At 58.0% G+C, this 115,343-nt stretch carries 95 protein-coding genes and 1 pseudogene (2 of these 96 running past the window's edge); 42 read left to right on the top strand and 54 right to left on the bottom strand.

Annotation, left to right across the window (positions count from 1 at the left end):
* A protein-coding gene (locus GWQ31_RS11675; RefSeq protein ID WP_275909416.1) for a DNA cytosine methyltransferase crosses the window boundary here: on the top strand, positions 1-1,517 show its 3' portion. Its footprint begins 64 nt before the window's first position; the window shows 1,517 of its 1,581 coding nt (coding positions 65-1,581); its start codon lies beyond the left edge, outside the window; its stop codon occupies positions 1,515-1,517.
* 93 nt (positions 1,518-1,610) lie between these two features.
* Here GWQ31_RS11675 and GWQ31_RS11670 read toward each other — a convergent pair whose 3' ends face one another.
* Positions 1,611-2,699, bottom strand: coding sequence for a hypothetical protein (locus GWQ31_RS11670; protein WP_275909415.1), 1,089 nt, complete (start codon positions 2,697-2,699; stop codon positions 1,611-1,613).
* Positions 2,692-4,851, bottom strand: coding sequence for a sensor histidine kinase (locus tag GWQ31_RS11665; RefSeq protein ID WP_275909414.1), 2,160 nt, complete (start codon positions 4,849-4,851; stop codon positions 2,692-2,694). The genes GWQ31_RS11670 and GWQ31_RS11665 overlap by 8 nt, the downstream gene beginning before the upstream one ends.
* 185 nt (positions 4,852-5,036) lie before the next feature.
* Between GWQ31_RS11665 and GWQ31_RS21725 the strand changes: the two are divergent.
* Positions 5,037-5,333: pseudogene (locus GWQ31_RS21725) on the top strand (hypothetical protein); the annotation flags it as partial.
* 165 nt (positions 5,334-5,498) lie between these two features.
* Positions 5,499-5,867 (top strand): VOC family protein, encoded by a 369-nt coding sequence (locus GWQ31_RS11655; RefSeq protein ID WP_275909412.1) that lies wholly within the window; start codon positions 5,499-5,501, stop codon positions 5,865-5,867.
* Positions 5,868-5,984: 117 nt separating this feature from the next.
* Here the strand turns inward: GWQ31_RS11655 and GWQ31_RS11650 are convergent, their stop codons facing one another.
* From GWQ31_RS11650 to gdhA, 3 genes are all read right to left on the bottom strand, one after another.
* Complete coding sequence (locus tag GWQ31_RS11650; protein ID WP_275909411.1) at positions 5,985-8,387, bottom strand: family 20 glycosylhydrolase; 2,403 nt, start codon at positions 8,385-8,387, stop codon at positions 5,985-5,987.
* Positions 8,388-8,802: 415 nt separating this feature from the next.
* Entirely contained in the window at positions 8,803-10,383 is a 1,581-nt protein-coding gene (locus tag GWQ31_RS11645) for an alpha/beta hydrolase (RefSeq protein WP_275909410.1), read from the bottom strand.
* A 229-nt stretch (positions 10,384-10,612) separates the two neighbouring features.
* Positions 10,613-11,959: an NADP-specific glutamate dehydrogenase gene (gene gdhA / locus GWQ31_RS11640; RefSeq protein WP_275909409.1), complete on the bottom strand. Its 1,347-nt coding sequence runs from the start codon at positions 11,957-11,959 to the stop codon at positions 10,613-10,615.
* A 557-nt stretch (positions 11,960-12,516) separates the two neighbouring features.
* Between gdhA and GWQ31_RS11635 the strand changes: the two genes are divergently transcribed.
* The gene (locus tag GWQ31_RS11635) at positions 12,517-12,639 is read left to right on the top strand and encodes a hypothetical protein (RefSeq protein WP_257978562.1); all 123 of its coding nucleotides are present in this window, start codon (positions 12,517-12,519) and stop codon (positions 12,637-12,639) included.
* Positions 12,629-13,663 carry a 23S rRNA pseudouridine(2604) synthase RluF gene (gene rluF, locus GWQ31_RS11630; protein ID WP_275909408.1) on the top strand — a complete coding sequence of 345 codons (1,035 nt, stop codon included), beginning with the start codon at positions 12,629-12,631 and terminating at the stop codon, positions 13,661-13,663. The genes GWQ31_RS11635 and rluF overlap by 11 nt, the downstream gene beginning before the upstream one ends.
* Positions 13,664-13,752: 89 nt before the next feature.
* On the opposite strand, the gene GWQ31_RS11625 is transcribed toward rluF, so the two are convergent.
* The 3 genes from GWQ31_RS11625 to GWQ31_RS11615 form a co-directional block, all read right to left on the bottom strand.
* Positions 13,753-15,633, bottom strand: coding sequence for an exotoxin A binding domain-containing protein (locus tag GWQ31_RS11625; RefSeq protein ID WP_345893587.1), 1,881 nt, complete (start codon positions 15,631-15,633; stop codon positions 13,753-13,755).
* Between the two features lie 349 nt (positions 15,634-15,982).
* Positions 15,983-17,218, bottom strand: a complete 1,236-nt coding sequence (locus GWQ31_RS11620; RefSeq protein WP_275909406.1) for a cyanate transporter — start codon at positions 17,216-17,218, stop codon at positions 15,983-15,985.
* The gene (locus tag GWQ31_RS11615; protein ID WP_275909405.1) at positions 17,211-17,735 is read right to left on the bottom strand and encodes a nucleoside deaminase; all 525 of its coding nucleotides are present in this window, start codon (positions 17,733-17,735) and stop codon (positions 17,211-17,213) included. The genes GWQ31_RS11620 and GWQ31_RS11615 overlap by 8 nt, the downstream gene beginning before the upstream one ends.
* A gap of 109 nt (positions 17,736-17,844) precedes the next feature.
* On the opposite strand from GWQ31_RS11615, the gene GWQ31_RS11610 reads away from it, so the two are divergent.
* Positions 17,845-18,687, top strand: a complete 843-nt coding sequence (locus GWQ31_RS11610) for a LysR family transcriptional regulator (RefSeq protein WP_005310011.1) — start codon at positions 17,845-17,847, stop codon at positions 18,685-18,687.
* A gap of 31 nt (positions 18,688-18,718) precedes the next feature.
* On the opposite strand, the gene GWQ31_RS11605 is transcribed toward GWQ31_RS11610, so the two are convergent.
* From GWQ31_RS11605 to GWQ31_RS11595, 3 genes are all read right to left on the bottom strand, one after another.
* Entirely contained in the window at positions 18,719-19,186 is a 468-nt protein-coding gene (locus tag GWQ31_RS11605; protein ID WP_275909404.1) for a GyrI-like domain-containing protein, read from the bottom strand.
* Between the two features lie 40 nt (positions 19,187-19,226).
* Positions 19,227-19,382, bottom strand: a complete 156-nt coding sequence (gene rsmS / locus GWQ31_RS11600) for a pleiotropic regulatory protein RsmS (RefSeq protein WP_005310018.1) — start codon at positions 19,380-19,382, stop codon at positions 19,227-19,229.
* A gap of 84 nt (positions 19,383-19,466) precedes the next feature.
* Entirely contained in the window at positions 19,467-19,937 is a 471-nt protein-coding gene (locus tag GWQ31_RS11595) for an acyl-CoA thioesterase (RefSeq protein ID WP_021141144.1), read from the bottom strand.
* 201 nt (positions 19,938-20,138) lie between these two features.
* Between GWQ31_RS11595 and GWQ31_RS11590 the strand changes: the two genes are divergently transcribed.
* Both GWQ31_RS11590 and GWQ31_RS11585 read left to right on the top strand, forming a co-directional pair.
* The gene (locus tag GWQ31_RS11590; protein ID WP_159166027.1) at positions 20,139-20,789 is read left to right on the top strand and encodes a tellurite resistance TerB family protein; all 651 of its coding nucleotides are present in this window, start codon (positions 20,139-20,141) and stop codon (positions 20,787-20,789) included.
* Positions 20,790-20,984: 195 nt separating this feature from the next.
* Positions 20,985-21,443 (top strand): GNAT family N-acetyltransferase, encoded by a 459-nt coding sequence (locus tag GWQ31_RS11585; RefSeq protein WP_111588628.1) that lies wholly within the window; start codon positions 20,985-20,987, stop codon positions 21,441-21,443.
* Between the two features lie 62 nt (positions 21,444-21,505).
* On the opposite strand, the gene GWQ31_RS11580 is transcribed toward GWQ31_RS11585, so the two are convergent.
* Positions 21,506-22,948, bottom strand: coding sequence for a PLP-dependent aminotransferase family protein (locus GWQ31_RS11580; protein ID WP_275909403.1), 1,443 nt, complete (start codon positions 22,946-22,948; stop codon positions 21,506-21,508).
* A gap of 120 nt (positions 22,949-23,068) precedes the next feature.
* On the opposite strand from GWQ31_RS11580, the gene GWQ31_RS11575 reads away from it, so the two are divergent.
* From GWQ31_RS11575 to cydX, 3 genes are read left to right on the top strand one after another with little or no spacing between them, the layout of a single operon-like run.
* A complete protein-coding gene (locus GWQ31_RS11575; RefSeq protein ID WP_275909402.1) occupies positions 23,069-24,640 on the top strand; it encodes a cytochrome ubiquinol oxidase subunit I in 1,572 nt (523 codons plus the stop codon).
* A complete protein-coding gene (gene cydB / locus GWQ31_RS11570) occupies positions 24,640-25,767 on the top strand; it encodes a cytochrome d ubiquinol oxidase subunit II (protein WP_111588631.1) in 1,128 nt (375 codons plus the stop codon). The genes GWQ31_RS11575 and cydB overlap by 1 nt, the downstream gene beginning before the upstream one ends.
* Positions 25,768-25,791: 24 nt before the next feature.
* Positions 25,792-25,905 carry a cytochrome bd-I oxidase subunit CydX gene (gene cydX, locus GWQ31_RS11565; RefSeq protein WP_005310033.1) on the top strand — a complete coding sequence of 38 codons (114 nt, stop codon included), beginning with the start codon at positions 25,792-25,794 and terminating at the stop codon, positions 25,903-25,905.
* Between the two features lie 69 nt (positions 25,906-25,974).
* On the opposite strand, the gene GWQ31_RS11560 is transcribed toward cydX, so the two are convergent.
* The 5 genes from GWQ31_RS11560 to GWQ31_RS11540 all read right to left on the bottom strand — a co-directional run bounded on the left by GWQ31_RS11560 (position 25,975) and on the right by GWQ31_RS11540 (position 29,758).
* A complete protein-coding gene (locus tag GWQ31_RS11560; RefSeq protein ID WP_275909401.1) occupies positions 25,975-27,147 on the bottom strand; it encodes an MFS transporter in 1,173 nt (390 codons plus the stop codon).
* 429 nt (positions 27,148-27,576) lie between these two features.
* Positions 27,577-28,380 (bottom strand): 2,5-didehydrogluconate reductase DkgB, encoded by an 804-nt coding sequence (gene dkgB, locus GWQ31_RS11555; protein WP_275909400.1) that lies wholly within the window; start codon positions 28,378-28,380, stop codon positions 27,577-27,579.
* 115 nt (positions 28,381-28,495) lie between these two features.
* Positions 28,496-28,792, bottom strand: a complete 297-nt coding sequence (locus tag GWQ31_RS11550; protein ID WP_275909399.1) for a putative quinol monooxygenase — start codon at positions 28,790-28,792, stop codon at positions 28,496-28,498.
* A 188-nt stretch (positions 28,793-28,980) separates the two neighbouring features.
* Positions 28,981-29,346 (bottom strand): VOC family protein, encoded by a 366-nt coding sequence (locus GWQ31_RS11545; RefSeq protein WP_265421591.1) that lies wholly within the window; start codon positions 29,344-29,346, stop codon positions 28,981-28,983.
* A 25-nt stretch (positions 29,347-29,371) separates the two neighbouring features.
* On the bottom strand, positions 29,372-29,758 hold the full coding sequence (locus tag GWQ31_RS11540; RefSeq protein ID WP_265421590.1) for a DUF6404 family protein: 387 nt from the start codon (positions 29,756-29,758) through the stop codon (positions 29,372-29,374).
* 193 nt (positions 29,759-29,951) lie between these two features.
* On the opposite strand from GWQ31_RS11540, the gene GWQ31_RS11535 reads away from it, so the two are divergent.
* Positions 29,952-30,854, top strand: coding sequence for a LysR substrate-binding domain-containing protein (locus GWQ31_RS11535; protein ID WP_005310056.1), 903 nt, complete (start codon positions 29,952-29,954; stop codon positions 30,852-30,854).
* Positions 30,855-31,063: 209 nt separating this feature from the next.
* Here the strand turns inward: GWQ31_RS11535 and glpK are convergent, their stop codons facing one another.
* Both glpK and GWQ31_RS11525 read right to left on the bottom strand, forming a co-directional pair.
* A complete protein-coding gene (gene glpK / locus GWQ31_RS11530) occupies positions 31,064-32,566 on the bottom strand; it encodes a glycerol kinase GlpK (protein ID WP_005310059.1) in 1,503 nt (500 codons plus the stop codon).
* A gap of 54 nt (positions 32,567-32,620) precedes the next feature.
* Complete coding sequence (locus tag GWQ31_RS11525; protein ID WP_275909398.1) at positions 32,621-33,469, bottom strand: MIP/aquaporin family protein; 849 nt, start codon at positions 33,467-33,469, stop codon at positions 32,621-32,623.
* Between the two features lie 488 nt (positions 33,470-33,957).
* Here GWQ31_RS11525 and glpT point away from each other — a divergent pair, with 488 nt between their 5' ends.
* The 6 genes from glpT to tyrA all read left to right on the top strand — a co-directional run bounded on the left by glpT (position 33,958) and on the right by tyrA (position 41,832).
* Positions 33,958-35,316: a glycerol-3-phosphate transporter gene (gene glpT / locus GWQ31_RS11520; protein WP_017411957.1), complete on the top strand. Its 1,359-nt coding sequence runs from the start codon at positions 33,958-33,960 to the stop codon at positions 35,314-35,316.
* Between the two features lie 101 nt (positions 35,317-35,417).
* Entirely contained in the window at positions 35,418-36,176 is a 759-nt protein-coding gene (locus GWQ31_RS11515; protein WP_005310067.1) for a DeoR/GlpR family transcriptional regulator, read from the top strand.
* Positions 36,177-36,488: 312 nt separating this feature from the next.
* Positions 36,489-37,976 (top strand): glycerol-3-phosphate dehydrogenase, encoded by a 1,488-nt coding sequence (gene glpD, locus GWQ31_RS11510; protein WP_219615456.1) that lies wholly within the window; start codon positions 36,489-36,491, stop codon positions 37,974-37,976.
* 102 nt (positions 37,977-38,078) lie between these two features.
* A complete protein-coding gene (gene glpQ / locus GWQ31_RS11505; RefSeq protein ID WP_275909397.1) occupies positions 38,079-39,161 on the top strand; it encodes a glycerophosphodiester phosphodiesterase in 1,083 nt (360 codons plus the stop codon).
* A gap of 351 nt (positions 39,162-39,512) precedes the next feature.
* A complete protein-coding gene (locus GWQ31_RS11500; protein WP_021138526.1) occupies positions 39,513-40,586 on the top strand; it encodes a 3-deoxy-7-phosphoheptulonate synthase in 1,074 nt (357 codons plus the stop codon).
* 118 nt (positions 40,587-40,704) lie between these two features.
* Complete coding sequence (gene tyrA, locus GWQ31_RS11495) at positions 40,705-41,832, top strand: bifunctional chorismate mutase/prephenate dehydrogenase (RefSeq protein ID WP_265421587.1); 1,128 nt, start codon at positions 40,705-40,707, stop codon at positions 41,830-41,832.
* Between the two features lie 71 nt (positions 41,833-41,903).
* Here tyrA and hdfR read toward each other — a convergent pair whose 3' ends face one another.
* The 10 genes from hdfR to GWQ31_RS11445 all read right to left on the bottom strand — a co-directional run bounded on the left by hdfR (position 41,904) and on the right by GWQ31_RS11445 (position 55,253).
* A complete protein-coding gene (hdfR, locus tag GWQ31_RS11490) occupies positions 41,904-42,779 on the bottom strand; it encodes an HTH-type transcriptional regulator HdfR (protein ID WP_131731074.1) in 876 nt (291 codons plus the stop codon).
* A complete protein-coding gene (locus GWQ31_RS11485; protein ID WP_181455282.1) occupies positions 42,779-43,141 on the bottom strand; it encodes a DUF413 domain-containing protein in 363 nt (120 codons plus the stop codon). Before GWQ31_RS11485 ends, hdfR begins: the two co-directional genes overlap by 1 nt.
* Positions 43,142-43,443: 302 nt before the next feature.
* Entirely contained in the window at positions 43,444-43,926 is a 483-nt protein-coding gene (gene eco / locus GWQ31_RS11480) for a serine protease inhibitor ecotin (protein WP_005310087.1), read from the bottom strand.
* A 221-nt stretch (positions 43,927-44,147) separates the two neighbouring features.
* Complete coding sequence (locus tag GWQ31_RS11475; RefSeq protein WP_111588640.1) at positions 44,148-44,705, bottom strand: DUF1566 domain-containing protein; 558 nt, start codon at positions 44,703-44,705, stop codon at positions 44,148-44,150.
* The gene (locus GWQ31_RS11470; protein WP_275909396.1) at positions 44,702-46,072 is read right to left on the bottom strand and encodes a DUF1566 domain-containing protein; all 1,371 of its coding nucleotides are present in this window, start codon (positions 46,070-46,072) and stop codon (positions 44,702-44,704) included. Before GWQ31_RS11470 ends, GWQ31_RS11475 begins: the two co-directional genes overlap by 4 nt.
* Before the next feature lie 52 nt (positions 46,073-46,124).
* Positions 46,125-48,539 (bottom strand): proprotein convertase P-domain-containing protein, encoded by a 2,415-nt coding sequence (locus tag GWQ31_RS11465; protein ID WP_275909395.1) that lies wholly within the window; start codon positions 48,537-48,539, stop codon positions 46,125-46,127.
* Positions 48,540-48,576: 37 nt separating this feature from the next.
* A complete protein-coding gene (locus tag GWQ31_RS11460; RefSeq protein WP_275909394.1) occupies positions 48,577-50,637 on the bottom strand; it encodes a prolyl oligopeptidase family serine peptidase in 2,061 nt (686 codons plus the stop codon).
* Complete coding sequence (locus GWQ31_RS11455) at positions 50,637-52,802, bottom strand: TonB-dependent hemoglobin/transferrin/lactoferrin family receptor (protein ID WP_265461296.1); 2,166 nt, start codon at positions 52,800-52,802, stop codon at positions 50,637-50,639. Before GWQ31_RS11455 ends, GWQ31_RS11460 begins: the two co-directional genes overlap by 1 nt.
* A gap of 329 nt (positions 52,803-53,131) precedes the next feature.
* Positions 53,132-54,982, bottom strand: coding sequence for a DUF3413 domain-containing protein (locus tag GWQ31_RS11450; RefSeq protein ID WP_096118462.1), 1,851 nt, complete (start codon positions 54,980-54,982; stop codon positions 53,132-53,134).
* Between the two features lie 43 nt (positions 54,983-55,025).
* Positions 55,026-55,253 carry a YejL family protein gene (locus GWQ31_RS11445; protein ID WP_275909393.1) on the bottom strand — a complete coding sequence of 76 codons (228 nt, stop codon included), beginning with the start codon at positions 55,251-55,253 and terminating at the stop codon, positions 55,026-55,028.
* A 73-nt stretch (positions 55,254-55,326) separates the two neighbouring features.
* On the opposite strand from GWQ31_RS11445, the gene yejK reads away from it, so the two are divergent.
* The 5 genes from yejK (at position 55,327) to ugpC (ending at position 61,924) form a co-directional block, all read left to right on the top strand.
* Positions 55,327-56,388, top strand: coding sequence for a nucleoid-associated protein YejK (yejK, locus tag GWQ31_RS11440; protein WP_219598719.1), 1,062 nt, complete (start codon positions 55,327-55,329; stop codon positions 56,386-56,388).
* Positions 56,389-56,783: 395 nt separating this feature from the next.
* Positions 56,784-57,965: a maltose/maltodextrin ABC transporter substrate-binding protein MalE gene (gene malE, locus GWQ31_RS11435; RefSeq protein WP_005310106.1), complete on the top strand. Its 1,182-nt coding sequence runs from the start codon at positions 56,784-56,786 to the stop codon at positions 57,963-57,965.
* Positions 57,966-58,040: 75 nt separating this feature from the next.
* Positions 58,041-59,693, top strand: a complete 1,653-nt coding sequence (gene malF, locus GWQ31_RS11430) for a maltose ABC transporter permease MalF (RefSeq protein WP_096118464.1) — start codon at positions 58,041-58,043, stop codon at positions 59,691-59,693.
* A gap of 12 nt (positions 59,694-59,705) precedes the next feature.
* Positions 59,706-60,596 (top strand): maltose ABC transporter permease MalG, encoded by an 891-nt coding sequence (gene malG / locus GWQ31_RS11425; RefSeq protein ID WP_017412117.1) that lies wholly within the window; start codon positions 59,706-59,708, stop codon positions 60,594-60,596.
* Between the two features lie 191 nt (positions 60,597-60,787).
* On the top strand, positions 60,788-61,924 hold the full coding sequence (ugpC, locus tag GWQ31_RS11420; RefSeq protein ID WP_005310112.1) for a sn-glycerol-3-phosphate ABC transporter ATP-binding protein UgpC: 1,137 nt from the start codon (positions 60,788-60,790) through the stop codon (positions 61,922-61,924).
* Between the two features lie 106 nt (positions 61,925-62,030).
* Here ugpC and ppk2 read toward each other — a convergent pair whose 3' ends face one another.
* Positions 62,031-62,846 carry a polyphosphate kinase 2 gene (gene ppk2, locus GWQ31_RS11415; protein ID WP_125607856.1) on the bottom strand — a complete coding sequence of 272 codons (816 nt, stop codon included), beginning with the start codon at positions 62,844-62,846 and terminating at the stop codon, positions 62,031-62,033.
* A 225-nt stretch (positions 62,847-63,071) separates the two neighbouring features.
* Here ppk2 and GWQ31_RS11410 point away from each other — a divergent pair, with 225 nt between their 5' ends.
* On the top strand, positions 63,072-63,872 hold the full coding sequence (locus GWQ31_RS11410) for an alpha/beta fold hydrolase (RefSeq protein ID WP_058395748.1): 801 nt from the start codon (positions 63,072-63,074) through the stop codon (positions 63,870-63,872).
* Positions 63,873-63,975: 103 nt separating this feature from the next.
* On the opposite strand, the gene GWQ31_RS11405 is transcribed toward GWQ31_RS11410, so the two are convergent.
* Together GWQ31_RS11405 and GWQ31_RS11400 are read right to left on the bottom strand one after the other, a co-directional pair.
* The gene (locus GWQ31_RS11405) at positions 63,976-65,046 is read right to left on the bottom strand and encodes an AI-2E family transporter (RefSeq protein ID WP_275909392.1); all 1,071 of its coding nucleotides are present in this window, start codon (positions 65,044-65,046) and stop codon (positions 63,976-63,978) included.
* 25 nt (positions 65,047-65,071) lie between these two features.
* Positions 65,072-65,305, bottom strand: coding sequence for a sulfurtransferase TusA family protein (locus GWQ31_RS11400; protein WP_005310119.1), 234 nt, complete (start codon positions 65,303-65,305; stop codon positions 65,072-65,074).
* 149 nt (positions 65,306-65,454) lie between these two features.
* Between GWQ31_RS11400 and GWQ31_RS11395 the strand changes: the two genes are divergently transcribed.
* Complete coding sequence (locus tag GWQ31_RS11395; RefSeq protein WP_275909418.1) at positions 65,455-66,888, top strand: M48 family metalloprotease; 1,434 nt, start codon at positions 65,455-65,457, stop codon at positions 66,886-66,888.
* 195 nt (positions 66,889-67,083) lie between these two features.
* On the opposite strand, the gene GWQ31_RS11390 is transcribed toward GWQ31_RS11395, so the two are convergent.
* Positions 67,084-67,563 (bottom strand): TlpA disulfide reductase family protein, encoded by a 480-nt coding sequence (locus tag GWQ31_RS11390; protein WP_275909391.1) that lies wholly within the window; start codon positions 67,561-67,563, stop codon positions 67,084-67,086.
* Positions 67,564-67,621: 58 nt separating this feature from the next.
* Between GWQ31_RS11390 and arsC the strand changes: the two genes are divergently transcribed.
* Positions 67,622-67,972: an arsenate reductase (glutaredoxin) gene (gene arsC / locus GWQ31_RS11385; protein ID WP_058395753.1), complete on the top strand. Its 351-nt coding sequence runs from the start codon at positions 67,622-67,624 to the stop codon at positions 67,970-67,972.
* A complete protein-coding gene (locus tag GWQ31_RS11380; protein WP_005310127.1) occupies positions 67,969-68,364 on the top strand; it encodes a DUF2069 domain-containing protein in 396 nt (131 codons plus the stop codon). The genes arsC and GWQ31_RS11380 overlap by 4 nt, the downstream gene beginning before the upstream one ends.
* A 52-nt stretch (positions 68,365-68,416) precedes the next feature.
* Here GWQ31_RS11380 and GWQ31_RS11375 read toward each other — a convergent pair whose 3' ends face one another.
* The gene (locus GWQ31_RS11375) at positions 68,417-69,037 is read right to left on the bottom strand and encodes an ACP phosphodiesterase (RefSeq protein ID WP_275909390.1); all 621 of its coding nucleotides are present in this window, start codon (positions 69,035-69,037) and stop codon (positions 68,417-68,419) included.
* A gap of 142 nt (positions 69,038-69,179) precedes the next feature.
* Entirely contained in the window at positions 69,180-70,082 is a 903-nt protein-coding gene (locus tag GWQ31_RS11370; protein ID WP_034523538.1) for a lysine exporter LysO family protein, read from the bottom strand.
* Between the two features lie 531 nt (positions 70,083-70,613).
* On the opposite strand from GWQ31_RS11370, the gene GWQ31_RS11365 reads away from it, so the two are divergent.
* From GWQ31_RS11365 to GWQ31_RS11350, 4 genes are all read left to right on the top strand, one after another.
* The gene (locus GWQ31_RS11365; RefSeq protein ID WP_005310133.1) at positions 70,614-71,384 is read left to right on the top strand and encodes an ABC transporter ATP-binding protein; all 771 of its coding nucleotides are present in this window, start codon (positions 70,614-70,616) and stop codon (positions 71,382-71,384) included.
* Between the two features lie 49 nt (positions 71,385-71,433).
* The gene (locus GWQ31_RS11360; protein WP_005310135.1) at positions 71,434-72,207 is read left to right on the top strand and encodes an ABC transporter substrate-binding protein; all 774 of its coding nucleotides are present in this window, start codon (positions 71,434-71,436) and stop codon (positions 72,205-72,207) included.
* Positions 72,208-72,512: 305 nt separating this feature from the next.
* Positions 72,513-73,253 carry an ABC transporter permease gene (locus GWQ31_RS11355; protein WP_159166054.1) on the top strand — a complete coding sequence of 247 codons (741 nt, stop codon included), beginning with the start codon at positions 72,513-72,515 and terminating at the stop codon, positions 73,251-73,253.
* Positions 73,254-73,256: 3 nt separating this feature from the next.
* Positions 73,257-73,949, top strand: a complete 693-nt coding sequence (locus tag GWQ31_RS11350; protein ID WP_005310139.1) for an ABC transporter permease — start codon at positions 73,257-73,259, stop codon at positions 73,947-73,949.
* Between the two features lie 57 nt (positions 73,950-74,006).
* Here the strand turns inward: GWQ31_RS11350 and GWQ31_RS11345 are convergent, their stop codons facing one another.
* The 13 genes from GWQ31_RS11345 to GWQ31_RS11285 all read right to left on the bottom strand — a co-directional run bounded on the left by GWQ31_RS11345 (position 74,007) and on the right by GWQ31_RS11285 (position 90,990).
* Complete coding sequence (locus tag GWQ31_RS11345; RefSeq protein WP_275909389.1) at positions 74,007-75,323, bottom strand: capsule biosynthesis protein; 1,317 nt, start codon at positions 75,321-75,323, stop codon at positions 74,007-74,009.
* A 7-nt stretch (positions 75,324-75,330) separates the two neighbouring features.
* The gene (locus GWQ31_RS11340) at positions 75,331-77,418 is read right to left on the bottom strand and encodes a capsular polysaccharide biosynthesis protein (RefSeq protein WP_275909388.1); all 2,088 of its coding nucleotides are present in this window, start codon (positions 77,416-77,418) and stop codon (positions 75,331-75,333) included.
* Between the two features lie 27 nt (positions 77,419-77,445).
* Positions 77,446-78,408: a galactosyltransferase-related protein gene (locus tag GWQ31_RS11335; protein ID WP_275909387.1), complete on the bottom strand. Its 963-nt coding sequence runs from the start codon at positions 78,406-78,408 to the stop codon at positions 77,446-77,448.
* Positions 78,409-78,529: 121 nt separating this feature from the next.
* Positions 78,530-79,396, bottom strand: coding sequence for a UTP--glucose-1-phosphate uridylyltransferase GalU (gene galU / locus GWQ31_RS11330; RefSeq protein WP_275909386.1), 867 nt, complete (start codon positions 79,394-79,396; stop codon positions 78,530-78,532).
* Between the two features lie 13 nt (positions 79,397-79,409).
* A complete protein-coding gene (locus tag GWQ31_RS11325; RefSeq protein ID WP_275909385.1) occupies positions 79,410-80,216 on the bottom strand; it encodes a YqiA/YcfP family alpha/beta fold hydrolase in 807 nt (268 codons plus the stop codon).
* Positions 80,217-82,979 (bottom strand): glycosyltransferase, encoded by a 2,763-nt coding sequence (locus GWQ31_RS11320; RefSeq protein WP_275909384.1) that lies wholly within the window; start codon positions 82,977-82,979, stop codon positions 80,217-80,219.
* 60 nt (positions 82,980-83,039) lie between these two features.
* On the bottom strand, positions 83,040-84,296 hold the full coding sequence (gene wecC, locus GWQ31_RS11315; protein WP_275909383.1) for a UDP-N-acetyl-D-mannosamine dehydrogenase: 1,257 nt from the start codon (positions 84,294-84,296) through the stop codon (positions 83,040-83,042).
* A gap of 71 nt (positions 84,297-84,367) precedes the next feature.
* The gene (wecB, locus tag GWQ31_RS11310) at positions 84,368-85,543 is read right to left on the bottom strand and encodes a UDP-N-acetylglucosamine 2-epimerase (non-hydrolyzing) (RefSeq protein ID WP_275909382.1); all 1,176 of its coding nucleotides are present in this window, start codon (positions 85,541-85,543) and stop codon (positions 84,368-84,370) included.
* 51 nt (positions 85,544-85,594) lie between these two features.
* Positions 85,595-86,554 carry a glycosyltransferase gene (locus GWQ31_RS11305; protein WP_275909381.1) on the bottom strand — a complete coding sequence of 320 codons (960 nt, stop codon included), beginning with the start codon at positions 86,552-86,554 and terminating at the stop codon, positions 85,595-85,597.
* 89 nt (positions 86,555-86,643) lie between these two features.
* Entirely contained in the window at positions 86,644-88,302 is a 1,659-nt protein-coding gene (locus GWQ31_RS11300) for a polysaccharide biosynthesis/export family protein (protein WP_087755953.1), read from the bottom strand.
* A gap of 7 nt (positions 88,303-88,309) precedes the next feature.
* Positions 88,310-89,503, bottom strand: coding sequence for a sugar transporter (locus GWQ31_RS11295; protein WP_275909380.1), 1,194 nt, complete (start codon positions 89,501-89,503; stop codon positions 88,310-88,312).
* 31 nt (positions 89,504-89,534) lie between these two features.
* Entirely contained in the window at positions 89,535-90,185 is a 651-nt protein-coding gene (locus tag GWQ31_RS11290) for an ABC transporter ATP-binding protein (RefSeq protein WP_159166062.1), read from the bottom strand.
* A 4-nt stretch (positions 90,186-90,189) separates the two neighbouring features.
* Positions 90,190-90,990, bottom strand: a complete 801-nt coding sequence (locus GWQ31_RS11285) for an ABC transporter permease (protein WP_275909379.1) — start codon at positions 90,988-90,990, stop codon at positions 90,190-90,192.
* 829 nt (positions 90,991-91,819) lie between these two features.
* Here GWQ31_RS11285 and GWQ31_RS11280 point away from each other — a divergent pair.
* Entirely contained in the window at positions 91,820-92,344 is a 525-nt protein-coding gene (locus GWQ31_RS11280; protein WP_169046361.1) for an acyloxyacyl hydrolase, read from the top strand.
* 97 nt (positions 92,345-92,441) lie between these two features.
* Here the strand turns inward: GWQ31_RS11280 and GWQ31_RS11275 are convergent, their stop codons facing one another.
* The 3 genes from GWQ31_RS11275 to GWQ31_RS11265 form a co-directional block, all read right to left on the bottom strand.
* Positions 92,442-93,083: an energy-coupling factor ABC transporter permease gene (locus GWQ31_RS11275; protein ID WP_275909378.1), complete on the bottom strand. Its 642-nt coding sequence runs from the start codon at positions 93,081-93,083 to the stop codon at positions 92,442-92,444.
* Between the two features lie 98 nt (positions 93,084-93,181).
* Positions 93,182-93,967: a pyruvate formate lyase 1-activating protein gene (gene pflA / locus GWQ31_RS11270; protein WP_059168524.1), complete on the bottom strand. Its 786-nt coding sequence runs from the start codon at positions 93,965-93,967 to the stop codon at positions 93,182-93,184.
* 65 nt (positions 93,968-94,032) lie between these two features.
* Positions 94,033-96,972, bottom strand: a complete 2,940-nt coding sequence (locus GWQ31_RS11265; RefSeq protein ID WP_170946523.1) for an EAL domain-containing protein — start codon at positions 96,970-96,972, stop codon at positions 94,033-94,035.
* A 134-nt stretch (positions 96,973-97,106) separates the two neighbouring features.
* Here GWQ31_RS11265 and GWQ31_RS11260 point away from each other — a divergent pair, with 134 nt between their 5' ends.
* The 3 genes from GWQ31_RS11260 to pbpC all read left to right on the top strand — a co-directional run bounded on the left by GWQ31_RS11260 (position 97,107) and on the right by pbpC (position 106,217).
* Positions 97,107-98,795 carry an FAD-dependent oxidoreductase gene (locus tag GWQ31_RS11260; protein WP_275909377.1) on the top strand — a complete coding sequence of 563 codons (1,689 nt, stop codon included), beginning with the start codon at positions 97,107-97,109 and terminating at the stop codon, positions 98,793-98,795.
* A 170-nt stretch (positions 98,796-98,965) separates the two neighbouring features.
* Positions 98,966-103,855: an alpha-2-macroglobulin gene (locus GWQ31_RS11255; protein WP_275909376.1), complete on the top strand. Its 4,890-nt coding sequence runs from the start codon at positions 98,966-98,968 to the stop codon at positions 103,853-103,855.
* A 58-nt stretch (positions 103,856-103,913) separates the two neighbouring features.
* The gene (gene pbpC, locus GWQ31_RS11250) at positions 103,914-106,217 is read left to right on the top strand and encodes a penicillin-binding protein 1C (protein WP_345893586.1); all 2,304 of its coding nucleotides are present in this window, start codon (positions 103,914-103,916) and stop codon (positions 106,215-106,217) included.
* A gap of 72 nt (positions 106,218-106,289) precedes the next feature.
* Here pbpC and GWQ31_RS11245 read toward each other — a convergent pair whose 3' ends face one another.
* Complete coding sequence (locus tag GWQ31_RS11245; protein ID WP_096118486.1) at positions 106,290-107,249, bottom strand: hypothetical protein; 960 nt, start codon at positions 107,247-107,249, stop codon at positions 106,290-106,292.
* Between the two features lie 177 nt (positions 107,250-107,426).
* Between GWQ31_RS11245 and thiI the strand changes: the two genes are divergently transcribed.
* Positions 107,427-108,875: a tRNA uracil 4-sulfurtransferase ThiI gene (thiI, locus tag GWQ31_RS11240; protein WP_275909374.1), complete on the top strand. Its 1,449-nt coding sequence runs from the start codon at positions 107,427-107,429 to the stop codon at positions 108,873-108,875.
* A 99-nt stretch (positions 108,876-108,974) separates the two neighbouring features.
* Here thiI and GWQ31_RS11235 read toward each other — a convergent pair whose 3' ends face one another.
* The gene (locus GWQ31_RS11235) at positions 108,975-109,367 is read right to left on the bottom strand and encodes a hypothetical protein (RefSeq protein WP_275909373.1); all 393 of its coding nucleotides are present in this window, start codon (positions 109,365-109,367) and stop codon (positions 108,975-108,977) included.
* 103 nt (positions 109,368-109,470) lie between these two features.
* Positions 109,471-110,103 carry a trimeric intracellular cation channel family protein gene (locus GWQ31_RS11230; RefSeq protein ID WP_005310300.1) on the bottom strand — a complete coding sequence of 211 codons (633 nt, stop codon included), beginning with the start codon at positions 110,101-110,103 and terminating at the stop codon, positions 109,471-109,473.
* 401 nt (positions 110,104-110,504) lie between these two features.
* Between GWQ31_RS11230 and flaA the strand changes: the two genes are divergently transcribed.
* The 6 genes from flaA to GWQ31_RS11200 form a co-directional block, all read left to right on the top strand.
* Entirely contained in the window at positions 110,505-111,416 is a 912-nt protein-coding gene (flaA, locus tag GWQ31_RS11225; RefSeq protein WP_275909372.1) for a flagellin A, read from the top strand.
* Positions 111,417-111,998: 582 nt separating this feature from the next.
* Positions 111,999-112,904 carry a flagellin B gene (flaB, locus tag GWQ31_RS11220; RefSeq protein ID WP_111589720.1) on the top strand — a complete coding sequence of 302 codons (906 nt, stop codon included), beginning with the start codon at positions 111,999-112,001 and terminating at the stop codon, positions 112,902-112,904.
* Between the two features lie 34 nt (positions 112,905-112,938).
* A complete protein-coding gene (locus tag GWQ31_RS11215; RefSeq protein WP_034523542.1) occupies positions 112,939-113,379 on the top strand; it encodes a flagellar protein FlaG in 441 nt (146 codons plus the stop codon).
* 27 nt (positions 113,380-113,406) lie between these two features.
* The gene (fliD, locus tag GWQ31_RS11210) at positions 113,407-114,798 is read left to right on the top strand and encodes a flagellar filament capping protein FliD (protein ID WP_275909371.1); all 1,392 of its coding nucleotides are present in this window, start codon (positions 113,407-113,409) and stop codon (positions 114,796-114,798) included.
* Between the two features lie 17 nt (positions 114,799-114,815).
* Positions 114,816-115,238, top strand: a complete 423-nt coding sequence (gene fliS / locus GWQ31_RS11205) for a flagellar export chaperone FliS (protein ID WP_125607838.1) — start codon at positions 114,816-114,818, stop codon at positions 115,236-115,238.
* Positions 115,235-115,343, top strand: partial view of a hypothetical protein gene (locus tag GWQ31_RS11200; RefSeq protein ID WP_275909370.1) — the start only. 191 nt of this gene lie beyond the right edge of the window; only the first 109 of its 300 coding nucleotides appear in the window; the start codon lies at positions 115,235-115,237; its stop codon lies beyond the right edge, outside the window. Before fliS ends, GWQ31_RS11200 begins: the two co-directional genes overlap by 4 nt.

Below are 115,343 nucleotides of genomic sequence, written 5' to 3'. Positions count from 1 at the left end.
AGGGCTTCTCCTCTCTCAATGATGGCAAGGCATTCGAGATCCAGGTCTCTGCAGAGAGGGACCCCGTCGCCCACCAGACATTGAAACTTCGCGCATTCTACCGACTGCTCAAGAGTCACAGGCCCGAGTTCATTCAGGACTATTACCAGTTCTGCAACGGTGATGCCGATAGTCCGTTCACGGAAAACAGCATCGATCTCTGGGAAAAAGCTGAAAAAGAGGCGCTATGTCTGGAGATTGGCAGCGAATCAGGCAACCACAAGCTTGATCAAGCGATAGCCAAGGCTTTTGAAAAAAAGAGTGAGTCCCAGCCCTGGGTGCTGATTGGCGGTCCTCCCTGTCAGGCCTATTCCATTGCAGGACGCTCAAGGAACAAAGGTAAATCAGATTACAAGCCGGAAGAGGATCATCGTCATTTCCTCTATAAAGAATATCTGCGGATTATCCAGAAAAATCGCCCAGATATTTTTGTCATGGAAAATGTAAAGGGAATTTTGTCTTCAAAGATAAATGGAGATTTTATTTTTCATCAGATTTTGCGTGACTTGGCCAGTCCCAATGTGGCCTTGGATATGCCTGATGACGGCCTTCGATATGAAATTGTCTCCTTGGTAAATGACGAAATATTCCAGGATGGTGATGACCCCAAGTCGCTCGATGCCAAGAAGTTCATCATTCAGGCAGAAGAGTATGGAATACCGCAGGCCCGCCATCGTGTGATTTTGTTAGGCATTCGTAGTGATCGTGTTTGTACCGAAATCCAGAAACTGCCTAAGCTGTCCAAGTCAGATACCGTGACTGTCAAGCAAGTCATCGGGAATATGCCTGCATTGCGAAGCAAGCTCAGCAAGCAGAGTGATTCATACGAGAATTGGGAGTCTTCGGTCAGAGAAAAGCTGATGTCCCTTAGCGTGTCTGCACAAATAGGACCGAAGCAAATCATGCCTCTTTCAGCAAGATTGACTGCAGCAGCAGAGCATTTGAATGCACAAGAAACAGGTGGGCTGCGCTGGACTAAATCTGATGAGCTAGAGGGTAGCACTGGAATTAGTGAGTTAGATAATTGGTATTCTGATCCCAATCTTGATATCTGGTTGAATCATGAAACAAGAGGTCATCGAATCGATGATCTGGCTCGCTATGGTTTTGCGGCATGTTTTGCGGAAGAATATAGGCGTTCACCAAAGGGTCAAACTGATTTCTGTTTGCCAGGACTTGCTCCGCACCACAAAAACTGGGAATCAGGCCAATTTTCTGACAGATTCAGAGTTCAGTTGGCTGATGCACCATCAACGACAATTACCAGTCATATTTCGAAGGATGGACATTATTTCATCCATTACGATCCAAAACAGTGCCGTAGTTTGACAGTAAGAGAGGCTGCTCGTTTGCAGACATTTCCAGATAGTTATTTCTTTCAAGGCGGTAGGACGCAGCAATACCATCAAGTAGGAAATGCAGTTCCACCTTTACTAGCCAAAAAAATAGCGGAGCTTGTATTTAAAACTCTCTCATAGAAATGAGATAAAAAATGGGAGGCTGGTTTATTGAATTTTATAAATACTTGCACCGTTTTTAATTGGTGCAAGTATTTTATGCTATGAAATACTTTATGCTTCAGCTCTCTGAGTATTAGTAGTTAAATTTACTTTATCATGATCTATATCAGGCTGACCCTGCCTTGCATAATAAGAAGAGAATCGTGAAACAATGTCTTTTACAAATGCTGGCGATATTTGTATTAATGGTTTTAAATATTGGTCATTTAATTCCATTTCTGTATGGGTCTTGATCATTCTAAAATTGATCACACCACCATTAAAAAAGGCTACTTTAGGTAACCAGTGGTAGTACCCTGATTTATTATTTTTATATATCTTCTCAAGTGCATTTTTGTTGTTATTCGATAGGTTAGCAAAATCAAATTTGGGGAATAGATCCGTCAGTTTTTGTATTTCGACAAGAAGAGCTCTATCTGTATTGCAGCCACCACCATCTCGTTCAGCAAGATCACAAGCCGGATTCATGACAATAAAATGTTTATCAGAATCTTCTTCTCTCACAATGCAACCAGTGTTTATTCTATCAGATGTTGGTGGATAGATATACATTTCTTCTGGATAACATTTATCCACATCATTATCTAAAAGCAACATTAGATGATTCAGCGCATGTCTTAGAAGAGCTTTTTCTGTTCTTTCTTTGTTATCACTTCCGTATCTAGACCAGCTTCCACTTTGAGGAAGAAGATTTTCAATAAATATGTGACTGAGGAATTTTTCAATTTCGCCCTTTCCTCCCATTATCTTTGTTAATCCGGTCAAATGGATTTCATAAAGCTCTTTTATTATATCATAATATAATGTCTCACCTTTTTTATATATGTTTACAAGTGGGAAGTCATCTGTTTCAGCTACATCAGGGGTACCTGTCATAATCACAACAGGGATTCTTTTAAGGCCATCCCTAATCTGCTTAATAACTTGGTTTCCTTCATTTCCTACTGTAGCTAATTTCATATCAATAATAGCGCCATCATAGAATGAACTACTAAGGGCTGTCATCGCTTCATCAATATCTTTACACGTCACAACATTTATCTTGCAATTGAGGTCATCACCGAAATCACTTGCAGCATTTAGGCAGGAATCTCGATCTTGATCATCATCTTCTACAAGTAACAGGTAAATTTCAGTCATTATTTTCACTCTCCTTAAGTTGTAGTCTGAAATAAGCACCATTTAATGATTCCAAAGCGTTCAGCTTTAAATTATTTCGTTCTGCTGCCTCACCAGAAATTGCTAATCCGATACCACTTCCAGATGGCTTCGTTGTGAATTGAGGTTCAAAAATTCTACCATCTAATATATGAGACTGTTCTATGCCAGGTCCTGTATCTCTGAAATCAATATATGCAAGATGTCCATTGTTTGTTGAAACATCGACAGTTATCTTCCTAATCGAAGGCACCTTTTTCAACCAAAATATGCTGTTGTCAATTAGATTGGCGAAAACAGCGTGGATGTCTTGGCTCCATGCTTGGAATTCAATATCATCATCGCAATTTACTTCAAATAAAATGTTGTGGTCTTCCATTTCTTGGCGAAATATAGAAAAAGAACTAAGTAATTCTTTTTTTATGTTTAGTAATTTACGAGAGGCCCGATTCCCTGATGCAAGAGGATCCAATCTTTTAAACAAGTCTGATAATGCCATGGAGTTAGACTCAATCCCTTGAGTAATCAACATTATTTCATCTATATTTCTGATGGCGCCGGTATCGGAGAATTTTTTTCTTAATCGGGATATTCTGGGTACTTCATTACGAAAATAATTTAAAGGGCGACGTCCCTCATGAAGCACCACGTTAATTATCTTGCCAAGAGTGGCTTGTCCTTGATAAGTCGCAACTGCTTTGCGAATATCTTCCGCTGCATGAGCCTTATCTTCTGCCTCTTTGTTAATTAGAGCTATAACCTCACTTGTGGCATGTTCAGTTATGCCATTACCGATAAGTGACTTCCGAATTTCATCTTTCAAGCTGTTAAAGGAAAATATCTTCTCCAGCGCACTTTCCACTCTTAATGCTGGTTTGCTTAGTCCCGCTTTACGGCGATAGCTGAAACGCCGTTCTTCTAGCTTACTTAGAACTGCTTTAGTTATTAATTTCAATTGCTCATATGCTGGATTTTCTCGCAGACCATCACGAGCACTTTTTTCTATTAATCCTGATTGCTCTTCAGATTGAATAAGTACGTAGCCAATTGCTTGATTGCTGCCAATACGTAGAGATGGATTTTGTACACGTTGTTCATTTAACTTTAACCAATCAAAATCAGAGTCACCAAGTGGACGAATTCTGAACCCGTTTCGATAAACACCAATACCGTTTGACTCATTTAAAAGCTGTCGGGCTTGAAGCTTCCCTACGTAGTTTCCATATTCATCTTTCAGTCCTCGACTGATTAATGATTCTATAGCTTCAATCTCTCTATCATAAACTCTAATATCAAATGTTAATTCTCCGCATCCAGTTCCATTTTCCAAGGTTATATGTACTTCTTCATCGACAGTATTTCTTGCTTTTTGAAGTGAGTATGTTAACAAGCCTTTCCCATCAGAAGTAACAGTCCCTGATATTCTATAATCAAAAAGATCAAATATTGGATAAGGTTCAACTACTTCATCAATGTCAGGTGAGTTATCAAAACCCACAATCTTAAGGTTTATTTTGAATTCGTTGTTATCTTTACTGGACGTTGGGCCTGTAGGTGAAATGAGCTTTTTAAGCTCAAATCTGAGTTTATCAAATTGACTTTTATTCCATTCTAAAAGATATAATTCATTACCTGTTATTGTTAATTTTGTTCCTGTATTTTCATCAGAAACATCACTTTCAATCAAGATTTCTACATCATCTAAATAATCAGCTTTTTCAAAATTATCCCACTCTATAAATACCGTGGTTTTCTCTCTGTCAGTCGAGACAGTTTCTAGAAGAAGATCCGAGCCAAGAACTGAAGCAGCATAGCGCCCCACCCCTTTTCTACCTTGCATTATTCGTCCTTTAGGACTGATTTTTCGTTCTAATTTATCTCTTGTTGAAGGGACCATCCATTTACTAATAACAGTATCTCTGGACATGCCATGGCCATAGTCTGCAATAGTAACAGTATATCCAGCTTGGTTTTCTTTTGCTTTGAAACAAATGTCAACGACTGAAGAATCTGCATCATAGGCATTCTTTACTAGTTCAACGACAGCAGCATAGCTATTTTGGATCAGCTCTCTACCGATTGTTAGTAAATGGCGGCCTGCTGGCCTTATTTTGTGTGAATCAAACTCACTCATTTTTATCCCTCTAACTGAATTGTGGGTAACTAATATAAATCTCTAACGACCGAGATGTTTCTGCATTATATAATGCGTTTTTTGTAATCAAGAGTCATTAACTAAAAGGACTAATTTGGTACCTATCATACCATTACTTTTATAGTCTCATAGGTGGTGAATTCACAAAATTAGCGTTTAGTAATGAGCAGTAGATACGGCGCTTTAGCCAGTGTACGGTCAAGGCGGCTGCTCTGTTTCAGACGCTCTGCGATGATCTGACTCGACAGGATGATAGCAGCTGGCAACTGCCCAAATTTCGCACCATGTACTGCTCGGCGGCTATCAGCTATCGGCCAATGATTGCGGAGATTGGGGATGCCCAGCAGAGTCCGGCCAAGCTGGCGGAGCGCGCCTGCAATCAGGCGATTCTGGCTGTGATGGACAGTGACGATGAGACCTTACTGGCCCAGCGCGACAAAGCGTGCGCCGCGGTGCAGTGAGGCGGATTTATTTGACAACATACTCACTTGGCTTGTCTGTGCGCGCCACGACACACATCCGCTTCTCCTTGCCGGGTATGATGGGGTTGCTCACGGTTGTGGAAAGCGTCGGGCATTCATGGGCATATGCAGGTCACATCAGCCAGATCACCACCAGGAGTAGCAATGATCAGCCACATCGACCATCTGGTATTGACGGTCAGTGATATTGAACGTGCAGTGACGTTTTACAGCTCTGTGCTCAAGATGGAGGCCATCACCTTTGGTGCAGGGCGCCGGGCGCTGCGTTTTGGCAACCAGAAGATCAATCTGCAATTGCCGGGGCAGGAGCCGCGCAACCGGGCGCAGGTGGGGGCGGGGGATCTTTGCCTCATCACCCGTTGGCCGCTGGCACAGGTCATCGCCCAGCTTGCCAGCCACGGGGTGGCGATAGTCGAAGGGCCCGTCACCAAGAGCGGCGCCTGCGGGCCGATAGAGTCAGTCTATTTCCTCGACCCGGATCAGAACCTGATTGAAGTCAGCATCTATCCCTGAGCCATCACCCACGTCGGCATCATCAACAAAAGGGGCCGTCAATTGACGGCCCCTTTTGGTTGCGGCTCCCTATTTTTCTGTACTACGTGGTGAGGCGGGATGGCCTTCTTTGGCTCGCTAACTGGCCTCCAGCAGCTTTTCGATGGGATAGGCGCTGGAGACGACCAGCTCATCCCGGATCTGTTTGGCCTCCCGGATCAATGTGCGGGCGGCGTTCTGTTCGGCGGCAGAGAGCGGCTGTTGCTCTTGCCTGGCGTCAAGCAATCGCACCCCGAGCCGGGAGAGGGCATCCACTTGTTCCACCATGGGGGCGAGCGCGGCAAGATCCCGGTTGTTGGCGCTGAGCTGACGCATCGCGGGGGTATTGGCCTGCCAGCCGAGCAGCAGGGTGCGGATCTCCAACTGGCGCGCCTGGTGCACCGGATCGGCGAGTAGTTCATCTACCCAGCCGTCGAGTTGGCGAATGGTCGCGCTTTCGGGGGGAAGTGCATCGGCCAGCCGGTTTAGGGGATCGTAGCGGTCATAATTTTCATTGGCCGACTTTTCGTGGTGGCGATGATAGTACTGGGCCTGTTCGACTGCCTCGGCAAAGCGTTGTAGGGGGGAGATATCTGACTGATTGGCCAGCCGCATCATGTTCCGGATGCCGTCCCACTGGTGCTGCAGTCCGACGGAGAGGGTGCCCCAGCGGTCCATGTAGGCCAGTCGCTGATACATGCTCTTTTCATCGTTAATATCCTGCGCCGACCAGAGGCGCTCGGCGATGGCATAGGTGCGCGGCCAGAGCCGCAGATCCAGCGTTTGCTCATTGACCAGCTCGCTCCAGAGGGTGACCTCGCCGCCGAGCACACGGCGGGTCTCATCCCCTTGCAGAAATACCGGGTAGCTGTTTTCAGGCAGTTTGGTCCCTGCCATCTGGCTGCCACCTATCTGTTTGCCCGTGATGGGGTAGGTGGCGTTGGCCACCTGCAGCACCCCGGAGAGGGTACCAGAGGCGAGGGTTACGCGCGGCTGGGTCTTGCCCATCCAGCTGTCCATCCAGAAGGTGGTGATGCCGTTGTGCTCGCGTACATCCTGTACCGGACGTCGGGATTTTCCCTTGAAGTCGATGAAGCCGCGCAGCTTGCCTTGCTGATCCCTTATCAGGGCGAAACTGCCGCTGACCGGGCTGCCCCGCTTGCGAGGCGCTTCAAAGGCCCAGCTTTGCCACTGCTCGCCAGGCTGCGGGGTATCGGCAAGAGGTTGTGGGACGGGCAGGGGATCATTGCGGTAGTGATAGGCGGTTGGCTGGGGTTGATCGATGTAGTAGCCAGTGGAGAGCAGCGCTTGATGGCCCTGTCTGGCCGCTTCTCCCAGCGCATCTTGCCCCTGCCAGGACTGGATGACGACGCTTTTGGGCAGATCCGCGTGCAGTGTCTCATCCCAGCCGATCATCTTGCGGCCATGGCGGGCCAAGATCTGCTCCAGCTTACTGTTGAAGTGGGCATGCAGTTCTTGGGTTGTGGCCAGCTTGTTGGTCTGCATATAGGCCTGTACGGACTTACTTTGCTGCCACTGTTCGGGGTCTACTTCGTCCCCACCAATGTGCAGGTAGGGATCGGGGAAGAGGGTGACCACTTCGGCGACCAGCTGGTCGATAAAGTCGTAGACTGCCGGTTTGCTAAGATCGAGCAGCGGCTTGTGGACGCCCCAACGGCGCTCGGGGGCGTAGTCGGTGACCTCCGTCATGAGCTCGGGATAGGCCGCCGCAATGGCTGACGCGTGGCCGGGGAAGTCGAGCTCAGGCACGACTCGAATGCCGAGCTGGGTGGCATAGTCAACCAGCTCGCGGATTTGGGTCTGGGTGTAGAACTGGCCGTCTGATCCTGCCTCCTGAAGGCGCGGGAAGCGTTTGGATTCAAAACGCCACCCCTGATCATCGGTCAGATGCCAGTGAAAGACGTTGAGTTTGGCTGACGCCATGCCGTCGAGTTGACGCTTGAGATCCTCAAGGGGCAGGAAGTGGCGAGCCGAATCAAGCAGCAGGCCACGCCAGGGAAAGCGCGGTTGATCCGCGATGGTGACAGCAGGGATTGAGTAGCCGCCTGGTCCGCTTTGCAGCAGCTGCAGGAAGGTCTCCATGCCGCGCAGAGCGCCATAGAAGGTGTTAGCTTCAAGGCGGGCACCCTGCTTGGTGATCTGCAGCTGATAACTCTCATCTTCACTCTCCTGCTGCGGGAAAGAGGGGATCCCCTGCTTGACCGCTATCTCTAGACCTGGGCCATCGGCGCCCGGTACCAGAAACAGGCCTGTCTGGCGTTCGATGCGTTGTTGCAGCCGACGTTGTGCCTGCAGCAAGGAGGGGGAGCGGGCCTCGCTCAGGGTGATGGTGAAGTGGCGATCGACGGGCAGCACCCCCTTGCCCAGCTTCACCTCCTGGGGATAGGGCATCAGGGGAAGATCCGTATTGGGCGCAGCCGCCCAGGCGAGGGAGGAGCAGGCCAGGGCGTTTATCGCCAGCGCCAACATCGTTTTTTTCATCGAAGACCTCGAGCACAGAGTGGAAACTAGCCTGCCAGTATGGGGGGCCACAGTGTGTTGAAGGGGGGGCGTTTTTTCCGGCTGAAAATGGAAAAAAGGCGGCTGCACAGGGAAAGTTGTGAAGGAGCTAACAGTTCAGGGGGGGGACAGAAGCAAAGCTGTGATTCTGCAGGTGTTTTTCGACACCATCGCTTTGATAGAAGTTGTGTGCCCAATCACATTTCACAACATCTTGAGTACACCATAGCGACGTTTGGACAAGGAAAAGAAAAAAGAAAGAGAGACGCCACCTGTTGCGCTGCTTGATGTTGAAGAGCGCAGTCAGACCACTCATGTGCAAAGGGGCCGTCAATTGACTGCCCCTTGTGTTATCGCTATCGCGCCAGCGTTGCTGCGCCGATTTGCCAGCGATCCGCTAGAAAGGCGATCCGCTATCTTCTGCATCCTGTAAAAACTGCTCGACCTCGGCCTGATAGGCCTCGTCATTGTGACTGCTGCTGGCGGGTTTTACGGCTGCAGGCTGGGTGACTGGGGTTGCAGTGAGTGTCTCCATGACCCTCTCTTGCAGATAGGGATAGAAGGGGTTGGAGGAGGTGCGGGTGAGGGCACCTGGATTGACGATCAACATGCCGCGCTCCCCGCGCAGGGCCAGCCCGCCCAGGTTGATACCGTACTGGTTCATCTGCTCCGGGCGCGGCGCCATGCCGTAGAGGGGATCGTCCATGGGGAAGGGCAGCGCCACGTGGGAGAGGGAGTAGATCTCCTTGGGGTAGTCGATGCCAAGGGGGCGAACTTGCTCGAGCGTGCTGCCTGCGACCATCGTTTTTGCCTGGGTCTGGGGGCTGGACGCCGCCTCGTTGCCTACCACCGTCAGCGCATAGGGCTGGGGCTGGCTCGGCAGCAGATGGCTCAGGGCTAGCTCGGAGGCTGTGTTGAGCAAGGGGCCGAAAACAGAGCCGCGATTGATGTCAAACAGCACCAGCTCGCTGCCGTTGTTCGGCAGGAAGTGGTAGAGATCGGCGATGATGGAGCGGGTGCTGACTGTGTAATCCATCACAGACTGGAAGGTGAGTGCCGGCGGGAAGGCCGCCAGTTCACCGCTGGTCGCCAGTTGGCGCACCTGCTGCTGAATGGCGTGGGTCAGCCGGTAGGATTGACGTGCCCCGTTGACTGGGAAGGAGTTGTATTTGAACGGGTTGAATTCGGGCATGATGCCAAGCCAGGCCGCGTTGGCAAAGGCGGGCAGCAGGGCGGGCACTGCCTTCAATCCGGCGAAACGGGCAAAGCGGGTCACCCCTATCATGGGGGAGATGAGCACCAGCCGATCCGGCCTTGCCAATGTCCCCGTTTTGTCTTCCAGCGCATCCAGCGCGTATTTCACCGCCAGCGCGCCGCCGTTGGAAAACCCCACCAGATGCAGTGGCAGCGGGCCCGGGGCTTGTGCTCTGGCCTCGCGCACCGCCAGTCGTGTGGCCGCCAGCCAGGTCTCCCACTCCATATTGACCAGCCCGGCCGGCACTGTGCCGTGGCCGGGTATGCGCAAACCAAGGGCGATAAAGCCCCGCTCGCGATAGCGCTGGGCCAGGTGGCGCAGGCTGTAAGGAGAATCGGTCAGGCCGTGCAGGAACACGGCTACTCCCTTCACCTCGCCCTCGGGGCGCAGCAGGTAGGAGCGATTCCAGTCGTCTTGAAAGTGGGCTGGATTGATGGGCGAGCCCTGATAGTAGCGATTGCCCGCCAGCTGTTGCTCTGGCGGCGTCTTGGCGACCACCTCCTGCTCCACCAGATCGAACAACTGTTGCTCGCGGGCCTGATAGGCTGGCCAGTCGCTGCTATCCAGTTCGTCGGCGCTGAGCTCGGGGGGAATAAAGGTATGCCACAGCTGCAGCGGCGCAGCCTGCCAGGCGAAGTAGGCGATCACCCCCCAAGCGACCAGCAGCGCAAGCAAGAGGGTCAGAAGAGAGCGGCGAAGGAGGCGACGGGTACGAGCCAGCATGGTGTGATCCCTGGGCGATGGCGGTCGGGGCGAACCGCAGTCAAGCTGGCTCGCCGTGTCTGTCTGAACAGTTCAAACCTTGAAGCAAGGCTTAAAGCCTAATGTAAACAAGGTGATAAGTACAGGTGGCGGGCGATCGTCAAGACCATGAAAAGACGGCAGCCCATGGGCTGCCGTCTGGTGTTGCACGTCGTGCTCAATGCTTGCTGATGGCTCATCCTTGCCGGGACTAGCAGACTCCCTGCGCCAGCATGGCATCGGCCACCTTGACGAAACCGGCGATATTGGCGCCGCTCTCATAGTTCACGTGGCCCTGCTCCTCTTCACCGTAACGCACACAGGTGGCGTGTATGCTGGTCATGATCCCCTTGAGGCGGGCATCCACCTCCTCCCGTGTCCAGGAGAGGCGCTGGGCATTCTGGCTCATCTCAAGCCCGGAGGTGGCGACGCCCCCTGCATTGGCCGCCTTGCCCGGGGCAAACAGCACCTTTGCCTCATGAAAGACTTTGATGGCGGCGGCGCAGCTCGGCATGTTGGCGCCCTCGGCCACCAGCTGTACGCCATTGGCGACAAGTGCGGTGGCGTCTTCTTCCCCCAGCTCGTTCTGGGTGGCGCAGGGCAGGGCTATCTGGGTCGGCAGGTGCCAGGGTGTGCGGCCACTGAAATACTCCAGCCCCTGATCATGGGCATAATCGGCGATACGCTGGCGTTGCTCGTTCTTGAGCTCCATCAATCTGGCGGGTTTGTCGGGGGTGAAACCGTCAGGATCATAGACTGTGCCACCCGAGTCGGAGGCGGTGATCACCTTGGCACCCAGCGCCATCGCCTTCTCGATGGCATATTGCGCCACGTTGCCGGAGCCCGACACAGAGACAGTCATGCCCGCCAGCGACTGGTCACGGTTGGCCAGCATGGCCTCGACAAAATAGAGCAGGCCGTAGCCGGTGGCCTCAGGGCGAATGAGGCTGCCCCCAAACGAGAGCCCCTTGCCGGTGAAGATACATTCGGCGCTGTTGGTGAGCTTCTTCATCATGCCTGCCATGTAGCTCACCTCGCGCCCGCCCACCCCGATATCGCCGGCAGGCACATCGGTATTGGCCCCCAGATGACGGTAGAGCTCCAGCATCAGCGCCTGACAGAAGCGCATCACTTCCCCCTCGCTCTTGCCCTTGGGGTCAAAATCGCTGCCGCCCTTGCCGCCACCCATGGGCAGGGTAGTGAGAGCATTCTTGAAGGTCTGCTCGAAGGCGAGGAACTTGAGCACAGAGAGATCCACAGAGGGATGAAAACGCATGCCCCCCTTGAAGGGGCCGATAGCCGAGCTGTGCTGGATGCGATAGCCGCGATTGACTTGCACCTTACCCTTGTCATCGACCCAGCTTATTCGAAACTGGATAAGTCGCTCCGGCTCCACCAGCCGCTCCAGCAGGCCCTGTTGCAGGTAGCGGGGGTGACGTTCCACGTAAGGCCAGATGGAGGCGATCACCTCGCTCACTGCCTGAATAAATTCCGGTTGATGGGGATTGCGGCTGGCCACCTGGGCCAGAAAATCCGCCTGGGATAGGGAATGACTCATCTGTAACTCCTGTAGTGAATGATGAAATTGGCCTCTTGCCAGAGAAAAGCGCATGCCGTGCATCCAAATTTATGATTTGTGTTGGGGATGAATGCGGACAAAAATTCTATCTTGTACCGAGTTTGCCAACGATTGTTGGATTAGCCGCCGAAAACGACAGAATGCAGACAGGGTCATGGCAAGATAATTCGCGCAGATTTGAATCTTTTTATGCGTTTTTATTTAATAAATAACAAGGTGCTTCTTTATAGGATGTGGCGTGATGGCAAGCGGGCTGCATATTGTGTGAATGTTACATGCCCGCGCCGAGCGCCGTTTTTCTGTCCGGCCTGCGACCGTATTTTGTGTTTTTTTCTCAGCCCTCTGGATCCTGACCCCGTCGTCTGGTCCGCGTTATCAGGAAATAGGCTTGCGGTATGCGGTGATGAGAGTGGGATCCAGGCACACAGGACCGGAGTGGGTGACAAGTATCCGGCGTGCTGGACGGGGCAATATGCTACTGTATCGGCGTTTTTTGATGGTTAAGCTGGCCTTGGCCTTTTTGAAGATGGAATGGTATGCAGAACTTTGACGTAGTGAACCGGCTGATGCAGCAAACAGCCTCCCCGACGATGCCGGCACCGGCAACCGTGCAACTGGATGGGGCTATCAGCCTGTGGCAGGTGACCCATGCTGGCTAATGAATCCATGCGCCTGAACAAGTACATCAGCGAGAGCGGCATCTGCTCGCGCCGCGAGGCCGACCGCTTTATCGAGCAGGGTCAGGTCTTTATTAACGGCAAGCGGGCCGGGATCGGCGATCAGGTGTTTGCCGGGGATCTGGTCAAGGTCAATGGTCAGGTGATCGAGGCGCGGGAAGCCGACAGCCTGGTCTTTATCGTGCTCAACAAGCCGGTGGGCATAGTCTCCACCACGGAGGCGGGCGAGAAGGACAATATCGTCGATTTCGTCAACCACAGCACCCGTGTCTTCCCCATAGGGCGGCTCGACAAGGACTCCCAGGGGCTCATCTTCCTGACCAACCACGGCGATCTGGTCAACAAGATACTGCGGGCGGGCAACGATCACGAGAAAGAGTACCTGGTGACCGTCGACAAGCCGGTGACCGATGACTTTATCAAAGGGATGGGGGCCGGTGTGCCTATCCTCGGGGCCGTCACCAAGAAGTGCAAGGTGAAGAAAGAGGCGCCCTTCGTGTTTCGCATCACCCTGGTGCAGGGGCTGAATCGCCAGATCCGCCGCATGTGCGAGCACTTCGGCTTCGAGGTGACCAAGCTGGAGCGCATTCGCATCATGAACGTCAGCCTCAAGGGGTTGCCGGTGGGCGAGTGGCGCGATCTGACCGACGATGAGCTGATCGAGCTGTTCAAGCTGATTGAGGACTCCTCCTCCGAAGTGAAACCGGCCAAAGGCGACAAGCCCAAGGTAGCCAAAGCCGCTGTTGCTCAAACCGGCAAAGCGGCGCAAGGCAAAAAGCCGCGCCGGGATGATGACCACGAGATTGGCGGCCGCCCCAATGTGCCGGGCCCGGAAGCCTTCGAGAAGAAGATCCCCGTGGGCAAGGGGGCTGTTGGCAAAGGCGGCACCGGTAAAGCCGCCGCGGGCAAAGGCAGTGCAGGTAAAGGGGCGCCCAACAAGGGCAACAAACCGGCCGCAGCCAAACCGCGTGCCGGCCAGTCCGGCCGCCAGAAGAAGGGGCGCTGAGGCGTAACCCTGAGCTGCGTCAGCCTCCCCATTTGTTATCCCCAAAAACACCGGCCTCAGGCCGGTGTTTTGGTATCTGCATACAGGGATTACAGCTCGTCGCGGGGTGTGGTGACGTAGTCTGGTAGTGTGCTGATAGCGCGCTCTTCCTGTAACACAGTGGCAGGATCAAGGTTTCCACCCACGTTGCGCGGATCCGTCGGTATGGTGGAGGGGATCACCACCGCCTGCTCCGCCAGGCGCCATCCCAATATGGTTTCGAGGCGTCCACCTTCTTCTTCCGGCCCTGTGATGGCGTCCAGTTGCAGCGGCAAGGGATGCCCAATCAGGCGACTGACCTCATCAACAGCATCAGAGGACGCCAGTGTCAACGAAGTGGCATAGAGACGGGGCAGGGCGGTACGGGGAACATAGACCCGTAACAGGACGCCATTGCGGATCCGTCCCCGCTCATCTGCGTCCTGATCCTGGGCGTAGCCATAGGCGAGGGCAGGATCTCCTGCGACATAGAAGCCTTGCCAGGGGGCTATCGAGGATTGATCGCGCTCGTGAACACCTTCAAACACTATGCTGTGGGCCGCTTCGATAAAAGTGCCGTGGTAGCCGACAAAGGCATAGCCACTGTCAATCAACTGTTGATGGGCCTGGCTAAGACGGGCCATCGACCAATTCTGGGTGCCAGCCGTTGTAAAACGGACGCTCTCCCCCTCACCCAGGAAGCTGGCACCATTCGGATAATCTCGCTCTTGCAGGGCATTGGCACTGTCGGCCGGGGCAAGGCAATTGAGATCTGCCGCCGGACAGGTGAGATTGACCACATCGGCGCTGGCGGCTTGCTCTTGAGTATTGTCTGCACTCTGTCGGGTAAAGGCGTCACTCTGGGCGGCTGCCATGGTCAGGGCCAGTCGCGCCTGGGCCGGGTTTTCCCGGATGGCTTGTGCCAGCTGCCCTCGGGGTGTTGAACCATCCTCGGGAGTGGTGTGGCTCAGCGCCTGGGCAATCACGGAATCAAGCTGGGACCATGGCAAGTGTGTCAGGACATAAAGGGTGATCAGATTGTGGACCGGGTAGCCGCATTGGCTCAGTTCTTCCCAGCCTCTGGGTTGACGACTGCGCGCCAACGCTTCGAGCGGAATGGCACACACCTGATGGGTGGTCAGGGCTGCCAGGCTGTCGGCCTTGGCAAAATGGAGGCGATGGCTGATGGCGGTAGGGACAATATGGGTGTCGTGAGAAGCCGGAGTCCCAGCCAGTATCCGATAAACCTTGCCTTCCCAGGTATCACCCAGATTACAGCTGCGTTGAGATAGATAGTTGTAAACCGCATCCAGCGGGTCCAACAGGCAAAGCACCTTGCCGGTATGCCACTCGCTCCAGCGCTTTTGGCGACTGTGATGGGTCGGCGCGGCCACGAAGCCGACTCCCGCAGCGCTGAGGGTGAGTGTGCGGTTGACTTCGTTGTTTTCAACATGTCTGACATAGAGTGTCGCGTTTTTTGCCATGTTGCGCAGCAGAGCGTCACTGACTTCGATGCTGTAGATGGGGGAGATGTGGCTGATGTCGGAACCTGCATCCAGCTCATGGAAGAAGACCTTGATGCTGGCGGGCGCTTCATTCCCGACGGGCACCAGCCAGTGCAGGGACCAACTGCCCTTCCCCTGTCTGTGGTAGCTGTAACTGCGAGGCTCCTTGCCTGCGGTGGCGCTGGTTAGCGTGATGCTCGAGCCATCGCTGCGCAGGGTCAGGACATTGTCGATGGCGAGTTTGAGGCTGTTGCTTCCTTCACCCAGCACCATGGAGTAGTGCAATACGCCTTGTTCTGCTTGTTCATCAAGCAAAGTGGAGAGATCGAGTTGGCTGGATCTGACACCTTGGCCAAGGTCCAGGTTGCAGCGGGTTGCGCACTCCTGCCACAGATTGAATGACTCTTCAGCCATGGCCGGTGAGATGACACCGCCTAACATGGCCAAGCCACTGAGTAGAGAAGCCCATTTTGCATTTTTCCGCATGTTTTTACCTTCTGGTGATATCAGGGCCACTGGTGTGTGGCGTTATCTTCCTTGGTGAATACGACATCATCCCTGCCAGACGAAATGAGAATTATGCTCGTCTGAGTTCCTCACCATAACGGTCCATAATACTGGGGCAACCCTCCATATGGGGTCGGTTAATATGTTTAAAATCAATGTGATATGAAATCATCTGTTGATGATTTACACAGCTGGCAGTGGTGAAGGGCAACCGCTTTGTCAGCGAGGAAGCTGGCAGGCAGGAGACATCCTCACCCGGTCGGGGTGAGGATGTACTGACGCAGAAGGGTCAATTGACGGCGACGGGGTTGGGGGCCGGCTTGGCCAGCCCCATTACGCTGGGGTAGTGGCGGGGATCCAGGCGCAGCACCAGCAGGCTCATCAGCGCCAATCCCCCCAGTTGCCACTGCCAGGCGGCCGCGAAGTCGCCACTCAGATGATGGAGGCGGGCCGCAACCCAGGGGCCGGTTGCCGCCAGCATAAAGCCGAACCCCTGCATCAGGGCGCTGAGGGTGCCGGCGCGGCGCGGGTCGGGCAGGTGATCCAGCGCTATCACCATGATGAGGGAGAAGCTGCCGCCAAGCCCGGCGCCGCACAGCATGCACCAGAGGATGGGGGCGGCTTGTGGCGCGAGCCAGAGGCCGCCAAATCCTGCTACCTGCATGATGATGGCAAGGCCCATCCAGGGGCGGCGATCTGTGTTGCGTGCCGCCAGCAGTGGCAGGCCGAGACCGCTGGCGGTCTGGGCCAGCGCCAGCCAGGCCACCAGCTCGCCTCCCTGCTGGGCGCTCCATCCTTGCGCCATATAGGCGGGCGCCAGCCAGGCGACCACGATGCCGTAACCGCTGTTGATGATGCCAAAGCAGCCGATCAGCAACCAGCTGCGGGGCAGGGTGATCAGCCGTTGCTCGCCGTGGGGAATAGCCACCACGGCGGCGCTTGGCAGGCGGACTTTCCACCCTAGCCAGACCATGGCCAACAGCACCGGCAGGCTCCACAGGGCAAGCGCCCGCGACCAGTCGAGGCTTGCCGCCAGTTGCGGGGTGAGGCTGGCTCCCAGCGCCCCGCCTCCCATCATGCAGGCAGAGAAGATCCCCATTACCAGTGGCACCTTGTGGGCGAAGCTCTGCTTGATAAGGCCGGGCAGCACCCCTTGCACCAGCGCCGAGCCGAGGCCACAAAGCGCCGCGCTGGCGATCAGCAGGGCGCCGCTTTGGGCATCAAAGCGCATGGCGTTTCCCATCCCCAGCAGCAAGAGAGCCGCCCCCAGCAGTTGGCTTGGGCCCGTGAGGCGGCGCAGGCCAGGTGTGATCAGCACGCCGACGCCGATCAGCCAGAGGGGCAGCAGGGTGAGCCAGGCCAGGGTATCCATGTCCAGCGCCAGCACGTCGGCAATGTCGCGGCTCAAGGGGCCTATGGCGGTGAGAAAGGGGCGCAGGTTGAGGCCAATCAGGATCACCAGCACCAGCAGGGCCAGATCCTGCTTGCTGTGGTGCAGGGCCCTGGCGGGCAGGTCCTTACTCATGGGCTGGTTCCGCCTCTGAGTTGTCTCCATAGAGCGCGGCGGCGCCGAGGGAGACTGGTAGTTTGATGAGGGGCAGAGGTGGCGGGCTGAGGGGCAGCCGCAGCTTGTCATAGCTCGATGTGCTGTCAAAGCCGAAGGGGGCCGCATCATGGTTATCAAAGGCGTAATAGACGGCGCGGATGCCATTCATCACCAGCGCACTCAGGCACATGGGACAGGGGTGACCGCTGGCGTAGACGATGGCCCCCGCCAGCGGCCCGGATTGGCTGGCCTGGCGCAGGGCTTCCAGCTCCGCATGGCGGGTGGGGTCACCCTCCAGATGCATGGCATTGACGGCGCTTGCCACCAGTCGGTCATTTTGCACCAGCAGGGCTGCGAAGGGGCGACCTCCTCGCTGCCGATTCTGCAGGGCCAGTTGCAGCGCCTGCTCCAGCCACTCTGGATGGGAAGGGGCCGTGAGGGAGGTCAGCGACCAGACAAGGTGGGAGCCTGAGGGCTCGGCAGGAGAGTGGGGCATGAGAGAAACCTTGAACCTATGGGGGAGCAGACCAGCCTAGTGGCGCCATCAATCATTTGGAAATTAAATGATAGAATGACATCCAGTAATTTTGTAAATGGAGAATGCCATGCTGGATCCCCTGTTGCTGCGCAGCTTCGTTGCCATCATAGACACGGGCAGCTTCACCCGTGCCGGTGAGCGGGTACACCTGACCCAGTCCACCATCAGCCAGCAGATACGGCGCCTCGAGCAGCAGCTCGGCTGCCCGCTGCTGGACAGAAGTGGTCGTCAGGTGGTGACCACGGCGGAAGGTGAAAAGCTGTTGGGGCTGGCCCGCCGCATTCTGGCGCTGCTGGCAGAAGCCGAGGCACAGGTGACAGAAGCGAGCCTGCAATTGAGCCTGGGGGTGCCGGAGGATTTCGCCGCCGGCGCCATTGCCCCCGTGCTGGCCGCATTTGCCCGCCAATATCCACAGGTGCGGCTGGAGGTACAAAGTGGCCTCAGCCACGGGATTTGGCAGCGCTTCGAGGCCGGTGAGCTGGATCTGGCGCTGGTCAAGCAGGGCCGGGGGCGAGGAGCACCACTCGCCAGCTGGCGTGAACCCCTGGCCTGGGTCGACAGCCGCGACTGGCCTGCCTGTGATCGCGATCCCCTGCCGCTGGTGGTGTTCCCAAGTGAAGGGCTCTATCGACGCCAGATCACGGATGCGCTCGATGGGCAGGGGCGGCGCTGGCGAATCGCCTATGTCAGCGCCAGCCTCGCCAGCTTGCAGGGTGCGGTGAGCGCCGGGATCGGGGTCAGTCTGCTGCCAACACGCCTGCTGCAACCGGATCAGGTAGCCCTTTCGCACTGGCCCAGGATCAATCCGGTCGAGTTGGCCCTGCACCTGGGGGCGGAGCGGGGCGAACCCCTGGCCCGCCTCAGCGAGGCCCTGATCGCCCTGTGCGACCAGGTGATGGGGCCAGCCTGAATGGGTCGGGCGCGCTGTTGAGGGGCCAGCTTCAGGCCATGGCCTGGCGCGGCACAACGGCGAGCCAGAGTTCCACTTCGCCGCTGCCGGAGTGGGGGTCATATTCGGCGCCATAGCGCTCGAAGTCGGGCTGGTGGGCAGACTGGTAATCCGATTGCGCCAGCCAGTCCAGTGCCTGCTGCCAGGTGTTTGGCATGGTCGAGACATGACCCTGATGCAAAAAGACGGCATAGGTCTGGGGCTGGATGCGCATCCGCCCCAGCGTCTTGGGCAGTACCTCCAGCGCGGCGACTTCCACCGCACACATATATTCGCATTCCGTGGCAGTTACGCCGCAGATGACGCCATAGGCATGCTCCCCCAGCTGGCCCGGCAGCGGGCCCAGGGCGCTGAAATCGCGCCACTGACCGCCGAAGTCGGCGTGCGCGAATGCATGCTGGCGACGCAGGCCGCCAAACAGCATGGGGCGGCCACTTTCGAAACGGATGGGATCTGTCATCTTGCCTCCTGTGCGGGGTGAGGCGGCAGCGCTGCCGCGTTTAGTGATCCTTGCCTTCCTTGAGCTTGCGTTGATAGTCCTCGGATACGATGGCCAGCGCTGCCAGCGCCAGCGCGGGATCGATCCGGTTGGTTTCCAGCAGCTCGATAAGATCCACCGCCAGCTTGACCTCGGGCGGGGCATTTTCCAATGACATGACAGACTCCGTAATGGGAAAAGCGCCATTATACAGAGCCGCACCCGGATAGGGACCGGCCCTGTATCACGGGCGATGAAGGGCTCAGAGGTGCTGACGCATCTCCTTGTCTATCTCCTCGCGCAGGGCCATCAGTTTTTTGGCGTATTGCTGCAAGCTCAGATCGGCGGCCGAGACAGGTTGCCACTGGGGTACCCTGGTCGGTGTGCCCGTCTCGTCCATGGCGACGAAGATGATGATGCAGTGGGTGGTCTTGTGGCGCTGCCGGTCCGCTGGATGGCGACTGTAGACATCCACCGCCAGGTGCATGCTGGTGGTGCCTGTGTGGATCACCTGGGCGTGTACTTCCACAAGCTGGCCTATCTGGATGGGCCGCAGGAAGCGGATCCCCCCCACGTAGACGGTGACCGCATAGCCGCTGCACCAGCCGGCGGCGCAGGCGTAACCGGCCTGATCGATCCACTTCATCACCATGCCGCCGTGCACCTTGCCGCCGAAGTTCACGTCGGCGGGTTCTGCCAGAAACTGCAGGGTCAGCTCGCGGGGTGGGGTCATGCTCTCTCCTTGTCTTGACATAGTCGCGGTGCCGGTTGGTTCATTGGCGCCATGGCGGGCCTGAGAAGCTGACCAGCATTTATGTCAGGTATACCGCGAATGGCGACAAGATGCACAGCGCCCGGCGTGATATTGGGCGCGTATTCACTCTTGGTTCATAAACTCGGCGCAAGCATGGGGGGTCAATTGCGAGGAGTCATGATGAAACAAATGCTGGATCAGTTGTTGGGCGCTGGCAAAGGTTGGCTCAACGAAGGCGGCGACAGCCGCAAGGCGCAGATGAAGGGCATGGCGCAGGGCGGCTTGGCTGCCGGTGCCATGGCCTTGCTGCTCGGCAACAAGAAGATCCGCAAATATGGCGGCAAGGTGGCGGCGGTGGGCGGTGCAGCGGCCCTCGGCGGGCTGGCCTACAAGCTTTATCAGGATTGGCAGGCCCAGCAGTCGAGCCCGGCGCAACCGACCCAGCCCCTCGATACTCTGCAGGGTAATGCGCTGGATGCCCGTGCAGCCTTGCTGGTTCGCGCCATGGTGGCGGCCGCCCGGGCCGACGGTCATATCGACAGTGCCGAGCGCGAGAAGATCCAGCAGTACCTGACCGAGCAGGGTCAAAGTGATACGGCGCGCTGGATTGACACCGAGCTTGCCCGCCCCCTCGACCCCCATGCACTGGCGCGTGAGGTGACCGACATGGAGCTGGCCACCGAGGTGTACCTTGCCTCCCTGCTCGCCATCGAGACGGATCACTTTATGGAGCGCGGTTATCTCGACGAGCTGGCCCGTGCGCTCAAGCTCGATGACAACCTCAAGAGCAGCATAGAGCGGCAGGTAGCCCAGCTGAGCGCTCCCGCCTGACAGGGATCAATACCATCGATAGCCGATAACGCCCCTGTCATGGGGCGTTGTTGTGTGTGCATCTTGCTGCCATCAAACTGCAATCGGATACGATTGACCCTTTTTGTTGTCGGTGACTCCCCCTATGATAAGCCGTTCCCCGCAGGCTAAAGTGGGGATCACTTTGTCAACAGCAAGCCATGCAAGGAGCATCCATTGGAAATACGCAGGGCAGCAGAGAGCGATATTGACGCCATTGTCGAACTGAATCGGCAAATAGGCTTGATGCACTTTGAGCATGTGCCGGAGGTGTTTTGTGCACCCTCTGTCGAGGAGCGAGATTTTCTGCTCAATGCCATCAGAAACGAAGGCCGCCTGTTTTGTGTTGCGGTGGATAATGAGCAGGTGTTGGGGTTTCTGAGCGCAAGAATCGACATCAATGAAGCCATCCCCTTTCTCACCAAGTTGCCCATCTGTCACATCAGCTCTGTGGTGGTGGATGAAAAACACAGAGGCCGAGGCATTGGCAAGGAGCTTATCGCCCATTGTGACAGTTGGGCCAAGGCCCGCGATGCTTGTCAGATCAGGTTGGAAGTCATGTCATTCAATGAGAGAGCCAAGTCGCTTTACGAGTCCCTTGGCTTTAAACGACAGTCTGAAATTTATGCCAGATAGTGTCATCTGGCAGGCAATGTGCGAGGCATCTTCGCAGCACAAGATTGTCAATAACGCCCCTGTCATGGGGCCTTGTTGTTTCCGGCATCCAGATGGGGAGCGAGCTGCTGGTGAATAAGTTCAGCCAGCTGGGCGAGGGCGGTTTCCAGCTGAGGGCTCCAGGGATGGGAGCTGTTGAGGCGCAGGCAGTGGTTGTACTGCCCCTGACTGGAGAAGAGCGCGCCGGGCGCCAGTGAAAAGCCGCAGGTGAGCGCCCGGGCGTGCAGTGCCCGACTGTCGAGACGGGTGTCAAATTCCAACCAGAGGAAATAGCCGCCATCGGGGGCGCTGATGCGCACTTCATCCGGAAAGAGGCGCAGCAGGGCGGCCCGCATCTGTTGCTGGCGCTGGGCCAGGGTGTGGCGCAGACGGCGAAAGTGGGCATCTACCCCGCCCTGGCGCAACATCTCGGCCAGTGCCAGCTGGCTTGGCACATTGGTCGACAGGGTCGACATCAGTTGCAGCCGCTGAATGCGCTCGGCATGGGGCCCCGCCACCACCCAGCCGACCCGAAAACCTGGCGCCAGGCACTTTGAAAACGAGCTGCACAGCAGGCTGTCGCCCCGCACATCCCAGCACTTGAGCGGTTTGGGCCGTTCACGGCCAAAGTAGAGATCGGCGTAGACGTCGTCCTCCACCAGTGGCACCTCATGCTGGCTCAGCAACTGCATCAGCGCCTGCTTGTGGCCGTCTGGCATTGTGTGGCCCAAGGGGTGCTGCACATTGCCCATCAGCCAGCACGCCTTGATGGGGCGCTGGGCCAGCGCTTCTGACAGCAGGGCGAGATCTATGCCCACCCCCGGGATCACCGGGATCTCCACCGCATTGAGTTTCAGCCGCTCTATGGCCTGCAGGGCGCCATAGAAAGTGGGGGATTCCACCACCACCCAGTCCCCCGGCTCTGTCAGTACCTGCAAGCTGAGGGATAGCGCCTCCATGGCCCCGGTTGTGATGATGATCTCCTGCGGGCTCACCGCCAGGCCATCACTGGCGTAGCGCTGGGCGATGGCGCGGCGCAGCGCCTCGTTGCCGGGAGGCAAATCGGCTACCGTGCTGAAGGGATCGAGTTTGCGCATGCAGCTCGCCAGTGCGCGCCCGAGCTGGGGATGGGGGAACAGGGTCGGATCGGCCACCGACATGCCAAGGGGTACCAGTTCCCGCGACTTGCTCGCCTGCAGCACCTCGAATACCAGATCGTTGATGTCCACCGAGCCTGTGTAGTGCGCTTGCTGCTGTGCGCTGGCTCGCAGCGGGGAGGGGGCGGCTTTGACGTAATAGCCGGACTGGGGCCGCGCCAGTATGAGACCGCGGCTTTCCAGCAGCTGATAGGCCTGCAGCACCGTCATGGGGCTCAGATGGTGGATCTTGCAGCTCTGGCGGATGGAAGGAATGCGCTCCCCCGCTTGCCAGACGCCGCTCGCTATCTGTTGTTGCAACTGATCTGCCAGCTGGCCGTAGAGGGACATGGGGTACCCAAACTGTTATAGGTGTAATTCACTATAACTGCATCTGTTATAGGTGTCATGACCCATGGTGTACTTAACGGACGAGAACCTGTCTGTTAAATGCAACATAGAGAGTCATGCATGATAAGCCTGGATGATGTGGTCAGCCTGTCCCGAATACAGTTCGGTGCGACGGCGATGTTCCATTTTCTGTTTGTGCCCCTCACTCTGGGGCTGTCCTGGATCCTGGTGATCGCCGAGTCGGCCTACGTGATGACCGGCAAGGTGATCTACAAGGACATCACCCGCTTCTGGGGCAAGCTGTTTGGTATCAACTTCGTGATGGGAGTGACTACGGGGATCACCCTGGAGTTCCAGTTCGGCACCAACTGGGCTTACTACTCCCAGTATGTGGGGGACATCTTCGGTACCCCGCTGGCGGTGGAGGGGCTGATGGCCTTCTTCCTGGAATCCACTTTGGTCGGCCTCTTCTTTTTCGGCTGGGACAAGCTCTCCCGCGGTCAACACCTGATGGTGACCATGCTGGTGGCGCTCGGCTCCAACCTCTCCGCGCTCTGGATCCTCATTGCCAACGGCTGGATGCAGAACCCGGTGGGCGCCGAGTTCAACCCCGTCACAATGCGCATGGAGCTGGTGGATATCGCCGCCGTGCTGTTCAACCCTGTGGCTCAGGTCAAGTTCGTGCATACGGTGGCGGCGGGTTATGTGGCGGCGTCCCTGTTCGTGATGGGGATCAGCAGCTGGTATCTGTTGCGCCGGATGGAAGTACGCTTCGCCCTGCGATCCTTCGCCATCGCTTCGGGCTTTGGTCTGGCCGCCATCCTCTCGGTCATCATACTGGGTGACGAGTCGGGCTATACCTCGGGGGAGGCGCAGAAGGTCAAGCTCGCCGCCATCGAGGCGGAGTGGGAGACAGAGCCAGCCCCGGCCGCCTTCACCCTGTTCGGCTGGCCCGATCAGGATGCCGAGACCACCCATGCCGCCGTCAAAATCCCCTACCTGATGGGCATCATAGCCACCCGCTCCCTCGATGAGGTGGTGACCGGCATCAAGGATCTCAAGGTGCAGCACGAGGCGCGGATCCGCAGCGGCATGCTGGCTCATGATGCGCTGGAAGCGCTGAGGGCAGATGGCAGCAACGCAGCCGCGCAGGCCACCTTCGAGCGTTACCGTCATGATCTCGGTTACGGCCTGCTGCTCACCCCCTATGCCAGGGAGATCGGCAAGGCAGATGAAGGGGCCATTGCCAGGGCCGTGGCGGACTCAATCCCGCAAGTGGCGCCACTGTTCTGGAGCTTCAGGCTGATGGTGGGGATAGGCATAGTGCTGCTGGTGCTGTTTGCCGCCTCTTTCCTGCAACTGTGTCGTGGCAGACTGGTGCAGTCGCCGCGCCTGCTCAAAGTACTGTTCTGGAGCATACCCCTGCCCTGGATTGCCATAGAGGCGGGCTGGTTCGTGGCCGAGTTCGGCCGCCAGCCCTGGACCATCAGCGACGTGCTGCCGGTGTCTGCCTCCGTCTCCTTGCTGCAGCCGGGCCAGCTCTGGTTCAGTCTCATCGCCATCTGTCTCATCTACACCAGCCTGCTGTTGGTGGAGCTGTTCTTGTTGCGTCATGTGATCTGCAAAGGGCCTGCCAGCCTGCAGACGGGTCGTTATCAAGGTGAAGTGTTGCAAAGCGGGAGTCCTGCCTGATGGATTACGAAACCCTGAAATTGGTCTGGTGGGGGCTGGTGCTCTTCATGCTCATTGGCTTCGTGGTGATGGATGGCTTTGACCTGGGGGTTGGCCTGCTGTTGCCCCTGGTCGGCAAAACAGACGATGAGCGGCGGGTACTGCTCAACAGTGTGGGCCCTGTGTGGGAGGGCAATCAGGTGTGGCTGATTGCCGGTGCAGGCGCCCTGTTTGCCGCCTGGCCCCTGGTCTATGCCGCCGCCTTCTCGGCGCTCTACGTGCCCTTCATGTTCCTGCTGTTTGGGCTTTTTCTGCGCCCGGTCGGCTTTGACTATCGCAGCAAGCTGGCTTCACCCCGCTGGCGACGCTGGTGGGACAGAGCCCTGGTGACGGGGGCCCTGCTGCCGACCCTGGTGTTTGGTGCGACGCTCGGTTTTCTGCTGCAAGGCTTGCCGTTTCGCTTCGACGCCGCCCTGCGCATCCACTACGGTGCCTTTGAGTTTCACTGGCCCTTGCTGTTGACCTGCATGGGCACGGCACTGGCCCTGCTGATGCTGCACGGTGCCAGCTTCTTGCAGTGCAAGACGCAAGGGGTTATCGCCGAGCGCTGCGCCCGTCAGAGCCTCTGGCTCGGCCCCCTTGCCAGTGGCCTGTTTGCCCTCGGCGGCGTCTGGCTCAGCCAGATGGCGGGTTACCAGATAAATGAGATAGGTGATCTTAATGGTGCCCTCACGCCGCTGATGAAGCAGGTGGGGCTGGCGCCGGCGGGTTGGTTCACCAACTTCCTGTCGTACCCCTGGCTCTGGAGTGTGCCGGTCCTCGGCCTCTTGCTGCCAATGGTGAGCACGCTGGCAAGCAGTTTTGGCCGGGCGCGGCTGGCCATCCTTGCCAGCGGCGGTGCCTGCGCCACCATGATGCTGACCATCGCCATCGCCTTGTTCCCCTTCGTACTGCCCTCGTCGCTGGATCCGTCGAGCAGTCTGACCCTGTGGGATGGCACCTCCAGCGAGCGCACCCTTTTCATCATGCTGGGGATAGTCGCCGTGCTGATGCCCATCAATATCGGCTACACCCTCTGGGTCTACCGGGTGGTGCGGGGCAAGGTGAGCACCCAGCAGGTGCGCCAGCACGGCCATAGCCTCTACTAACTCAACTAAAGGGACATCTCGACTATGTGGTATTTCACCTGGATATTGGGGCTGGGGTTTGCCCTGCTGTGCGGCTTGGTCAACCTGCTCTGGCTGGAGGCCCGCTGGGCCGCTGACGAGGATCTCAAGGAGTCTTGAGTCCGCAATAGCTTTTTTGGATATGGAAAAGGCCGACACCCAGTGTCGGCCTTTTGTCTGCACAAGGGTTTAGAGTGCCAGCGCCAGTCTGGCTTCGCGGCGCTCGCTGACATGGGTCAGCCCATAGGCCAGCAGCACGATAAGGGCGCCAATCCAGGGGGTGTGCATCAGGCCCAGGTGTTCCACCACCAGGCCGCCCACCACGGATCCCAGCGCTATGCCGACGTTGAAGGCGGCGATGTTGAGGCCCGATGCCACATCCACCGCATTGGGGGTATGGCGCTCGGCCTGTTGCACCACCAGTACCTGCAGGCCTGGCACGTTGCCAAAGGCAAAGGCGCCCCACACCAGCACGGTCAGCACCGCCAGCACAGGGTGTGGCGCAGTGAAGGTGAGAGTGAGCAACACCAGCGCCAGACCGCCGAACAGCAGTTTCAGGGCGGGCAGGGGGCCCAGTCGGTCTGCCAGCTTGCCACCCCAGATATTGCCAAAGGCCACAGAGACACCGTACACCAGCAGGATAAGGCTCACGGCACCGGCACCAAAGCCGCTCACCTGCTGCAAGATGGGGGCGAGGAAAGTAAAGGCGGTGAAGGCGCCGCCGTAACCCAGGGCTGTCTTGGCATACACCAGCAGCAGCTGTTTCTTGGTCAGTACGGCGAGCTGTTCGCGGATGGTCGAGGCTGCCCCCTTGGGCAGGTTGTTCGGGATCAGCAGCAGGCTGCCCACCATGGCGATGACCCCGAGCAGGCTCACTACCAGAAAGGTTTCACGCCAGCCAAACACCTGACCAATCCAGGTGCCGAGCGGCACGCCGGTCACCAGCGCCACTGTCAGGCCGCTGAACATGATGGCGATGGCGCTGGCCGCCTTCTCTTTGGCCACAAGGCCGGTGGCTATGGTGCTCCCCACCGAGAAGAAGACCCCGTGGGCCAGACCGGTCAGGATGCGGGCAACGATCAGGCTCTCGTAACCCGGTGCCTGCCAGGCCAGCAGGTTGCCTGCGGTAAAGAGCGCCATCAAGCCAACCAATAGCCACTTGCGCGGCAACTTGCCGGTGAGCGCCGTCAGCAGCGGGGCGCCTATGGCCACCCCCATGGCATAGAGGCTGACCAGCAGCCCTGCCGAGGGGAGCGAGACATTGAGTTGTTCTGCAATGGTGGGAATGAGCCCCACGATCACGAATTCGGTGGTGCCGATCGCAAAGGCACTCAGGGTGAGGGCAAATAATGCCAGTGGCATACAAACTCCTTGGATAGGGACTCCCGACGGGAGAAGGGGGCCAGTATGCGGTAGCGATTTGTTGGCAAAAATGACGGTGACATCAAATTACTTTTGCCAAATCAGCATCAATAGGCGGCTCTGCTGTGCCCCGTTCGATCAGAGATGACGGCAGGCTGGGAGCGCGAAGGCGAGATAAAGAGGGTTTGAGAAAAGAAGTCTTGAGGAAAGAGGGGAAAGGCGGAGAGGAAAGCTGGGGGGGGGGGGCATGGCTGGCGGCTAGCCAGGGTAAGGGTTGCAACAAGAAGGGTAACAAAAAAACGGGAGGCATTTTGCCTCCCGTTTTGGTGCTTTCTGGCGCTGTCGTCATGGGTGAGTCCCTATGACCCTCGCGCCTAACAAGGGGGCCTTTACTCTCCCTTGAGCAGGGAGAGATCGTGAGGGCCGAGTTTAATCCCAGGCCGGTGCAAAGTCCGGGTCGGCGCAGCGTTCACCTCGCTCCAGGGTGGCGATCTGGGCCATCTCTTCACTGCTCAGGGAAACCTCGAGGGCGGCCAGATTGGCGGCCTGATGCTCCCGCTTGGTGGAGCTCGGGATCACCGTCATGCCCTGGGCCAGCAGCCAGGCCAGCGACACCTGGGCTGCCGACACCTTGTGGTACTTGCCTATCTCCATCAAGATCGGCTCACTCAGCACCTTGCCGTAAGCCAGCGGCATATAGGCGGTGATGGCGATGCCCTGCTCCTGGCAGAATTCCACCACCTTGCGGTTTTGCAGCAAGGGGTGGATCTCTACCTGCTGGTGAGCGATGGCGCCGGGACCCAGAATGTCGATGGCTTCTTTAAGCTGGGTAACCGTGAAGTTGGAGACCCCAATTTCCCGGGTCAGGCCCAGGGATTTGGCTTCGACCAGCTGCTCCAGATAGACCGCCATCGGCACCTCGTCGTTGGGGGAGGGCCAGTGAATGAGCGCCAGATCCAGATAGTCGGTGCGCAGTTTCTCAAGGCTGGTTTTCAGGCTAGGGATCAGCTTGCCTTCGGCAAACTCGCTGGTCCACACCTTGGTGGTGAGGTAGATATCCGAGCGGGGCACCGAGGTCGTCGCCAGCACCTCGCCCACTTCGCTTTCGTTGTCGTAAATCTGGGCGGTATCGATATGGCGATAACCGAGCGTCAGACCGGTGTTCAGGGTCGCAAGCAGTGGCTCACCTTTCAGGCGAAAGGTGCCCAGACCCATGGCAGGCATTTTCATCATCAATTTCCTCAAATGGGGTGTTTGGCCCTTGCCCAGAGCAAAGGCGTTGGCTTGGTGCAAAGGCCGTGGCGGCGGTGCAAGTTAGCAGCGCCATCGTCAACGAGTCTCGGAATACTCAGGCCGGCAGTCGGCGGTAATTGCGAATATTGCTGTTGGCAAACCAGGGCTCGGCCCTGGCGATAAAGTCGAGGAAGTGAGCTTGCTGCTGGTGGGCCTTGAGCGCGGCTTCGCTCTCCCACTCTTCGTGCAGCATCCAGCTATGGGGATTGTCCCTATCCTGATGCAGCTGGTAGCGCTGGCAGCCAGATTCCCGCAGGGTGGCCGCCATCAGCGGCTCAAGGGCGGCCCGGAACTGGGCGGAAAATTCGGGTTTGGCTTCAAGTTGGGCAATCACAATCACGGGTGATGACATCTGAACCTCCTTGCTAAAACGAAGGTCAGTATGCCTGCCGCAAGGGGAGGGGAATAGGGCAACAGTCGCAAAACACTATTGAGAAAAGAGCAGCAATGAAAGAGCAGACGCTGCGCCAGAGGCCGATATGGGTGAAGGGTTAATAAGGGGGAAATAGAGAAGGGGACGGCTGGCACGCCCCCTTGCCATCAGGCATTGGCTGGCTCGGACCAGACCGCAAATTCATTGCCGCTGGGTTCGACAAAGTGAAAACGGCGGCCACCGGGGAAATCAAACAGGGGGCGATTGATGGTACCGCCATGCTGGCTTACCTTGGCCTGGGTTGCTTCTATATCGGCGCTGTAGAACACCAGCAGGGCACCCCCCTGAGCCGTGTGGCTGCACAGATCCGCTTTATAGAAACCACCATCCAGCCCCTCATCGGCAAAGGCGCAGTAGTCGGGACCGTAATCGACAAACTGCCAGCCAAATACGGCTTGAAAGAAGGCTTTGGTGGCCGCGAGATCACTGGCCGCAAACTCCACATAGTTCAGTTTTTCATGGGTTTTGGTCATGAGGGGTCCTTGTTGATTGTGGTGGTTATTTCGGTTGCCAGCGTTGCTGGGTGCGGCGCGTGGACTGCGGCAAGGCATCCCAGGGGGTCAGCTTGAGCTGCTTGCGGCGCACCAGCAAGAAGATCGCCATCAGCAGACCGACCCCTATGCCGAACAGCAGGCTTTGGCGCAGGGCGAATGCCGGGGTCACCTCATCTTGCCAGCCGAAGCACCACATCAACAACCCCCAGAAGGCGCCGATGGGGAATCCCATCGCGAGCACGTTGACCAGAAAGCGCTCATGGTGGGGCGGTCTGAGTCGCAGCCCCAGTCTGCGCAACACTCTGAACAGTGGCGGGTTGTAGTTGAGCATCTGCACGCCCTTGTCGGCCAGTTCCCTATGGGCGGCGGCCAGCCTGTTTTCGAATGTCATTAGGTCGTCCTTGTCATGGGTGGCGCCATACGATGCCGATTTGGCAGCATTGTACCGGCAAAGGGAGAGTCTGGTTTGAGCTGAGCATCACGTTATTTATCTGTGGAAATAAAGAATTTGGGATCATGACGACCTTGCCAACCCTGAGCGATTACACCTATAAAGGCCCAATACTCTTGCCTGGATAACAGCAATGAAGACCCATTCTGATGAACTGACCCTGTTCGTGGCCGTGGTGGAGGCGGGCAGTTTTCGCCAGGCGGCGGAGAACCTCGGCATGGACAACTCTGTGGTGAGTCGCGGCATCAAGCGGCTCGAGGAGAAGCTCGCCACTCTGCTGCTCAATCGCACCACCCGTCGGGTCAGTTTGACGGAGGAGGGGAGCTGGTTCTATCAGCGGGCGGTAAATATCCTGACCGAGATGAGCGAGGCGGAGGGGCATCTGTTGATGCGCAAGGAGCAGCCGGAGGGAATATTGCGGGTCGATGCGGCCACCCCCTTTATCCTGCACCGGCTGGTGCCCATCATAGGCGAGTTTCGCCGCCGCTATCCCGCCATCGAGCTGCAACTGCACAGCTCGGAAGGTTTCATCAATCTGATGGAGCGGCGGGTAGACATGGCCATTCGTATCGGCGAGCTGACGGATTCTTCCCTGCGCGCCTTGCCGCTGGGGCGTTCGCGGCTGCGGCTGCTGGCATCCCCTGCGTATTTGAACGAACGTGGCACACCGCGCCAACCGGCGGATCTGCTGGCGGGCCACGAACTGCTGGGTTTTTTGCATCCCGATCACCTCAACCACTGGCCGCTGCTCAGTGCCGAGCAGGGGGATCGCTTCGCCATCACCCCGACCCTGCGGGCCAGCAGCGGCGAGACCCTGCGTCAGCTGGCGCTGGCGGGGCAGGGGATCGTCTGTCTGTCGGACTTCATGACAGGGCCGGATCGCGCAAGCGGCGCCCTGGTGGAGGTGCTGGCTCGCAGCAACAGCGGTGCCTCGCGTCCCGTCAATGCGGTCTTCTACTCCGATGCCCAGCGGGATATCCGGTTGCGGGTCTGGCTCGACTTTATCAAGGAGCAGATCGGCAGCCATACCCTGTGAGGGGGGAGTGGAAAGGGCCGCCCCCTCCCGGCTTCCCCTTTGCAGGGGGGAAGACGTCGCTGGCACCCAGCCGTGACAAGGGGAAGGGATTTTACTGGCCGGTAGATATACGTTGCCAATGGCCGGTGTGGATAAAGAGCTCAAAGAAGAGGCCGACATCGCTGTCGGCCTCTTTGTTTGTTCATCTCGGAAAGATGTCGGTTGCCCGATTAATCCTCTTCGGCCCAGCGGCGTGAACGCTCAACCGCTTTCTGCCAGCCGTGATAGAGCTTGTTGCGCTCTTCGTGGCTCATCTGCGGGATGAATTCACGATCCACGCTGAACTTGTCTTCCAGCTCGTCAGAGCTCTTCCAGAAGCCGACGGCCAGACCGGCCAGGAAGGCGGCACCCATGGCGGTGGTCTCGATACGGGTCGGACGCACCACAGGGGTGTGCATCATGTCGGACTGGAACTGCATCAGGAAGTCGTTGGCAACCGCGCCACCGTCTACCTTGAGGGCGGCCAGCTTGATGCCGGAGTCCTGCTGCATGGCATCCAGCACATCACGGCTCTGGTAGGCGATGGATTCCAGCGCGGCACGGATAATGTGGTTGCGGTTGGCGCCACGGGTCAGGCCGACCATGGTGCCGCGAGCATAGGGATCCCAGTAGGGGGCGCCCAGGCCGACGAAGGCCGGCACCAGATAGACGCCATTGGTGTCACCTACCTTGGAGGCGAAGTAGTCGGTATCGCGGGCATCGTGGATGAGTTTCAGCTCGTCACGCAGCCACTGCACGGTAGCGCCGCCCATAAAGACAGCCCCTTCCAGCGCGTAGTTCACTTCCCCTTTCGGGCCGATGGCGACGGTAGTCAGCAGGCCGTTGCTGGAGCGAACCGGCTCTGTGCCCGTGTTCATCAGCAAGAAGCAGCCAGTACCGTAGGTGTTCTTGGCCATCCCTTTTTCGAAGCAGAGCTGACCGAACAGGGCAGACTGCTGGTCACCGGCAATACCGGCGATGGGGATGCGGGAGCCGCCGCCACGGGTGGTGTAGCCATACACTTCGGAGGAGGGCTTGACCTCTGGCAGCATGGACAAGGGAATGCCCAGCTCGTCCAGCATCTTCTCGTCCCACTTCAGGTCGCGAATGTTGTAAAGCATGGTGCGGGAGGCGTTGGTCGGGTCGGTGACATGCACTTCGCCGTTGGTCATCTTCCACACCAGCCAGGTGTCTATGGTGCCGAACAGCAGCTCGCCGTTCATCGCCTTCTCGCGGGCCCCTTCGACGTTGTCGAGGATCCACTTCACCTTGGTGCCGGAGAAGTAGGCATCCAGCACCAGGCCGGTGTTCTCGCGCACATACTCTTCCAGGCCACGGGCCTTGAGCTCTTCGCAGATGGCCGCGGTACGGCGGCACTGCCAGACGATGGCGTTGTAGATGGGTTTGCCGGTGGCCTTTTCCCACACCACTGTGGTTTCACGCTGGTTGGTGATGCCGATGGCGGCAATCTCTTCGCTGCGCAGGCCAGTCTTGGCCAGTACTTCGGTGAAGACGGAGGACTGGGTCGCCCAGATCTCCATGGGGTCGTGCTCTACCCAGCCCGCTTTCGGGTAGTGCTGGGTGAATTCGCGCTGGGAGGTGCCGACGATATTGGCATCCTGGTCAAACACGATGGCGCGGGAAGAGGTAGTACCCTGATCCAGAGCGACGACATATTTTTTTTCAGCAGACATGATGTTCTCCACGTTTTTATTTTCCACGTTGTTACACGTTGGGGAGGGCCGCTCTTATGCGGCGGCCTCTTCTTTGGCGGTTTGGGCAGCTTGCTCAGTGGCGGCAACACGGTTGCCAGGCACACAGGGAGCCAACACTTTCACATACAGGGCGGTACCAAGCTGGGCACCGACGATGGGGCCAAGGATGGGCACCCAGAAGTAGGGGTTGTCACGACCACCTGTCATGGCCACGTCACCCCAGCCTGCCAGGAAGGCAAACAGCTTGGGGCCGAAATCACGGGCAGGGTTCATGGCAAAGCCGGTTAACGGGCCGAGGGAGGCACCGATCACGGCGATCAGGATACCGATCAGCAGGGCGGCGGCGAAGCCTTTGGGGGCGCCGTTGTTGTTGTCACCCAGCGCCATGATGCCCAGCATCAGAACGGCGGTGATCACCAGCTCGACAGCGAAGGCTTGCATGTTGGAGAGCAGGGCGTTCGGGTAGGTGGAGAAGATGCCGGCGGAGCCGAGGCTCTCGACGCTGCCGCGTACCACGTTGTGGGTCACTTCCCACTGGGTGAACAGGCCGCCGTAGAGGAAGTAGACAAGGGCGGCGAAGCTGAAGGCACCGGCGACCTGAGCGATGATGTAGGGCACCACTTTACGCTTTTCGAACCCGCAGAAGGTCATCAGCGCCAGGGTCACGGCCGGGTTCAGGTGGGCACCTGAAATACCGCCGGTCACATAGATGGCGATGGCGACACCCAGACCCCAGGTAATGGAGATTTCCCATTGTCCGAAGTTGGCACCGGCCAGCACCAGGGCGGCCACACAACCGACGCCGAAAAATATCAGCAGGCCGGTTCCGATAAACTCGGCGATGCACTCGCCAAGCAGGGTATTGGGTCTTTGTATGCTCATACTTTTATTCCTTATATCCACCCAGAGTAGGTTTGATGTTCCGTTTTGTTGTTTTTTCAGTCCCATTACTGCATCCGAAAACGTTTTTTCTTGTTTTTTGAGCTGACGCAAACGTTATGCTCGTTTGCGCTCGTTATCGGACGAGAGAGAAAATAAACCTAAATCGGACATTCACCACTCCCTCCCCGCAGGAACTGTGGACAAGATCCCATTCATTGCTAAAAAAATGTGACGGAAAGCAAGTTGCAATAAGGTCTATACCACTTAGTGGGTACCGCTATCCCTTGCCCTGCAAGGGATAGCCGCTGATGAGTGTTTACTCATTCGGCGCTTTATTTTGTAATAAAACTGCAATATTTGAGCCTCCATCACAGATTAAATGTTCACATGTGAGCACAATAGGCTCGCTTTCGAATCAGGACTCCTCTGGTTGGTCAGCATGGACAGGGCACCCTCAACCGCCCACAACAACAATAAGGAAGCAGAACATGCTTAGTCTCTTCAGGCCTGCACCACACATAGACAGGCTTCCGGCCGACAAGGTCGACCCCTTCTACAAACGCATGCGTTGGCAGGTGTTTTTCGGGATCTTCTTTGGTTATGCCGGTTACTACCTGGTACGGAAAAACTTCAGTCTGGCGATGCCTTACCTGATCGAACAGGGATTCTCCCGCGGTGATCTGGGCCTGGCCCTGTCCGGGGTTTCCATTGCCTATGGTCTGTCCAAGTTCCTGATGGGGAACGTGTCTGACCGATCCAACGCCCGCTACTTCCTCTCTGCCGGTCTGCTGTTGTCGGCCGGTATCATGTTCATGATGGGGACTGTGCACTGGGCTACTTCCAGCATCGCCATCATGTTCGTGCTCTTGTTCCTGAACGGTTGGGTACAAGGCATGGGCTGGCCACCCTGCGGTCGCACCATGGTGCACTGGTGGTCACAGAAAGAGCGTGGCGAAGTGGTCGCGGTCTGGAACGTGGCGCACAACGTCGGCGGCGGCATGATAGGTCCGCTGTTCATCCTGGGGATGGGCTGGTTCAATGACTGGCGCAGTGCCTTCTATGTACCGGCTGCTGCTGCTGCCGCCATTGCGGTGATCGCCTTCTTCGTGATGCGTGATACCCCGCAATCGGTCGGTCTGCCGCCCATCGAGGAGTACAAGGACGACTATCCGAAGGACTATGACGCCAGCCACGAGAAGGAGTTTTCCGCCAAGGAGATCTTCGTCAAGTACGTGCTGCACAACAAGCTGCTGTGGTACATCGCCATTGCCAACGCCTTCGTTTACCTCATTCGTTACGGTGTGCTGGACTGGGCTCCGACCTACCTGAAAGAGGCCAAGGATTTCACTGTCGACAACTCCTCCTGGGCCTATTTCCTGTACGAGTGGGCCGGTATTCCGGGCACCCTGCTGTGCGGCTGGATCTCTGACAAGATGTTCCAGGGCCGCCGCGCCCCGGCTGGCATCCTCTTCATGGTACTGGTGACAGTGGCTGTGCTGGTCTACTGGCTCAACCCGGCGGGCAACCCCACCGTCGACATGCTGGCTCTGGTCGCCATCGGCTTCCTGATCTATGGTCCCGTCATGCTGATCGGTCTGTATGCACTGGAGCTGGCACCCAAGAAGGCAGCCGGTACCGCGGCAGGCTTCACCGGGCTGTTCGGTTATCTGGGGGGGGCCGTGGCGGCCAACGCCATGCTGGGCTATACCGTTGACCACTTCGGCTGGGATGGCGGTTTCATGGTGCTGACCGCGTCTTGCGTGATCTCCATCATACTGCTGGCCATGACCCTCAAGCATGAGAACATCGCCGTCGCTGCCAAGAAGGCGGCTGCCGATAAGGCATAAAACGTGATCCTGCCCTTATCGATCCGAAAAGGGATCAGGTAAACTGCCAAAGGCCCCGCATCTGCCGGGGCCTTTTTTCGTCTCATCATCGGAGTTCAAGCGTGAAGCAAACCCAACGACATCTGGAGATACTGGACGTCCTGACGCGGCAGGGCTTTGTCTCGACGGAGGATCTGGTGACCCACTTTGACGTCAGCCCCCAGACCATTCGCCGTGATCTGAACGATCTCGCCGAACAGAACAAGATCCGGCGCCATCATGGCGGTGCCTCCCTGCATTCGAGTACCGTCAATACCGCCTACAGTGCCCGCAAAGTGATGCAGCTCAAGGAGAAAGAGCGTATCGCCCGCGAAGTGGCCGCCAATATTCCCGATGGCTCTTCCCTCTTCATCGACATAGGGACCACCACGGAGGCCATCGCCCGCGCCCTGCTCGATCACCGCGAGCTGCGCGTGGTGACCAACAACCTCAACGTCGCCAGCATTCTCACCGCCAAGGATGACTTCACCGTCATCATCGCCGGTGGCGAGATCCGCAACCGGGATGGCGGCATAGTGGGGGAGGCGACCCGCGATTTCATCGGTCAGTTCCGCATGGATTACGGTGTCATCGGTATCTCGGGCATCGACAATGACGGCTCTCTGCTCGATTTCGACTACCACGAGGTGAAGATTGCCCAAGCCATCATAGCCCACTCTCGCCAGGTGTTTCTGGCCGCCGACCACACCAAGTTCGGTCGCAACGCCATGGTCAATCTGGGCAATCTCAACCAGATCCACGCCCTGTTCACCGATCAGGAGCCACCGGAGAAGCTGATGCGGCTCATGTCCCAGCACCAGATCGAATGCCATATCTGCTGAGTCACCGTTAACCCCTCTCTGGCACCAGGCCGCCATGACGGCGGCCGCTTTTTCCCCTGTTTTCCTCTTCCTCCTGCTGTTTTCCGGCTTACTACCACCCTGGGTATGAGCGCGATCTCGCGCACGCTATTTTGCCAGCCAGCCCCTTGCTGACGTCCTGATCACCGACTGGCAGCATTTTTAGCATTGCCAAAACAATCGCGATCACATTTTCTCCATAAAATGTTCGTTTATCATTTTTTCATGCTCTAATATGAGCGAAATCAAACATTGCTGTCATAGCAAACCCAAAATAAGAAAGAGTAGGTGAACATGAGCGAACATTATGATCTGGTCGTCGTTGGCGGCGGCATCAATGGGGTGGGCATTGCGGCTGATGCAGCGGGTCGGGGTCTGAAGGTTGCCCTGTTCGAGGCACAGGATCTCGCCTCTGCCACCTCCTCCAACTCCAGCAAGCTGATCCACGGCGGCTTGCGTTACCTCGAACATTACGAATTCCGGCTGGTGAAAGAGGCCCTGGCTGAGCGGGAAGTGCTGCTTGGCATGGCGCCGCATATCGCCCGCCCCATGCGTTTTCGTCTGCCGCACCGCCCGCACCTGCGTCCGGCCTGGATGATCCGCGCCGGTCTCTTCCTGTATGACAATCTGGCCAAGCGCGACAAGCTCAAGGGCAGTTGCGGCGTGCGCTTCCTGCCCCAGGACGGCTTGACCGCCGGTATCAACAAAGGCTTCGAGTACTCGGATGCCTGGGTCGATGACGCCCGCCTGGTGGTACTCAACGCCATGATGGCGCGTGATAAAGGGGCCGAGGTACAGACCCGCACCCGCTGCATCAAGGCGGTGCGCGGCTCCAAGCACTGGACATTGACTCTGGAGCGGGAAGGGGGCGAGCAGTTTACCGTCACCTGCCGTGGTCTGGTCAATGCGGCCGGTCCCTGGGTCAAGACCTTCTATGACGAGAGTCTGCACGAGAAATCCCCGCGCGGCATTCGCCTAATCAAGGGCAGTCACATCATAGTGCCGCGTATCCATGAGCGCGAAGAGGCCTATATCCTGCAAAACGAAGACAACCGCATCGTCTTTGTCATCCCTTATCAGCAGGATTACTCCCTCATCGGCACCACGGACGTGGAGCACAAGGGCAGCCCGCGCGAAGCCAAGATCAGCGACGCCGAGATCAGCTACCTGTGCAAGGTGGTCAACGCTCACTTTACCCGCCAGATAGCGCCCAAAGATGTCATCTGGACCTATGCCGGGGTGCGACCGCTCTGCGATGACGAGTCCGATTCCCCCCAGGCCGTGACCCGTGACTATACCCTCGAGCTCTCCGGTGAATCCGACGGCGCGCCACTCTTGTCCGTGTTTGGCGGCAAGCTCACCACCTATCGTAAACTGGCCCAAGCCGCCTGCAACAAGCTCAAGCCCTGGTTCAGCCAGATGGGTGAGGATTGGACCGCCACCAGCCGTCTGCCCGGTGGTGAGTTTGATTGCTCCACTACCGAGCTGGCGCGCGCCTATATGCTCGAATTCGACTGGCTGGATGAGCGCAACGCCCGTCGCATCGCCGAGGCCTATGGCAGCCACGCCCGCCTCTGGTTGCACGAGGAGCGCGGCCAGCACTTTGGGGCCGGTCTGTACGAGTCGGAAGTGCGTTATCTGATGAGCCGCGAGTGGGCCCATTCGATGGAAGACATACTGTGGCGCCGCAGCAAGCTAGGGCTGCGCCTGTCTCAGCCTGAGCAGCAGCAACTGCACGCCTGGCTGGAACAACATCAGCACGCCTTGCCCAAGGCAAGCTGATGAAGAAGTGGGCGGCCCCTTGGCCGCCCGTCGTTAAAATGCAACAAACCTCTGCTATAACAAACACCTACACCCAATAAACAATAACAAAGAGCACCTCGCATGAAAAAAATCTCTCTCTCCCTGATTGCCCTTGGCCTGGGGGCCGCCCTTGCATTGCCCGCTCTTGCTGCCGACGAAGGCAAGATAGTGATCGCCCACCGTGGCGCCTCGGGCTATCTGCCCGAGCACACCCTGGAATCCAAGGCGCTGGCCTATGGCATGGGAGCCGATTATCTGGAGCAGGATCTGGTGATGACCAAGGATGACCAGCTGGTGGTGATGCACGATCACTTCCTTGATGGCATCACGGACGTGGCCGAGCGCTTCCCCGGTCGGGCCCGCCCGGACGGTCGTTACTATGTGGTGGACTTCACCCTGGCCGAGGTGCGCTCCCTGCGGATGACGGAGCCGTTCCAGCTGGTGGATGGCAAGCAGGTACCCGTTTATCCGGCCCGCTTCCCGCTGTGGAAGTCCAGCTTCAAGATCCACACCTTCCAGGAGGAGATAGAGATGATCCAGGGGCTCAACAAGAGCACCGGCAAGAACATCGGCATCTACCCGGAGATCAAGGCTCCCTGGCTGTTTCGCCATGAAGGCAAGGACATCTCCAAGGCCGTCTTGAAAGTGCTCAAGGAGTACGGTTACACAGGGAAGGATGACAAGGTCTATCTGCAGTGCTTCGATGCCAACGAGCTCAAGCGCATCAACAGCGAGCTGATGCCCGCCTTAGGCATGGACTTGAAACTGGTGCAGCTGATGGCCGAGACCGACTGGAACGAGACCATGGTCTATGACGCCAAGGGCCAGGCAACCCCTTACGACTATGACTGGATGTTCAAGCCGGGCGCCATGAAGACCATAGCTGGCTACGCGGAAGGCATAGGCCCCTGGAAGCCGATGATAGTCACGGAGCCGGGCACCCCGGGCAAACCTGTGTTTACCGGCATGGTGAAAGAGGCCCACGCCGCTGGCCTTAAAGTACACCCTTATACCTTCCGTCAGGATGAGGGGCAGATCCCGGCCTACGCCAAGGATTTCAGCGATTTGCTCAACATCTTCCTCTATCAGGCCGATGTGGACGGGGTGTTCAGCGACTTCCCGGACAAGGCGGTCGACGCCATCAAGGCACACGGCAAATCATAAAAGAAGAGCAAGACGGGAACGCAAGCGGGGCCAGGTGCCCCGCTTTTTTCATAAAATGGAGGCAAGGGCAGGGGTCGGATAGTGGTCGAGCAGTACTGACGGCAGCATCAGGGTGTAACTATATGTTTACGATTTTGTCGGGTCAGGGGCTTTTTACTCGCTACTTTCTGGTTGTTTAGGTCGCTTCACTGGTCGTTTATCCACCTGTTAGACAGTTAATCCGCTAGTTTCACTTGATTGTTTGTTTTTCCTTGGTAAGGTGAGGGCGGTTGCGTAACAAAGCACTGACTTGTGTAAATAAATTGATACATTCAGTGCAATTGGCTTAAATACTGTAGAGAGAATGAGATCATGCAAAGAGACCCCCTGAACAACATCCATATCCAATCCGAACAAGTGATGATCACGCCTGCCCAGCTCAAGGAGAAGCTACCCATCTCCGACCAGGCGCTGGCTTTCGTGCAAGGGGCCCGCACTACCATCGCCGACATCATCCACCGTCGTGATCACCGCCTGCTGGTGATCTGTGGACCCTGTTCCATCCACGACATGGACGCCGCCAAAGAGTACGCAACCAGACTCAAAGCGCTGCATGATGCCTATCAGGATTCTCTCTACATTGTCATGCGGGTCTACTTTGAGAAGCCGCGCACCACGGTCGGCTGGAAGGGCTTTATCAATGACCCGAATCTCGATGGCACCTTCGATGTGGAGCTGGGGCTGCATCGCGCCCGTGAGCTGCTCTGCTGGCTGGCGGAGCTGGAATTGCCGCTGGCGACCGAGGCGCTCGATCCCATCAGCCCGCAATACCTGGCCGAGCTCTTTTCCTGGTCGGCCATAGGTGCGCGCACCACAGAATCCCAAACCCACAGGGAGATGGCGTCCGGCCTCTCCATGCCGGTGGGCTTCAAGAACGGCACAGACGGTAACCTGGGTACCGCCATCAATGCGCTGCAGGCGGCCTCCAGCCCCCATGCCTTCATGGGGATCAACCAGCAGGGCCAGGTTGCCTTGCTGCAGACCCAGGGCAACCCGGATGGCCACGTCATCCTGCGCGGCGGCAAGCACCCGAACTACGATTCGGTCAATGTGTCGCTGGCGGAGGAGGCGCTGGAGAAGGCTGGCCTGCTGCCCGGTCTGGTGGTGGATTGCAGTCACGGCAACTCCAGTAAGGATCATCGTTTGCAGCCCAAGGTAGCCGACAACGTCATCCACCAGATCCAGGAGGGCAACCGCTCCATCATAGGGGTGATGCTCGAATCCAACCTGTTCGAAGGCAACCAGTCCAGCGAGCAGCCCAAGGAGCAGATGCGCTACGGCGTCTCCATCACCGATGCCTGCATCGACTGGGATAGCACAGCCGCTCTGCTGGAGCGATGCCATCGCGAGCTGGCGGCGCCGCTCAAGGGCAGAACTGCACGGTAAGCCGTGGTATCTTGTCGTAACTGATTGAACCATAGAGGTATCACTGCCCACGCAGTGATACCTTGTTGCCTCTTGAATCACAGGGCGCCGCCGCCAGCGGCGCCAGCAGGGACTGGATATGGCTGAAGAGTTGAATGCCCTCAGGGACAAGATTGATGCGGTGGACAGACAGCTGATCGATCTGCTGGCCGCACGACTGGCTCTGGTGGGGGAAGTGGGTGAGGTGAAGAGCCGCCACGGCCTGCCCATCTATGCACCGGACAGGGAGGCGAGCATGCTGGCCCGCCGTCGCACCGAGGCCGAACTGTTGGGGGTGCCGGGCGATCTTATCGAGGATGTGCTGCGCCGTGTCATGCGTGAATCTTATGCCAGCGAAAAAGACACCGGCTTCAAGTGCATGAAGCCGGATCTTGGCAAAGTGGTCATCATAGGCGGACAGGGTCAACTTGGCCGCTTGTTCGGCCATATGTTCAGCCTCTCCGGCTACCGGGTCGAGACCCTCGAACAAGCAGACTGGCCAAGGGCTGACGAGATCCTTGCCGACGCGGGTCTGGTCATGGTGGCCGTGCCCATCGACATCACCTGCCAGATCATCGACCGGCTCGGCAACTTGCCCGCCGATTGTCTGCTGGTGGATGTCACCAGCGTCAAGAGCGAGCCGCTTGCCCATATGTTGGCGGTGCACAAAGGTCCTGTTCTGGGGCTGCACCCCATGTTTGGACCGGATGTGGCGAGCCTTGCCAAGCAGGTGATCGTCTGCTGTCAGGGCCGTGATGCGGCCGCCAGTCAGTGGTTGCTGGATCAGATGACCATTTGGGGCGCGCGCTTGCAGCAAGTTGAGGCCCAAGCCCACGACGAGGCCATGACCCTCATTCAGGCGCTGCGCCACTTCGCCACTTTTGCCTATGGCTGGCACCTCTCCCGTGAGCAGGCCAACATCGACCGCCTGCTTAACTTAAGCTCCCCCATCTACCGGTTGGAGCTGGCCATGGTGGGACGGTTGTTTGCCCAGGATCCTGAGCTCTATGCCGACATCATATTGTCGTCACCGCAGAATCTGGCGATGATCCGCCGCTACTACCAGAACTTCGGAGAGGTGTTGGGGCTCTTGGAGCAGGGGGACAGAGCCGGCTTTATCGATGCCTTCTCGCAGGTATCCGACTTCTTTGGCGAGCATGCTGACGAGTTTCTGCACGAGAGCCGCATGTTGCTGGCCCAGGCCAACGATCGCCGCCAGCACGGCTGATGCGATTGCACACAAGCACCATAAAAAAGGGGCCTTTTCGGCCCCTTTTCTGTCTGTGCTATCGCCCGAAGTTATTCAGTCTGCGGCAGGCGCAGATCGGCACCATCCCAGCCAAGGGGCAGGGTCAGTAGCCGATCGATCAGCTCCCGACGATCGGACTTCTCCAGATAGGCGAGGTAAAGCGGGCGGCTCAGTGGCTGGCCTCCCTCCACCAGATGCAGCTGCCCCTTTTCCAGGAAGGGACTCACCATCCGCCGTGGCAGATAGGCGGCGCCCCCATTGGCCAGCACGAACTGCAGCGCCATGTTGGCGGAGCTCGAGTGCAGCACGGGTGTTTTTTGCAGGCTCTGCAAGCGGCTGGGTTGCGGCTCCAGGCTGGTGCCCCAGTCGAGGTGAATATGGGGCATTTGCATCAGGCTGTCGGCGTTGGCTGTGCTATCCCGGCTCACCAGTTCAAACACCAGTTCGCCGATGGGATGCAGGGCAATCTCGTCGATCTTGGTTGGCTCGGAGAGCAGGGCCAAGTCGAGGGAGCGCTCCAGCAGCTGGCGGCACAGGTGCTCGCGGGATGCGGTTTCGAGCCGCACGGCGAGGCCGGGAGCCAGCGCATAGACATGATTGAGCCAGTCGTTGAAATCAAGCTCCCAGAACACGGCGGGCGCGCCTATGGCGAGCTGCTGGCTGAAACCGGGGGAGAGTGCAACGTCCTGTTTGGCCCGACCCAGGGTATGCAAGATGGCGTCTGCATAGGGCAGCAGACGCTCGCCGGACGCGGTCAGGCGGATGTTATTGCGATGACGGGCAAACAGACTGACCCCGAGTTGCTGCTCGAGCTGGCGGATCCGAAAGCTCACCGCCGACTGGGTCAGGTAGAGATTCTCAGCAGCCCGGCCAAAGTGCCGGGTCTTGCTGACCTCGATAAAGGTCCGAAGCAGTTCGGTATCCATTAATCGATGGACTCGTCGCTGCCGCCGCCGTTGCCGCCGTCAAAACCACCGCCGCCGGTTTCCTCGTTGGCGCCGCCTGCGACTGTGCACAGACGATGCACGCGCTTGGGACCTATCACCTTCAGATACTTGAACCACACCTTGGCGTGGGGATTGCTGCCGGCAGCGCCGGATTTGACCTGTTCGATAAAGGTGCTTTCTACGTCATCGCGCGGCGCCAGGTTGCCCTGATAGAGCGCCAGCATGGCGGTGCCGTATTTTTCCAGACTGTCCGCTTCGGCAACAGTGAATTCACCACTGCGACGCAGGCCACGGGGAAAATGTTTGAAGTCGTTGAAACGCTTGTCGGATTCGAAGCTCATAGTGCTCTTTTTCTGGTTAGTTTGACCTTTGCGGGCAAGTATCATCAGGCCGTCGCAGAGTGCAAAATCAATTTTTTCACTATATGGATAAATCATTTTCATCGAAAGTGATTTAGCCATGATCCAGTGGACATTCGGGGAGGGCAGGAGCAAAAAAGCGAGAAAAAAAGCGGAGTTATGTCAGGTTATGTCAAGGTTAGGCCGTCTGGGGCGACGAAATTTGGTTAAAAATAAAGCGCCATTTGGCGCTCTATTTTGTGTCATTCATGAACCAAAGCGGGAGGTTTGGTCTCGATGGAGACTTACTCTATCATGGCTGGCTGGGCCAGGTTGTCCGCACGCCACAGACGGTAGCGCACTTCATACTCCTGCGGGACGTAGAGCACGAACGGCAGCTTGGAGTTGTAGTTAACGAAGAAGCCCTGACCGTAGATCTGGACGAAGGTCTCTTTCTTCTGGACATCCGGGCAGGCCATCAGGGTGCTGATGGGGTCGGATACCTTGCCGAGCATCAGGTAGTTGTAGCCCCAGCCCTTGACGCTGTGCTGCTCAAGGTTGCCGGCGAAACGCGGCACATTGCAGTCGACCATCATTTTCTTGCCGACCTGCAGCTCGACCATCATGTCGGCTTCGTTCTCGACTTCCGGCAGGCGGATCACGACACGTTCCTGGTTTACTTCGGCGGCCGGAAACATGCTGATATCAAATTTTTTCGGTTCGGCGGCGAAGGCATGGCCGCCCAGCAACAAGGCGCCCAGCAGGCTAAAACGCAATACGGTTTTCATCTGTACCTCATGGGGATTGGTTCAACGCCGCTAGACTAACCGCTCTGCCCGTTTCATGCCAGCGATCCGGGGTGCAAATCCTGCCAGATCCGGCACAGGATGACGTCTTCTGGCTATTTTCTGACAAGGCGCACATTCGGTGTACAGCGCTTTTGCACAGCTCGGAGGTGGCCGGACAAGGATCCGCTTTTCAGCGGGATCCTGTGGCCACCCCCGCGCAATCAACGCACCAGAAGCAGCTGTTTGGCCCAGGCGCCGGGCGCCCGCATGCCAACGGCGCCACTGGTGATATCCAGATAGGCGACGCTCTTGCTGGCCGGCACCGGGGTCGAAGACCAGAGATAGACGTAACCGTCGTTCACCTCTTTTCCTTCACCGGCCATGGCGCGGGGGAAGATGGTTTCGTTGAGCGCCGGCTTGTAGCAGGCGGACTCCAGCACGCTGGTCAGCTCCTTGATGGTGGGCAGGCGCCAATCCCGGTAGCCGCCAAAGCCGTACAGGGTATGGCTCGGTTCGGTTCGGATCCGCTCTGCCGTCAGCAGGGCCTGCTGCCAGTAAAGCCGGGTTGGCTCGCCGCTGCAGCTCTGGTTGCGCCAGGTCTGGCCAAGCTGGCAGCGCATCCAGGTCAGGCCCGTGCTTCTGTCGGTGACTGTGCCGTTGCCGCGATCGATGAAGCGGGCGGTGGGGCTGGTTCTGGGCATGGTGTCGTCGCAGATGGCGGTGGCCAGGGCGAGAGGGCTGCTGAGGGTCAGCAGCAGGGTCAACATCAATCGGTTCATCGGGTTACCTCCGCCACCAGTCGCAGTTGCAGACCGTTGGCATCATCGCTGTTTTGAACTGTGGTGGCGTAGTCGGTACCGGCGTCATCGCCGAGGAAGATATGGGCGATGGCGCTCAGGGGGGCGCTCTCCAGCCGACGGGACGGGGTCAGGGTCTGGCTCCAGTAGTAGCCGCTGAAATCCTTGGTGGTGGTGCCGACATCGGGGAAGTAGCGCACATCCATGGTGACCAGCTGGCCATATTGGCGGGCGAGTGAGCCGTAGTGTTGCAGGCTCATCAGCTCGCGCGAGTGGGGCATGCGCCAGCTGGTGATGCCGCACAGCTGCTGGGCGTTGAGCCACTGGCGATATTGCTCTGTAGTGCAGATGGCCTCGCCTTGCGGGCAGGCGTAGTCAAGCTCCTGCTGGGTGGGGTGATAGTCGCCAAGCTCCCAGGCGAAGGTGCGATGCAGATCGCGTGGGCTCTTTGCATCATTCAGCTTCCTCTCCCAGACGAGGCCAGTGTTGAGGTCTTCCACACATTCCCACTGAGGGGCGTCATCCGGCAGGGGCTGGCCCTTGCCATCCAGCTTGCGATAGCGCAAGGGGGCCTTGTTCAGGCTGGCTTCCTGGCCCGGGTGGTCGGCGGGCTCTTCGATGAGCAAGTAGTCGACACCATCCGTGTAGGTGGCGACGCCGCTGCCGGTGACCAGGGGATGGGAGTATTGCTGTTGCAGCAGGTGGGTGACGCTCTCTTGCAGGCTGGTCAGCTCGCCGTGCTGGGCAAAGTGGCTGGCCAGCTCGGGCAGCAGGCTGCCGAGGGCCGGCCAGACCACGGCTTGCACGAGGACGGGCGAAAGGTCCGGTATCTCCGGCTCGGCATCGATCACCGCCAGCAGCAGTTGCCCCAGCGCCAGGTTGAAGTCGGCCAGTTGCGACAGGGCGGTCAGCCCTTGGCCTGGTTGCAGCGGCGCCAGCGCGGCCAGCATCTCGTCGAGTGCCTGTTTGGGCGGATGTCCCTCGGCGATGCGGCTTTGCAGCAGAGTGCTGAGCAAGCTGGGGGTCAGGGTCTGGCCATCCAGTCGGGCGGCCGGATGCAGCAGCGTCAGCGCCGCCGGGTTGGTTGGCAGGAACAGCAGCGGACTGGTCAGCAGGGCGGGGGAGGTGCCGCTCAGCTGACGGGCACCGGCCACGCCGCTGACGCTGGGATCTCCCTCGTCACAGCGGGTGTTCTGGTTGAGATTGACGCACAGGGTGCCACTCTCGGGCAGATTGACGTTCAGGGTATAGGCAGGTGCCGCCAGCGGCGCTTCATCCGAGCCGCCGCCACCGCAGGCGGTGAGCAGGGGGGCCAGCAGGCAGGCCAGGCGGGAATAGGTTGGATTCATCTCTTGTCCTTGGGAAGGGGCCAGGGCCCCTTCTTATATATGGGTGGGTTACTCAGCCGCGCTGGCGAAGGCGGCGCCAGATCGCCAGCGGCAGCAGCCAGAGCAGGTTGGCCGCACCGCCGCCACTGCTGTCGTCCACCGGGAAGTGGATGATGCCGTCATCCGGCGGGGCTATGGGTTCACCACACTGGGCGCCGATGCGCTGGCTGATGCTCCAGCCATTGATGCGGCCCTGATGCCCGGGTTTGCTGTCCACCACTTCCAGCGTCCATCTGCCGGCCAGCGGCTCTCCCAGCAAGGGGGTGAAGGCTTGCAGGGGCAGCAGCTCGGTAGGGAAGACACCTTTCAGCCGTGGCAGTGGGCTGTAGCCCTTGTCCCAGATCTGGATGCGGGTGCCGGAGGGGGAGTTGAGCCAGATCTCCAGCTCATCCAGGGCGTCGTGTTGCAGATCCAGGGTCAGTTGCAACTGCTCGCTCACTTTGGCGTTGGTCTTCTCCAGCTGCAGGCTGGCTTGGCTCAAACCGCGTACTTCCTCGCTCTGGGCATCGCTGAGGAGCAGCGGCTGGCCAGTGGCACGGCTGATGATGGGCGTGCCTATGGGCAGGCTCAGTGGCTGCTGCCACTGGCGCTCGGTCGGACTGGTCCCCGTCATGACGAGGCTTACCGGCAGGCTCACCTCATCGCCGCAGGCCAGCGGGCTCTGGGCCAGCAGTCGCAGCGTGGTGGTGGTGCTGGCACCTGCCGCCAGTGTGGTGGCTTGCCATTGGTAGGGATCGGCCTGCAGCCCGGCGGGCAGGGTCAGGGTCAGCTCATTGAGGGTCACCGGCGCCGAGCCCTGATTGGTGAGTGTCACCTGTACGGATTGACGCTGTCCCAGCTCGATGGCGCTGCCCTCGGCCAGCGCGATATTGACCGGCGCCAGCAAGAGGCCGTGCTGACGGAAGGCTTGCTCCAGATGGCTGGCGTAGTGACGGGCAGGGTAGAGCCGCACCGCCGTGTCCACAGTGATGCGGGCCAGCTGTGGCATGCGAATGGCCGGGCCCAGCCCGAAGTGGGATTCGATGATGACGCGGTCAAACTCGTCCCGGGCCCCTTCGCCATGCTCGGTCACCGAGGCCAGCAGGGCCTGGAACAGCGGTGTGCCCCACAACTGATCGCCGTTGCTGCCGTTGATGGTGCGGTGGGCCGGATAGCTGTAGTCCGGGTGGTAGCGGGCCCGCAGATCATCCAGCTGGCGCGGGGTACGATCGGTGAAGCGTGCATCCCAGTTGAACACCATGGCCGGTTCGAATTGGCGACCCGCTTCGCTGCGCTGGCGGTGGCTGGCGGCCAGGTAGTCGCTGAAGCCCTCGCCGATGGCGCCCCAGTCTGCCTCCTCCCCGAGATCCGGCACTATGTGGTGCTGCACCGCATGGCCGAACTCGTGCCAGATCACCATGGGATCCTCGGCATCGGGCACGCCGCTGCGGCCCAGCTCCAACCTGCGCTCGAACGGGTCATAGAGGGAGTTGTCCTGATAGCCGGCCTCTGTATCTATGTCGAGGGCCCCGGGGATGAGCCCGGTAAAGCCCAGCTTCTTGATGTGGCGCTGGGCCAAGTCAAGGTGGTAATAGGCGTTGATGTCGGCAAAGCCCCGATCGTCCCGGGTCAACCGGAATGCCTGCGGATCATCACTGCTGAAAGGCGCGGTATCGGGCTCCATGGCATCCACTACCCGGGCGTGAGGGCCGCTCAGCAGATAGCGTCCCCCCGCCAGTGTGACCGGCAGGGGAACTCTGTCCTGATAGGCGGCGTCCGCCAGCACCAGTTCGTCGTGCCAGACCAGGCTGGCGTCTTGCAGCTGGGTGCGGGGATCCGGGTCGAATACTCGTGCTTCCACTTGGGTGTCGCCGACGTCGGCTGTGCGGCTGGCCCGGGTGCTGGCCGCATCCATCCAGCGGCCCAGCTCCCGGCTGCCGTCGCAACTGGCGAACAGCTGTACATAGGTAGCCTTGGCGTTGCCTGCCTGGTGCTCGCGCACCCGCTGGCGCAGGGCGGGCACCAGGGTGTCGCCGTCGCGCCAGTACCAGGCTTCGACCGCGCCCAGCGTGTCGATCTCGCTGCCCGCTGCCCGCAACTCTTCGATCAGAGGATCCAGGTTGCCGCTGGCATCACAGCCTGGCTCGCTGCTCTGCAGCGGCCGACTGTTGTGATAGATGCGCCAGGGTTTGCCGGTCTTGTCGACGCTGACGGCAGCCTGGATGGTGGCCACCGGCAGGCCGTTGACCAGTTGGCGGAAGCTGTAGTGATGGCCGAGCAGGCTGGCCCTGTCGTAGTCGGGGGCGAGCGTGACGCCAAGGCGCTGCTCGAGCCACTGCTGCGGCGTGGTGGTAATGGTTTTTTCATCGACGAACTGCAACTCGGCCGCCAGCAGAGGCTGTGAGAGCAAGGTTGCCGCCAGCCAGAGGGCCAGGGAAGAGGGTTTCATGGTTTACTCCAACACAAAATGAGAAAAGGATGCGCCATCAGCGGGTAACGCCGGCCAGGGTGAGCAGGAAGGCATACTCGCGCGCTGCCTGCTGGTGGGCCTTGCCGGTACTGGCCTGGTGGCCGCTGTCGAGAGCCGTGCTTAGCAGATAGGGGCCTGTGCCCGTGCTGTGCTCCCGCAGCCGGGCGACCCATTTGAGCGGCTCCCAGTAAGGCACCTGGCTGTCGTGCAGCCCGGCCGTCACGTAAACCGGGGGATAGGGCTGCCGTTGCAGGTTGTCATAGGGGCTCAGACGACGCATGGCTGCATAGTCGGCGGGAATGGCCGGATTGCCCCACTCGGCGTACTCCTGGCGGGTGAGCGGCAGTTCGGGATCGCTCATGGTGCCGAGCAGATCGACGAAGGGCACCTGCAACACGGCGCCGGCAAAGCGGGTTGGCGCCTGATTGAGCGCCGCCGCCACCAGCAGACCGCCGGCACTGCCGCCCATGGCGAACAGCCGGGCGGGATCGATGGCCGGATCGCGGGCCAGCGCCTCGGCCACGGTCAGGAAGTCGTCCACGCTGTGCTGTTTTTGCTGGCCACGTCCCGCCAGATACCAGTCGTCTCCCAGCATGCCGCCGCCGCGCACGTGAGCGATGGCGTAGACAAAACCGCGATCCAGCAGACTCAGCATCTGGGGCTGATAGTAAGGGCGCATGGGGGTGCCATAGGCGCCGTAGCCGTAGAGCAGCAGCGCCTTGGGCTTGGTGATGTCGGTGCGCCACACCAGAGAGACGGGTACCTTGACGCCGTCCTTGCCCACCACCCAGCGTCGCTCGCTTCGGTAGGGAGAGGGGGGCTGCGCCTGCGCGTCGGCTTGCCACTGACCGCTGGCCAGATTGAGCCAGCGCTGGTGCGGCGGCTCGGCCATCCCTTGCCTGCGGATCAGGATCTGCTGGCTGGCCGGGTCATGAGCGCCCTGGATCCAGGCCGTGCCAGCTCCCTCGGTGAGATGCACACGCTGGCTGAGCTGGCCGCTTGAATCCAGCACATCGAGCCAGTCGTCCCCTGCCTTGCGGTATTGCAGGACCGTATGGTCGGCAAACAGGCGCCACTTCTCCAGGCTCTTGTCCTCGCCGGACCAGAGGGGTTGCCAGTGCCCCTCGGCCACCTGTGTCAGACTGGTCACCTGATAAAGGTCGAGGGCACCATTTTTGTTGCTCTTGATGAGCACTCGCTCCCCTTGGGTATCCAGGTAGTACTCGACACCGGCCTGACGGGCCTTGAGCAGAGAGGGGGTTCCCTCGTCCAGCAGGTACTGCTCCGAGCTGTCGTGGTTGTTGCTCTGCAGCAGCAGGTGGCGTTTGTCCGTGGTGCCATAGAGGCTGAGCAGCCAGGCGGGATCGGCCTCCTTGTGTACTAGCCGCTCCTTGCCATCCTGCCAGGCCCACAGCTGCCAGGGGCGCAGGGTGCGGCGCTCGTTGGCAAGGGTGTAGAGGGTCTTGCCGTCCAGGCTCCAGAGCAGATCGGCTGCCCTGTGCGCCAGGGTGGTTTGTGTCTTGCCGCTATCCAGATCCAGCAGGGTGATACGGTAGTCCAGATCGCCACGCAGATCTTCGGCCAGGGCCAGCCAGCGCCCGTTCGGGTGCAGTGCCCAGCCGGCGAGCTCGTAATAGCCGCTCGCCGGTTGACGCGGCGCCAGTCGCTGACGGGGCTGCGCCTTGTCATCAGCCCGTTGCCACAGGCTGCCATCGGCCTCCATTCGCCACTGGCTGCCCGCTTCGCTGTGCCACTCGGCGGGCATGGGCTCGCCGCGCGATTGCGCCTGCCACTCGGCTTGTAGCGCCTGCTCCAGCGGCCGCTGGCTGGCGAGCTGCTGCTCGGTCCAGTGGTTCTGCTCGGCCAGCATGGCCAGCAGGGCGGGATCCTGGCGGCTGTCGTCACGCCAGCCGCCATAGGGATCCCACCGCGCTATCTTGCCCTTCATCAGCAGGGGACGCTTGGCAATGGCTGATGTGCTCTGTGGCGCCGTGGTGGTTGCCGTCATGCCCGCGGCCTCGGTGGGTGAGGCCACCGGATTGGCCAGCAGAGCCGTCATTATCAATAGCGCGTGCATCAGATCCCCACGAAGGTGTAGCGCAGGCTGGCGCTCAGGTAGCGGCCCGTCTGGGTGTAGAGTCCCGCATCGCTGCCCGCTTCCTGCCCGGCTACATCCTGATAGCGGGTGTAACGGGTATCGAGCAGGTTATCGAGCTTGAGGTTGGCCTTGAGGGCGTCTGTGATCTGCCAGTCGGCGGTCAGGGCGAAGCTGAGCCAGCCTGCACTCTTCATGCACTCGCTCTGCTGCTGGGTCAGGCTGTTGCCGCAAGTGGGTACCCGGCTCATGGCGGCGGCATAATCGGCTTGCAGCCCCAGGCTCCAGTCGTTGGCCTGATAGCTGAGGCGGGTATTGCCCTCCAGCGGGGTCAGGTTGCGCGGTGACTCGCCCTGGCTGTCCTTGCCATCCACCCAGCCGAGTTTGGTGGCCACTTCCCACTGCTGGGTCAGCCAGTAGCTGGCGGCGATTTCGGCGCCCCAGGTCTCGGACTTGGCCACGTTGCGGTATTGGCGCAGCATGACGCCGTCCCGCAGACGGAAGCCCACCTGGCGCCAGTCGACGAAGTTGTAGTAGCGGTTGTAGAAGAGCGCCGGCTTGATGCTCCACTCATCCCCTTCACCGCTCACACCCCACTCGAAGCTGTGGCTGGTCTCCTCCTTGAGGTCCGGGTTGGCGATGATCTCGAACGGTGGCAGGGCAAAGTAGTGGGGAATATTGCCGTACACCTTGTCGTAGGAGGGGGCACTAAAACCGTTGGCATAGCTGAGCCAGCTGCGCCACTGATCGTTGAAGCGGTAGCTGGTAGCCAGACTGGGGGAGAGGTGCCAGCTATGATTGCTGGCGCCCTTGCCATCTTGCGGGCTCAGCCACTGGTGATCCATGCGCAGTGTGGGGGTGAATTGCCATTGTCCGAGGCTCGCCACATCCCCCAGCCAGATGCCGGCGCGGTCCGTGCGGGCGCTGCTGAAGGGGGCGGATTGGCCGGGCTGGGGAATGCCCGCCTCCAAGGTCAGCTTGTCGACCGGTCGCTCGTGGCTTGCGCGCTCCAGTTCGACGCCATAGCTCAGCTTGTGTTCGATGGCGCCGGTCGTCAGATCTCGGCGAATGTCCAGCTCGCCGCCGAGCAGATCCTCGGTGAAGGTGGCCAGTTCCCGTTCGCTACGATAGCGGGGATAGCCGCTCAGCAGGTCATTTTGCAGCAGGCTGCGTTTGTTGGCGCTGTTCTTGGCATGATTGCCGTGCAGGCTCAAGGTGAACTGATCCGCCAGCAGATGGTCGAGACTGCGCGCCTCCCAGCTCAGCTTGGCGCCCTGGGAGCGCTGGGTACTGTCCTCGCGATACTGGCGGACCTGCCATTTGCCATCGGGCTGGGGGACTTCGCGCGGCCCCTGATCCCGCTTGGCGTTGTCCTCGAAGTAGTCGAGTTCGAGGCGCAGCAGGTGGTGCTCGTTCAGGATGAAACGAGAGCTGGTGGAGGCACTCAGGCCATCCAGATCCGCCGGGATGCGGCTCTCGTCATAGTTGGCGGTCTCGTGCCCCTGCCAGCCGGAGACGCGCAGCAGGTGTTCTGTTTCAGCCCAGCGGGCGGCACCGGTGGCGCTCAACTTCTGCTTGTCGCTGCTGCCATCGTGTAGGATCTTGCTGCTGAGGTAGGCATCCTGCCCCTGCAGATAATCCTCCGGCTGCTTGGTGGAGATGACGATGGTGCCGCCGATGGCGTCTGATCCGTGCAGGGCGGAGCCTGCCCCCTTGGCCACCTCAATCTGCTTGACGTCATCCAGATCGAAGCTGAAACGGCCCACCTTGTCGTTGAGATCGTCGGCGCCGAAGCCGTCGCTGACCCTGACCCCGTCCTTGATGATCAGCACCCGGTTGCCGCCAATGCCACGGATGCTGATGTTTTGCGGACGCCCTGCCGAGCCGGTCACAGAAACGCCGGGTTCGTTCTTGAACACGTCGGTGAGTTCGGTGGCAACCTGGCGATCCAGGTCCTCTTCGGTGATGACTGTGATGGCGCCAGAGATATCGGACAGCTTCTGTTCGACCCGCTGGCCCTTGACCACTATGGTCTCGCGCGCCTTGAGGTGAGCAGGGGTGCCAGTCCCATCGAGTTGGGTCTGATCGCTGGCGGCCAGCGCTGTGCCGGACAGCAGCATGGGCCAGTAGTGCAGCAGTATTTTCATTTTGAGAATGATTGTTATTTAAGCCTGAAGGGCGCGGATTATTGCAGAGTGGTCCATCCAGATCAACGATTGATAATCATTATCATTTTGTTTTTATGATCTTGATCAGGTTGATGTTTTTGATGGAAGAGTCAGTAATGAAAAGAAGAACGTTTGCGCCGGCAAGTGAGAACATGAAGAGGAGAAGAGGGCTATCTGGCTGGGCATAAAACCCGTCCCCTATGGGCTCCCTTGGGCATAGATGCCCAGCTGTTGTTTTCCGGCACGTGCTGCACGCAATAAAAAGCCCGCTACGGGAGCGGGCTTGGTGAGTTGTGGTTTTCTGGCCGTCAGGGGGCGCGATAGAAGCGGTTGAGCTCGTTCATCACCTGGATCATGACACCCATGTCGGGGGTGCCGTGCTTGATGGGACGGTAGCTGTTGCGCTCCAGCAGTTCAAAATCACCCTGCTTGTTGAAGTGGGTGATGGTGTTGCCCTGATAGATGGCAAAATCACGCTGATCCCCGGCCAGCAGCCAGTTGCGCGGGCTGTTGTCGAACAGACTGCGGCCTGTGCTGTAGTCCCGTGCCGGGTTGCGTACCCCCAGCATGCCCTGCATCAGGGTGGGCACCAGATCCAGATGGCTGCTCAACTGGCTCTGCGCCAGGGTGTCGTTGCCCGGCCAGGCCAGCACGAAAGGCACCTGCACCTGATAAGGCGAGTAGTTGGTGCCATAGCCCCAGCTGTTGCTGCGAGTATCGTTGAACTCCTGACCGTGGTTGGAGGTCACCACGACTATGGTCTGCTCGTTCAGGCCCTGCTGTTGCAGCTGGCTCAGCATCTGCTCCAGCAACTGATCGGTGTAGAAGACGGTGTTCTTGTAACGGTTCTCCAGCTTCTGCAGGTTTTTGGCCTGATAAGCGGTGGCCGGATTGAACTTGGTCAGCTCGGGCTGGAAGGGGCCCTTCATGTCGGCCGGCAGCTGGTAATCACCGGGGCTCGACAGATAGACCAGCGAGAACCAGGGTCTGTCCGGCGAGCGCTTGGCGAGCCACTGCTGCCAGTCACCGATCAGCAGCTGATCATTGGTCTGCTCGGAGACAAACACCTGCTTGCGCAGACCGGAGAGGATGCTCTGGCGATACTGCTGCGCATCTTCCAGCGCGCCAAACAGGCCGAACTGGTAATCCTGGCGCAGCATCTCGTCGAACAGTACCGGCGGTGTCTTGTCGTTGCGGATGTCGTCGTAATAGTGGCCGGGCAGGCCATAGAAGAGGCTGAACATCCCCATCACATCGTCATTGCCGCCACTCATGTGGTTGCGGAAATTGAGATGGCTGTCTGCATAACGCTGCAGATTGGGCATGTTGATGCTGTTGAGCATGTCGGCTCGCAACGAATCCACCACCACCACCAGCAGGTTCTTGTGGGTAATGGGGGCGTTGACGCTGAGCGGGCGCAGGGGGTAGCGCAAGCGGCTCTCGCTTTCGCCATCCTGGGATTCTGCCTTCTTCTCGTACTGATCCAGGTCCAGCCAGCCGTGCTTGGCCAGGAAGCTCTTGGCGGTCATGGGGTAGGAGAGCGGGAAGTTGGCGCGCTGCATGGTAATGGGCTGATACAGGGTGGCATCGGCCCAGCTGTTGACCACGTGGGTCAGAATGAAGCAGACCAGCAGGGCCAGCCCCACCTGATTGCCATACTGACGGCGCTTGCGCTTGTTGATCTTGCGCCACACATAGGCTGACAGCAGCAGTTGCAGCAGGAAGATGGTTGGCACCGCCACGAAGATGATGCTCCAGATCGAGCCTTCCTCGGTCTGGGCCTGATCCAGCAGCAACTGCCACACCTGAGCGTTCAAGTGGAACTTGAACAGCTGGAACACCTGGGTGTCGATGAGCAGGAGCACCAGCGCTAGGGTGGCGATGATGGCCGAAATGAAGCGCAGCAGCTTCTCTTTGGGCAGCACGAAACTCAGCGGGAATATGGTCAACAGGTAGGTGACAAAGCTCAGAAACGAGAAGTGACCTATCCAGCTGATGATGAGATAGGTCACGCCGAGCGTGGTCGATGGCCAGCTGATGGCACCCAGATAGCGGGTGGCAATCAGCATGGCCAGAATGATGTTGAAGAAGGAGAACCAATGCCCCCAGGTGATCAGGCGAGAGACATTATCACGATAGGGGTTGCCGGTTTCGACCATAGTGATCCATCTGCTTTGAGAAACGTCAAAAAAAGGCGGCGACTCAGTGAGTGTCGTGGCGAGTGTTGACCGAGGAAGTCAGTGCCTGGACATATTTTTCAGTGATCGCCTGGCGTTGTGCCGGGGCCATGCCGTTGATGATATTGGTCGTCACGTTACCCAGCACCATGAGGCTGAGGTCGACTGGCGCCTTGTGCTTTTCCAGTACAGTGATCAGGTCATTCATCAGGTCATCAAACTGCTGGTTTGTGTACTTTGATACGATGGGCATAATCTTCAGTTCATCTCGGTTCAAAGCGCCTTATAATACTTCACCCTTTCGGCTAACACTATGGCTTTGTGACATGAGTCTCGATATCGACAAGATCATTCTTCACTCCCTGCGCCAGGGCGGCGATGGTCAACCTCACGCCGACACCCGCAGCCAGACCCTGCCTGCTGATGAGGCGGTTCAGGGGCTGATGGCGGAGCTGCATCGCATTTACAACGGCAAGGGTGGCAAGGGCTTTGGCTTTTTCGCTGACCCCGAAGCCGCCGTCGCCGAGCTGGCCGACGGTGAGGAAGCCCCCAAGCAGCCTTCTCCCGCCTTTCGCATTGCCCTTGAGCAGCTGCTCGGCGATCAGCTCGAATTCGTCCCCTTCTCGGTCAATATGACCCAGCTGCTGGTCAAGAACCTGGTGGATCACGCCCTCGACGAGCAGGGTGTATTGCTGTTTGCCAAATACAACTATGTGGGGGTCGATTACCTGATGGTCGCCCTGCTGGAAGGCAAGGAGAGCGTCACCGTCAGCGAGGCGCTGGACTTGCGCCATATCCATTATCTGGATATCGGCAAGCTCAATCTGGTGGCACGCATCGATTTGACTGAATGGAAAACCCAGCCAGACTCTCGCCGCTATATCACCTTCAGCAAGGGGCGGGTCGGTCGCAAACTGGGGGACTTTTTCATGGACTTGCTGGGTGCCCGCGAGGGCATGGATGCCAAGATCCAAAATAAAGGGCTGCTGCAGGCGGTGGATGATTATTGCGACAGTCGTCAGCTCGAAGCGGCCGATCGCAACGACTACAAGAAGCAGGTCTTCAAATATTGCACCGAGCAGGCCAGCGCCGGTGAAGAGATCGAAATCAAGGAGCTTTCCGCCGAACTCTCTGCAAGAGAAGCGGGCGACGGCGATCTCGATTTTTACAGCTTCATCGGTCAGGAGTATGAGCTGGAAGAGCGCTTCCCCGCCGATCGCTCCACCCTGCGCGGCCTGACCAAGTTCGTCGGCTCCGGTGGCGGTCTGACCCTGAGTTTCGAGCAGAAATTGCTGAACAGCCGGGTGTTTTACGATCCCCAGACCGATACCCTGACCATTCGCGGCGTGCCACCCAATCTCAAGGATCAACTGCTGCGCCAGTCGTAATGTGATCTGCTTTCCATTTTTGGCAAAAAGACACCGCACTTCGCTGCGGTGTCTTTTTATTTAAGGGGGTAAGTCGCCTCGAAACCAACTCGGTGCTTTGTTAACAATTTAAACAGAATAACCACCGTGAAAGGGTTTTCAATGCAGTGAAAACCCTTTCATTTGTGTTTTTTTATTTCCATTTGGTAATTTAATTTCTGTTTTTGGCGAGAAATATGCCAATAAATGGCGATAACTCCCTGAAATAAGAAAATGTTTTCATAACTTTCTGGAAGAAAATACGTAATTGCATTTCAAAAATGCGAGTTGCGTCATGTGAGGCAGTAGCGGCTTGGGATAATATTCATCTCGCACACAATGCTCTTACAGCGCGGAACTAATACAAGGAAAGGCTCATGAAAAAGAAATTGCTGTCATCCCTGATCGGTCTGGCTACTCTGGGCGTGGCTTGCTCTGCCACCGCCGCCATTGACGAAGGTCAACTGACCATCTGGATTAACGGTGACAAGGGATACAATGGTCTGGCTGAAGTAGGTAAGAAGTTTGAAGCCGAAACCGGGATCAAGGTGACGGTTGCTCACCCTGATCAGGTGGAAGTGAAATTCCAGCAAGCCGCTGCCACCGGCAACGGTCCGGACATCTTCTTCTGGGCTCACGACCGTTACGGTGAGTGGGTCAAGGCCGGTCTGCTGGTCCCTGTTACCCCGAACGCAGCCACCAAAGCCAAGTTTGAACAGTTCGCCTGGGATGCCATGGCAGTGGATGGCAAGACCTACGGTTATCCGGTTGCGGTAGAAGCCGTGAGCCTTATCTATAACAAGGATCTGCTGCCCGAGCCGCCGAAAACCTTCGAAGAGATCGCCAAGATCGACGAAGCGCTGAAGAAAAATGGCAAGCGCGCCATCATGTGGGCCTATGACACCCCCTATTTCAGCTACCCGCTGGTGGCTGCCAACGGTGGCTATGCCTTCAAGAAAACCGCTACCGGTTATGACGTGAAAGATACCGGCGTGAACAACGCAGGTGCCAAGGCCGGTGTTGGCTATATCTCCGAGATGATCAAATCCGGTCACCTGGAAAAAGGCATCGACTACGGTGTGATGGACGCCAAGTTCAACAAGGGCGAAGTGGCCATGATGATCAACGGTCCCTGGGCCTGGAGCAACCTGGACAAGAGCGGCATCAAGTACGGTGTAGCGTCCCTGCCGACCCTGAAGGGCAACCCGGCCAAAGCCTTCGTTGGCGTACTGGGTGCGACCATCAACGCCGCCAGCCCGAACAAGGATCTGGCTATCGAGTTCCTGGAAAACTACCTGCTGACCGATGCCGGTCTGGCGCCGGTCAACGCCGACAAGCCGTTGGGTGCCGTAGCACTGAAGTCCTTCCAGAAGACCCTGGAATCCGATCCGCACATCAAGGCAACCATGGTGAACGCCCAGAATGGCGAGCCGATGCCGTCCGTGCCTGAGATGAGCCGTTTCTGGTCTTCCTTCGAAACTGCCCTCAAGAACGTGACTTCCGGCCGTCAGAGCGTTGACGAAGCCCTGGATACCGCTGCCAAGCGTATCGTTCAGTAAGCATGCACTACCCGGGAGGCCGCAACGGCCTCCCACTCTCTCAAATCTCTCTTGGCGTTATAAAGGTTAATTGGCATGGAAGTAGTACCTTCTATTGAATCCTATGCCGGTCCGAAGGATAAGCACACCTGGCTTAAGTGGACCATCGCTGCTCTGGTAGCCATCCTCAACGGTTATGCGGCCGTGATGATGTACGCCAGCGGTGAGTGGGTATTCGCTCTGCTCGATCTGGTGGTGGTGTCCGTCGGTCTGTATGTCTTCATGAACAAGAAGACTTATGCCCACCGCTATATCTTCCCCGGTGTGGCTGGCATGGTTGTGTTTATCATCTTCCCTCTTGCCTACACGATCGGCATCGCCTTCACCAACTACTCGGGAGCCAACTTGCTCTCCCTTGAGCAGGCACGGGATTACCATCTGAAAAAAAGCTACAAGGTGGCTGGCGGTGAATTCGATTTCACCCTGCTGGGTGGTGAGAACAATCAGTTTCAGCTGTTGCTGAAACAGGACGACCAAGCCTTTATCAGTCAACCCCTTACTCTGATGAACAACAAGGCCCGTGAACTGGCTGTCCGCGAGGGCAGAGTGCAGGACGCAGTCCAGGTTGTTCAGTTGCAGCCTCTGGCAGAAGAGGCCGTGGACAAGGTGGCCCCCATTCGTGCCATCGTCGATCATCGCACTCACCTGAGCGCGCTGGATCTGGTATTGCCGGAAGGTGGCATTCACCTGACCCTGAGCAGCCTGCGCAAGTTTGCCGCCCAGAAGCAGCAGTACACCCGGCTGATGGATGGCGCCGTGCTCAAATCCGGCGTGGTGATCAAAGACAGCAACCTGCTGCGTGACACCCAGACCGGCGAGCTGATGCTGCCCAACGGTGACACCGGCTTCTATCAATACATCGACGAGCAGGGACAGTTTGTCGGCAAGGGCATGGCCCCCGGTTTCGTGGTGAGCGTAGGTTGGAAAAACTTCGTGCGCATCATGACAGACCCGGGTATCCAGGGTCCCTTCATGCAGATCTTCGTCTGGACTGTGATCTTCTCCGCCGGCTCAGTGGGCTTCACCCTGGCCATCGGCATGGTGATGGCATGTCTGGTGCAGTGGGAACAGCTCAGAGGTCGTGGCTTCTACCGGGTCATGCTGATCCTGCCCTATGCGATACCGGCGTTTATCTCCATCCTGGTGTTCAAGGGCTTGTTCAACCAGAACTTCGGCGAGATCAACCTGTTCCTGGAAGCGGCGTTCGGCATCAAGCCGGACTGGTACACCACCCCCTTCCTGGCCAAGGTGATGATCCTCATCGTCAATACCTGGCTTGGCTACCCCTACATGATGATCCTCTGCATGGGCTTGCTCAAAGCCATTCCGGATGATCTCTACGAGGCGTCGGCCATGGACGGTGCCGGCCCTGTGCAGAACTTCTTCAAGATCACGGTTCCGCTCTTGATGAAGCCACTCACCCCGCTGCTGATCGCATCCTTTGCTTTCAACTTCAACAACTTCGTACTCATACAGTTGTTGACGAACGGAGCACCGGACATCATAGGCGCCAGTACCCCGGCCGGTACCACGGATCTGTTGGTGAACTACACCTACCGGATTGCGTTCCAGGGCTCGGGTGGTCAGGACTACGGTCTGGCCAGTGCCATCGCTACCGCCATCTTCCTGATCGTCGGCGCGCTTGCACTGCTCAACCTGAAATTGTCCAAAGCCGACAAGCAACAGTAAGGAGGCTTCTCAATGGCTATCGTACAACCCAAATCAGTCAAATACCGGGTGTGGGCAACCCACCTGGTCATGTGGGCCTTCCTGGCGCTGATCATCTTCCCAGTGATCATGGTCATCGCCATCTCGTTTCGTAACGGCAACTTCTCGGTGGGGGAAATCATCCCCTCCGATCCGACCCTGGATCACTGGAAGCTGGCGCTGGGCATGTCTATCACCAACGCCGATGGCAGCATAACGCCGCCGCCGTTCCCCGTGCTGACCTGGCTGTGGAACTCCATCAAGATCGCCGGCATCACGGCCCTGATGATAGTGACACTGTCGACCACCTGTGCCTATGCGTTTGCCCGCCTGCGTTTTCGCGGCAAGCAGACCATATTGCAAGGGATGTTGATCTTCCAGATGTTCCCTGCCGTGCTGGCACTGGTGGCCATCTATGCGCTGTTCAACAAGATAGGTGACTATGTGCCCTGGCTGGGTCTGAACACCCACGGTGGCCTTATCCTGGCTTACATGGGCGGCATAGCGCTGCACGTCTGGACCATCAAGGGCTACTTCGAGACCATAGACTCCTCGCTGGAAGAGGCGGCAGCCATCGATGGCGCGACCCCGTGGCAGGCGTTCCGTCTGATCCTGTTGCCCCTGTCGGTGCCCATTCTGGCGGTGGTGTTCATTCTGGCCTTCATCGGTACCATCACCGAGGTGCCCGTGGCTTCCATCCTGCTGCAGGATGTGAACAACCTGACCCTGGCGGTCGGTGCCCAGCAATACCTCTATCCGCAGAACTATCTGTGGGGTGACTTTGCGGCTGCAGCCGTCCTGTCGGGTCTGCCTATTACTGTGGTCTTCCTGATGGCGCAGCGCTGGTTGGTAGGTGGCCTCACCGCCGGTGGTGTGAAAGGTTAAGTGTGCTTGCCGCACGTGCCTCGTCACCAGCCTCAAGGTGTTCCTGCTGGTCTGTCACAGGGCTGGCTGGTAGGCGGTTTTACCGCTGGCGGTGTGAAAGGCTAACGTTTAACGGCTAACGGTTTTAATGGCCGGGGGAGCTGACTCCCCCCGCCGTCACGATTTGCAAAGATTCAAGAGCGGAGCTCGTCATGGCTGAAGTAGTACTCAACAACGTTCGCAAGAACTACGATCCGGCGGTCCACAAGGACACGCTGCGCAACATCAACCTGGCCATCAAGGAAGGGGAGTTCATCGTCTTCGTCGGCCCGTCCGGCTGCGGCAAGTCCACCCTGCTGCGGATGATCGCGGGTCTGGAAGACATCACCAGCGGTGAGCTGACTATCGGCGGTCGTTACATGAACGACGTGCCGCCGGTGGAGCGCAACGTCGGCATGGTGTTCCAGTCCTACGCTCTCTATCCGCACATGAACATCTACGAGAACATGGCTTTTGGTCTGAAGCTCAAGAAGATGGACAAGGAGAACATCCACAAGCGGGTGATGCGTGCCGCCGAGATCCTGGGGCTTGAGCCATTGCTGGACAGAAAGCCCAAGGCGCTCTCCGGCGGTCAGCGCCAGCGAGTGGCCATAGGTCGCTCCATAGTGCAGCAGCCGCAGGTGTTCCTGTTTGACGAACCCTTGTCCAACCTGGATGCCGCCCTGCGGGTCAAGATGCGCATCGAGATCGCCAAACTGCACAAGGAGCTCAACTCCACCATCATCTACGTGACCCACGATCAGGTGGAAGCGATGACACTGGCCAACCGCATCGTGGTGCTGAGCCCGCTCAAGGGCGAGGCCCAAACCAACCTGGAACAGTTCGGCACCCCGCTCGATCTCTACCACAACCCGGACAACAAGTTCGTGGCGGGCTTTATCGGCTCACCCAAGATGAACTTCCTGTCGGGCGAATTGTTGGAGATTGGCGAGCAGGAGTGTGTGGTCAAACTCACCTCCGGCGATACGGTGCGGGCGCGGGTCGATGCCCGTCGTGGCTCGGTCGGTGACAAGGTAGAGCTGGGTATTCGTCCCGAGCATCTGTTCCCGCTCGATCACCCCCATGCTCACAGCAAGGTGAGCGGGATAGTGCAGGTGGCTGAACACCTGGGCGCGGAATCCTTCGTTTATATGGATGTGGATGGTCACGACTTTACCGTCAAGGCCACCTCGGACGTGGATGTGGCTACCGGTCAGACCTACAGCGTGGGTATCCCGGCTGAAGCCTGTTATCTGTTTGACGCCAAAGAGCAGGCGTTCCCTCGTACCGCCAAGTACATTCGTACCTGATTTCTTTGCGCTGGTTTTCCTTAGTATTCAATGCCTTTTTGCCGGTCGTCAGACCGGCTTTTTATTGCCTGCCGTTCGGGAAACATGGCAGGCAGGGTGATGGTGATCAGGCCTCCAGCTCGGCGGTAATGTCGGGTACAAAGGTCTGGCTGGCCAGCGGCGGGCGTTCGTACCCCTCTGTCTTGATGGGGGGCAGCTTGATGGGTTCGTAGTGGATCGCCTCGTAGGGCACCTTGCCGAGCAGGTGGGCGATGCAGTTGAGCCGAGCCCGGCGCTTGTCGTCGGCATCGACCACGAACCAGGGACAGTCTTCCGTGTCCGTGTAGGTGAACATGTCATCCTTGGCGCGGGAGTACTCCACCCAGCGCGAGCGGGATTGCAAGTCCATGGGGCTGAACTTCCAGCGCTTGATGGGGGTGTTGATCCGCTCCTTGAAACGCTTCTCCTGCTCTTCGTCCGAGACCGAGAACCAGTATTTGATCAGGGTGATTCCTGAGCGGATCAGCATGCGTTCAAACTCGGGACAGGCCCGTAAAAACTCGCGATACTCCGCATCGCTGCAAAACCCCATCACCCGCTCGACTCCGGCCCGGTTGTACCAGGAACGGTCAAACAGCACCATTTCACCGGCGGCGGGCAGGTGGGCGGCATAGCGTTGAAAATACCACTGGGATCGCTCTCTATCGGAGGGAGCGGGCAAGGCGGTGACCCGGCAGACCCGTGGGTTGAGTGGTTCTGTGATGGCCTTGATGACGCCGCCCTTGCCGGCGGCATCGCGCCCCTCGAATAGCACCACCACCTTCAGCCCCTCCTGCTTGACCCACTCCTGCAGCTTGACCAGCTCCTCCTGCAGATGGGTGAGGTGATGCTCATAGCACTTCTTGTCCAGACGCGGGCGCTTCTTGCTCTTTTCCTTCGGCATGGCTTTCTCCTTTTTGAGTCCTTTCCTTGAGTCATCTTCAGCTTGCACCAGGGAGGCGCCACTGCCAAGGACTGCGTGTTACACTGCCGCCCCGTCGCTGGCAGCAAAACAGCATGGCGATTTACACTGCCGCCTCATCAGCCGCTGGCAATAGAAAAAACATGAAGCCATTTATGGCGATTTGTATTGCCGTCTCATCATCAGCAGCAGGCAACAGGAGAAAACATGAAGCAATTTATGGAGATAGCGGGCCGCCAAATGGCCTATCTGGACGAGGGGCAGGGCCCGGTTCTGTTGTTTGGCCACAGCTACCTGTGGGACAGCGCCATGTGGGCGCCGCAGATTGCCGCGCTCAAGGGCCAGTACCGCTGTATCGTGCCCGAGCTGTGGGGCCATGGCGATTCCGACCGGTTGCCGGAGGGTCCCTGCACCCTGGCGACCCTGGCCCGGGATCATCTGGCGCTGCTCGATGCCCTCGGGGTCGAAGAGTGTGTGCTGGTGGGTCTCTCCATCGGTGGCATGTGGGGTGTGGAGCTGGCCAGGATGGCACCGACCCGTCTCAAGGGAGTGGTGCTGATGGACAGCTTCGTCGGTCTCGAGCCCCAGATCACCTGTGAGCGCTACCTCGGCATGCTGGGCATGATTGGGCAGCTCGGCACAATACCGGCCCCCATAGTGGAGCAGGTGGCACCGCTGTTTTTTGCCAATCAGCCGGAGGCGGCCTTGATTGACGGATTCAAGATGCGTCTGGCCTCTTGGCCAGGGGAGAAGGTAGCCGCCATGGTGGCGGTGGGCCGCAGCTTTGTGACCCGGGAAGATCGCATCGACTGGCTGGAAGAGATCAGGGTGCCGGCGCTGGTCATGACCGGCTGCGAAGACAAGGCACGCCCTGTGCTGGAGGGTTATCTGATGGCCGAGGTGCTGGGTTGCCCCTTCAAGGAGATACCGGCCGCAGGCCATATCTCCACGCTGGAAAATCCCGCCTTCGTCAATCAGGCACTGACGGCATTTCTGGCCGGGCTCTGATATCGACAACCGCTATTGCATGACAAAGAAGGGAGCCGTGGGCTCCCTTCTTTGTTTCCTGATTGCTGGTTATCACTCTCTGTGATCTGAGAGGGCTGTGCCCTCAGACGCCGGGCAGGGCCGGATCATCCCGCTTGGGCCAGGCATTGATCACCGCCTTGACCAGGGTGGCGAGGGGAATGGCAAAGAAGACGCCCCAAAAACCCCAGAGGCCGCCAAATACCAGCACGGCTACGATGATGGCCACCGGATGCAGGTTGACCGCCTCGGAGAAGAGCAGAGGCACCAGCAGGTTGCCATCGAGGGCCTGGATCACCAGATAGGCCACCATCAGCCAGGTGAATTCCGGGGTCAGTCCCCACTGGAACAGGGCCACCATGGCCACAGGTACAGTGACCGCCGCCGCGCCTATGTAGGGAATGAGTACGGAGAAACCGACCGCCACCGCCAGCAACGCCGAGTAGCGCAATCCCATCAAGGCAAAGGGGATGTAGGTAGCCACCCCGACGATAAGGATCTCGATCACCTTGCCGCGGATATAGTTGATGATCTGGTCGTTCATCTCCACCCAGACCCGGTTGACCAGGGTGCGATTGCGCGGCAGGAAGCGGCGCAGGCCGCCCATCAGCTCCTGTTTGTCCTTGATCATAAAGAACACCATCAACGGCACCAGGATGAGATAGATGAGGATGGCCACCACGTTCACCAGCGAGCTCAGGGAGGCGCTCACCAGATGCTCGCCGCCGCTCAGGATGCGTTGGCGGATGTTGTCGATGATGGTTTCGACCAGGGTCACGTCGATGACTTCGGGGTATTTCTCCGGCAGGGTGCGCACATAGTCCTGGGCATGGGCCAGCATGGAGGGGGACTCCTTGGCCAGATTGATGCCCTGGCTCACCAGGGTCGGGATCAGGCCCAGCAATGCCATCACTGTCAATGCGATGAACAGCAGCAGCACCAGACTGGTGGCAAGAGCCCGGGAGAGCCCGGCCCGTTGCAACCGGCTCACTGGCCACTCCAGCAGATACGCCATCACCAGCGCGACCAGCAAGGGAGCAAGCAGGCCGCCAAACAGCCAGAGCACGGCAAAGCAGGCAACCAGCAGCAGGAAGAGGGTGACGGCATCGGGGTCGGAGAAACGAGTCTGATACCAGCGCTTGAGTACTTCTAACATGACAGCATCCTTTCGTGACAGGGGCTCATGATGGCTGCTTGGCCCCGACAACCAATTGCAAAAAGATCGTATTGTCCGGCCCTTGCTGCAAGGTGACTGTGTGTCCCTGGCGTTGCAAGTAGGCCGGAATATCCTGCCGGGAGCCCGGGTCTGCCAGCTGGATGGACAGGGATTGACCGGGTGTCGCCTGACGCAACCAGAGCTTGAGCCGGATCAGTGGCTCTGGGCAGCGCCAGGGGGTCAGATCGAGGTGTTCCATAGGGGCTCCATCGGGCATGAGGCGGCTATTATGGCCGTGATAAGAGCATGAAACAACGCTTGTGGCCCTTGAGGGGCAAGGGTATTCTGCCGGTGTCCCGGTAGGGTCTGATTGGAGATAGAGATAACGTGGCACGCTTTTCCCCTTTGATGGCATCGCTTCCCCTGCTGGCTTCCCTGATGGGGGCGACTTTTCATGCCCAGGCGAACAACCAGCTTCCCGACATAGGTACCGCCGGGGTAGCCGCCCTGCCCATCGAGCAGGAGGTGCGCTATGGCAATGCCTTCATGCGTTTCGCCCGGGCCGGCTTGCCGATCATCGATGATCCCGTGCTGAGTCAGTACATAGACGATCTGGGGCAGCGCTTGCTGACCAACGCCGACGGGGTGCGTTTTCCCTTTACCTTCTTCCTTGTCAATGATCCCAGCATCAACGCGGCCGCCTTCCTCGGCGGTCGGGTCAAGGTGCACACAGGCCTTTTCCTCTATGCCGACAGCGAGAGCGAGCTGGCCTCGGTACTGGCGCACGAAATCACCCACGTGACCCAGCGTCACATCGCCCGCTACATGGAGGCGCAGGCGAGCAGCTCAGCCATGACGCTGGCCGGGCTGGTGGGCTCCATTGCGCTCGCGGTGATCAACCCCACCGCCGGTATCGCCGCCTTGCAGACCACCCTCGGATTGTCGATGCAATCGGCCATCAACTACACCCGCGACAACGAATATGAAGCGGACCGGATCGGTATGAAAACCCTGTATGACGCAGGGTTTGACCCCATGGGCATGGCCAACTTCTTCCAGAAGCTGGCGGCCGAGTATCGCTACGCCAGCAAGCCGCCCCAGATGCTGCTCACTCACCCCCTGCCTGAGACCCGGATCTCCGAGGCCCGTAGCCGAGCCAACAGCTACGGGCGCCGCAACTTGCCCCCCAGCCTCGACTTCTGGCTGGCCAAGGTGCGTATTCAGGTGCGCTATGGCACCGAGACCCCACAGGCGCTGCTCAGCTATTTCGACAGTCGTCTGCAAAAAGGGGATTACCCCCTCAAGGATGCGGCCACCTATGGCAAGGCGCTGGCCTTGTTGCAACTCAAGCGCATCGATGAGGCTGACACCCTGATGCAGGAGCTGGCAACGCGTCATCCGGAAGACTTGTTCGTGGTCGATGCCCTGACCGATATCGATCTCGCCAAGGGACGCAGCGCCCAGGCCATTGCACGGCTGGAGAAGTTCCGCGCCCGCATGCCGGATAACGAAGTGGTGGTGGTCAACCTGGGTAACGCCTATCTGGAAGGGGGCGATTACAAGAAATCCATCGCCATCCTGGACCCCTATGCCCGGGATCACGAAGAGAACAGCCTGGCCTGGAACCTGCTCTCCGATGCCTATCGCAAGGCGGGCCGAATGACAGAGTTGCACATGGCGCGCGCCGAGATGCTCTCCCTGCGCGGGGATTATCAAGCCGCCATCGACGAGCTGATCGTGGCCCGTGGCACCACCAGCGACAAGCTGACCCTGGCCAGACTGGAGGCGCGCATCACAGAGCTGGAGCGCGCGAAAAAGGATCTCGACAGCCTGAAAGGGTGATGACTCCGACATGCGGTGAAACGGGGTGCGCCAGCAATGGCGCGCCCCGTTTTCTTTCCGGGCGGAAGACTCTTCTCTGCCACCCTTTCACAAGGGGGCGGGGCGGCAGACTCGTGATGAAAGAGAAGCGTCGCAGACGCTCAAATGTCAGGAAGGCGCATCGACGGTTCCCCTGGCAAGGGGAGGGGAGCTTCTCTAACGAAATTGCGCAGCTCGCAGCTTGAGGGCGGTAATCTTCTGCCCGTCGAACTCTCCCACCAGCGTCTCTTGCAATCGGCCCTCGCCATCGAGCAGATAGCTGGTGGGCAGTCCGGTTGGGAGAGAGAAGGGGAGGTGCGCCTCTTTATCGGCGATCAGCAGCGGGACTTTGATGTGATGGCGACTGGCCAGTGCCCCCAGCTCGGCCGGGGTGGCAGGATCGTAACTGATCACCACCACGGCTATCTTGCCCTCCTGCGCCAGTGTCTCCAGCAGCGGCAATTCCCGCAGACAGGGGGCGCACCAGGGCGCGAAGTAGTTGACCAGGAGCGGCTTGCCAGCAAACTGCGCCAGTGTCACCGGCTGGCCCTGGCTGTTGCTGAACTCGGGGGGAGGGGAGCAGGCTGTCAGCAGAGCCGCCACAATCAGCCAACAAATTCGTTTCATTTCCTTTGCCCTGCCGCTTACCCTGACCATCCGTTTCCCCTACAATAGCGCCGTTTCTTGTCCCATCTTGCCACATCAGGGAGTTACCATGAGCGAGACCCAAATCTACCACAATCCGCGCTGTTCAAAGAGCCGTGAAACCCTGGCCCTGCTGGAACAGCACGGGATCACCCCGGATGTGGTGCTCTATCTGGAGCAGGCGCCGAGTGAAGATGTCATTCGCACCCTGCTGACCCAACTGGGCTTTGCCGATCCGCGCCAGCTGATGCGCACCAAGGAAGATCTCTACAAAGAGCTGGGGCTGGCGGATCAGAGCGGTGATGCCCTCATTCGCGCCATGCACCAGCATCCCAAGCTCATCGAGCGCCCCATCGTCATCAAAGATGGCAAGGCCCGCATCGGCCGCCCCCCCGAGCAGGTGCTGGAGATCCTCAAGTGACCACTCGCTTCGCCCGTTTGCTGACCCTGGTCGGCTTCTTTGGCCTGCTGGGTTGGGTCATCCTCTGGCACCTGTTTCTCTCCCCCCACCCTGACCTCAATCCCTGGTTGCTGCCGGTGATCTGGACTGTGCCGCTCCTGTTCCCGCTCAAGGGCATAGTACAGGGCAACCCTTACACCCATGCCTGGGGCAACTTCGTGCTGATGCCCTATTTTCTGCACGCCCTGACGCTGATCACCACGGATGAAGGGGAGCGTTGGCTGGCTGTGGTTGAACTGGTGTTCACCACACTGGCGTTTGTCGGCACCATCTATTACGCCCGCCTGCGTGGCCGGGAGCTGGGCCTCAGCATTCGCAAGAAGAAGGGTGAGCTTTCACAAGAAGAGAAATAAGGCACTGGTTCAGTGCGCCTTTATCTGCAAACCGGACCCTGGGTCCGGTTTTTTATGGCCGCAATCCGGCGTGGCCGCCTGTCTCGCGATAGTGGGCGAGCTGCTGCTCGCTAAATGCCATCAGCTGGGGATAGAAGCGCAGAAAACCCAGCTCGCAGGTGTGCCAATCCATCTCATCCAGGGTGGTGAGGGCATCGCCGAGCAACACAGGGCGGCGCAGACGATGGCCTATGCCGTTGAGGGCCCGGCCCAGCCCCTCTTTGTGACGATAGGAGGCAATCCAGTTCTGCTCCGCCATCCGTTTCAGTGCCGCTGGCAAGCCGTCTGCCAGCAGCAGGTGATCTGCCAATAGCTGGTCATAGCTGTGCTGCAAAAAGCGGGGCAGAGGCTCTGCGCAAAACTGTGACCAGTACACACTGAGCCAGTGGTCGTAGAGCATGTCCACCAGTATGCCGCCAAAGCGGCGCCAGGGCGCCTCAAAGCAGGCCACAGCTGCCCTGTGCTCCGGGTGTGCATCGGTGAAGGCATCAATCTTGCGATGCAACCAGATCCCCTCGTCGAACTCGGGGGCGAGGGCGCTTGGCAGTGGTCCCTTGATAAAATCCCCCAGCAGATTGCCGGTGAGGGAGCTTCGGGTATGGGCAGCCAGATGCAGATGAGCCAGATAATTCATGGGGCTAGGGTTGACCAGCAAATGAAAACTGAGGGTGAGCCTAGCGGATCCGGCTCTGCTTGCCTATGGCTGGCGAACCGGCGGCAAGGGGTTGGCACAAAAAAGCCCGACACTCGGGTCGGGCGTGATGGGGTCGGCTGGTTTAAATGGCCAGGAAGCCCAGGATCAGGATGGGGCCGAGCAGGCTCAGGATAAAGCCGGAGACAATCGCCACAGGTACTACCTGGATGCCACCGGATTTCTGAATGACCGGCAGGGTGAAGTCCAGCGCAGTGGCGCCACCGTAGCCGATGGCGGCAGAGGGGTGGCGGCGCATCAACATGGGGATGATGAGAATGGCGATAAGCTCGCGACCCAGATCGTTGATAAAGGCGGCGGAGCCGAGCACTGGCCCCAGCTTGTCGGCCACCAGAATGCCCGACAGCGAATACCAGCCGAAGCTGGAGCTGATCGCCAAGCCATGACTGAATGGCATGCCGAGCAACTGGGCTGCCAGCAGACTGCCCAGCCAGCTGCTGACGATGACGGTAAAGGCGATTTTCATGCCCCAGGGATTGAGCAGGATCTGGCGCAGTCGCATACCGGAGTTGCGCATCTGCACCCCGATCAGCAGCAGCAACAACATCAGGGCCCACTCACTCAACTTGTCGATGGGCAAGATCCTCAAATCCACCAGCAGCCCCAGCAGCACGCCCCCCAGCACCACAAAGCAGAGCTGGAGTGATTCCCACAGCAGGTGCAGCTTGCTCGGCATCTTGGCGTCACTCGCCTCATGGGTCGGCGGGCTGCGTTTGTCGAGCCACCAGAGCGCCAGCAGGTTGCAGAAGGTAATTGCGGCCAGCATGACACCGGCCACCTTGAAGATCACCGCCAGGTTGCTGCCCAGGTTCTCCACATAGGCGAGCCCCAGCCCCATCAGAAACAGGATGAGATAGACCATCTTGCCCAGCGACTGATTGACCAGCTTGATGAGCCGGGCGGAAGAGAGGGGGATCAGATAGCCGATTGCCAGCGGCAGCAGGATCAGCAATACATTGAGCAACATCGGGGCCTCGATCACAAAACTGATAAAAATGACACCTTATCACTACTTATTGGCTCTGTGTCACATATCTGTGAGTTTGGATGTTTCATCCGGGGCTTTTTTATCAAGTTGTTATGTTTTTGGTGCAAATCCATGCACTGATGTGGCGCAGTGGCTCGCCTTGGTGCAGCAGGAGAATCGACGGGTCAGCCCACTTTTCAACAAGATGCAAACATCCGCAGGGTGAATAAAGCTGCTTGGGTACGGTTATGACCATGATGCAGGAATTTTCTTGCCACCCTTGCGATGTGGGTATAAAAAGGCGGTGTTGCCGTACTGGTCTGGATAGGGTTTTATGCAGACAAAGTGCTGAAAAATACCGATTAGACCAATAAAAATACAGACAAAACACCAAAGACCACCGTTCTGTATTGTTTTTTGACTAGTCGAGTGATATTTTCGCTGAAGGTTGCCATCGGTTAACTTTTTGTTAAATGTACGATGGCTGAGTCACGCCGTAGCGGCGTCTAGGGACAGACAAGGTTGTAATGGATGAGCGACGTTGCCGCACTGGAAGTTCGTGAACTGCACAAGTATTTCGGCACCCACGAAGTGCTCAAGGGCATCGACATGACCGCCCACAAGGGAGACGTGATCTCCCTGATCGGCTCCTCCGGCTCGGGGAAGTCGACCTTTCTTCGCTGTATCAATTTGCTGGAAACACCCTCTTCCGGCACGGTTTCGCTTCATGGCGAGCTTATCCGGATGAAAACCAACCGGGCTGGCGAGCGGCTGGCGGAGGATGTGCGTCAGGTGGAGCGTATCCGTAGCCGTCTGGCCATGGTGTTTCAAAGTTTCAACCTCTGGTCGCACATGACCATCATGCAGAACATCATCGAAGTGCCTATCCAGGTGCTGAAGATCCCCCGCGCCGAAGCCATCGCCAAGGCGGAGCATCTGCTCAATCGGGTGGGCCTGTGGGAGCGCCGGGATTACTACCCAGGCCACCTCTCCGGCGGTCAGCAGCAGCGTGCGGCCATTGCCCGGGCGCTGGCGGTGGATCCCGAAGTAATGCTCTTTGACGAACCCACTTCGGCGCTCGATCCCGAGCTGGTGGGTGAGGTGCTCGGCCTGATGCGTGAGCTGGCCGAAGAGGGGCGCACCATGCTGGTGGTGACCCACGAGATGTCGTTTGCCCGTGATGTGTCGAACAAGGTCATGTTTTTGCATCAGGGGCGCGTGGAAGAGGAGGGCAACCCCAAGGAGATTTTCGCCCATCCCAAATCGGAACGGTTCAAGCAATTTATCTCTTCCATCTATTGATGGGCGGGATCCAACGTTAACAGTCGACGAATTTATCAAGGAGAGATATATGAACAAGCTGATGCTGGCGACTGCCATAGTGACTGCCCTGTCTTCCGGTAGCCTGATGGCCAAGGAGTGGAAAGAAGTGCGGATCGGGGTGGAAGGTGCTTATCCTCCCTTCTCCTGGACCGAGCCCAGTGGCGAAGTGAAAGGCTTTGACATCGATATCGCCAACGCCCTGTGCGCAGAGATGAAGGTGAAGTGCACCCTGGTCAAACAAGATTGGGACGGCATCATACCGGCGCTGCTGTCGCGCAAATATGACGCCATCATCGCCACCATGGACATCACGGAAGAGCGCAAGAAGAAGGTGGACTTCACCCAGAAGTACCAGCACATTCCGGCCCGCTTCGCCGCCAAGAAAGGCACTGACGTCCAGCTCGACAAGGCCTTCATGGATGGCAAGGCCGTGGCGGTGCAACGCGCTACCTCCATGGATACCTACATCACCGACAACTTCCCCAACGCCACCATCAAGCGTTACGGCACCGCCGATGAAGCCTACCTCGACCTGAAATCCGGTCGTGTGGATTATGTGCTGGCCGATTCCGCTGCCATCACCGATGGTCTGCTGAAAAAAGAGGGCGGTGACGGCTTTGAATTCGTCGGCCCGAAACTGACCGATCCCAAGTGGTTTGGTGAGGGTGCCGGCATCGCCGTTCGCAAGGCTGACAAGGATCTGAAAGAGAAATTCAACACGGCGATCCTGGCCCTGCGCGCCAACGGCAAGTACAAGGAAATCAACGACAAGTACTTCGAATTTGACGTTTACGGCGAATAACAACCGAACGTCGTCTACGGCGGATCATCAAAACCCCCTCCTGGCCTCCCCTTTACAAAGGGGAGGCGTTGCAAACTCCCTCCCTTGTATGAAAGAGCCAGGAGGAGACTTGGGGTCCTTGCGGTGCCGACGGCGAACCAGGAACGACAGGCTGACTCCCGTCAGTCGTCATATCGGGCCCGTTATCTCCTGCAAGGAGTGATGGGCCTGCTTGATTGCAATGGAGCTGCATATGTGTGGTTTTAAAGAATATGGAGCCTCTGCTTGGGAGGGGCGAGCCCACTCAATGTGCAATGGAGCTGCATATGTTTGATTTGAAAGGATACGAAGCCTCCCTGCTGGAGGGCGCCTGGGTCACTCTGGAAGTGGCGCTGGCCTCGCTGCTGCTGGCACTGCTGCTGGGGATGCTGGGGGCGCTCGCCAAACTGTCGCCCTACAAGTGGGCCAGGGGCATTGCGACCACTTACACCACCGTCATTCGCGGCATTCCCGATCTGGTGCTGATGATGCTGCTGTTCTTCGGCGGTCAGGTGCTGATCAACAGCGTCTGTGCCTGGGTCAACGAGACCTACAACAACTTCTTGCTTGAGAGCAATCCCAATCAGGAGTGGGTCTCCCTGCTGCCTGATTACATCGATATCAGCCCGTTTGCGGCCGGGGTCGCCACCATAGGTTTCATCTTCGGTGCCTACATGACAGAGACATTCCGCGGCGCCATCCTGGCGGTGGACAAGGGGGAGCTGGAAGCCGCTCGCGCCTTTGGCATGCGGGCGACCCAGGTCTTTGTACGGATCCTGTTTCCCCAGATGATGCGTCACGCCCTGCCGGGGTTTGGCAACAACTGGTTGGTACTGCTCAAGACCACGGCGCTGGTCTCCATCATCGGTCTCGATGACATGGTGCGCAAAGCGTCCCTGGCGGCAGGCTCAACCCAGTTGCCCTTCACCTTTTACATGGCGGTGGCCCTGATCTTCCTGATCTTCACTGCGGTTTCCACCTCGGCACTGAAGTGGGCCGAGCGTCACTACGCGATAAAGACGAGGTAAGCCATGGATTTCTCAATCATTCTCAAAGAGTGGCCTACCTACTGGCAGGGGCTTTACACCACAGTGCTGCTGGTGGCGGCATCCCTCATACTCGGTCTGGCGCTGGCGGTACCCATGGGGATACTGCGCAACAGTCGCAACTGGCTGATCAAGGGGCCGATCTGGGCCTATATCTACTTCTTTCGTGGCACCCCCTTGCTGGTACAGCTCTTTATCATCTACTACGGCGCTGCCCAGTGGGAGTGGCTGAAAAACAGCGCTGCCTGGACCCTGTTTGCCGAAGCCTGGTTCTGCGCTTTGCTGGCGTTCACCCTCAATACCGGCGCCTACACCGCAGAGATAGTGCGCGGCGCCGTGCTCAACATGCCCAAGGGGCAGATTGAAGCGGCCAACGCCTTTGGCATGAGCCGCTGGCAAACCCTCACCCGCATCATTTTGCCCAACTCGTTTCGCCGTGCGCTGCCCGCCTACAGCAACGAGGTGATCTTCATGCTGCAGGGCTCGGCGGTGGCTGGCATCATCACCATCGTCGACCTGACCGGCGCCGCGCGGATCATCAACTCCCGCTACTACAGCCCGTTCGAGGCCTTCCTGACCGCAGGCCTGCTCTACATGCTGCTCACCTTCGTCATCGTCTGGCTGTTCAAGAAGTGGGAAGCCCGCTGGCACGCCCACCTGCGCCCCCGCAGCCTGTAACGACCATAAAAAAAGCCCGCAAGTGCGGGCTTTTTTGTGGGTGAGTGGGGGGGGGGGCTAGAGCAGCGCCATCGGTGTCAGCATCTCCTCTGACAGCAAGCCAAAAGTACCCAGTGCACCTATGGCCCCGATGAGACAGGAAGATAGCCGGGAAGAGACCCCCTGCTGTTTGGTGGGCGCCACCTGTTCACTGTGCCGGTGGATCTTCTGCATCACTGCCATGGCACTGAGTTCCAGATGGCGATAGAAGCTGGCATTGAGCTGGGTCAGATGAAGCAGTGATTGTCGCATCCGCTCGAAGGTGTCGTTGCACACCGGGCTCTGCTTGTGCCAGAACTTCTCAAGGGTGCCACGGGTGGTGAGGCCCGGCAGATCGTAAAGGGCGCGTCCCATGCAGAAGGTCGGCACATCGTGCAGCAGGGCCGAGAGACCGACAGTGCTGTTGATGGTAATGACCCCCTTGAGCAGGGGATAGAGGGTCGGCAGCGGCAAGTCATAACCGTAGAACACCCGCCCTTCCAGCCCGAGCAGCGTCACCAGGCGGTTGATCTGGGACTGGTAGCTGACGTAACCCCTGTCCATGGGATGATGTTTGAACAGCAAGACATCCTCACTGCGAGCATGTCGGGCAAAGGAGTTCATCACCTGGGCGACCATCTCTTCCACCCCGCTCAGGTCAGAGTGCTCCCTTATCTGAAAATCTTCGGTGACCTGCAGGGGCACGAAGAAGATATGGCCCTTGTGTTGGGGCAGCGCCTTGAGCAGGCGACGATCCGCGCCTCTGTACCACCACTTGACCAGACCACCCGCCACCCAGCCTTTGGCTTCCTGATAGAGGCTCCAGGGTCTGTGGTTGACAAAATGCGGGTAGCGCCAGTGAAACAGATTCTTGCTGATGTGATAGCGGCTGGCATACCAGGCGCGGCGACCAAAGGTCTTGCCCACCTGCAATGGCGCATCATAAGGGGCGGGCCACTGCATCTCGGCCAGCTGGTCACGTTTGGCATAAAGCGGGCTGAAGGCATTCACCCCCCCTTGCTCCAGCGTCACGTAGTCCGGGCGCAGATAACCCTCTTCCATGGCCCAGACGGCGATCTTCTTCAGCTTGCAGATGCGAATGGCCTGCAGATGGTAATAGCGGCAATCCCCATAGCAGATCAGGCTGTCGATGCGATGACGCTTGATGAAGCGGCGAAAGAAGGTATTCCAGGTGTCCGGCTTGCCGGTGAAACGCTCGTTGTGACCGACGCAAGGCCAGCACTCATCCCCGCCATTGAAATGGATCTTGTAAACCTCATGGCCCGCTTCGCTCAGGGTCTGGCTGAGGGTTTGAAAGAAGGGGCCGAGCGGTCCTTGCAACAACAAAATCTTCATGTACGGCTTATCTCATGAGCTGGGGGAGGGAGGGACGTTGCAGCAGCGTCTGTGTCAGATAACTCAACTTGATCTGCCAGCGCTGCCAGAGGCTCGACTTGCGGGTCGATGACTGCCCCTGCTCTGCCAGCTGGCGGATCAGCTGCTCCGGGCTTATCCAGAGCCCGGTCTGCCAATCGATGTAGAGCGGATAGGCGACCAGCGTCAGGTAGACCAGCGCCGCCAATGGCAGGCTGCGCTGGCGCCTGGCAGGGGGATGGGCATCTGTCGTCAGCCCCCAGCCACTGTAGAAGGGCTGACCCCAGGTCGTGACCTTGACACCCTGTACCAGCGCCTCGAACCCGCTGAGCGAGGTCATGGTGTGCAGCTCATCCACGTGGGGATAGAGACTGGTCAGCCCTATGTCCAGCACCTGGCTGTCCACACACTCCGCCAGACAGGCAGCCGAGATGGCACCCGCCCTGTTGCCTGCCACCACATCCGGGTGCGGCTTGAACAGAATGTGCGCCTCCGGTTTGGCCGCACGTACGGCCCACAGCAGTTGTTCATTGCTGCGAATGGTCGGGCTGCCGGTCAGGATGGAGGCATCCCCATCCACCTGGCCAACTACCAGCACCAAAGTGCGACCATCCGCAGGGGGGGTATAATGCTGCGGTGCGCTTACGTTGTATTTGCTGACCCTGTGCTGGCGCAGCAGATCGATCAGTGCGCTGCCCCGATTGACGTCGGCCTCGGTCAGCTGCTGGTAGTTGAGCAACTGTTCGAGCCCGCTTGGCATGCGGCTGTCGAAATAGATCCCGACCGGATCGATGGACAAGGAGGAGGGACGACAGAGGTTGGAACCTAGCCCCCTGGATCGGATAAAGCCATCTTCCACCCGGATGGCAGAGGTGAGATCCGGGTGGCGGCTGCCCCATACCAGCACCTGCTCATCGCCGGTCAGCCGCTTGGGCGGTGTGCGCACAAAGCGCAGCTCATCGGCCAGGTGGTGACAGAATGCCTGCATAAAGGCGCGCTTCCACAAGGAGAAACCAACCAGATAGAGCCTGCGCCAGCGCGGTGCTGCCTTCTGCTGACGGGCCATTATGGTCAATACCTCTTCTACCTCACAGCGCTGGCCCAGCACGGGATCCAGATAGCGCGGATAGAGGATAAGGGCGGCCGCCGCCAGCTGGGGCAGTGATACCTGAACCTTGCGTCGCTCACACTGTTTGCTGTCAGAGGTCAGCCCCCAGCCGGCGTAAAACGGCATGCCAAAGCAATACACAGGCTTGCCGAGCAGCAAGGCCTCAAATCCGAGCTGGGAAGAGACGGTGTAGACAGCCGCCACCCGGTTGAGCAGGGCATGGGGATGGCAGTGATCGGCAACCACTTCCACATCATCCAGTTGCAGTCGGGCCAGCACGCCGCTCTTCTTGCCAAAGCGGGTGTCCGGGTGAGTGCGCAGCAAGAGGCGGGCATCGGGGTGATTGCGACGTGCCGCTTCCACCATGGCCACAAAGTCCGCTTCACTGGCCAGCGCCCCTGGAATGGAGAGATCGCCCGCCACCTGATCCACCAGCAGTACTCTGGGTCTGGCGTCTTGCAACAGGCGCTGTGCCAGCGCCGCTGGCAAACCGCCATGCTCACCTCGCGCAGAAAGACCGGCAGAGGCATCACCCGCTGGGTGAGCCGGGCGTGAGGCGTAGCAGTTGTACTTGGTGACGCCGAGGCGCACCAGCTCACCCATCAGCCGTTGCGCCCGCTCAAGCATGGCGGCGTCACAGGGCGTTGCGATAAGCTGTTCAAGCTGGCTGGGTTGGCGTGCATCGTAATAGATGCCGACGGGGTCGGCGATAAGCGACACCGCCTGGCCACCGCGGGCAGGATGGCCGATATAACCGATAAAGCCATCTTCCAGCTGCCAATAGGGCAGACCCAGGGCCTGGGCTGTTTGTTTAATCTGACGGGTATTGGCCTTCTGGCCCCAGCCCACCAGGGCATCACCGGGCTGGGGAGTGGCATCAGGGGTGAGACGCGCCAATGGCTGGCCCAGGCAGGCGCGGATCTGCGCGTCGCGGGCCAGTATGCCGCCAGATTGTGTCCATAGAGTCATGCAAGTTGCTCAGATTAAAAAGGAAGCTTAGAGAGATGCGGGTTTGAACATGTCTCTGAAAAAAGCACGTGGATTGAGGTAAAGCTTGCGCAGTTTTCGCCACAGGGGGCGCTTGAGCCGAATGCCATCCTGCCAGCGCAACAGCCCCGGATAGTCACTGACGGGATAACCCGCCTCTTCCTGCAAACGGATCATCCACTCCCGAAAGTCCGGCAGCTCTCCATTGAGGTCATTGCAGGGCACAATCGGCCCTTTCAAGGGGCCTCGCTCTGACTCGGAGCGTGACAGCATCTGTTCCAGCAACTGATCGTTGCCCGCCCTGCGCTTGTGATAGGGGTGCGTCAGGGGGCGGGGGTGCCACTGATGCACCAGAAACCGGCCGGCAAACAGATGGGGCAGGACATAGTAACTGAAATAACGGCGAAACCCCTGATAATCCCCCGGGTGCTGTGCCTTGATATTCAAGCCATAATCATCGGGCCTTGGCCCTATGGGATAATGGCGAGTCAGCCGGTCAATCAGTTCCAGATCCTCGCCACCGTGGCCGACAAACTGTTCGTCAAAGCCCCCCAGTTGCAAAAACCACTCGCGATTGAGCAGCAAGCAACTGCTGGCCAGGGCAATCCCTTCCACCCTGTGATTCTCACCGCGCAGAAAGGATTCCAGGCAGCCTTGAAAATCCCCGTCAAACCGCTCTGTCTCTTCCTTGGTCAGATAGAGGCAGGGGTACATTTCAAAAGCAGTTAAGCCGTATTGACGGCATGTCTGGCTACGTTCGGATAATTGCTCAACCAGCTCAGGGGGACAGAGCAGATCTGCATCCATAAGGAAGAGTGCTTTTGTCGTGCTGCATTTGATTGCGTGGTCACGGGCAATCCCGGGTGAGTAGACAGGAAAAGGTTGTTCATCCTCGATAAAACGAGCGTTCACTCTGTCTGACAGAGCTTGTTTCCGATTCGTTGGGATCAGAATATCCAGATCTGGTCTCATAGAAAGAGACTGGAGGCACGCCTCCAGTCTCTTTCTCGCAGCGTCCAGATCCCCACGTCCACTTTGCTGAAAGTGAAACGGGGTGATAACACTGAGATCGCGCGACATATGTTCCCTAGATTTAGCCAATCAGCTCTTCAAGGTAAGTTCGCAGCGTTGATGAAAGCTCAGGATGGCGCAGGCCATACTCGATATTTGCCTTCATATGACCCAGCTTGCTACCGCAGTCGTAACGAATACCATCAAATTGATAGGCCAGTACGTCCTGCTCCTTGAGCAGATCGGCGATCGCATCAGTCAGCTGGATCTCGCCACCTGCGCCACGCTGAGTGCTTTCAAGCAGTTCGAAAATCCGGGGTTGCAGCACATAACGACCGACAATCGACAGGTTGGATGGGGCTTCCTCCCGAGGGGGTTTTTCGACCACGCCATTCAGTTTGTAGAGACGCTCACTCAAGGTAATGGGGTCAATCACACCATATTGGCTGACTTTTTCCATTGGTACTGCTTCTACGGCAACCACTGAACTTTTGCTCTCACTTGAAAGCGCGATCATGGTGTCCAGACAGGGAGTCTGTTCACAGTAAATCATGTCATCGGCCAGCAATACCGCAAATGGTTCATTACCCACAATCTGCTTGGCACACAGGACGGCATGACCCAAACCCAGGGCTTCGGTCTGGCGAACATAGAAGCAGTTCACGCCCGCGGGAATGATATTTTTGACTGCATCCAGCAAAGCGGTTTTACCGGCTTGTTCTAGCTTGTACTCCAGCTCGAAATTGCTGTCGAAATGATCTTCGATAGCCCGTTTGGTCCAGGAAGTCACAAAGATAAGATCTGTGATACCGGCAGCAATGGCCTCTTCAACTGCATATTGAATCAACGGCTTGTCTACAACCGGCAGCATTTCCTTTGGACATGCCTTGGTGGCAGGTAGGAAGCGGGTACCCATACCCGCAACGGGGAAAACGGCTTTTTTAATCATATTAATCCCGTAGTTATAAACTCTTAGCTAACTCCAAGTATTTTAAAGTTATTTCTTTACTACATGGGTTGTGGCCTTCAGAGGGATTTCTGTACAAATATGTAATCAATCCCTTTTCCGTGAGTTTACTATTCTTATATTGTTCACGCATCCATTGCATAAATGGTGCGCAATGACGTTCATAATGGAAAACATCATCAAGATTTTGCATATATATAATGCTTGGTACTTTTGATGTGGCTTTAAATACATCTATTGCATTATATTTCATTGGGAATTTTCTTCGAAACTCACCAACGTCCATTCCATTGTAAATGGTATCCAGTACATGGTTTACTTTTGATTCATAGAATAATGTCCAGTCCGTCTGTGGGTTATTTACAACCACTACCGGATTGTTAAAATATGGAGAGAGCATCAGGGATGCGAACCCTCCGGCTGACGAACCATAAAGAATCGGCTTTGATATGTCGAGCTTCATATTTACCGCAATGAACTTAAGCAGTTCAGAGAAGCGGTAAAAATAGTTGATATCTTTAGAGCACTGGAACCAGCCTATACTTAATTCATTGTCTGTAAGGGTTGGATCAGTGGCAATGATAATATTGCCATCTAGATCATCCACCCAACTGACTCTTTGAAAGTTTGGCTGGGGCTTTGCCTTGTCCACCGCGCCTTGACCGAAAATATAAAGATGTGGATTGTTGGTCTTCGATTTTTTAATAAACACATTGTGTATGACATTGGTATCATGAATGACATAATGACCATCTTCAACATATGTGAAGTTATTGACGCTGTGAAACTCAAAAATTTCCATTTAGATGCCCGACAAGTCTCGTTTCAGCTCAGAACAAATTACTTGGCAATTCTTTAGGTATTCTTCATCTTGGATGGTCCAAGTATGAGCACTGGTATTGGAATATCTCATTTGAATGAAATTATACTTATCAGATGAATAAATAGTAAATCCACTCTCTTTGCAATCTTTGAGGAAATTAGTGTCCTCACCACGATTGCGGCTATGGAACTTGACCTTTTCAAAGACCTGCTTGCGAATAACCAGTGTGCCACCTGAAATAAAATCAGAATAACGGTTGTCTTTACCTGGTTGTTTGATGGCCATAATGTTCTTGGACTCTACATAGCAGAAGTAAGAGTCTTTACCGACCACATCGGCGCCACTGAAGTTGAGCGCCAGCAGGGCATCTACCAGATAGTTGGCGCCATAGATATCATCATCATCCATCTTGGCAATATAGTCGCCGCAAGCATGTGAAACACCGTGATTGAGGCAGTCGCCAAGGGTCAGATCCTGTGGAAGCTGGTGAACCTGAGCATTGGGTATATCTCTGATTTTTTCTTTCACTTCATCAATATTGAACTCGTCATTGTTCAATATGATCAGCAGCTCTTTATTGGGATGTGCCTGGCGCTGATAGTTGTCTATCATCATGTCGATATTTTTTGGGCGGTTGGTGCACATGATGGTCGATACTTTATCACCTTCGCTATTGCTGCGCTCAATGCCAACAGTATCGAGGATCTGAACGAAGCGTTGCTGATATGAGTGATGCTGCAAACAGTGTCGTGCAGCCAGGTGTCCGAGACGCTCGCGATCGAGGTCAGACTCCAGCAACTGCTGCACAACTTTTTTTGCTTCCTCTTTATCATGAACAACATGGACATGCTCGCCGAGCATAGCCTTCATGCCATCCGAGTGGGTGGAAACCACTGGCGTACCGCAGGCCAGAATTTCGAAGACACGGCGAGAGAACATGGTCGGTGAATCTTGCACCGTATTGATGTTCAGGAACAATTTGTACTGGCGATAGGCTGTGACCATCTGGTCATAGCTCAGCGAGCCGACAATAAAGGGTTGGTATTTCGCCGGGAATATACGGGATTCCCTGTGCTTGGTTGCGTGCAACATGCGGTCGTAGACATGCAGTTCCCGGTGCATGGCGCCATCAAGCACGATTTCGGTCTGTATCCGGCGGGTATCATGGCCATTGTTATACCAGCTACCTGCAAAACAGATCTCGTAGGTCGGCAGCTTCTTGCGCTTGTCACGGATTGGGTTATGAATGGCAGGTTGGGCGGCAAAAGCCAGCGGGTAGACGCGGTCATGACCAACACGACTCTTGTATTTATCGAGAATATTGCCATCGGTCGTGAAGATATAATCACAATCTGCGGCGACGTCGATAAAGACATCGTAGTTGGTCGGGTCTTCCTTGTTCCAGAACACAACGGGAATATTTTTCGACTTGCAATACTTGATGGCATCGCGCAGCGGATCACCCAGGTGCTTCTTGTAGCTGGCCATGGTATAGGTCCATTCGCCATCATTGCCATTCCAGGCAGACTCGACAAAGAAGAGAACCGGGTTGGCCGCATCAATTTCCTCTTTCCAGTTTTTCTTGGTTAGCGGAATAAAGTTCGCCTCATAGCGGAAGCACTCATAAGTGAACTTGTCACTGATAGATACGACATTAATGCTTTGGTTGCGCAGTCTGGCTCTTGGCTCAAACCCGGGCCAAGTGACTTCTTCATTGGGACGAGCCTCATTGAAGATACCAACCTGTTCCAGCAAGCTCTGTCTGATGGTGTTATCCATCGGTGGCACGTCAAACTTGCCTTTGCGCTTTGCTGCGCGAATTTTAATCAGCTTTTGTGGCAGTGACAGCAGCCCAGCCAATTTGCTTCGCTTGGCTTCCGCCAGGGTTTTGCCAAGACGATAGTAAAGTGACTTCTCCATCTGCTGTTTTTCATAGAGGGCAAGTGCCAGCTTGTCTTTCAAGGCTTCCAGATTGGTTTTTTGTACCAAAGGGGAATCAGGCAAAGCGTGAATGCGTTTCTCAAACGCAACCGTCAATGCCTTGGCCTTGAGCTCAAAAATGCGGGCAATCTCTTCTTCGCTCTGGCAACTTTCCAGCTTGATGGCATTAACTGGCAGCATCTCTTCAGCGATGATTTTCAGAGGCTTTATATTGAGAGTGCCTTGCCCCTTGAGACGCAGAGCAATGCTGAAATAACGGGCATCGGGTGCTGTTTCAAATTCAACCTTGTTCAGACCGTTATAAATCTGCTGGAATTTGTGGGCAATGCGCTTCTCTTCGTCATATTGAATGAAGAACATGGCGCAATCGGGGCGTGGCTCACCGAATTGGGCATCAAGGTGAACGCGATATTTATGGCTGCCGTTGATGCGCCAGGCATCTTTGTTCAGTGGCAGACCGTTGATATCCATGCTGCCGGTCTGCAGATAGAAGGAGTCCCCATCAACCAGGCCAAGCTCCAGCGAGAGAATGCCTGCAGCGTCTACGGTTATGGTTTTGTTACGGTCATTATCTGCAGGCAGCATCCAGGCATCAGCAGTTTCTATATTGCTGATGTTGCCAAAAGAGAGCTGGGGGTAAGACTGTTCTACCCATTCAATCTTGTCGGTCTTTCTGGCCAGCTGTCGGTATAGGTAATCGAGGTGCTCGTCATAGATGGAGAAAACAGTATTGAGATGATTCTCTTGCTGACGTGGCGGCTGATTTTTTCGGGCGTTTTTTTTAGCGAGTCGGGTCGACATATCAGAGTTCTTTTTTTCACACAGTGGCCGGGTTAATCCCGGCCACTGTTTTCGAGTGGATTAATGAGCGGCGTTGACGAAATCAAGCAATTGGTTATTGGCGGCATCGCTGCGATTCAGACCAAGGAACTGCTTGTGCTTGACCAGAATAACAATCACATCAGCCTGTTGCAGTGCATCTGACAGGGAGGCCAGCTTGACGTTATTACGATTTTCCAGCGTAGCCGGCAGCGCTTCAATATTGGGTTCCACCGCCAGGATCTGATAGGCCGCATTGTTGGCCAGGGTCTTGGTGATATCCAGGGCCGGGCTTTCGCGCAGGTCATCGATGTCCGGCTTGAATGCCAACCCCAGGCAGGCGATCTTCGGATTGTTGATACCGGCGACCGCACTTTCTACCTGCTCTACCACATAGTGGGGCTTGTAATCATTGACCAGACGCGCCTGGTGGATCATGCGGGCCGTGTCCGGGTTCTGGTTGACGATAAACCAGGGATCGACGGCGATGCAGTGACCACCCACGCCGCAGCCTGGCTGCAGAATATTGACACGGGGGTGACGGTTGGCCAGGGAGATAAGCTCCCACACATTGATACCCTGCTTGTCACAGATAAGGGACAGCTCGTTGGCAAAGGCGATATTGACGTCACGGAAGGCGTTTTCGGTCAGCTTGCTCATTTCGGCAGTGCGCGCTTCGGTCGCGATGCACTCGCCCTTTTTGACAAACATCTTGTAGACCTGGGTGGCAGCGGCGGTACTGGCTGCGTCCATGCCACCGATAATGCGATCGTTCTCAACCAGCTCGCGGATCACCTGACCGGGCAGTACGCGCTCCGGGCAGTGCGCCACAAAGATATCAGGGGTCTGGCCTTCAGCAACGGTATGCGGGAAGGTCAGATCGCTGCGTTCTTCGGCCAACCACTTGGCCATCTGCTCGGTCGCGCCGACCGGTGACGTGGATTCCAGCACCACCAGGTTGCCCTTTTCCAGCATGGGGGCCAGTGCGCGGGAGGCGCTCTCGATATATCTCAGATCCGGCTCATGATCTTCGCCCTTGAACGGAGTCGGTACGGCGATCAGGAAGGCATCAGCCTTCTGCGGGCTGGTGTGGGCGCTCAGATGGCCATCTTGCACGGCTTGCTTGACCAGATCTTCCAGACCCGGCTCAACAATGTGGATCTTGCCCTGGTTGATTGTGTCTACCGCATGCTGGTTGACATCCACACCCACGACACGAATGCCGTTGCTGGCGATGACTGCTGCAGTTGGCAAACCGATATAACCCAGACCAACAACGGAGATGGTTTCAAATTTCATTATTTTGTGCTCTCGATAGTAAAACAGGGGGCATCATGCATGCCCCCAAAGACAGGTATGTAATCTGTAAATCAGGCAACTTGCAGGCTGCTGTCAATCTGCTGGCCCAGGGCGCCGCTCATGCCAGTGACGGCCTCAACGATACGCTGGCTGGTTTTGCCATCCCCATAGGGGTTGTTGGCATGACTCATCACTTGATAGGCCAGCTCGTCATCCAGCAGACGCACCGTCTCAGCCACTATGGTCTCGTCGCAGGTACCGACCAGGCGCACTGTGCCGGCTTTGACGGCGGCAGGGCGCTCAGTGGTGTCGCGCATGCACAGCACAGGTTTGCCCAGGGTTGGCGCCTCTTCCTGAATGCCGCCAGAGTCGGTCAGGATCAGGTAGCTCTGCTTCATCAGATAGACGAAAGGCAGATAATCCTGCGGTTCTATCAGATGCACGTTGTCGAGCCCCTTGAGGTTGCGGTTGACCGGCTCTTGCACATTGGGGTTGAGGTGTACCGGATAGACGATCTGTACGTCATCCCGTTGGGCCAGCGCTGCCAGCGCCTTGCAGATGCGCTCAAAGCCGTCGCCGTGGTTCTCACGGCGGTGACCCGTTACCAGGATCAGCTTCTTGCTCTTGTCCAGGAAGGGGAAACGGCTGGCCAGCTCGGTTTTCATGCCGACGTTGTTATCAATGCGGTGGGAAACCTCGATCAGGGCATCGATCACTGAGTTACCAGTCACGAAGATGGTCTCGGGGGCGATGTTTTCCATGATGAGGTTTTTCAGCGAGCTGATGGTCGGGGTGTAATGTTGATCGGCAATGCCCCCTGTCAGACGACGCATACCTTCTTCCGGCCAGGGTGAGTAGATATTGCCGGTGCGAAGTCCGGCCTCGACGTGACCGACCGCGATGCGGTGGTAGTAGGCCGCCAGCGTTGCCGCAAAAGAGGTGGCAGTGTCACCGTGCACCAGAATGCGATCCGGCTTGAACTCGGCAAAAACTGGCTTGAGTCCTTGCAAAATGGCGGTGGTGACATCGGTCAGATCCTGACCCGGTTTCATGATGTTGAGGTCATACTCCGGCTCGATCTCGAACAGGTTGAGCACCTGATCCAGCATCTCCCTGTGTTGCCCCGTGACACAGACTCTGACGTCAATCTTGCGATTGGCCTGGAAGGCCTTGACGATCGGAGCCATCTTGATTGCTTCCGGTCTGGTACCAAACACAATCAATACCCGCTGCGCTTTTATCGGCATAATAATCACTCCCGTGTGAGTTAATTGGTTTTTCGTATTGTCCCGAAATGACTAATAAAGACTGAGCTCACTATTGAGCTGTGTCAGTCGGTGTTGCCAGGTGTGTTGGGCTAGGACTATTTCCCTGGCTTGCTCGCCCAATTCGTTTCTCTGACGAATATCTTTTTGTAATTGCACACACCACTCGCGTGCCGCCGTACCATCCTGTACCGCGACGATACTCTTGCCAAAAATGCTCTCCATCGCTATCGAAGGGGTGCTGATAATGGGGCAGCCCGCTGCCGCCAACTCGAACACTCGACGGGATAACATGGTCGGCGATTGACTTATCGTATTGAAATTCAAATAAAGCTGATATTGCCGATACGCCTTGGCGACAGATATTGGCGAGATGGCGGGTTTGCAGTATGGCTGAAGTTTATCCGGATAACTGCAACCGTTATTTTTCTGCCAGAAGCGATCGAAAATAATCAAGCCTCTGTCCCGCAATGCATACAGCACATCTTCTTGTGCCCTGCTGCGCTCGGCCAGCTCATTGCCATAATAGCCCCCCAGAAAGGCGATCCCTGGCCCCCGTTCACCGCTCACTGCCGGTTGATACCAGCTGGGCTGTGCGGCAAACATCAGCACACCAACATGCACAAAGGCCTGATGGGGAAGGGCATTGTACCGTTCAAGGGAACCGGCATCCGTGGTATAGACCACATCGAACAGCGCCGCCGCATCGGCGAAACGCTCGAAATGAAACGGGTCTTCTTTATTCCAGAAGATGGTTGTGATTTTCCGTTTTCGGCAAAATTCCAGTAATTTTCTCAGTTCCGGTTTATTGGGTGAACTGTGTGCATAACTGGCAATCTTGCCTTGCCAACTATTCTTGTAGCCACGCCAGGTTGACTCCACAAACAAAAAATCAGGTTTGAAAAATCTGAGTTTCCATTGCCAGTCGAGCGGGGTGATCTGAATAAGGTCGGCGTCGGGGGCCAAGCTGAAAGTCGTGAACTGGTCTGCCACTAAAGCAATACGTGGTCGTTTATTATTATGCAAAGGAATTGACTCACAAGTGAAATAGAGTGGCAGCCACTGCCACTCTATTCTTGTTATTATAAAAGCACCAGGGCTCTTGCCGAAATGGCGATTTGATAGAGCACCTCGGTAATATCCTTGGTGATCTGCAGCGACTTGGTATCAACCTGAGGCAGCACGAAAATTTCGTCACCCGGCTTGATGGCGATCTCTTTATTGTCCAGATCGCCCTTCTCAATCTGGCTGAAGGTGCCGTCACGATGCAGCAGCAGAATACGGGAGTTGCTGGCTTTCTGGGTAAAGCCGCCGGCCAGATCGATGTAGTCGGCCACAGTGCGCTTGCTGTCCATCAGGATGGCGTTCGGGAACATGACATCCCCGTGCACCATGATGAGGTTGGTCTGGCGCGGAATGCGGATGATATCGCCCGGTTCGAGCCGCACATCTTCCATGTTGGTGCCATTGGCGAGCACCACCTGACCGTTGGGCTGAATATCCTTGGCGCGCTCGACCCATTGCATCAGCAATTGTGCTTCGCTGTTGCGCAGTTTGGCTTCCCCCTCGGAAGAGGAGCGGGCAGTCAGGATACTGGCTTCAAGCGCCTTGAGGGAGGAGTTCAGCATCTCCTTCTGGCGCACCTTGACCGAGTCACGATAGAGCTGAATGGCGCTCAAGTCCGCATCCTGGGTCAGTTTCAGGCCATTGAGGATATCACCGAGGCGGGCGCCGTACTTGAGCACATACTCCTGGGCACTGTCGTGTTCCCCTTCAACCCGCACTGCTATGGAGGCATACCGCTTGTCGGCGATCACTTCCACAGTGTCACCCGAGCTGATCATATTTTTGGCCAGTTGGGCGTCATTGATGGGGTAGTAATCCATGTGGATATCTTCCCCCTGATTGCGGCTCACCCGAATATGGGTCGCATCGGGATCGGGCCTGGCCATCTGCATCAGCTCGGCCAGGGTGACATGGGGTTTGCTCAGTTCGAACTTGTTGGCGTTCGCTACCTTGCCCCTGACAGTGGTCTGATAGCGCAGCGGTGCCACCACTATGATGTCGCCATCGCGCAGCTGGGTGGGCAGCAGGGTACCATTGACCAGAAACTGGTAGAGGTTGTAGTGGCGCAGTGTCTTGCCATTGCGCTTGAGGGCAACGTCAAGATAACTGCCGCGCTCGGCGGCAATACCACCCGCCTTGTCCAGAAAATAGAGGATGGAATCCCCTGACTGGCCGGCAAACAGGCCCGGTTGCTTGACAAAGCCGGTCACGAAGATCTTGACCGGCTGGCTCACATCCAGGGTGGCATAGACGCTGACATTCTTCTGATAGACGGTGGTGACGGCGCCAAGCAGGGTGTCATTCAGTTGTTCGTTGCGTACCCCTGCCACCTTGATGGGCCCAACCTTGGGCAGGAAGATATTGCCCTGATGATCGACCGTCAGGGGCTGATCGAATTCGACCCCCCCCCACAGCTGCACCTGCAACCGATCGCCGATGGCGATGCGGTAATCCGGGTTGAAGCCATTGAAGGATTCCCGGGCAAACTCACCGCGAAACAGCCAGTTGCCAAACACCGGATCCCGGGTCTGGGTATCCGTGATGACCTTGCGCACCGGGGCTCCTTCCTGGGAGATTTCCAGGGCATAAGCGGGTTGCAGCAAGAGGCCCAGACTCAGGGCCAGCAGACTCGGCTTGATATTGAGTGATCTAGTAAAGAAGGTATTCAACGACATACTCCTGTCAGTCCTGATGTTCGCGCAGGGTGGCAAGACCCATCACGACCAGACCGTAGAAAAGGCAAAGCAGAACACCGATGGTGGCCAGGTTGTAGAGACGACGGGGATACTCGGCCTCTTCGGCCTGACTGGGCTGGCTCACCACCAGCAGGTGTTTCAATTTGCGGTACGCTTCGACGCGCGCCTGCTCCATGCTCACCAGCCCTGTCTTGTAGACGTCGGCGGCCAGCTGGGCTTGAACTTGTACTGCCTGATAGTCGGCATTGACCTCGTTGAGGGACTGCTTCTCGCTGCCGGTCAGGCGATTTTTCTCTTGCGCCAGCTGACGGGTGAGGGCATCGACCCTGTCTCTCACCGCCACCACGTCAGGGGCATTGGGGTTCATGTAGATTTGCAGCCGTTTAAGCTCGGCATCCTGGCGTACCAGCTCGGCTTCCAGTTCAGACACCACTCCCATCATGGCGGTACTGGTGGCCTCGGGGCTCATCAGCTGGTGCTGGTTCTGGAAGGCCAGCATCTTGGCTTGTTCACCCAGCAGCCGCTCGTGGGAGCGGGCAACTTCGGTCTCTACAAATTTGAGCTGCTCCATCGCCACTTGGCGGCTCAAGCGGTTGATAAAGCCCTCGCTCTCTTTGAGCATCAGGCTAACAACCTGTTTGGCATAGTCAGGGTCGAAGGCTTGCAGGCTGACGGTCAGCACACCCGATAGCTCATCCAGACTGACGGTGAGGTGATCCCGATAAAACGCCAGAAACTCTTCGCGGGTGGCATCTTCAGGCAGGCGGGAGAACATATCGGCGTGGTCGCTCTGATAGTGTTTTTTCAGTTGCAGTGCCTGATCCAGGGTGTTGAGCATATCCCAGGACTTGAGGTAGTCCTGGATCACCAGCACGTCCTGATGATTGCTGCCCCCGAGCCCCAGCATGGAGAGCGCATCTGGCAGCATCTTGAGCTGATCTGCCTGCTTGACGATGAGACTCGCCTGGCTGACATAGCGATCGCTGGCAAGGGTGCCGTAATAGAGCACTGCCAGGCTGAAGCAGATCACCACCCAGAGAAAGCTGCCAAGCTTGATGGCTTTTTTCCAGGAGTGATGGGCGACTTGATAGCCCTTTGAATCGATAAGAAACAGCTTGGGGTCACGCTTGAATTTACGCAGCTTGCGTTCAAGCAGGGCGGTCAATTTGGCTTTGGTCATAAAAGTCCGTGGAGATACTTGAAATGGAATATCAGAGCGTCTGGTAGATGGCGATGGCGTCTTCGATATCGTCGTGCAGGGTCAGCTGCCCGTTTTGCAGCACTATGCCCATGTCACACTGCTGGCGCAGTGTCTTCATATCGTGGGAGACCATGATCAGGCTGGCGGTTTCCCGCTTCTGGGTGAACACATCGATGCACTTTTGTCTGAATCTGGCATCCCCCACCGAGGTGATTTCGTCGGTCAGGTAGATATCAAAATCAAAGGCCATGCTGACGGCGAAGGAGAATTTGGATTTCATCCCGCTCGAGTAGCCCTTGATGGGCAGCTCATAGTGCTGGCCAATTTCAGAAAATTCCTTAACCCACTCCTCCACCGCCTCGGTATCATGCACCCCGTGAATGCGACAGACGAAGCGGGTATTTTCACGCCCCGTCATGCTGCCCTGAAAGCCGCCGCTCAGGGCCAGGGGCCAGGAGACCCGACTGTGGCGGATAACCTTGCCTTTATTGGGCATGTCCATGCCGCCCAGCAAACGCAGCAGGGTGGATTTCCCGGCGCCATTTGCCCCCAGAATGCCGATGTTGCGATCCCCGGGCAGGGTAAAGCTGACATCTTTCAGCACATAATGGCGGCCAAATTTGGTGGGGTAGTATTTCGAGACGTTATCCAGAGTGATCATCTTGTTAGCTTGCGATTAGTCGTCGATGGCTGAGGCGATAGGCACTCATGGTGAAAGTGAGCAGTATCAGGGTCGTGCTCACCAGATAAGACCAACTGCCGCCCGGGGTCTGAAAGCCGGCAATCCAGCCAGAGCGGACAAGCTCCAAGGCGTGCACGACAGGATTCCACAGCAGCAGGTGCTGATAGCTCTGGGGTACGGCCGCCAGTGGAAAGAATACCGCAGAGATCCACATCATGGGGCGCATCAGAATGGGGATCAGCTTTCTCGCCTCTTCGGAGAGGGAGGTGGCGATGCAGAACAAGGTCCCCAGCGCAAAGGAGAAGACCATCAGCAGGCCATACCCCGTCAACACGGCGAGCGGGTCTGCAGGCATGGCATCAAAGCCGAACCACATCAGCCCCAGGATCAGCACAAAAGCCACCAGCACACCGATCAGGGTTTCCAGCAAGAAGCGGGAGAAGAGAGTAGCAAAGGGGGTGACTTGTCGATAACAGAACAGCCCCTTGTTGGCGCTGACGGCAGACTGCAGCTGGCCAACCACGTTTTGAAACATCATAAATGGCAGATAACCCGCCGCGATAAAAACCGGGGCTTCAACCCCGCCAAAGCCGCTGCGTTCACGCATCCCGAAGATGAAGCAGAACAGGGAAATAGCCAACAGTGGGTCAAGTACGGCCCATGTGTAGCCCATGCGATAGCTGCCGAAACGTGTCTTGAGCTCACGCATCAGCAGGCCGAAGGTGACATCCTTCAGCACTGTCATGGGTGAGCGATGCTGGCTGGATAGAATTGGCTTGTTCAATGGTTGGTCTTTTCTTGCAAAATGGAGTGGCGTTGTCTTGCTGACATCAAGTGAGGCGCGAGTCTACCATGTGTGTTCGATGCAAACGTAACAGCCTGCTGCTGCATCCAGAATGGCAACGGAATTGATTGTTGATTTTTTGTTTCTTTGTGGTGTCTTTTTTGGTTAAAAAAGGTGGTATTTCACCATGGCTACCGCACGGAAATGACATAGTCCCGTTCTAAAAACAATCAATTCGTGGTTTTTCAAAACATGAGGTTAATAGGAGGGCGCTGAACAACAATGTTGTTCAGAAAATGATCCTGCTGTGCAGGTTGATTACCCCGTGCCCTTTGCGCGTCAATCTGTGACGAGCATCATGCTTTATTTTATTTGAGGCGCATCTTACTTATCAGGCGCGATTGAGTCAACACTCAATAATCAATCTGAGGAATTACGATTAATTTGCAAGTTGTTGTTTTATATTGATTATTTAATTTGTCATTTAGGCTTAATACTTGTCGGATGAGTATCTATGGCGAAAAAACGACTAATTCAGAATGCTCTTACATAGCGCCGTTTTTGTATGGTTGTTATTTGGCCGATAAATTTGGCGAATAGAGCATAAACGTTAATTGGTTATTTAGTGAGCTCAATAAATAGACTGTTGCGGGCTTTTATACTGTGTTTCAACTGAAGCACCTTTATCAGCTAGACCAATTCCCTGTAAAAATCTTGTTTTTTAGTTTTACCTGTTTTGTTGACAACTCTGCTCCCCACTGACTATTCCTGAGATGTGCCCATTTGAGTTTGAGGGGGCACACCGGATAACAAGGACGTAGGAGGGGACATGCGCGCTAACACACTCTTGCTCTCGGGACTGCTGGCTTCATTGATAGCCAGCACCGGAGCCATCGCCAATGACAACATTGTTGCCTTGCAACTGGGCACACCCGCCGAAAACGAGAAACTCAGCATCTTCACGGCAGACGTCAAATACCATCACATGTTCTGGCGCTGGGGGGATTCTGGCTGCCAGTTTGGTCTGGGCGTGCGTGGCGGCATGCTGAAGGTGGGGGATGAGCGTACTGCCAGATTGGGCACTGGGGCGCGTGCCGAATGTCTGTGGGGGAACTGGGTGGTATGGCTCCCGGCCGAGGTGCTCTGGCTGGCGGAACATGAGTTCGGCCATCGTGGCAATGGTTTCAAGGATTACGGCGGCCCATTCCAGTTTTCCACTGGTATTGGCCTGGGGTATGCAATCACCAAGAACTGGCTGATTGGCTATCAGTATGAGCACATGTCCAACGCCAAGATGTATGACCAAAACCCCGGCCTGGATACCCACTCCCTGCATATCGAATACCGCTTCTAAGCTCTGCTCCTCTTGTTGCCAGGCCCCTGCTCGTCAGGGGCTTTTGCTGTCTGTGGGCGAGTGTTGTGTCGCGGGCAGGCAAGCATGGCGCACGCGCTTAGCGCCCCAGGTATTCCCGATCGAAGAAGGTGTTGACCCAGTGGGGGCGGTAGACGGCGAGCAAGGTCATGGTCATGCCGTTGAGCAGGGCTTCGGGGAAGAGCAGCAGCGGCCAGATGGAGAGGTAGTCGGCGCTGATGGTATGCCACGGATAGGCGCCGCTCATCCCCATCAGCAGGGCGCTGGCGATCATCTTGACCGAGATGCTCAGCGCACCGCCAAAAAAGGCGACCACGAAGAGATAGACGAACAGATGGCGGGGCATCCAGGCCCAGCTCGCCAGAAACAGCAGCCAGCTGGTAGCGACCGGCAGGGCGATGCCAATCAGCGCCTGCCAGCCAAAATCGGCGAGGGGGGCAACCCCGAAGTAACCCAGAACAAGCAGTGTCAGGCAGGGAGCAAGCAGGGCCAGACGCCACTCCAGCAGCAGGGTCAGGCTGGTGAGGCCGAGAAAATGCACTTCCAGCCCTTCATGCAGGCCGGCGCGCAAGGTCCAGAGCGGGACCAGCACGATGGCGCCGCCAAGGCAGAGGTGCTGATAGAGGGGTTGATCAAGCAGGGTACGCAGCAGGGTGCCACGCAGGCTGAATATCAGCAGCAATACCCAGAGCAGGAGGGCGGCCGCTTGTCCTTCACTCATGGCATCTCCTTGTCATGTGATGGCGCGCTGGGCGGGCAGTGATGCAGTGTCTCAATATCAGCAGGGCTGGCGTATTCCTTGCCAGCCCTGTTGAGGCATCAGTATTTGACGTTGTTGTGGTACTTGGCGAGTATGCCCTGAACTCTGTCCATGGTCTCCTTGCTGGGGGGCTTGATCCCGGTCAGATCATAGTTTTCACCCAGAACGTCCCACTTGTGCTTGCCCAGCTCGTGATAGGGCAGCAGTTCCACCTTCTCGACACTATCCCCCAGTTCGGCAATGAACTGGCCCAGTCCCTCGGCGCTCTCGTCATCGTCTGACCAGGTCGGCACCACCACGTAGCGGATCCACATTGTCTTGCCTTTGGCGGCGAGATAACGGGCGAACTCCAGGGTGTACTTGTTGCTGACGTGGGTCAGCGGAATGTGCTTCTCGTCATTGATCTGTTTGATGTCGAGCAACACAAGGTCCGTGTTGTCGAGCACCTTGTCGAGCTGTTCGTCGTAGTGACGCACAAAGCCATTGGTATCGAGGCAGGTGTGAACACCCTTCTCCTTGCAGGCGGCAAACAGTTCGGCGATAAAATTTTGTTGCAGCATGGCTTCGCCACCGGAGGCGGTGACACCACCACCCGAGGCATTCATGAAGTGGCGATAGCTGGTGATGTCGCTCATCAACTCCGGCACTGTCACTTCGCGGCCACCCTGGGTATCCCAGGTATCCCGATTGTGGCAGTACTTGCAGCGCATCAGACAGCCTTGCATGAATACGATAAATCGTATTCCGGGGCCATCAACGGTGCCGCAGGTTTCAACGGAATGGATCCGGCCAATGACACCGGATGCACTGGTTTCAACGGCAGGGATCTGATTACTGACAGACATAGACGACTCCAACGATTCGAGCAGGCCGTGATTTTATTACATAAATCCCTATAAATCCTACCTGTTTAGCCCGACTGGGCCGCGCCGAGCAGGCTCTCCAGGGCTTTTACCGTCAGCGGTCGGCTGGTCAGGAAGCCTTGATAATGCTGGCATCCCAAGGTTTTGAGGATGGCGAGCTGCTCCTCATCTTCCACCCCTTCGGCGGTGACGGTAAAGCGGAAAACCTTGGCCAGATCCAGGATGGCCTTGACGATGGCCTTGTCCTGTTCGCTGTGAACCAGGGTTTGAATGAAGCTTCGGTCGAGCTTCACTTCGTCCGCCGGCAGATCCCGCAGATAGGCCAGCGACGAGTAGCCGGTGCCGAAATCATCGATGGAGAGCAGTATGCCGAGATCCTTGAGTTGTCGCATGCGGGCTATGCTCTCCAGCCGGTTTTCCAGCACCACGGATTCGGTCACTTCCAGCAGCAGGCGGGAAGGGGGCACCCCTGTGTCGCGCAGTATGTACTCCACTTGCTGCACGAAGCCTGCGGTGTGGAACTGGCGGGCGCTGACGTTGACCGACAGATGGGGAATGGCAAAGCCGCGATTGAGCCAGAAGCTGTACTGGGCGCAGGCGGTCTTCATCACCCAGTAACCGATGTCCTGGATGAGGCTGGTCTCTTCGGCGATGGGAATGAACTCGGCCGGTGGCACCATGGTGCCGTCGCTGCGCTGCCAGCGCAGCAGTGCCTCTATGCCGGACAAGCTGCCATTGTCGACCCTGTATTGCGGCTGATAGTGCAGTTGCAGCTCATGGTGGCGCAGGGCATCACGCAGCTGGTTGTTGATGGTGAGCTTGCTCTTCTCTTTCTCGGCCATGGCCTCGCTGAAGAAGACATAGTTGCCCTGACCGGCCCGCTTGGCCATGTGGGTGGCGGTGTCGGCCTGCTGCATCAGCACCAGATGATCCTGGTCTTCGCTGGAAAACAGGCTGATCCCCACAGACGCGCTGCAATGGAGTTTGTGATCCTCGATGTCGAACGGGGTGCGAAATAGCCCCATCAGCTCGCGGGCGAAGTGCTCGGCCAGGATCTTGGCAGTGACATAACCCTGACCCAGGGCGGTGAACAGCAGGGCGAATTCATCCCCCGAGATGCGGGCCAGCACCAGGTTGTCCTGAGGCAGTCCCTTGAGCCGCTCGACCACGGCTTGCAGCAGCTGATCGCCACAGGCATGGCCGAGGGAGTCGTTGATCGACTTGAAGTTGTCCAGATCCACCAGCAGCAAGGCGCCCCATTGACCGTTCGGTGCCTGCAGGGTGCATTGCATTATGTTGTTGAGGCTGCGCCTGTTGTAGAGGCCGCACAGATCGTCGTAATAGGCGAGCTGCTCTATGTGGCGGGCGGCGTCTTTTTCCTTGGTGATGTCGTAGAAGCTGCAGACGTAGTGACTGAATTCGCCGAGTTCATCCTTGACCCCGCTCACCATGAGACGCACCGGGAACAGATGCCCATCCTTGTGCAGGCAACGCTCCTCGCCCATCCAGAACTCCTGCTCATCGATGGCCCGTCTGACATCCTCTTTCAGGTGATCGCCATAATAGGTCGGTCGAAGCCTGACAATATGCTGGCCGATCATCTCATCGTTGCCAAACCCCGTGATGCGGCCAAAGGAGTGATTGACCTTGAGAATGATCCCCTGGTGATCCATGACCAGCAGACCGTCGTGGGTGTTGAAGGCCACCTCTGCCAAGCGCAGGGCATCGTCGGCGGCGAGCCGCTGCAACTCGATGGCGGCCCGTTCGTGCTGACTGCTGAGGGCATCGAGCAAGGGCATGGGATCGGGCAGTGGCGCGTCGAGCAGCAAGGTGAGCTGTCCCATGGGGGCGCCGCTCGGACCGTGCAACGGCACGCCGACATAGGCTTTGGCATTGAGGGCCAGCAACTGGGTGGCGTGTGGATAACGCAGGGGCAGGTCTTCCACATAGAGGGCCTGACCGTGCTGGAACAACTCCTGGGCGGGGCCGGGATCCAGCTGTAAGGGTTTGAGGATGGAGAAGGTTTCTCCTTCCAGCACGCAGCGCGGAATGATCCAGAGCTCCTGGCCTCGCGGCTGGTATTCGCCGACCCAGCCGATGCGGGCACCACTCATGGTGACGGCCCAGTTTACCAACGCACGGCAATAGGCGATGCCGGTCAACAGGGTCAGCTCGCCGGGCAAGGCCAACACAGGATTGATGAGGGGTTCAGGCTCTGGCTGCCAGTGGCCGAGCAATTGGGCGCTGTGGCGCACCAGTTGCAGCATCTCTTCGCTCAGCACTGTGGCGCTGAGGTACTCAAGGCTCAGCACGCCGATGAGTTTTTCCTGCTCCAGCAGGGCGCCATCGAGGCGCGAACTCACCCCTGCATTGGCCAGATAGTAGTGCTGGCTCAACATGGGCTGGTGGGCCGCCTCGGAAAAACTCAAGGATTTGCGGGTGCGCAAGGCACGAATGTAGCGACTGTCACCGCGAATAGCCGAAAGCCCCTCGGCGCCGAGGGCAAAGACAGGGGTCAGCTGTTCGCTGCCGAGGGAGCCATTGGCTTGATAGTGCCAGAGGATCAGGCGATCGGCCCCCAGGCTCTCCTTGAGGGCTTCCAGCATGGCGACGAACTGTTGCTGACTGGCCATCTGGCTCAGGCGTGGCAGCTGCAAGGCGAGATCGGCGATGGGCTCCTGGCGCTGGGTCTGCAGGCAGATGAGCCAGAAGGCATCCTGTTCATGGGAGAGAGCGATATGCCACTGCTGTCCGGCGAAGCGCAGCATCAGCTTGCCCCCCTGACCCTTGGCAAGGGCTTGCTCTATGGGCAGTCGCAGGGCGTCCGGCAGTTGGGCCGGCCAGGCACTTCTCGGTTCATCCAGCCAATGAAGCGGGGTTTGCATCACATCGGTCAGGGCGACCAGCCGTTGGCTGCGCACATCCAGACGAAAGAACAGCGGTGTCTGGCTGGCAGGGGGAAGGTGACTGAGCGCGGTAGACGACATGAACTGATAACATCCTGTTGAACAACTGTCGGGTGGCAAGAATACTGCAAAATCGGTGCAAACAAAATTTCATTGAAATCTAAATTAGAAATCGCTAATTTAATGGCAATTTGTTGTTCACCGGAGTCTTGCTGATGAAACGGATCCTGATTGTAGGCGGTGTGGCTGGCGGCGCCTCTGCGGCGGCCAGAGCTCGTCGTCTGAGCGAAGAGGCCGAGATAGTGGTATTCGAGCGTGGCGAGTTTGTCAGCTTCGCCAACTGCGGCCTGCCTTACCACATAGGGGGGGACATACAGGATAGGGATGCCCTGCTGTTGCAGACGCCCCAGAGCTTCAAGCGCCGTTTCAATGTGGATGTGCGAGTCTTTCACGATGTGATCGAGATAGACAAGGCTGGCAAGACCCTGCTGGTGCGTCATCTGCAAACCGGTGAAGAGCGGCGAGAGCCTTACGATCAACTGCTGCTGAGCCCGGGGGCCGCGCCAATCCGTCCTCCGTTTCCCGGCATCGACAGCCCGCATGTTTATACCCTGCGCAATATCCCTGACATGGATCGCATCCTTGCTGCTCTGCAGCATGATCATCCGCGCCATGTCACTGTGGTCGGTGGCGGCTTTATCGGGCTGGAGATGATGGAGGCACTGCATCAGCGCAAGCTGGAGGTCACCTTGCTGGAGCTCTCCGATCAGGTGATGGCGCCGGTGGATAAAGAGATGGCCAATATGCTCCACGCCCGTATCCGGGAAGAGGGCATAGATCTGCGGCTGCGCACCGGTCTTGCTGCCATCGAAAGTCTGGATGTGCTGGCTGAGAAAACCGCCGCCGTGGCGAGCGCCACGCACAGTGGCTTGCGTCTGACCCTGAGTGATGGTTCACATCTTGAAACCGGCCTGTTGATCCTGGCCATCGGCGTCAAGCCAGAAACACTGCTCGCCGCAAAAGCAGGGCTGGAGTTGGGCCCGCGCGGCGGCATCAAGGTAGATGCCGGCATGCGCACCTCGGATCCCTTCATCCATGCGGTGGGGGATGCGGTGGAAGAGACAGATTTTGTGACCGGCGAATCCGTGCTGATCCCCCTGGCGGGGCCTGCCAACCGGCAAGGGCGCATCGCCGCCGACAACATGCTGGGGCGGGCCGAAACCTACAAGAAGACCCAGGGCACCGCCATCTGCAAGCTGTTCGATCTGGCGGTGGCCAGCACGGGTCTCAACGAGAAGCGCCTGGTGCAACTGGGCCTGCCGTTCGAGAAGGCTTATGTGCATCCGGGCAGCCACGCCAGTTACTACCCGGGCGCCCATCCGGTCAGCCTCAAGCTGCTGTTCGCCCCCGATGGCAAGATCTACGGTGCCCAGGCCATCGGCAAGGATGGGGTCGACAAGCGCATCGACGTACTGGCGGTGGCCCAGCGCGCCGGGCTGACGGTGTTTGACTTGCAGGATCTGGAGCTCACCTATGCGCCGCCGTTCGGGTCGGCCAAGGATGTGATCAACATGGCGGGCTTTGTGGCGAGTAACCACTTGAAGGGGGATACCATCCTCTGCCACGCTGCCGAGGTGCAGGCTCGTCACCCCCATCAACAGGTGCTGGATGTGCGCAATGGCCCCGAACTCGACAAGCTGGGTCGCATCCCGGGTGCCCTGCACATTCCCCTTGATGAGCTGCGCGGTCGCCTGAATGAACTGCCCAGGGATAAAGAGCTGCTCATCAGTTGCCAGGTGGGCTTGCGTGGCCACGTGGCTTGCCGCCTGCTCAGCCAGCACGGCTTCAAGGTGAAGAACCTCTCCGGTGGTTTTAAAACCTGGCAGATGGCGGTGATGGACTAACCGACTCACCGCTGCCGTGAAACGCCGATCTCAGGGTCGGCTTTTTGTTATCTGTCTGGTGGCAATCTGTGCTCGACATTTTGCAATGAGTTTTGTGTCAAGCGAGTCGGATGTCTTATCCTGTTGCCTATCGCGCTGCTATGGCAGCGATCCAATCCGGGATGGAACCTATGCGCCCTTTCGACTCTCGCCCTGCTGCCCACCAATGTGCCCAGGCTCTCGTCTCACCACTTAGGCGCCGCCGGTCAGCCCTGTTGCTCACAGGGCTGACCGGTCTGCTCTTGGCCGGTTGCGGCCAGGACAAGCCAGCGGCAACCGCCGATCTAGCGCCTGCGGCCCGGCAAGTTGCGAGGGCGCCAGACACTGTGGTGCAGGCCAATGCCCGCCAGTATCGGGATGCACCGGCGCTGGCGCTGGTCTTCTCCGGCCCGCTGGCGCCCAAGTCCAATTGGCAAACCTGGCTCAGTGTGAGCGAGGGGGGTAAGCAGTTGCAGGGGGAGTGGGTCCTGGCCGAGGATGGCCGCACCCTCTACTTCCCGCAGGTAGCGCCCGACAAGAGTTACAAGGTGACCCTCAAAGCTGGGTTGGGGCCCGAGGCGCAGAGCTGGACCCTCAAGACCCGACCACTGGAGGCGGGAGCCTCCTTTGCAGCGAGCGGCATGGTGCTGCCGCTTCGTCAGGAGCTGCGCCTGCCCATCAGCGCAGTCAACGTGGATGAGGTCAATATCGATTTCTTCCGGGTCGATGCCGAATATCTGCCACGTTTTCTGGCCGAATACAGACCCGGCGCAGGCATGGGCAACTGGGAGCTGGAGCAGATCACCAGCCGCGCCAAGCGGGTGTTCAGCGGCCGTTACGCCCTTGAGCTGGATCCCAATCGCCGCGAGACCCGCCTCATCAACGTCAAGGAGCCGCAGCTGGCCGAGGCCGGTGTCTACTTTGCAGTCATGTCCCCCCTGGGCAACTACGACTGGCGCAAGGAGACCACCTATTTCGCGGTGAGCGACATGGGGCTCAGTGCCCGTCGCTATCGGGACCAGCTGGAGGTGTTTGTCAGCGCGCTCTCGAGCGCGGATCCCCTCAAGGAAGTACAACTCTCTTTGCTCGACGAGAAGGGCAACCGGCTGCAGGTGCAACAAACCGATCTGCGGGGGCATCGCCGCTTCGATCAGGTGCAGGGTGCGCGCCTGCTGCTGGCCGAGCAGGGCAAGCATCTGGCTGTGCTGCGCCTCGATGGCGCCGCGCTGGATCTCTCCGCCTTTGAATTGGGCACCCAGCCCTGGCAGGCCCAGCAGCTTTATCTGTTCAGCGGGCGGGATCTCTACCGCCCCGGCGAGCGGCTTGACAGTGAAATTTTGCTAAAAGGGCAGGATGGCCAGTTGCTGCCGGGCATGGCGGTGGAGCTGGAAGTGAAACAGCCGGATGGCCAACTGCTGGAGCAAAAACGTCTGCTGCCGGACAGCCTGGGCGCCGCCCATTATGGCCTGCGCCTGCCGGATGATGCGCCGCTCGGCCGCTGGACCATCACCCTGAAAACCGCTGCCGGCAGCCGCTTCGAGTGGCCCTTCCTGGTGGAAGAGTTCCTGCCGGAGCGGCTCAAGCTGCAACTTGGCAAGGGACCGGATGGTGAATTACTGAACCCGCAGGAGGCACTCACCTTGCCGTTGCAGGGGGATTATCTCTATGGCGCCCCGGCGAGCGCCACCAAGGCCAAGGCAGAGGTGAAGATAAGCCGCGCCACCATGCCCTTCACCCAGTGGCAGGAGTTTACGCTGGGGGATGTGCTGCTGACCGAGCAGGCCAGGGATCTGGAGCCTGTCACGCTCACCCTGGACCAGCAGGGGCATGGCGCATTTTCGCTGGTGGATCAACTTGCCAGTGTGGGGACCCTGGGGCCGCTGGAGGTGGCTTATCGTGTCTCTTTATCCGAGCCCGGTGGCAGGGCGGTCAATCGCAGCCGTACCCAGTACGGCTGGCCCACCGGTAGCCAGTGGCCTGCGCTCAAGGCCGATTTCGTGGCAGACAGAGTGGAGGGGGGCAAGACGCTGCCTTTCCAGATCCTCAACCTCGATGAGCAGGGCCAGCCGGTGGCGGGCGAGGTGAAGGTGCGTCTGGTCAACGAATACCGTGACTACTACTGGCACTACGCCGATGGCGAAGGGTGGAAGTACGAGTTCAACAGTCAGCCCTATCTGGAGCAGGAGCAGACACTGCAACTGGATGGCAAGGGGCCGACCACCCTCAGCTTGCCCTTGGCGGCGGGATGGTATCGGTTGGAGGTGGAGAACAGCCAGGGCCATCAGTCCAGTCTGCGGGTCGAGATCGGCAGTTACGCCTGGGGTGGCGGTGGTGAGCAGGCGCGGCCTGACAAGATTGCCATCACCCTCGACAAGCGCGCCTATCAGGCGGGTGACAAGGCGAAAGTGACGCTGGTTGCCCCCCGTGCGGGCAAGGGGCTCTTGCTGGTGGAGGATGGTGACGGCCTGCGCTGGTGGCAGCGTATCGAGCTGCGAGCCGAAGGTGGTGGATTGGCAGAGGCGCGTGGCGAGTTCGAGATCCCCGTCAGCCCTGAGTGGCAGCGCCACGATCTGCATATCTCCGCCCAGATTGCCGCCCCTGACAGCGAATCAAAGCCGGTGAGCCAAAAGAGTGTGCAGAGCCTGCGCTCGGTCGGTTTGGTGCCGCTCGCGCTCGACCGGGAGGCTCGCCGCCTGCCGCTCACCTTGAGTGCGCCGGACAAGGCGGTGCCGCTCACTCGCCTCGAGGTGGCGGTGACCTCGACACCAAACAGCCAGGGCCGGGTGGTGCTGGCTGCGGTGGATAGGGGCGTGCTCAATATCAGCGACTACCAACCCCTTGATCCGTTCGAGATCTTCTTTGGCCGCAAGCGCTTCGCGCAAGACTTGTTCGACAACTACGGTCAGGTGATACCGCCGCAGGATGGCAAGCTGGCTCGCCTCAACTACGGCGGTGATGCGCCGGCCCTGAAGAAGGGAGGGGCGCTGGAGAGCCGGGTCGAGGTGGCGGCGCTCTGGAGCGGCGAGGTGAGTTTTGACGAGAGTGGCAAGGCGGTGATCCCGCTTGATCTGCCCAACTTCAACGGCGAGCTGGCGCTGATGGCGCTGGCCTGGAACGAGCAGCAGGTGGGTCAGGCCGAGCGTGCCGTCAAAGTTGTGGCGCCGCTGGTGGCCGAGATAGGCTGGCCGCGTTTTGGCGCAAGAGGGGATGAGACCCGTGCCCTGGTGCAACTGCGTAACATGAGTGGTGAAGATCAGAGCCTGTCGCTGACCTGGACCCTGACCGGTGGCTTGCAGGCGGGGGGCGCGCTGCCCGAGACGCTGGCGCTGAAAAACGGCGAGGAGCAGTGGCTGACCCTGCCGCTCACAGTGACCGGGGCGAGCGGTGTGGCAAGCCTGCAACTGGCGGCGAGCGGCAAGGATTTTGCGGTAAACCGCGAATGGTCTCTGCCGCTGCGATCCCCCTGGCCAGCCCAGACGCGCCAGCGCTATCAGATGCTGGCACCCAACCAGCAGATGAGCTTTGCTCAGAGCGAGCTGGCCGGGCTGGATCCCGCCAATCTGCAAGGGCTGCTCAGCCTCTCCGGCACGCCTCCCTGGGATCCGGCCGGCCAGTGGCAAGCGCTTGCCCAGTACCCCTACGCCTGTCTGGAGCAGACCCTGTCTCGCGCCTGGCCTTACTTGCTGACTACGGCGGATGAGCGTGCTGCCTGGTCAAACAATCTGCCAAACGTGGACAAGCCGGTGAGCGAGGCGGACCTGCAGCGCGCCCTGCTGCAACGGTTGCAACGACTGCAATTGCCCAGCGGTGGCTTTGGTCTGTGGGATGGCCGCTCCGATGAGGAGCAGTGGCTCACCGCCTATGCGGCCGACTACCTGCTGACAAGAAAAGAGGCCGGTGATGCCGTGCCCGAGGCGATGCTCAATCAGGCCATCAACCGTTTGCAGAGCTATCTCGGCGACAGCCAGTATGGGGAGCGCTGGAGCAGTGCCCCCGAACACAGCCGGCTGGCTTATCAGGCTTACAGTGCCTTCGTGCTGGCGCGAGTAGGCAAGGCGCCGCTTTCCACCTTGCGCCTCATCTGGGAGCAGCAGGCGGATCATGCCCGCTCCGGTTTGCCGCTCTTGCACCTCTCGCTGGCGCTTTCCGCCATGGGGGATGAGCAGACGGCTGCCAAGGCTTTGACTCGGGCATTGGCGACTCCGCGCGGTGATGGCTATCTGGCCGATTACGGTTCGCCCCTGCGCGATGGGGCGTTGGAGCTAGCCCTGCTGCGCCAGCACAAGCTGGCCGAGGATCGCTGGCCCGAGCTTAGCGCCAAGGTGGCCGACACCCTGGCCCATCGCCAGTGGCTAAGCACTCAGGAGCGGCTGGCCCTGTTGCGGTTGGCACAGGTCGATCCTGCGGCTGACTGGCAGGCCAGGGTAGCGTCAATCAGTGGCGACCAGGCCGTTGCCGGTAAAAACAGTGCGCAGATCGGTGCCCCCGAGGCCCTGGCGGCCACTGGCGTGACCAACGAGGGCAAGGGATTCCTCTATGTGCAACGCACCCTGATAGGCTATCCCGAGCAGGCCCCCGTACGCATCAGCCAGGGCATGAGCGTGACTCGCAGCTGGTTCAATGCCGATGGTAAGCCGCTCGATCCTGCCAAGGTCAAGGTGGGCGATTTGGTGGTGGTGCGGCTCAATGTGAGCAGCGAGCAGACGGTGCCCGATGCCTTGCTGGTGGAGATGCTGCCGGCGGGATTTGAGCTGGAAAACCCGGCCCTTGGCACCAGCATCAAGCTCGAGGAGCTCAGTATCGAGGGCAAACCTGCGTGGCAGAGCGAGTGGAACGACTACCTCAAACATCAGGAGTTTAGAGACGATCGTTACACGGCCGCGCTGGATCTGAGCGAGGGGGGCAATCAGCAACTTGTCTATCTGATGCGGGCAGTGACCCCGGGCCGCTATCAGGTGCCGCCGACTCAGGTGGAAGACATGTATCGACCCGAACTGCGGGCGGTGGGCCAGGATATCCACGAGGTGACCATTTCTGAGTAATTCGCCTTTGCAGGACGAGGCGCGTCCAGCCGGTTTTTGGTCGCGTGCTCGCCAGTGGTTGCGTCAGGGTTGGCTTGCTTTGCCAGGTTTGCCTCGCTGGCTGCGGCTGACGGGGTTGGGAATGGGGGCTCTCATCCTGGTGTTGCTGGTGCTGGATCGCGCCTTCCCGCCGCCACCGCTGGATCCCGCCTATGCGCGGGTGGTGCTCGATATGAAGGGGCGCCCCCTGCGCGCCTTTGCCGACACCAGCGGGGTGTGGCGCTATCCGGTGACCCTGGCGCAGGTCTCTCCCCGCTACATAGAAGCATTGCTCGGCTACGAGGATCGCCACTTCTGGCGCCATCCCGGGGTCAACCCTGTGGCCATGGTGCGCGGGGTCTGGCAGTGGCTGCGTTACGGGCGGGCGGTATCAGGGGGCTCTACCCTTACCATGCAGGTGGCCCGCTTGATCGAGCCCTATCACAGGAGCGTACCCGGCAAGCTGCGCCAGATGGCGCGGGCGCTGCAACTGGAGTGGCACTACGACAAGCGCACCCTGCTCACCGTTTATCTCAACCGTGCCCCCTTTGGTGGCAATCTGGAAGGAGTACAGGCGGCCAGCTTTGCCTATCTGGGCAAGAGTGCGGCCAAGCTCACTCATGCCGAGGCCGCCCTGTTGGCGGTGCTGCCGCAGGCCCCCAGTCGTTACCGACCCGATCGCCATCCGGATCGCGCCCGCGCCGCCCGTGACAAGGTGATGCAGCGGCTGGTCAAACAGGGCGCCTGGCCAGATGCCGTGTGGCGTGAAGGGCGAATAGAACCCGTGCTGGCGCGCGGTCACTTCACCCCCATGGAGGCGCCGCTGTTTGCCCGTCTCGCCGCAGACAGCCAGCCGGGCGCCCTGGTGCATACCACCATAGACGGCGATCTGCAGCGCTGGCTGGAGGCGCGAGTGGCGACTTATATCCGTCGCTTCCCGGAACAGACCTCCGCCGCCCTGCTGCTGGTGGATAACCAGACCATGGCGGTGCGCGCCTACGTGGGCAGCGCCGAGTATGGCAATCTGCGCCGTCATGGCTACCTCGACATGGTGCAGGCGATCCGCTCACCTGGCTCCACCCTCAAGCCGTTTATCTATGGTCTGGCCCTCGATGCTGGCCTGGTTCATTCGGCCTCCCTGCTCTCCGATGCACCCAGATTGGGATCGGACTATCGACCCGCCAATTTTACCGGCGCCTTTCAGGGGCCTGTCACCCTGACCCGGGCGTTGCAGCAATCCCTCAACGTCCCCGCCGTGCAGGTGCTGGAGGCCCTGGGGCCCGATACTCTGGTCAATCGACTGGATAACGCCGGGGTCAGGCTGGCCCTCTCCGACAAGCCCAATCCGGCCATTGCGCTGGGGGCGGCCGGCGTCAGGCTGGAACAACTGGTGGCGCTCTATAGCTCCCTCACCCGGCAGGGACAGGTGGCGATGCCGGTCTGGCTGGCGGGGCAACAGGCGGTATCGCGCCCCTTGCTAAGCCCCGGGGCGGCCTGGATCACCTGGCAAATTTTAAGCTCGCAGGGGCGGGCTGATCAGCCCTTTGCCAGCGAGGCGACCGGCCGGGTCAACCGGCTGGCCTGGAAGACGGGTACCAGCTATGGCTATCGGGACAGCTGGGCGCTGGGGGTCTCCGGCCGCTGGACCCTGGGGGTCTGGCTGGGGCGGCCCGATGGCACCCCCTTGCCCGGTTTTTATGGGCAGAGCGCGGCTGTGCCGCTGCTGCTCTCCGTCTATTCGCGACTGGGGGACAACAGCCCCCTGCCAGCGCAACCCAATACGGTGAGCGAGGCCGAGATCTGCTGGCCTCTGGGGCGGCGGGTGAGTGTCACCCTGCCTGAGGCCTGCTTGCAGCATCAGAGCGCCTGGTTGCTGGATGAGCTGGATCCCCCTACCTTGCCAGACCCCATGGATTGGCCTTCCCCCCTGCGCCAGGTGGCACTGACCAGTCAGGGCAAGCCGACGCTGACCCGTTGTGACGATGCCAGCCAATCCGTCTGGCGGGCGCTGTGGCCCTTGTCGCTGGAGCCCTGGCGCGCGCCAGGCGAGCGGCGCAAGGCGCTGCTCGCCAGCGGTTGTGAGGGAGCGGGACAGGGGGCGGATCTGCAGGCGCCGATTCGCATCGTCGCCCTGGGGGAGGGCAACCTTATCCGTAGCCAGCGCTATCGCCTGCAACCCAGGGTGCTGGGTGGTGTGGGCAAGCCATTCTGGTTTCTCAATGGCCAGCGCCTGCGCTGGGATGGGGATCAGGTATTGAGCAAGGCAGGCCGCTACCAGCTGGTGGTGGTCGATGAGGCGGGCAACAGCGACAGGGTGGAGTTTCGGTTGGAGAATCCCTCCTGAAGAAGGGATCCTCCTGATTTGGCCGGGCAGAGCGCCGGAATATTGGCGCCGCCTCATATCATCACGGCGGACTCAGGATTTGACCTGGCCCAGGCGGGTGAAGAAGTGCTGGCTCTTGCGCTGGTGAAAGTGGCTCTTCTTGATGGGATGGAAGATGAGGTTGCTAGCCGGGTGGCTTGCCTTGAGTTGATGGATCATCGCCATGGCGGGCAATGAGCAGCTGATCAGCGTGGTGAGCGGCAGGCTGTGGGTCGCTGGCCCCAGCAGCTGATTGAGCCCTTGCTGCGCCAGCTCGAAACGGGTCAGGGCTGCTGGCTCGGCATAGCCGCTGCCCAGCATGGTGAGCATGGCATCGAGGGCCTGATGGAACTCGGCCAGTTGCTGGCGAAAGCCGCTGCGGGCACGCAGTGCAATCAATTCATCGAAGGAGATTTCGCTCAGGTGAGTGGGCACTTGCAATGGTATCTCGAGGTGGAAGCAATCCTGGCCGCCCCGATTGTGGTAGCGGGATTCGAGCAGGTGCAGCAGCCTGTCCAGATAGTCGTGATCCGTGATGAGCGCCCCCTCATTGGCGAGTGCCCACTCACGGGCGAGGCGCATGGAGAGCAGATTGGCAAAGCGCCGCGCCATCTTGATCCCCCCCTCATCCTGGCTGGCAAAGCCGTGGGCGAGGCAAAAGCCGTGCAGCCGCTCAAGACCGGCCTGGGTCGGGCAGAAGCAGTCGTGATTGGCGCTTTGACGCCAGCGAGTGATGAGATCTCTGTTGCCAAATACCTTGTGGCGGGCAAAGTCGGGCGCGACAAGACCGCCGAGCTGACTCTCCAGCTGAGGGGTGATATCTGCAAAGAAAGCTGGCTCGGGCCGCTCTGCCAGCAGGTCGGTTCGCTGCTCCAGCGTACTTAGCAAAGTGGTGAGGCCGCTTTTCTCACTGATGGTGAAGACGAAGGCGAGCCGCTCCAGATAGAGCAGGGCAAACTTGAGCCAGAGCTCGTCACGTACCTCCATGCCGGGGTAGTAGATATAAGTCTTCATCGGATCTTCTGTGTTGAAGCATCTTGCCAGGGCGCAGGTTCGGGAATATACGCAAGATTGCCGCCGGGCCGCAAACATTGAGTGGGAGAATATGGGTGAACGCTCAGCCTGTAGGCGCTGGCAACAAAGTTCTGATATAATCCGCGCCCTTAAATCAAGGCCACCCGAGTTGAAACCATGAAGTTCATTATCAAGCTGTTCCCGGAAATCACCATCAAGAGCAAGTCAGTGCGCCAGCGCTTCACCAAGATGTTGCAGGGCAACATTCGCAACGTGTTGCGCCGCTTCGACGAAGATGCCCGCGTACGGATGGATTGGGACAAACTGGTAGTGAGCTCCCGCAATGATCAGTTCCACGCCCAGTACCTCGAGACCCTGGCCTGCATCCCGGGCATCCAGTACTTCCTCGAAGTGAAACTGAGCAACTTCACCGACCTGCATGACATCTTCGAGCAGACCCGCGCCGTCTGGGGCGATCGCCTGAAAGGCAAGACCTTCTGTGTGCGTGCCCGCCGCGTCGGCAAGCACGACTTCAGCTCGCTGGAGCTGGAGCGTTATGTGGGTGGTGGCCTCAACCAGCATTGTGAAACTGCCGGCGTACGTCTGAAAAAGCCTGACATCCAGGTCAACCTGGAAGTGGAAAACGACGAGCTTTATATCATCAGCGCCGTTCACCATGGCATGGGCGGTTTCCCTATGGCGACCCAGGAAGACGTGCTGAGCCTGCTCTCCGGTGGCTTTGACTCGGGCGTAGCCTCTTACCAGTTCATCAAGCGCGGTTGCCGGGTGCACTATTGCTTCTTCAACCTCGGCGGCGCTGCCCACGAGATCGGGGTCAAGCAGGTGGCCTACTACCTGTGGAGCAAGTTTGGCGCCTCTCACAAGGTGCGCTTCACCGCCATCGACTTTGAACCCGTGGTCGCCGAGATCCTGGAAAAGGTGGATAACGGCCAGATGGGGGTAGTGCTCAAGCGCATGATGATGCGCGCCGCAGGCCAGGTGGCTGACTACTTCCAGATCCCGGCCCTGGTGACAGGGGAGTGCGTGGGTCAGGTCTCCAGCCAGACCCTCACCAACCTCAACGTCATCGATCGGGTGACCGACAAGGTGATCCTGCGCCCGCTCATCACCTGGGACAAGCCGGACATCATCAGCGAAGCCCGTCGTATTGGCACCCTGGAGTTTGCCGAGACAATGCCGGAGTATTGCGGCGTTATCTCCAAGAAGCCGACCGTGAAGGCCGAGCTTTCCCGTATCGAAGCGGAAGAGGCCAACTTCGACTTCGCCATCCTGGACAAGGTAGTGTCCGAGGCCCGTTACCTCGACATTCGCCGCATCGGTGAAGAGACTTCCGCCGAGGTTCAAGAGATAGAGACCACAGAAGTGCTGGCCGCTGACGAGGTGATCCTGGACATTCGTTCCGCCGACGAGCGCGACGAGAAACCCTTGGTGGTGGAAGGCCGTGACGTGCTGCACATCCCCTTCTTCAAGCTGGCCACCGCCTTTGGTGATCTGCCCAAAGAGCAGACCTATCTGCTCTACTGCGATCGCGGCGTGATGAGCAAGCTGCAGGCGCTCTACCTGAAAGAGAAGGGCTTTGACAACGTCAAGGTGTACCGCCCGTAATCAGGGGGTGACGTTTCGAATAAAAAATCCGGCCAATGAGCCGGATTTTTTATTTCACTGCGCATCACGCTCTGATGGCGCGTCGAGACAACGTGGGGATCAGGGGCAGGGGACAGGGGTAAAGGTTGACTCGCCCTGGCAACGCCAGCCCATCTCGGCCTGCTTCATCTGCCACAGGTTATTGCTGCGAAACAGGGTCAGGATATAAAGCATGTCACTCTTGTTGCCATCGAGGGCAACCGACAGCACCAGATCATTATCCAGTTGCTGTGCCTGGATGCGACTGGGTATGTCGTTATGGCCGACAAAACGCAGTGCCACTTCACGATAATCATTGACCCAGGTTTGCCGGGTCGTGCTTGCCTGACGGATCTGCTGGTTGAACTGCTGCACCGGGGTAGAAGCCAGTCGTCCAAACAGTACCTGTGTATCGGCATGCGCCGTTGCCACATTCATCAGTAGCAGGGAAGTAATGAGCCCAAGTTTTTGCATGAGGGATTCCGGCTTACAACGACTGGATCCTATGACAACAGAAAAGCCCGCTTGGTTCAACGTAACGAGGCCGGGAGTGAGACTTGCCCCCCCGGCCCGAACATCAATGGCGTTGCAGCGAAAAGGTGGGCAGTGACAGGTGCCAGTAAATGGCAGCGACCCGCAGACCAAATACCCCCAGCATGCTGATCAGCATGGCGGTCACCCTGTCCACGTTGACCTCCAGTGCCAGGGTATAGAGGATGCCCCCCAGAATGCAGGCGGTGGCATAGATCTCCTTTTGCAGCACCATGGGCACCTCCCGTGCCAGCACATCGCGGATCATGCCGCCAGCCACACCCGTCATGGTCCCCATGATCACCGCAATCAGACCTGGGGTACCGAAGTTGAGTGCCTTCTGGGCACCGATCACGGTAAAGAGAGCCAGCCCGAAGGCATCCGCTACCGGCAACACATACCAGGGCATACGCTTGGGTAGCTTGACCATCCACATACCCACCAGCGCCGTGGCAATCACCACCCAGATATAGAGAGGGTCACGCACCCAGAATACGGGGGTGGCACCCAATATCATGTCGCGGATGGTGCCACCGCCAATGGCGGTTACCGCCGCCAGCACCATGACGCCGAAGGCATCCATCCTGAGCCGCCCTGCCACCAGGACTCCCGAAAACGCGAATACCGCAGTACCAAACATGTCGCTGATGTAAACAATCTGCTCAACCAGTGTCTGCATGGAGAACAACTCACGTCCAATTGTTGATGGGGTCGCGATTTTAGGGGGTGGACAGGTTTCTGACCAATGATGGCCTGCAAAAATGAGAGCCAGCCCCAGTTTTTGCAGACGGGATGTGGGTGCGCGGATGCGCGCTGACACCTTGCAGGTCAGGGCACTTGCTTTGCCATGGCCTTTGGCTTGTGCGGCATCCTTCTGATAAGGGGAACTTTTTGGATTTTTTCTCTTAAGTAAAACAGGAATGTGCCGATAAATAGGGTAAGCGGCGTTAATGCGATGAAGCGTTAAAAATAATGCTAAAGACATCGAAAAAGAGGCCGTTAAATAAGACGCATCGGACAGGAAAGACAATAAAGTCCGAGCAAATTAGATAGTAAATTTAATAGCTTAGGAGAATGGTTATGGCACTTTATATCAATACGAACGTTTCATCGCTTAACGCCCAGCGTAACCTGATGAACACCAACAAATCTCTGGATACTTCTTACACCCGTCTGGCATCTGGTCTGCGCATCAACAGCGCAAAAGACGATGCGGCAGGTCTGCAAATATCCAACCGTTTGACCTCCCAGATCAATGGACTGGACCAGGGTAACCGTAACGCCAACGATGGCATTTCCGTTGCCCAGACCGCAGAAGGTGCCATGGATGAAGTGACCTCCATGCTGCAACGGATGCGCACCCTTGCTCAGCAATCTGCCAACGGTTCCAACAACACCGATGACCGTACCGCTTTGCAGCAAGAGTACACTCAGCTGATGACTGAAATCGACCGGGTGGCAAAAGACACCACCTTTGGTGGCCAGAACTTGCTCAGTGGTGGCTATGTGGGCTCCTTCCAGGTTGGTGCCGACGCAGGTCAGACCATCACCTTCCGGATGACCACTGCCTTCACCATCTCGGGCATGGCATCAGCCACCAGTGGCAGTGCGGCGGTAACCACCACCACATCGGGTGAGCCTTACCTCATCACCAAGACAGCAGGTACGCCAGTCAGCTCCACTAGTATGTCGTCCATCCAGGCGGCCAGTTCAGCCCAGTCAGCCATGGCTAACCTGGACTACATGATCAAGGTGGTGGACAGCAAGCGTGCGGAATTGGGTGCGGTACAGAACCGGTTTGACTCGACCATCCGCAACCAGGCGAACATCTCGGAGAACGTCAGTGCAGCTCGCTCACGTATTCGTGATGCAGACTTTGCGACCGAAACGGCCAACCTGACCAAGCAAAATATTTTGCAACAGGCGGCATCCACCATACTGTCACAGGCAAACCAGCGTCCCCAGTCTGCACTCTCGCTGCTGCAGGGCTAACAAAAGAAAACAGGGCGGTTGTTCAGGCCGCCCTGGTCAAGAGATGGAACAAAGGGGTGTTCGGTTTGCACTCTGTTCTATCGGGAGAGAATCAATTCTCTATATTAGTAATGCCAAGTGTTGTACAGCTGTTCAGTTCTGTCATCCTTGGTCATATTCTCCTGAGCGTATGCTCATTTTAGGCCGGTTTTCCGGCCTCTTTTTATTGTGCCGTCAAATTGACGCCACTCGCCCATATCAAAGCACAAACCGTGCCAAAAGCAATCAACGCCTCTATCCGGCTCCTCGGCCAACTCTAGACCCCCTGGCTACTCTCCTGTCCTCTTCCCCTTTGCCGCCTGCCGGATAAAACTTGCCGCCTTCGGCAATTATTTTCCTAAAGCTTGTGTCCCTGCGGCCGTTAAATAAAGTGAAGCAATCGAGGGGTGTTCGGAATCCAACGCTTGCACTACTGCGGGTGGCCTGTTCGTTCAAACAGACACCCGCCAGAAGACACAGGATTGTTCAACCTGTTCTTCTAACGGTGGGACGTCGCTTTGTCGGCGCAACCCGCAGTCGCATGTTCTTCGGGAGAATATTTTTATGGCCATGTACATCAACACGAATACTTCATCACTGAACGCCCAGCGTAACCTGATGAACACCAACAAGTCCCTGGATACGTCCTATACCAGACTGGCCTCCGGTCTGCGTATCAACACCGCCAAGGACGATGCCGCCGGTCTGCAGATCTCCAACCGTTTGACCTCACAAGTCAATGGTCTGGATCAGGGTAACCGCAACGCCAACGATGGTATCTCGGTTGCACAAACCGCTGAAGGCGCCATGGATGAAGTCACCTCCATGTTGCAGCGTATGCGTACCCTGGCCCAGCAATCCGCCAACGGTTCCAACAACACTGACGACCGTACTGCACTGCAGCAAGAGTTCGATCAGCTGACCACCGAAATTGACCGCATCTCCAGCGATACCACCTTTGGTGGCCAGAAGCTGCTGGATGGCTCTTACAAAGGGTCCTTCCAGGTGGGTGCCGATGCCGGTCAGACCATCACCTTCAAGATGACATCCGCGTTCACCATCAGCGGTATTGCGTCATCGACCAAGGGGAGTGCTACCGTTGCCACGAGTGCTACCGGCGAGCCCTACACTGTGACCAAGGGCACCACGGCAGTGACCTCCACCAGTGTGAGCAGCATCACCACTGCCAGTGCCGCCCAACTGGCCATGGCCAACCTTGATTTCATGATCAAGGCCGTTGATAGCAAACGGGCAGAGCTGGGTGCGGTGCAAAACCGGTTTGACTCGACCATTCGCAACCAGTCCAACGTCTCAGAGAACCTGAGTGCAGCACGCTCTCGTATTCGCGATGCGGACTTTGCGACTGAAACAGCCAACCTGACCAAGCAGAACATTCTGCAACAGGCGGCCTCCAGCATCCTGGCGCAAGCCAACCAAAGACCGCAGTCTGCCCTGTCCCTGCTGGGTTAACAGGCAGTGATGAGATAGAAAGAGGAGCGACGATATGGCCAATGACATTGGAATACCCTCATCGGTCACTCCTTCTTCTCTTCAGTCAAGTAGCAAGAGCGGCCAATCGGCCGCTCAAGTGCTATCTGGCACGACGGAAGAGCAGCGGGTGATGGCACAGGATGTGAAGAAGCAGCAAGAGGAGAAGGCGCAAGAGAAAGTCAGAAAACAGGATATTTCTGAGGTTGATATTGAAAAGGAGGTCCAAAACTTGCAAGAGTTCAGTAAGTTGCAAGGATGGACTGTCAATTTCAGTGTCGAAAAGGATCTCGAGCAGGTTGTCATCAAGGTGATGGATGCCCACACCAAGTCGATGATCCGTCAGATCCCGAGCGAAGAGTTGCTGGCCATCAGCAAACGGATCAAGGATCTGCGCGAAGGCGATGCGACCGGCGGAGGTTCCCGTGTCGGGCTGCTGCTCGATAACGAGATCTAATACGCAAGCATAACGAGGAGAGTGAGTATGACCACAGTAACTTCTGCCGGTGCCGGCTCGGGACTCGATCTTGAGTCTGTGATTGCTGCCAGTGTGGATGCCAAAAAGGCACAACTGCTGCAGCCAATTACCACCAAGAAGACCAATGCTCAAATCACTCTCTCAGGTGTTGGGCAACTGAAATCAGCCATCGCTTCCTTTGTGACCACGCTCAAGGCGATGTCCAAGGACGATGCATTCAACAAACGTGCCATCAACATTACTCAGGACAAGGACAATCCCGTACTCAAGGTGGAGAGTAAAACGGGGGCCTCCAACGGGCAGTACGACATCACAGTCAACAAATTGGCGAAGACCAGCAAGTTTGAAGGTGAATTTGACAAATCCACCGACCCTATGATCACCCAGGATGGGAAACTGACCTTCAAGGCGGGTGACAAAACCTTTGATGTGGATGTCAAGGCGGGGGATACGCTGCAATCCATTCGCAAGCGTATCAATAATGATGGCGATAACTTTGGCCTCAGCGTCAACATCATGAACACGGCCAATGGCAAGTCCAAACTTGTTATCGACTCCGGTGTCAGTGGTACTGGCAAGGACTTGCAGATTACTGGCAACACCACAGAGTTGACCGACAACTTTGTCTCCAAGTTGACACAAAGCCAAACTGCTCAGGATGCCGAGATCACGGTGGACGGAAGCACACTGACCAGTGCAACCAATACCTTTGATGGTACGATTCTCGGACTCAAGGTAACAGTGTTGAGAGAGTCCGACAAAAATGCGGACAATTCGCTCAAGTCCAACAAGGTGGATGTGACCACAGACAAGGCTGGCATCAAGGACATGGTCAAGAGCTTCATCGATGGCTACAACGCCCTGGTGAAGAAGAGCGGTGATCTTGGCAAGCGCAGTTCGATTGTGGCCGGGGTCAGTCAAAATGATGGGGGTGCCTTGGCTGGCGATGCCACCACGCGCGCAGTGACAAATATGATGACCGGGGCCATCACAGAGCCTTCCAAGAACTCTTCCACGTTTTCGACCATCTTTCAGCTGGGTGTCAAGATGGACAACAAGGGGGTGCTCTCCCTTGATAGTGAGAAATTCGATGAGGCGGTTGACAAGAACTTCGACCAGGTTGTAGCCCTGTTTGGTGGCAAGGATGGCGTGGCCGGCAAGATGGCCGGGCAACTGGAAAGTTACTCCAAAACCGGTGGCTTGCTTGCCAAGCGGGAAGATAGCCTGAATTCGGATCTGCGTGATGTCAATCGCAAGCAATCGGATGTTTCGGCCCAGCTGACCAAGTATGAAGAGACACTGCGTGCCCGTTACGGGAGCCTGGACAGCATGCTGGCCAAGATGAACAAGTCAGCCTCATATTTGAACCTGCTCAACACCAAGAACAGTAATTCATAGTCAGGATCGGTGTTTCTATGTATCGGAAAAATATCAAAGCCTATACCACCCAGAGTCTGCAATCCGAGCTGGCAGTGGCCGACCCTTATCGCGTCATTCAGCTACTGATGCAGGGATGTCTCGAGCGTCTTGCCCAGGCGCGTGGCGCGATTGAGCGTCGCGACTTTGAGCACAAGTCTCAGTCCATTTCCAAAACGATGGCCATCATCAACGGCCTGCAGGACTCGCTGGACCTCTCTTATGGCAAGGTGCCCGAGGACTTGTTCGCGCTTTATGATTACATGAAGGCTAGGATGATGGATGCCAGCCGGGATATGGATATCAGTGCGGTTGACGAGGTGATTAATCTGATGCTGACCGTAAAAAGCGGGTGGGATGCGATCCCCGTTGAAGAGCGTGACAAGGCGCTGGCACAGCAGAAAGTAGGCAGGGCGGAATGAACTGCAGCCCTCTGGTCGAATTGATGGAAACTGGCAACCAGCTGTTGGCGCTGCTCGAGCAGCGCCAGCTGCAGGCGGCTGACAAGCTGGTAGAGCCTTATCTCG

This window comes from Aeromonas sp. 2MA4, assembly GCF_029237305.1.
GTDB classification, from domain to species: Bacteria; Pseudomonadota; Gammaproteobacteria; order Enterobacterales; family Aeromonadaceae; genus Aeromonas; species Aeromonas salmonicida.
Note: the sequence above shows the minus strand (reverse complement) of the source record. Positions and strands in the feature narration are given on the sequence as shown.

What these genes read in the sequence shown, in the direction of transcription:
- GWQ31_RS11670 (WP_275909415.1), bottom strand. Translation starts at nt 2,699, where the DNA reads ATGACTGAAATTTACCTGTTACTTGTAGAAGATGATGATCAAGATCGA.
- GWQ31_RS11665 (WP_275909414.1), bottom strand. Translation starts at nt 4,851, where the DNA reads ATGAGTGAGTTTGATTCACACAAAATAAGGCCAGCAGGCCGCCATTTA.
- GWQ31_RS11655 (WP_275909412.1), top strand. Translation starts at nt 5,499, where the DNA reads ATGATCAGCCACATCGACCATCTGGTATTGACGGTCAGTGATATTGAA.
- GWQ31_RS11650 (WP_275909411.1), bottom strand. Translation starts at nt 8,387, where the DNA reads ATGAAAAAAACGATGTTGGCGCTGGCGATAAACGCCCTGGCCTGCTCC.
- GWQ31_RS11645 (WP_275909410.1), bottom strand. Translation starts at nt 10,383, where the DNA reads ATGCTGGCTCGTACCCGTCGCCTCCTTCGCCGCTCTCTTCTGACCCTC.
- gdhA (WP_275909409.1), bottom strand. Translation starts at nt 11,959, where the DNA reads ATGAGTCATTCCCTATCCCAGGCGGATTTTCTGGCCCAGGTGGCCAGC.
- GWQ31_RS11635 (WP_257978562.1), top strand. Translation starts at nt 12,517, where the DNA reads ATGCAGAACTTTGACGTAGTGAACCGGCTGATGCAGCAAACAGCCTCC.
- rluF (WP_275909408.1), top strand. Translation starts at nt 12,629, where the DNA reads ATGCTGGCTAATGAATCCATGCGCCTGAACAAGTACATCAGCGAGAGC.
- GWQ31_RS11620 (WP_275909406.1), bottom strand. Translation starts at nt 17,218, where the DNA reads ATGAGTAAGGACCTGCCCGCCAGGGCCCTGCACCACAGCAAGCAGGAT.
- GWQ31_RS11615 (WP_275909405.1), bottom strand. Translation starts at nt 17,735, where the DNA reads ATGCCCCACTCTCCTGCCGAGCCCTCAGGCTCCCACCTTGTCTGGTCG.
- GWQ31_RS11610 (WP_005310011.1), top strand. Translation starts at nt 17,845, where the DNA reads ATGCTGGATCCCCTGTTGCTGCGCAGCTTCGTTGCCATCATAGACACG.
- GWQ31_RS11605 (WP_275909404.1), bottom strand. Translation starts at nt 19,186, where the DNA reads ATGACAGATCCCATCCGTTTCGAAAGTGGCCGCCCCATGCTGTTTGGC.
- rsmS (WP_005310018.1), bottom strand. Translation starts at nt 19,382, where the DNA reads ATGTCATTGGAAAATGCCCCGCCCGAGGTCAAGCTGGCGGTGGATCTT.
- GWQ31_RS11595 (WP_021141144.1), bottom strand. Translation starts at nt 19,937, where the DNA reads ATGACCCCACCCCGCGAGCTGACCCTGCAGTTTCTGGCAGAACCCGCC.
- GWQ31_RS11590 (WP_159166027.1), top strand. Translation starts at nt 20,139, where the DNA reads ATGAAACAAATGCTGGATCAGTTGTTGGGCGCTGGCAAAGGTTGGCTC.
- GWQ31_RS11580 (WP_275909403.1), bottom strand. Translation starts at nt 22,948, where the DNA reads ATGTCCCTCTACGGCCAGCTGGCAGATCAGTTGCAACAACAGATAGCG.
- GWQ31_RS11575 (WP_275909402.1), top strand. Translation starts at nt 23,069, where the DNA reads ATGATAAGCCTGGATGATGTGGTCAGCCTGTCCCGAATACAGTTCGGT.
- cydB (WP_111588631.1), top strand. Translation starts at nt 24,640, where the DNA reads ATGGATTACGAAACCCTGAAATTGGTCTGGTGGGGGCTGGTGCTCTTC.
- cydX (WP_005310033.1), top strand. Translation starts at nt 25,792, where the DNA reads ATGTGGTATTTCACCTGGATATTGGGGCTGGGGTTTGCCCTGCTGTGC.
- GWQ31_RS11560 (WP_275909401.1), bottom strand. Translation starts at nt 27,147, where the DNA reads ATGCCACTGGCATTATTTGCCCTCACCCTGAGTGCCTTTGCGATCGGC.
- dkgB (WP_275909400.1), bottom strand. Translation starts at nt 28,380, where the DNA reads ATGATGAAAATGCCTGCCATGGGTCTGGGCACCTTTCGCCTGAAAGGT.
- GWQ31_RS11550 (WP_275909399.1), bottom strand. Translation starts at nt 28,792, where the DNA reads ATGTCATCACCCGTGATTGTGATTGCCCAACTTGAAGCCAAACCCGAA.
- GWQ31_RS11545 (WP_265421591.1), bottom strand. Translation starts at nt 29,346, where the DNA reads ATGACCAAAACCCATGAAAAACTGAACTATGTGGAGTTTGCGGCCAGT.
- GWQ31_RS11540 (WP_265421590.1), bottom strand. Translation starts at nt 29,758, where the DNA reads ATGACATTCGAAAACAGGCTGGCCGCCGCCCATAGGGAACTGGCCGAC.
- GWQ31_RS11535 (WP_005310056.1), top strand. Translation starts at nt 29,952, where the DNA reads ATGAAGACCCATTCTGATGAACTGACCCTGTTCGTGGCCGTGGTGGAG.
- glpK (WP_005310059.1), bottom strand. Translation starts at nt 32,566, where the DNA reads ATGTCTGCTGAAAAAAAATATGTCGTCGCTCTGGATCAGGGTACTACC.
- GWQ31_RS11525 (WP_275909398.1), bottom strand. Translation starts at nt 33,469, where the DNA reads ATGAGCATACAAAGACCCAATACCCTGCTTGGCGAGTGCATCGCCGAG.
- glpT (WP_017411957.1), top strand. Translation starts at nt 33,958, where the DNA reads ATGCTTAGTCTCTTCAGGCCTGCACCACACATAGACAGGCTTCCGGCC.
- glpD (WP_219615456.1), top strand. Translation starts at nt 36,489, where the DNA reads ATGAGCGAACATTATGATCTGGTCGTCGTTGGCGGCGGCATCAATGGG.
- glpQ (WP_275909397.1), top strand. Translation starts at nt 38,079, where the DNA reads ATGAAAAAAATCTCTCTCTCCCTGATTGCCCTTGGCCTGGGGGCCGCC.
- GWQ31_RS11500 (WP_021138526.1), top strand. Translation starts at nt 39,513, where the DNA reads ATGCAAAGAGACCCCCTGAACAACATCCATATCCAATCCGAACAAGTG.
- tyrA (WP_265421587.1), top strand. Translation starts at nt 40,705, where the DNA reads ATGGCTGAAGAGTTGAATGCCCTCAGGGACAAGATTGATGCGGTGGAC.
- hdfR (WP_131731074.1), bottom strand. Translation starts at nt 42,779, where the DNA reads ATGGATACCGAACTGCTTCGGACCTTTATCGAGGTCAGCAAGACCCGG.
- GWQ31_RS11485 (WP_181455282.1), bottom strand. Translation starts at nt 43,141, where the DNA reads ATGAGCTTCGAATCCGACAAGCGTTTCAACGACTTCAAACATTTTCCC.
- eco (WP_005310087.1), bottom strand. Translation starts at nt 43,926, where the DNA reads ATGAAAACCGTATTGCGTTTTAGCCTGCTGGGCGCCTTGTTGCTGGGC.
- GWQ31_RS11475 (WP_111588640.1), bottom strand. Translation starts at nt 44,705, where the DNA reads ATGAACCGATTGATGTTGACCCTGCTGCTGACCCTCAGCAGCCCTCTC.
- GWQ31_RS11470 (WP_275909396.1), bottom strand. Translation starts at nt 46,072, where the DNA reads ATGAATCCAACCTATTCCCGCCTGGCCTGCCTGCTGGCCCCCCTGCTC.
- GWQ31_RS11465 (WP_275909395.1), bottom strand. Translation starts at nt 48,539, where the DNA reads ATGAAACCCTCTTCCCTGGCCCTCTGGCTGGCGGCAACCTTGCTCTCA.
- GWQ31_RS11460 (WP_275909394.1), bottom strand. Translation starts at nt 50,637, where the DNA reads ATGCACGCGCTATTGATAATGACGGCTCTGCTGGCCAATCCGGTGGCC.
- GWQ31_RS11455 (WP_265461296.1), bottom strand. Translation starts at nt 52,802, where the DNA reads ATGAAAATACTGCTGCACTACTGGCCCATGCTGCTGTCCGGCACAGCG.
- GWQ31_RS11450 (WP_096118462.1), bottom strand. Translation starts at nt 54,982, where the DNA reads ATGGTCGAAACCGGCAACCCCTATCGTGATAATGTCTCTCGCCTGATC.
- GWQ31_RS11445 (WP_275909393.1), bottom strand. Translation starts at nt 55,253, where the DNA reads ATGCCCATCGTATCAAAGTACACAAACCAGCAGTTTGATGACCTGATG.
- yejK (WP_219598719.1), top strand. Translation starts at nt 55,327, where the DNA reads ATGAGTCTCGATATCGACAAGATCATTCTTCACTCCCTGCGCCAGGGC.
- malE (WP_005310106.1), top strand. Translation starts at nt 56,784, where the DNA reads ATGAAAAAGAAATTGCTGTCATCCCTGATCGGTCTGGCTACTCTGGGC.
- malF (WP_096118464.1), top strand. Translation starts at nt 58,041, where the DNA reads ATGGAAGTAGTACCTTCTATTGAATCCTATGCCGGTCCGAAGGATAAG.
- malG (WP_017412117.1), top strand. Translation starts at nt 59,706, where the DNA reads ATGGCTATCGTACAACCCAAATCAGTCAAATACCGGGTGTGGGCAACC.
- ugpC (WP_005310112.1), top strand. Translation starts at nt 60,788, where the DNA reads ATGGCTGAAGTAGTACTCAACAACGTTCGCAAGAACTACGATCCGGCG.
- ppk2 (WP_125607856.1), bottom strand. Translation starts at nt 62,846, where the DNA reads ATGCCGAAGGAAAAGAGCAAGAAGCGCCCGCGTCTGGACAAGAAGTGC.
- GWQ31_RS11410 (WP_058395748.1), top strand. Translation starts at nt 63,072, where the DNA reads ATGAAGCAATTTATGGAGATAGCGGGCCGCCAAATGGCCTATCTGGAC.
- GWQ31_RS11405 (WP_275909392.1), bottom strand. Translation starts at nt 65,046, where the DNA reads ATGTTAGAAGTACTCAAGCGCTGGTATCAGACTCGTTTCTCCGACCCC.
- GWQ31_RS11400 (WP_005310119.1), bottom strand. Translation starts at nt 65,305, where the DNA reads ATGGAACACCTCGATCTGACCCCCTGGCGCTGCCCAGAGCCACTGATC.
- GWQ31_RS11395 (WP_275909418.1), top strand. Translation starts at nt 65,455, where the DNA reads ATGGCATCGCTTCCCCTGCTGGCTTCCCTGATGGGGGCGACTTTTCAT.
- GWQ31_RS11390 (WP_275909391.1), bottom strand. Translation starts at nt 67,563, where the DNA reads ATGGTCAGGGTAAGCGGCAGGGCAAAGGAAATGAAACGAATTTGTTGG.
- arsC (WP_058395753.1), top strand. Translation starts at nt 67,622, where the DNA reads ATGAGCGAGACCCAAATCTACCACAATCCGCGCTGTTCAAAGAGCCGT.
- GWQ31_RS11375 (WP_275909390.1), bottom strand. Translation starts at nt 69,037, where the DNA reads ATGAATTATCTGGCTCATCTGCATCTGGCTGCCCATACCCGAAGCTCC.
- GWQ31_RS11370 (WP_034523538.1), bottom strand. Translation starts at nt 70,082, where the DNA reads ATGTTGCTCAATGTATTGCTGATCCTGCTGCCGCTGGCAATCGGCTAT.
- GWQ31_RS11365 (WP_005310133.1), top strand. Translation starts at nt 70,614, where the DNA reads ATGAGCGACGTTGCCGCACTGGAAGTTCGTGAACTGCACAAGTATTTC.
- GWQ31_RS11360 (WP_005310135.1), top strand. Translation starts at nt 71,434, where the DNA reads ATGAACAAGCTGATGCTGGCGACTGCCATAGTGACTGCCCTGTCTTCC.
- GWQ31_RS11355 (WP_159166054.1), top strand. Translation starts at nt 72,513, where the DNA reads ATGTTTGATTTGAAAGGATACGAAGCCTCCCTGCTGGAGGGCGCCTGG.
- GWQ31_RS11350 (WP_005310139.1), top strand. Translation starts at nt 73,257, where the DNA reads ATGGATTTCTCAATCATTCTCAAAGAGTGGCCTACCTACTGGCAGGGG.
- GWQ31_RS11345 (WP_275909389.1), bottom strand. Translation starts at nt 75,323, where the DNA reads ATGAAGATTTTGTTGTTGCAAGGACCGCTCGGCCCCTTCTTTCAAACC.
- GWQ31_RS11340 (WP_275909388.1), bottom strand. Translation starts at nt 77,418, where the DNA reads ATGACTCTATGGACACAATCTGGCGGCATACTGGCCCGCGACGCGCAG.
- GWQ31_RS11335 (WP_275909387.1), bottom strand. Translation starts at nt 78,408, where the DNA reads ATGAGACCAGATCTGGATATTCTGATCCCAACGAATCGGAAACAAGCT.
- galU (WP_275909386.1), bottom strand. Translation starts at nt 79,396, where the DNA reads ATGATTAAAAAAGCCGTTTTCCCCGTTGCGGGTATGGGTACCCGCTTC.
- GWQ31_RS11325 (WP_275909385.1), bottom strand. Translation starts at nt 80,216, where the DNA reads ATGGAAATTTTTGAGTTTCACAGCGTCAATAACTTCACATATGTTGAA.
- GWQ31_RS11320 (WP_275909384.1), bottom strand. Translation starts at nt 82,979, where the DNA reads ATGTCGACCCGACTCGCTAAAAAAAACGCCCGAAAAAATCAGCCGCCA.
- wecC (WP_275909383.1), bottom strand. Translation starts at nt 84,296, where the DNA reads ATGAAATTTGAAACCATCTCCGTTGTTGGTCTGGGTTATATCGGTTTG.
- wecB (WP_275909382.1), bottom strand. Translation starts at nt 85,543, where the DNA reads ATGCCGATAAAAGCGCAGCGGGTATTGATTGTGTTTGGTACCAGACCG.
- GWQ31_RS11300 (WP_087755953.1), bottom strand. Translation starts at nt 88,302, where the DNA reads ATGTCGTTGAATACCTTCTTTACTAGATCACTCAATATCAAGCCGAGT.
- GWQ31_RS11295 (WP_275909380.1), bottom strand. Translation starts at nt 89,503, where the DNA reads ATGACCAAAGCCAAATTGACCGCCCTGCTTGAACGCAAGCTGCGTAAA.
- GWQ31_RS11290 (WP_159166062.1), bottom strand. Translation starts at nt 90,185, where the DNA reads ATGATCACTCTGGATAACGTCTCGAAATACTACCCCACCAAATTTGGC.
- GWQ31_RS11280 (WP_169046361.1), top strand. Translation starts at nt 91,820, where the DNA reads ATGCGCGCTAACACACTCTTGCTCTCGGGACTGCTGGCTTCATTGATA.
- GWQ31_RS11275 (WP_275909378.1), bottom strand. Translation starts at nt 93,083, where the DNA reads ATGAGTGAAGGACAAGCGGCCGCCCTCCTGCTCTGGGTATTGCTGCTG.
- pflA (WP_059168524.1), bottom strand. Translation starts at nt 93,967, where the DNA reads ATGTCTGTCAGTAATCAGATCCCTGCCGTTGAAACCAGTGCATCCGGT.
- GWQ31_RS11265 (WP_170946523.1), bottom strand. Translation starts at nt 96,972, where the DNA reads ATGTCGTCTACCGCGCTCAGTCACCTTCCCCCTGCCAGCCAGACACCG.
- GWQ31_RS11260 (WP_275909377.1), top strand. Translation starts at nt 97,107, where the DNA reads ATGAAACGGATCCTGATTGTAGGCGGTGTGGCTGGCGGCGCCTCTGCG.
- GWQ31_RS11255 (WP_275909376.1), top strand. Translation starts at nt 98,966, where the DNA reads ATGCGCCCTTTCGACTCTCGCCCTGCTGCCCACCAATGTGCCCAGGCT.
- GWQ31_RS11245 (WP_096118486.1), bottom strand. Translation starts at nt 107,249, where the DNA reads ATGAAGACTTATATCTACTACCCCGGCATGGAGGTACGTGACGAGCTC.
- thiI (WP_275909374.1), top strand. Translation starts at nt 107,427, where the DNA reads ATGAAGTTCATTATCAAGCTGTTCCCGGAAATCACCATCAAGAGCAAG.
- GWQ31_RS11235 (WP_275909373.1), bottom strand. Translation starts at nt 109,367, where the DNA reads ATGCAAAAACTTGGGCTCATTACTTCCCTGCTACTGATGAATGTGGCA.
- GWQ31_RS11230 (WP_005310300.1), bottom strand. Translation starts at nt 110,103, where the DNA reads ATGCAGACACTGGTTGAGCAGATTGTTTACATCAGCGACATGTTTGGT.
- flaA (WP_275909372.1), top strand. Translation starts at nt 110,505, where the DNA reads ATGGCACTTTATATCAATACGAACGTTTCATCGCTTAACGCCCAGCGT.
- flaB (WP_111589720.1), top strand. Translation starts at nt 111,999, where the DNA reads ATGGCCATGTACATCAACACGAATACTTCATCACTGAACGCCCAGCGT.
- GWQ31_RS11215 (WP_034523542.1), top strand. Translation starts at nt 112,939, where the DNA reads ATGGCCAATGACATTGGAATACCCTCATCGGTCACTCCTTCTTCTCTT.
- fliD (WP_275909371.1), top strand. Translation starts at nt 113,407, where the DNA reads ATGACCACAGTAACTTCTGCCGGTGCCGGCTCGGGACTCGATCTTGAG.
- fliS (WP_125607838.1), top strand. Translation starts at nt 114,816, where the DNA reads ATGTATCGGAAAAATATCAAAGCCTATACCACCCAGAGTCTGCAATCC.